At 60.3% G+C, this 115343-nt stretch carries 84 protein-coding genes and 20 pseudogenes (1 of these 104 running past the window's edge); 72 read left to right on the forward strand and 32 right to left on the reverse strand.

Annotated features, from left to right (window positions below):
• Positions 1-18 precede the first annotated feature (18 nt).
• Positions 19-948: pseudogene (locus X751_RS138165) on the reverse strand (IS3 family transposase); the annotation flags it as partial.
• 64 nt (positions 949-1012) lie between these two features.
• On the opposite strand from X751_RS138165, the gene X751_RS138160 reads away from it, so the two are divergent.
• A complete protein-coding gene (locus tag X751_RS138160) occupies positions 1013-2065 on the forward strand; it encodes an IS110 family transposase (protein WP_023746006.1) in 1053 nt (350 codons plus the stop codon).
• 244 nt (positions 2066-2309) lie between these two features.
• Here X751_RS138160 and X751_RS0134165 read toward each other — a convergent pair.
• Positions 2310-2567 (reverse strand): annotated as a pseudogene (locus tag X751_RS0134165) (transposase); the annotation flags it as partial.
• 91 nt (positions 2568-2658) lie between these two features.
• On the opposite strand from X751_RS0134165, the gene X751_RS138155 reads away from it, so the two are divergent.
• From X751_RS138155 to X751_RS138145, 5 genes are read left to right on the forward strand one after another with little or no spacing between them, the layout of a single operon-like run.
• Positions 2659-3813, forward strand: coding sequence for a hypothetical protein (locus X751_RS138155; RefSeq protein ID WP_050592403.1), 1155 nt, complete (start codon positions 2659-2661; stop codon positions 3811-3813).
• Positions 3806-4603: a hypothetical protein gene (locus tag X751_RS01000000164225; protein ID WP_050592404.1), complete on the forward strand. Its 798-nt coding sequence runs from the start codon at positions 3806-3808 to the stop codon at positions 4601-4603. The genes X751_RS138155 and X751_RS01000000164225 overlap by 8 nt, the downstream gene beginning before the upstream one ends.
• Before the next feature lie 19 nt (positions 4604-4622).
• Entirely contained in the window at positions 4623-5936 is a 1314-nt protein-coding gene (locus X751_RS1000000164865) for a hypothetical protein (protein ID WP_023712786.1), read from the forward strand.
• On the forward strand, positions 5933-6973 hold the full coding sequence (locus X751_RS138150; RefSeq protein ID WP_031198374.1) for an OmpA family protein: 1041 nt from the start codon (positions 5933-5935) through the stop codon (positions 6971-6973). The genes X751_RS1000000164865 and X751_RS138150 overlap by 4 nt, the downstream gene beginning before the upstream one ends.
• A 59-nt stretch (positions 6974-7032) precedes the next feature.
• Entirely contained in the window at positions 7033-8187 is a 1155-nt protein-coding gene (locus X751_RS138145) for a DUF4236 domain-containing protein (protein WP_023698269.1), read from the forward strand.
• A gap of 33 nt (positions 8188-8220) precedes the next feature.
• Here the strand turns inward: X751_RS138145 and X751_RS1000000166175 are convergent, their stop codons facing one another.
• The gene (locus tag X751_RS1000000166175; RefSeq protein ID WP_084558323.1) at positions 8221-9108 is read right to left on the reverse strand and encodes a thermonuclease family protein; all 888 of its coding nucleotides are present in this window, start codon (positions 9106-9108) and stop codon (positions 8221-8223) included.
• A 476-nt stretch (positions 9109-9584) separates the two neighbouring features.
• Between X751_RS1000000166175 and X751_RS138140 the strand changes: the two genes are divergently transcribed.
• The 4 genes from X751_RS138140 to X751_RS138125 all read left to right on the forward strand — a co-directional run bounded on the left by X751_RS138140 (position 9585) and on the right by X751_RS138125 (position 23155).
• Positions 9585-15173 carry a DUF3320 domain-containing protein gene (locus X751_RS138140; RefSeq protein WP_031247283.1) on the forward strand — a complete coding sequence of 1863 codons (5589 nt, stop codon included), beginning with the start codon at positions 9585-9587 and terminating at the stop codon, positions 15171-15173.
• A gap of 71 nt (positions 15174-15244) precedes the next feature.
• On the forward strand, positions 15245-16504 hold the full coding sequence (locus tag X751_RS138135) for a DNA repair exonuclease (protein ID WP_023702827.1): 1260 nt from the start codon (positions 15245-15247) through the stop codon (positions 16502-16504).
• On the forward strand, positions 16501-19971 hold the full coding sequence (locus X751_RS138130) for an AAA family ATPase (RefSeq protein WP_023746009.1): 3471 nt from the start codon (positions 16501-16503) through the stop codon (positions 19969-19971). The genes X751_RS138135 and X751_RS138130 overlap by 4 nt, the downstream gene beginning before the upstream one ends.
• 304 nt (positions 19972-20275) lie before the next feature.
• Entirely contained in the window at positions 20276-23155 is a 2880-nt protein-coding gene (locus X751_RS138125; RefSeq protein ID WP_023702825.1) for a DEAD/DEAH box helicase, read from the forward strand.
• A 559-nt stretch (positions 23156-23714) separates the two neighbouring features.
• On the opposite strand, the pseudogene X751_RS01000000164230 reads toward X751_RS138125, so the two are convergent.
• The 4 genes and pseudogenes from X751_RS01000000164230 to X751_RS1000000167175 form a co-directional block, all read right to left on the reverse strand.
• A pseudogene (locus X751_RS01000000164230) lies at positions 23715-24930 on the reverse strand (MFS transporter).
• A gap of 57 nt (positions 24931-24987) precedes the next feature.
• Positions 24988-26424 carry an RNA polymerase factor sigma-54 gene (rpoN, locus tag X751_RS138115; RefSeq protein WP_023713580.1) on the reverse strand — a complete coding sequence of 479 codons (1437 nt, stop codon included), beginning with the start codon at positions 26422-26424 and terminating at the stop codon, positions 24988-24990.
• 69 nt (positions 26425-26493) lie between these two features.
• Positions 26494-27027: a peroxiredoxin gene (locus X751_RS138110; protein ID WP_023702821.1), complete on the reverse strand. Its 534-nt coding sequence runs from the start codon at positions 27025-27027 to the stop codon at positions 26494-26496.
• 1238 nt (positions 27028-28265) lie between these two features.
• On the reverse strand, positions 28266-28547 hold the full coding sequence (locus X751_RS1000000167175) for a hypothetical protein (RefSeq protein WP_023702820.1): 282 nt from the start codon (positions 28545-28547) through the stop codon (positions 28266-28268).
• A gap of 194 nt (positions 28548-28741) precedes the next feature.
• On the opposite strand from X751_RS1000000167175, the gene X751_RS138100 reads away from it, so the two are divergent.
• From X751_RS138100 to X751_RS138005, 22 genes and pseudogenes are all read left to right on the forward strand, one after another.
• Entirely contained in the window at positions 28742-29944 is a 1203-nt protein-coding gene (locus X751_RS138100; RefSeq protein WP_023746010.1) for a cytochrome P450, read from the forward strand.
• A 91-nt stretch (positions 29945-30035) separates the two neighbouring features.
• Positions 30036-31325, forward strand: a complete 1290-nt coding sequence (locus tag X751_RS138095) for a cytochrome P450 (RefSeq protein WP_023715665.1) — start codon at positions 30036-30038, stop codon at positions 31323-31325.
• A 1-nt stretch (position 31326) separates the two neighbouring features.
• Positions 31327-31452, forward strand: a pseudogene (locus X751_RS1000000168655) (ferredoxin); the annotation flags it as partial.
• Positions 31453-31620: 168 nt separating this feature from the next.
• Positions 31621-32463, forward strand: a complete 843-nt coding sequence (locus tag X751_RS138090) for an SDR family oxidoreductase (protein WP_023702816.1) — start codon at positions 31621-31623, stop codon at positions 32461-32463.
• A complete protein-coding gene (locus tag X751_RS138085) occupies positions 32463-33806 on the forward strand; it encodes a cytochrome P450 (protein ID WP_023702815.1) in 1344 nt (447 codons plus the stop codon). Before X751_RS138090 ends, X751_RS138085 begins: the two co-directional genes overlap by 1 nt.
• Before the next feature lie 147 nt (positions 33807-33953).
• Positions 33954-34943 (forward strand): polyprenyl synthetase family protein, encoded by a 990-nt coding sequence (locus tag X751_RS138080; RefSeq protein ID WP_023715667.1) that lies wholly within the window; start codon positions 33954-33956, stop codon positions 34941-34943.
• 145 nt (positions 34944-35088) lie between these two features.
• A pseudogene (locus X751_RS01000000164235) lies at positions 35089-36713 on the forward strand (hypothetical protein).
• On the forward strand, positions 36710-37612 hold the full coding sequence (locus X751_RS138075; RefSeq protein WP_023746011.1) for a hypothetical protein: 903 nt from the start codon (positions 36710-36712) through the stop codon (positions 37610-37612). Before X751_RS01000000164235 ends, X751_RS138075 begins: the two are co-directional and overlap by 4 nt.
• Before the next feature lie 85 nt (positions 37613-37697).
• Positions 37698-38744 carry a type 2 isopentenyl-diphosphate Delta-isomerase gene (gene fni, locus X751_RS138070; RefSeq protein WP_031247285.1) on the forward strand — a complete coding sequence of 349 codons (1047 nt, stop codon included), beginning with the start codon at positions 37698-37700 and terminating at the stop codon, positions 38742-38744.
• A 1153-nt stretch (positions 38745-39897) separates the two neighbouring features.
• Positions 39898-40317 (forward strand): DUF4258 domain-containing protein, encoded by a 420-nt coding sequence (locus X751_RS1000000166185; RefSeq protein WP_084013556.1) that lies wholly within the window; start codon positions 39898-39900, stop codon positions 40315-40317.
• Positions 40310-40762 carry a helix-turn-helix domain-containing protein gene (locus tag X751_RS138060; protein WP_023706400.1) on the forward strand — a complete coding sequence of 151 codons (453 nt, stop codon included), beginning with the start codon at positions 40310-40312 and terminating at the stop codon, positions 40760-40762. Before X751_RS1000000166185 ends, X751_RS138060 begins: the two co-directional genes overlap by 8 nt.
• A gap of 510 nt (positions 40763-41272) precedes the next feature.
• The gene (locus X751_RS138055; protein ID WP_023746014.1) at positions 41273-41599 is read left to right on the forward strand and encodes a helix-turn-helix domain-containing protein; all 327 of its coding nucleotides are present in this window, start codon (positions 41273-41275) and stop codon (positions 41597-41599) included.
• Positions 41574-42830 (forward strand): HipA domain-containing protein, encoded by a 1257-nt coding sequence (locus X751_RS138050; RefSeq protein ID WP_023746015.1) that lies wholly within the window; start codon positions 41574-41576, stop codon positions 42828-42830. The genes X751_RS138055 and X751_RS138050 overlap by 26 nt, the downstream gene beginning before the upstream one ends.
• A 473-nt stretch (positions 42831-43303) precedes the next feature.
• Entirely contained in the window at positions 43304-44197 is an 894-nt protein-coding gene (gene nifH / locus X751_RS138045) for a nitrogenase iron protein (RefSeq protein WP_023706403.1), read from the forward strand.
• Between the two features lie 98 nt (positions 44198-44295).
• Positions 44296-45798 (forward strand): nitrogenase molybdenum-iron protein alpha chain, encoded by a 1503-nt coding sequence (gene nifD, locus X751_RS138040; protein WP_023746016.1) that lies wholly within the window; start codon positions 44296-44298, stop codon positions 45796-45798.
• Between the two features lie 124 nt (positions 45799-45922).
• The gene (gene nifK / locus X751_RS138035) at positions 45923-47464 is read left to right on the forward strand and encodes a nitrogenase molybdenum-iron protein subunit beta (protein WP_023746017.1); all 1542 of its coding nucleotides are present in this window, start codon (positions 45923-45925) and stop codon (positions 47462-47464) included.
• Between the two features lie 56 nt (positions 47465-47520).
• Positions 47521-49011: a nitrogenase iron-molybdenum cofactor biosynthesis protein NifE gene (gene nifE / locus X751_RS138030; protein WP_023746018.1), complete on the forward strand. Its 1491-nt coding sequence runs from the start codon at positions 47521-47523 to the stop codon at positions 49009-49011.
• A 9-nt stretch (positions 49012-49020) separates the two neighbouring features.
• Positions 49021-50403 (forward strand): nitrogenase iron-molybdenum cofactor biosynthesis protein NifN, encoded by a 1383-nt coding sequence (gene nifN / locus X751_RS138025; protein WP_023746019.1) that lies wholly within the window; start codon positions 49021-49023, stop codon positions 50401-50403.
• Positions 50369-50866, forward strand: a complete 498-nt coding sequence (nifX, locus tag X751_RS138020; RefSeq protein WP_023746020.1) for a nitrogen fixation protein NifX — start codon at positions 50369-50371, stop codon at positions 50864-50866. Before nifN ends, nifX begins: the two co-directional genes overlap by 35 nt.
• Positions 50867-50883: 17 nt before the next feature.
• Positions 50884-51366 carry a NifX-associated nitrogen fixation protein gene (locus tag X751_RS138015; RefSeq protein ID WP_023746021.1) on the forward strand — a complete coding sequence of 161 codons (483 nt, stop codon included), beginning with the start codon at positions 50884-50886 and terminating at the stop codon, positions 51364-51366.
• 27 nt (positions 51367-51393) lie between these two features.
• A complete protein-coding gene (locus X751_RS138010; RefSeq protein ID WP_031245266.1) occupies positions 51394-52179 on the forward strand; it encodes a response regulator transcription factor in 786 nt (261 codons plus the stop codon).
• A 101-nt stretch (positions 52180-52280) separates the two neighbouring features.
• Positions 52281-53168, forward strand: a complete 888-nt coding sequence (locus tag X751_RS138005; protein ID WP_023746023.1) for a universal stress protein — start codon at positions 52281-52283, stop codon at positions 53166-53168.
• A 702-nt stretch (positions 53169-53870) separates the two neighbouring features.
• Here X751_RS138005 and X751_RS1000000167180 read toward each other — a convergent pair.
• A complete protein-coding gene (locus tag X751_RS1000000167180; protein ID WP_156936407.1) occupies positions 53871-54152 on the reverse strand; it encodes a hypothetical protein in 282 nt (93 codons plus the stop codon).
• Between the two features lie 357 nt (positions 54153-54509).
• Between X751_RS1000000167180 and X751_RS137990 the strand changes: the two are divergent.
• From X751_RS137990 to X751_RS01000000164245, 6 genes and pseudogenes are all read left to right on the forward strand, one after another.
• Positions 54510-54773 (forward strand): annotated as a pseudogene (locus X751_RS137990) (TlpA disulfide reductase family protein); the annotation flags it as partial.
• Positions 54774-55062: 289 nt separating this feature from the next.
• Positions 55063-55526: pseudogene (locus X751_RS01000000164240) on the forward strand (DUF269 domain-containing protein).
• Positions 55527-55551: 25 nt separating this feature from the next.
• On the forward strand, positions 55552-55755 hold the full coding sequence (locus tag X751_RS137985; protein WP_023746027.1) for a CCE_0567 family metalloprotein: 204 nt from the start codon (positions 55552-55554) through the stop codon (positions 55753-55755).
• The gene (gene fdxB, locus X751_RS137980) at positions 55752-56069 is read left to right on the forward strand and encodes a ferredoxin III, nif-specific (protein ID WP_023746028.1); all 318 of its coding nucleotides are present in this window, start codon (positions 55752-55754) and stop codon (positions 56067-56069) included. The genes X751_RS137985 and fdxB overlap by 4 nt, the downstream gene beginning before the upstream one ends.
• 60 nt (positions 56070-56129) lie before the next feature.
• The gene (locus tag X751_RS1000000166190) at positions 56130-56420 is read left to right on the forward strand and encodes an exopolysaccharide production repressor protein (protein ID WP_245265844.1); all 291 of its coding nucleotides are present in this window, start codon (positions 56130-56132) and stop codon (positions 56418-56420) included.
• Between the two features lie 313 nt (positions 56421-56733).
• Positions 56734-57175 (forward strand): annotated as a pseudogene (locus X751_RS01000000164245) (SMC-Scp complex subunit ScpB); the annotation flags it as partial.
• A gap of 167 nt (positions 57176-57342) precedes the next feature.
• Here the strand turns inward: X751_RS01000000164245 and X751_RS137975 are convergent.
• The 3 genes from X751_RS137975 to X751_RS1000000167185 all read right to left on the reverse strand — a co-directional run bounded on the left by X751_RS137975 (position 57343) and on the right by X751_RS1000000167185 (position 60437).
• Complete coding sequence (locus X751_RS137975) at positions 57343-58329, reverse strand: ATP-grasp domain-containing protein (protein WP_023746030.1); 987 nt, start codon at positions 58327-58329, stop codon at positions 57343-57345.
• Between the two features lie 832 nt (positions 58330-59161).
• Positions 59162-60181 (reverse strand): ATP-grasp domain-containing protein, encoded by a 1020-nt coding sequence (locus tag X751_RS137970; protein WP_023746032.1) that lies wholly within the window; start codon positions 60179-60181, stop codon positions 59162-59164.
• Positions 60182-60269: 88 nt separating this feature from the next.
• Complete coding sequence (locus X751_RS1000000167185; protein ID WP_023746033.1) at positions 60270-60437, reverse strand: hypothetical protein; 168 nt, start codon at positions 60435-60437, stop codon at positions 60270-60272.
• A 570-nt stretch (positions 60438-61007) separates the two neighbouring features.
• Here X751_RS1000000167185 and X751_RS137965 point away from each other — a divergent pair.
• The 7 genes from X751_RS137965 to X751_RS137935 all read left to right on the forward strand — a co-directional run bounded on the left by X751_RS137965 (position 61008) and on the right by X751_RS137935 (position 69288).
• A complete protein-coding gene (locus tag X751_RS137965; RefSeq protein ID WP_031247286.1) occupies positions 61008-62615 on the forward strand; it encodes an ABC transporter substrate-binding protein in 1608 nt (535 codons plus the stop codon).
• Positions 62615-63556: an ABC transporter permease gene (locus X751_RS137960; protein WP_023746036.1), complete on the forward strand. Its 942-nt coding sequence runs from the start codon at positions 62615-62617 to the stop codon at positions 63554-63556. Before X751_RS137965 ends, X751_RS137960 begins: the two co-directional genes overlap by 1 nt.
• A 1-nt stretch (position 63557) precedes the next feature.
• Positions 63558-64439 carry an ABC transporter permease gene (locus X751_RS137955; protein WP_023746037.1) on the forward strand — a complete coding sequence of 294 codons (882 nt, stop codon included), beginning with the start codon at positions 63558-63560 and terminating at the stop codon, positions 64437-64439.
• Between the two features lies 1 nt (position 64440).
• On the forward strand, positions 64441-65448 hold the full coding sequence (locus tag X751_RS137950; protein WP_023746038.1) for an ABC transporter ATP-binding protein: 1008 nt from the start codon (positions 64441-64443) through the stop codon (positions 65446-65448).
• Entirely contained in the window at positions 65445-66485 is a 1041-nt protein-coding gene (locus X751_RS137945) for a dipeptide ABC transporter ATP-binding protein (RefSeq protein WP_023746039.1), read from the forward strand. Before X751_RS137950 ends, X751_RS137945 begins: the two co-directional genes overlap by 4 nt.
• Before the next feature lie 116 nt (positions 66486-66601).
• Positions 66602-67651, forward strand: a complete 1050-nt coding sequence (locus tag X751_RS137940) for a C45 family peptidase (RefSeq protein ID WP_023746040.1) — start codon at positions 66602-66604, stop codon at positions 67649-67651.
• A gap of 140 nt (positions 67652-67791) precedes the next feature.
• Positions 67792-69288, forward strand: coding sequence for a M81 family metallopeptidase (locus X751_RS137935; protein WP_023746041.1), 1497 nt, complete (start codon positions 67792-67794; stop codon positions 69286-69288).
• 395 nt (positions 69289-69683) lie between these two features.
• Here the strand turns inward: X751_RS137935 and X751_RS01000000164250 are convergent.
• A pseudogene (locus X751_RS01000000164250) lies at positions 69684-70245 on the reverse strand (transposase); the annotation flags it as partial.
• A gap of 65 nt (positions 70246-70310) precedes the next feature.
• On the opposite strand from X751_RS01000000164250, the pseudogene X751_RS01000000164255 reads away from it, so the two are divergent.
• Positions 70311-71079, forward strand: a pseudogene (locus X751_RS01000000164255) (IS5/IS1182 family transposase); the annotation flags it as partial.
• Between the two features lie 146 nt (positions 71080-71225).
• On the opposite strand, the gene X751_RS1000000166195 reads toward X751_RS01000000164255, so the two are convergent.
• Positions 71226-71975 carry a class I SAM-dependent methyltransferase gene (locus X751_RS1000000166195; RefSeq protein ID WP_084558325.1) on the reverse strand — a complete coding sequence of 250 codons (750 nt, stop codon included), beginning with the start codon at positions 71973-71975 and terminating at the stop codon, positions 71226-71228.
• Between the two features lie 982 nt (positions 71976-72957).
• On the opposite strand from X751_RS1000000166195, the pseudogene X751_RS1000000166205 reads away from it, so the two are divergent.
• Together X751_RS1000000166205 and X751_RS01000000164260 are read left to right on the forward strand one after the other, a co-directional pair.
• Positions 72958-73174 (forward strand): annotated as a pseudogene (locus tag X751_RS1000000166205) (IS21 family transposase); the annotation flags it as partial.
• The gene (locus X751_RS01000000164260) at positions 73170-73607 is read left to right on the forward strand and encodes an ATP-binding protein (protein WP_280806726.1); all 438 of its coding nucleotides are present in this window, start codon (positions 73170-73172) and stop codon (positions 73605-73607) included. The pseudogene X751_RS1000000166205 and the gene X751_RS01000000164260, both read left to right, overlap by 5 nt.
• Before the next feature lie 82 nt (positions 73608-73689).
• Here X751_RS01000000164260 and X751_RS1000000168115 read toward each other — a convergent pair whose 3' ends face one another.
• Both X751_RS1000000168115 and X751_RS1000000168120 read right to left on the reverse strand, forming a co-directional pair.
• A complete protein-coding gene (locus X751_RS1000000168115; protein ID WP_245265835.1) occupies positions 73690-73938 on the reverse strand; it encodes a hypothetical protein in 249 nt (82 codons plus the stop codon).
• A gap of 602 nt (positions 73939-74540) precedes the next feature.
• Positions 74541-74729 (reverse strand): annotated as a pseudogene (locus tag X751_RS1000000168120) (sarcosine oxidase subunit beta); the annotation flags it as partial.
• A 649-nt stretch (positions 74730-75378) separates the two neighbouring features.
• On the opposite strand from X751_RS1000000168120, the gene X751_RS137920 reads away from it, so the two are divergent.
• Together X751_RS137920 and X751_RS1000000168125 are read left to right on the forward strand one after the other, a co-directional pair.
• Positions 75379-76512 (forward strand): KamA family radical SAM protein, encoded by a 1134-nt coding sequence (locus X751_RS137920; RefSeq protein WP_032893247.1) that lies wholly within the window; start codon positions 75379-75381, stop codon positions 76510-76512.
• A gap of 53 nt (positions 76513-76565) precedes the next feature.
• Positions 76566-77045, forward strand: a pseudogene (locus X751_RS1000000168125) (DUF4372 domain-containing protein); the annotation flags it as partial.
• On the opposite strand, the gene X751_RS137915 reads toward X751_RS1000000168125, so the two are convergent.
• Positions 77029-77994, reverse strand: coding sequence for a GlxA family transcriptional regulator (locus X751_RS137915; protein WP_023746048.1), 966 nt, complete (start codon positions 77992-77994; stop codon positions 77029-77031). The pseudogene X751_RS1000000168125 and the gene X751_RS137915 sit on opposite strands and share 17 nt — an antisense overlap.
• A 129-nt stretch (positions 77995-78123) precedes the next feature.
• On the opposite strand from X751_RS137915, the gene X751_RS137910 reads away from it, so the two are divergent.
• From X751_RS137910 to purU, 6 genes and pseudogenes are all read left to right on the forward strand, one after another.
• Positions 78124-79374 carry a sarcosine oxidase subunit beta family protein gene (locus X751_RS137910; RefSeq protein ID WP_023746049.1) on the forward strand — a complete coding sequence of 417 codons (1251 nt, stop codon included), beginning with the start codon at positions 78124-78126 and terminating at the stop codon, positions 79372-79374.
• A gap of 9 nt (positions 79375-79383) precedes the next feature.
• Complete coding sequence (locus tag X751_RS137905) at positions 79384-79674, forward strand: sarcosine oxidase subunit delta (RefSeq protein ID WP_023746050.1); 291 nt, start codon at positions 79384-79386, stop codon at positions 79672-79674.
• Positions 79671-82604, forward strand: coding sequence for a sarcosine oxidase subunit alpha family protein (locus X751_RS137900; RefSeq protein ID WP_023746051.1), 2934 nt, complete (start codon positions 79671-79673; stop codon positions 82602-82604). The genes X751_RS137905 and X751_RS137900 overlap by 4 nt, the downstream gene beginning before the upstream one ends.
• A complete protein-coding gene (locus X751_RS137895) occupies positions 82597-83163 on the forward strand; it encodes a sarcosine oxidase subunit gamma (protein ID WP_023746052.1) in 567 nt (188 codons plus the stop codon). Before X751_RS137900 ends, X751_RS137895 begins: the two co-directional genes overlap by 8 nt.
• Before the next feature lie 84 nt (positions 83164-83247).
• Positions 83248-84039 (forward strand): annotated as a pseudogene (gene folD / locus X751_RS01000000164265) (bifunctional methylenetetrahydrofolate dehydrogenase/methenyltetrahydrofolate cyclohydrolase FolD); the annotation flags it as partial.
• A 79-nt stretch (positions 84040-84118) separates the two neighbouring features.
• The gene (gene purU, locus X751_RS137890) at positions 84119-85003 is read left to right on the forward strand and encodes a formyltetrahydrofolate deformylase (protein ID WP_023746053.1); all 885 of its coding nucleotides are present in this window, start codon (positions 84119-84121) and stop codon (positions 85001-85003) included.
• A gap of 137 nt (positions 85004-85140) precedes the next feature.
• Here the strand turns inward: purU and tnpB (X751_RS1000000168130) are convergent, their stop codons facing one another.
• Complete coding sequence (gene tnpB / locus X751_RS1000000168130) at positions 85141-85398, reverse strand: IS66 family insertion sequence element accessory protein TnpB (RefSeq protein WP_348524586.1); 258 nt, start codon at positions 85396-85398, stop codon at positions 85141-85143.
• Positions 85399-86781: 1383 nt separating this feature from the next.
• On the opposite strand from tnpB (X751_RS1000000168130), the gene X751_RS137885 reads away from it, so the two are divergent.
• The 10 genes and pseudogenes from X751_RS137885 to X751_RS137870 all read left to right on the forward strand — a co-directional run bounded on the left by X751_RS137885 (position 86782) and on the right by X751_RS137870 (position 95102).
• Complete coding sequence (locus X751_RS137885) at positions 86782-87585, forward strand: ABC transporter permease (protein ID WP_023746054.1); 804 nt, start codon at positions 86782-86784, stop codon at positions 87583-87585.
• A gap of 14 nt (positions 87586-87599) precedes the next feature.
• Positions 87600-88424, forward strand: coding sequence for an ABC transporter permease (locus X751_RS137880; protein WP_023746055.1), 825 nt, complete (start codon positions 87600-87602; stop codon positions 88422-88424).
• A gap of 14 nt (positions 88425-88438) precedes the next feature.
• A pseudogene (locus tag X751_RS1000000168135) lies at positions 88439-88545 on the forward strand (twin-arginine translocation signal domain-containing protein); the annotation flags it as partial.
• Between the two features lie 51 nt (positions 88546-88596).
• Positions 88597-88914, forward strand: a complete 318-nt coding sequence (locus X751_RS1000000168140) for a hypothetical protein (RefSeq protein WP_245265848.1) — start codon at positions 88597-88599, stop codon at positions 88912-88914.
• Positions 88915-88950: 36 nt separating this feature from the next.
• Positions 88951-89577 carry an extracellular solute-binding protein gene (locus tag X751_RS1000000168145; RefSeq protein WP_245265836.1) on the forward strand — a complete coding sequence of 209 codons (627 nt, stop codon included), beginning with the start codon at positions 88951-88953 and terminating at the stop codon, positions 89575-89577.
• A gap of 13 nt (positions 89578-89590) precedes the next feature.
• Positions 89591-90069 (forward strand): annotated as a pseudogene (locus X751_RS1000000168150) (ABC transporter ATP-binding protein); the annotation flags it as partial.
• 396 nt (positions 90070-90465) lie between these two features.
• A complete protein-coding gene (locus tag X751_RS1000000168155; RefSeq protein WP_245265845.1) occupies positions 90466-90726 on the forward strand; it encodes a TOBE domain-containing protein in 261 nt (86 codons plus the stop codon).
• An 867-nt stretch (positions 90727-91593) separates the two neighbouring features.
• Positions 91594-92649 (forward strand): ABC transporter substrate-binding protein, encoded by a 1056-nt coding sequence (locus X751_RS137875; protein WP_031247291.1) that lies wholly within the window; start codon positions 91594-91596, stop codon positions 92647-92649.
• A gap of 96 nt (positions 92650-92745) precedes the next feature.
• The gene (locus X751_RS1000000164870; RefSeq protein ID WP_023746057.1) at positions 92746-93678 is read left to right on the forward strand and encodes an ornithine cyclodeaminase family protein; all 933 of its coding nucleotides are present in this window, start codon (positions 92746-92748) and stop codon (positions 93676-93678) included.
• Positions 93675-95102 carry an FAD-dependent oxidoreductase gene (locus X751_RS137870; RefSeq protein ID WP_198022466.1) on the forward strand — a complete coding sequence of 476 codons (1428 nt, stop codon included), beginning with the start codon at positions 93675-93677 and terminating at the stop codon, positions 95100-95102. Before X751_RS1000000164870 ends, X751_RS137870 begins: the two co-directional genes overlap by 4 nt.
• Positions 95103-95115: 13 nt before the next feature.
• Here the strand turns inward: X751_RS137870 and X751_RS137865 are convergent, their stop codons facing one another.
• The 8 genes from X751_RS137865 to X751_RS137845 form a co-directional block, all read right to left on the reverse strand.
• Positions 95116-95829, reverse strand: coding sequence for a GntR family transcriptional regulator (locus X751_RS137865; protein ID WP_023746059.1), 714 nt, complete (start codon positions 95827-95829; stop codon positions 95116-95118).
• Between the two features lie 164 nt (positions 95830-95993).
• Entirely contained in the window at positions 95994-96464 is a 471-nt protein-coding gene (locus X751_RS1000000167615; RefSeq protein WP_198022467.1) for a TOBE domain-containing protein, read from the reverse strand.
• Positions 96443-97090, reverse strand: a complete 648-nt coding sequence (locus tag X751_RS1000000167620; RefSeq protein WP_198022468.1) for an ATP-binding cassette domain-containing protein — start codon at positions 97088-97090, stop codon at positions 96443-96445. The genes X751_RS1000000167615 and X751_RS1000000167620 overlap by 22 nt, the downstream gene beginning before the upstream one ends.
• A complete protein-coding gene (locus tag X751_RS137860) occupies positions 97083-97871 on the reverse strand; it encodes an SDR family oxidoreductase (protein WP_023746060.1) in 789 nt (262 codons plus the stop codon). Before X751_RS137860 ends, X751_RS1000000167620 begins: the two co-directional genes overlap by 8 nt.
• Positions 97868-99493 (reverse strand): AMP-binding protein, encoded by a 1626-nt coding sequence (locus X751_RS137855; protein WP_156936409.1) that lies wholly within the window; start codon positions 99491-99493, stop codon positions 97868-97870. Before X751_RS137855 ends, X751_RS137860 begins: the two co-directional genes overlap by 4 nt.
• Complete coding sequence (locus tag X751_RS1000000164875; RefSeq protein ID WP_023746062.1) at positions 99457-100554, reverse strand: hypothetical protein; 1098 nt, start codon at positions 100552-100554, stop codon at positions 99457-99459. Before X751_RS1000000164875 ends, X751_RS137855 begins: the two co-directional genes overlap by 37 nt.
• Positions 100555-100570: 16 nt before the next feature.
• A complete protein-coding gene (locus X751_RS137850; RefSeq protein WP_023746063.1) occupies positions 100571-101383 on the reverse strand; it encodes an ABC transporter permease in 813 nt (270 codons plus the stop codon).
• Positions 101380-102213, reverse strand: a complete 834-nt coding sequence (locus tag X751_RS137845) for an ABC transporter permease (RefSeq protein ID WP_023746064.1) — start codon at positions 102211-102213, stop codon at positions 101380-101382. Before X751_RS137845 ends, X751_RS137850 begins: the two co-directional genes overlap by 4 nt.
• Before the next feature lie 412 nt (positions 102214-102625).
• Between X751_RS137845 and X751_RS137840 the strand changes: the two genes are divergently transcribed.
• The 3 genes from X751_RS137840 (at position 102626) to X751_RS137830 (ending at position 108723) form a co-directional block, all read left to right on the forward strand.
• Entirely contained in the window at positions 102626-106207 is a 3582-nt protein-coding gene (locus tag X751_RS137840) for a hydantoinase B/oxoprolinase family protein (protein WP_023746065.1), read from the forward strand.
• A 103-nt stretch (positions 106208-106310) separates the two neighbouring features.
• Positions 106311-107573, forward strand: coding sequence for a D-amino acid dehydrogenase (locus X751_RS137835; RefSeq protein ID WP_023746066.1), 1263 nt, complete (start codon positions 106311-106313; stop codon positions 107571-107573).
• A 373-nt stretch (positions 107574-107946) separates the two neighbouring features.
• Entirely contained in the window at positions 107947-108723 is a 777-nt protein-coding gene (locus X751_RS137830; RefSeq protein ID WP_023746068.1) for an enoyl-CoA hydratase/isomerase family protein, read from the forward strand.
• Between the two features lie 85 nt (positions 108724-108808).
• Here the strand turns inward: X751_RS137830 and X751_RS1000000168515 are convergent, their stop codons facing one another.
• The 3 genes from X751_RS1000000168515 to X751_RS1000000166225 are packed head-to-tail and all read right to left on the reverse strand — an operon-like array spanning position 108809 to position 109447.
• The gene (locus tag X751_RS1000000168515; RefSeq protein WP_280806723.1) at positions 108809-108898 is read right to left on the reverse strand and encodes an ectoine synthase; all 90 of its coding nucleotides are present in this window, start codon (positions 108896-108898) and stop codon (positions 108809-108811) included.
• A complete protein-coding gene (locus X751_RS01000000164285; protein WP_280806724.1) occupies positions 108892-109194 on the reverse strand; it encodes an ectoine synthase in 303 nt (100 codons plus the stop codon). Before X751_RS01000000164285 ends, X751_RS1000000168515 begins: the two co-directional genes overlap by 7 nt.
• Positions 109195-109204: 10 nt before the next feature.
• On the reverse strand, positions 109205-109447 hold the full coding sequence (locus X751_RS1000000166225; RefSeq protein WP_245265837.1) for an aminotransferase class III-fold pyridoxal phosphate-dependent enzyme: 243 nt from the start codon (positions 109445-109447) through the stop codon (positions 109205-109207).
• 175 nt (positions 109448-109622) lie between these two features.
• Between X751_RS1000000166225 and X751_RS01000000164290 the strand changes: the two are divergent.
• The 3 genes and pseudogenes from X751_RS01000000164290 to tnpB (X751_RS137815) form a co-directional block, all read left to right on the forward strand.
• Positions 109623-110819, forward strand: a pseudogene (locus X751_RS01000000164290) (IS110 family transposase).
• Between the two features lie 405 nt (positions 110820-111224).
• Positions 111225-111605 carry a transposase gene (locus tag X751_RS137820; RefSeq protein ID WP_245265838.1) on the forward strand — a complete coding sequence of 127 codons (381 nt, stop codon included), beginning with the start codon at positions 111225-111227 and terminating at the stop codon, positions 111603-111605.
• Positions 111602-111718 (forward strand): annotated as a pseudogene (gene tnpB / locus X751_RS137815) (IS66 family insertion sequence element accessory protein TnpB); the annotation flags it as partial. The gene X751_RS137820 and the pseudogene tnpB (X751_RS137815), both read left to right, overlap by 4 nt.
• An 86-nt stretch (positions 111719-111804) precedes the next feature.
• On the opposite strand, the pseudogene X751_RS1000000164880 reads toward tnpB (X751_RS137815), so the two are convergent.
• The 4 genes and pseudogenes from X751_RS1000000164880 to X751_RS1000000167625 form a co-directional block, all read right to left on the reverse strand.
• Positions 111805-112832 (reverse strand): annotated as a pseudogene (locus tag X751_RS1000000164880) (tyrosine-type recombinase/integrase).
• Positions 112829-113760, reverse strand: a pseudogene (locus tag X751_RS1000000168660) (tyrosine-type recombinase/integrase). Before X751_RS1000000168660 ends, X751_RS1000000164880 begins: the two co-directional pseudogenes overlap by 4 nt.
• A complete protein-coding gene (locus tag X751_RS1000000166230) occupies positions 113757-114995 on the reverse strand; it encodes a site-specific integrase (RefSeq protein WP_023746071.1) in 1239 nt (412 codons plus the stop codon). Before X751_RS1000000166230 ends, X751_RS1000000168660 begins: the two are co-directional and overlap by 4 nt.
• Positions 114996-115339: 344 nt before the next feature.
• Positions 115340-115343, reverse strand: the 3' end of a protein-coding gene (locus X751_RS1000000167625) for a transposase (protein ID WP_198022469.1). Its footprint extends 422 nt past the window's final position; only the last 4 of its 426 coding nucleotides appear in the window; its start codon lies beyond the right edge, outside the window; it ends in the stop codon at positions 115340-115342.

A 115343-nucleotide genomic window follows, 5' to 3' on the forward strand; every position in this document is an offset into this window, starting at 1 on the left:
TGACCTGCTACTGAACTGTCATCCAGCTGCGATTAGAGCCTCGACCGTTTTTGTTACGCCTTGTGGCGCGGGTTGAGCAACCGGCGGAGGCGCGGAGCCTTCCATCAGCACAGCGTCGGAGCCGGTTGCGGTGATGACCTGGGCATAGGCTGCCGGGGTCTGGTAGCCGAGCGAGGAATGTGGCCTCGCGGTGTTGAAGTCCTCCCTCCATTCGGCGATGGCGCTTCGGGCGTGGTCGAGACCGAAGAACAGGCTCTCGTTCAACAGCTCATCGCGCATCCGGCCGTTGAAACTCTCGACATAGCCGTTCTGCATCGGCTTGCCCGGCGCGATGTAGTGCCATTCGATCCTGTAATCCTTCGACCAGGCGAGGATGGCGTTCGAGGTGAACTCGGTGCCGTGATCGGAGACGATCATGCGTGGCTTGCCGCGCTGGGTGATCAGTTCCGTCAGTTCACGGGCAACCCGACGGCCGGAGATCGAGGTGTCCGGGATCGCCGCCAGGCATTCGCGCGTCACGTCGTCGACGACGTTGAGCACGCGAAACCTGCGGCCGCAGGCGAACTGGTCATGCACGAAATCCAGCGACCAGCGCGCGTTCGGCTTTGCCTCGACCAGGATCGGCGCCCGCGTGCCGACCGCTCGCCGCCTTGCCCGGCGCTTGCGCACCGTCAGGCCCTCCTCGCGGTACAGACGATAGATGCGGTTGACCCCAGATGCCTCGCCCTCGCGCCTGAGCAGGATGAACAGCCGCCTGTAGCCAAAGCGTCGGCGCTCATTGGCGAGGTCGCGCAACCTGCCACGCAGCTCCGTCTCGGGCGGACGCCTTGACCGGTAGCGGATCATCTTGCGATCGGCGCCCACAAAGGAACAGGCCCGACGCTCCGACAGACCCATGACGGCCTGCAGATGCGCGACGGCTTCGCGCTTGGCGGCGGGCCCTACCATTAATGGGATGGTCCGCCTCGTCCTCCTGCCGCATCATGAGGCTGTCAAGTCGAAGGAGGTTGCAATGCCACAACGTAATGTGCCGCGTCCTGCCGCAGTCTACGGAATCGATATCGGTAAGAACATATTCCACGTCGTTGGCCTCGGAAGCGACGGCGTGCCAGTTCAAAAGGTTCGTTTCCGACGTGACACGCTGCTACAATTCTTCGAGCGAGCCGCGCCGGCGATCGTTGGCATGGAATCGTGCGCCGGATCTCAATGGATTGCGAGGAAGATACAGGCGCTCGGACATAAGGTGCGCTTGATCCCCGCGCAGTTCGTGAAGCCCTACGTCAAGTCGAACAAGACCGACATCATCGATGCGGAGGCGATCGCTGAGGCGGCCACGCGGCCAACAATGCGGTTTGCTGCACTCAAGAGCGAGGAACAAGCCGATCTTCAGGCTTTGCACCGGGTGCGGGACCAGATGATCGGAACGAGAACGCGTCTGATCAATCAGATGAGAGCCTTCTGCCTCGAATACGGGATCGCCCTACGCCAGGGGGCAGGCCTGTTCAAGCTCGACCTGCCGCTGGTTCTCAACGATGCGTCGAACGACCTATCGCCGGCGATGCGCAAACTGCTCACGGATCTGTTCGCCGACCTCCACCAGCTAGAGCAGCGCATTCAGGACGTGACAAGGGAGATAGCTGCGATTGCAGATCGAGAAGATGTTGCCCGCCGGCTCATGACGATCCCCGGCATCGGAGCACTGGGCGCCACCGCCCTTCTTGCGGCAGTCGGCAACGGACGCCAGTTCCAGAAGGCCCGCGATCTGGCTGCATGGCTGGGCCTTGTCCCGCGGGAACACTCGACCGGGGGCAAGCAGAAGCTCCTCGGCATCAGCAAGCGCGGGAACCGCTACGTCCGCAAGCTCCTCGTTCATGGCGCGCGATCCTGCTTCAGACATCTGGATCGAACCCGGGATCGCCTTGGAAGCTGGCTCGACGGGCTGCAGAGCCGAATGCATCCGAACAAGGCCGTTGTCGCACTCGCCGCCAAGATGGCACGTATTGTCTGGGTTGTTCTGACCAAGCCGGGAGCGCTCTACGAACGCCGGGATCCTGCATTCGCCTGACGCTTGCGGCTCGATTGCAAGGCTCGGGAATAGTGATGACGAAACAGTGGATCAGCATGCCGTAAGCCCTGTGCAAAAAAGCGGGCTTCGTGCCCGAACCATTTATTGGGAACGGTGTGCGCGGATCTCATCATGGCCTGGCTGCAACAGCAGCCCGCTCGCGAGAGGCCGGATACATTTATGCAACTGGAATCGTCATCGACGATGTCGCGAACCCTTGCACGGACGGGGCGGACCATACATTTTTTGACAGAAGCTCACGCAGCGCCGAGGCTTCCAGCATCTGATCGGCGAGCAGCTTCTTCAGCTTGGCGTTCTCGTCTTCCAGCGCCTTCAGCCGCTTGGCGTCGGACACGTCCATCCCGCCATACTTCGCCTTCCAATTATACAGCGTCGCCTCCGAGACCCCGTGCTTGCGGGCCAGATCGCCCGCCTTTACACCCGCCTCATGCTCGCGCAGAACCGCAATGATCTGCTCTTCTGTGAACCGCTTTCTCTTCATCAGTCCGTCCTTCGATCAAGGGCCGGACTCTAATCTCAGATGGAGGAAATTCTTAGGGGCAGGTCACAGCCTACAGCTACTCTCCGGCCGATTGGCTGGCCTCGACTTTGAAGAGCAGTTTGGTCTGATCCGTCAGGCGAACGCCGCCAGTGTTTCCGATTTCAAGGCCTCGATCGCGGTGGGCCTGGACGAACTTCACGGATTGCGCAAATCGCTCAACGATGCGGAGAAAGAACACGACTGGTTCAAACAGAAGCACGGGCTTGTCCGGGCTGTGAGGGTTCAACACGGAGCGGCCCATGTTTTCCGAGTGTCCCTGCTAATCTTCCTGTTCCTCATTGAAACGGCGATGAACGGAAATTTCCTCGCAAAGGGAAATGAACAGGGATTCTTTGGCGGGCTCCTCGAAGCCGCCGCTTTCTCGTTTTTGAACATCGGCGCCGCTCTGCTGTTCGCAATATTCTGTGCACGCCTGGTGACTCACAGATCGCTTTTTGTGAAGTTGATCGGCGCGCTGTCGATAGTGGCCTATATCGGCTTGGCATTGACCATAAACCTAGCGCTTGCGCATTACCGCGAGGTTAGCGGGTCCTTTGTGGACGGAGCCGGCGTCGAGGTCGTGCGCAGCATGCTCGCCAATCCGGCTGGCCTTATGGACGTGAAATCCTGGCTTCTGTTCGGCATTGGTCTCATGTTTTCGATCTTTGCGTTTATCGACGGCTGGTTCGTTCTCGACCCATACCCGGGCTATGCGGGTGTCGAAAACAGATTGGTGGCTCGCCGGGAAGACTACATCGAGCGCAAGAGCGAGCTCATCGAGGCTCTGCAAGAGGTGCGCGATGAGCACAACGAGAAGGTGGAGGACATCGTCAAGCGGCTGGGGAGCAGACGCAGGGAGCATCGAGCGATCATCGACCATCGGTCGAGGCTGCTGACGCTCTTTGCGCAGCATCAAGACCAGCTGGAGCGAGCCTGCAACCAGCTTCTCTCAAAGTACAGGGAGGCCAATTTCCAGGCCCGCACAGAGCCAGCGCCAAAACATTTTGCCACACCCTACAAACTTGAGCGCATAAAACCCCTGATATCGTCCGACGATGAATGGAGCGAGAAGGACCTGGGCGCCTCAATTCGTGACGCGCAGGAAGAACTCAACGCTCAGGTGCGGCTCATCGGGCTGGAATGCGAGCGCGGGATCGAACAGTACCGAGATCTCGACAAGCTTCATCCGGATAGCGTGAATGGCTAGGCGGGGTCGCAGAAGAAAGAAAGGCAGTGGCGGCACAATTGTCGCAGCAGCCGGATTGGCCGTACTGTCGGCTGTGATGCTGGCCGGTTTTGTTTGGATGTGGTCGAGATCCGGGAAGGACCAAATCGACATCAGCACGAATTGCCCACTGAACGGACCTGTGAGCCTGACAGCGGTCTTGATCGACGCCACCGACCCGATTTCGCCGATAACCATGGCGGATTTGAAGAATGAATTCCGCAAGACCATTGGGCGCGTCGAGCCTGGCGGCTATCTCAAGATATTGACGCTGGGCGCGAGGCCCGGCGACCTGACTGTGATGTTTGATGGATGCAATCCGGGCGACGGCTCGACGGTCGACAGCTGGACGAACAATCCGTCTCGGCGGCAGAAGAAATGGGAAGATGCGTTCGAGGACCCTTTGACGAACCTTCCCGACCAGATTCCCAATGGAGAATCCGCGAGCCAATCTCCGATCATGGCCGGAATTCAGAAAATCAAACTGTCGCTATTCGATAGCAGTTTGGCGAAAGAGAAGACCGCTAAGCGAATAATAGTCGCGTCAGATATGATCGAACATACGGCGCTGTACTCACAATATCGTTCGGGTCTCGATTATCAGAAGTACCTTGATAGCGCGGCTGACAGGACTTACGGGACATCGCTCGATGGCGTCGGGTTTACGATACTCTACGTCGATAGGGCGAAGAAGCCATTTGGCTCTTTCGAACATGCAGAGTTCTGGACCCGGTGGGTTCAAGCCATCATGGTGATTTTGAGAAGCTGGTAGGGTTGGAGGGGTTAAACTAATGGCCAAGAAGCGAGGGGAGTCGTTCTTAGGACATCCGAGCCTGCCCCTTTTCGTCTTTGCGACGCTAACCCTGGGTGGCTGCGTGTTCATCGCAATAGCCAAGCTGTCGGGCGTAGACCCTATAATGGCGGCGAGCGCACCGGTGTGCCTGATGCTCATCTATCTTGCCGCGTCCGTCTTCACCGGCAAGCTACGGCTCCACGATGAGCAAACAGGCGACAATCTCTACTACATGGGTTTCCTGTTTACGTTGACGAGTCTCGGCGTATCGCTGTTTCAGTTTGGTTCCGAAGGATCCACCGACACAATCGTGAGGAACTTTGGTATCGCGGTGACGTCGACGATCACGGGCATTGCTTTGCGGATCTTTTACAATCAGATGCGCCGCGATCCTGCCGACATCGAACGGACGGTCAGGCACGAACTCGCGGATATGACGCGGCGTGTAAGAGCCGAGATGGAAAGTGTAACCAGGGAATTCGCTGACTTTCGCCGCGTAAGCAATCAGATGTTGGAGGAGGGTTTTGCCGAAATCGCCGTTCAAGCGGAGCGGAACGGAGAGCACATAAGATCGGCCCTGGATAAAATCGCGATGGAATCGATCAGACCAGTTCAAGAGGCCTCGGGAAAGCTCAGCAATGCTTTGAGCCACAATTTTGGGCAGATCGAAAGTCAGTTCTCGTCGATCGCACAGCGCGTCGAGGCGGCAGCCGATCTGCTCGACAAAGCCAACAGCTCAATGTCCTCTTCAGTTGGCAGACTGGGTGAACAGGCCGAAAGCGTAGCCACCAAGTTGGAGAAGGTTGTCGTCCCTGATGAGGTCCTTAAGAACGATCTGGCGCCGATGGTGAAACTTCTTGGCAGCGCGGTCGCTCAGTATGCTGTCAAAACAGAGACGGCTTCGCAGGAACAGCAAGCCCGCATGGCGGGCCTCGTTGATGCTGTGGCTAAAGTGGCCGCAGGTGTGGAAAAGGCTGTGGCAGCCGCAGAGCAAACAGCGGAGAGCGTCCAAGCGCAACAACGCTTGACCCAGGCGCTTGCCGCAGTGGTGCAAAAGCAAAGCAAGGACACCGGAGACCTTGTCGCAACCTTGGCAGGAAGAACCCTTCACGCGCCGAGGCCTGTTCCCCCTCTCAACGCTCCTATCGCGATTGAACAGCCACTGGCAGATCTGGCCGCAAATGACACCGTCGAGAGCGCACCAATTCGGGTCGAGCCTGAGCCCCAACCAGACGCTTTCCAAACTCTGGGAAGCGAGCCTCCCGCCGAACGAACGGAACCGCCTAAGCGAACCAGTTGGTGGGGCAGGTGAGTGACGCTGGCGGGACTTCGGTCGCCTTCGAGCGCAAGGGTTTTGGCCGCGGTTTGATACTGGGCCTGACCATGGCCGAGACGATGCTGCTTTTGGTGTTCTGCCTGTTGCTAGCAGCCGGTGCTATCATCACGAAAAAGCAGAAAGAGACCGATGAGGCACTGCGAGCCACTCAATCAAACAAGGAAAACGTGCAGAGGCTCGAAGCCGAGAACAAGCGGCTTCTGGCTCAGATAAAAGCGGTGTTTCAGCCCACGAGGGGAGGAACCGTTCCCGACGAACAATGGCGCGAGCTGGTCCTGGCCAAGGATGCTGTTAAGTCGGTCAAGGAAGCAGGTATTTCTCTGGAGGAGGTCGTGCGAAATGCCCCTGTCGCGAAAGTCCTTGCGGACAACGACATAAGCATTGATCAGACCAAGGCCATGATAGATGCGGCGAAGGTTTTGAGAGAATTCGGTTACGCCGGCACCGACAAAGGGCTGCAGGATCTGGCTGATGTGCTCAAGGAGGCTGCAGAGCCGACGCAAGCAGCAAAACCTCACGATTGGCCGCCGATCATCAGTCTCAGCGAACTGGATGGCTATAATTTCGATACCGGAAGCGCAGAGCTTTCGAATGCCTTCAAAACAAAGTTGCGCGATCTTGCGAAGACCATCGCCGGGACTGCGACCTCGTACGGTGTCGACGTGATTGAGGTAATTGGACACACGGACGAACAGGCAATGGCGGGCGAATCCTCCAACATGGACAAGGGGCTCCAACCGGTCCTGTCAGGGAAAGTGGAAATCGGCTCACTCCATCCCGCCGACAATGCCGGTCTTGGGCTGGCCCGCGCGATTTCAGTTACAAGTGTGCTCAGTGACATGCCCGCATTAAAGGGGTTTACGATTTTGCCGATGTCTGGTGGTCAGCTCATCCTGCCCGGCGATCATCTCACCGACGGAGCGCAGATTGGCGATGTACGGGCTCGAAGGCGCATCGAGATTAGGGTGAGGCAGCGATCAAAATTGGCGCCGGTTGGTGGCGCCAAGCCATGAATGGGGACGAGAGACTGGCGCCTTAGTCGGTACGGCAGTTGAGTTGGGGGGATTGGGCTATGGGGTTTTACGTTCGAAAATCGATCAGTGCGGGACCATTCCGCTTTAACTTTTCGTCCGGTGGGGTTGGGGCTTCCGTTGGCGTGAAGGGCCTCCGCATCGGCACTGGGCCAAGAGGTCACTACATCCACGCCGGCGTGGGTGGGCTCTACTATCGTGGCACTTTAGGCAAGGCCAGCGCGAAGAAGGTAGTTCAGCTCTCTCAGACCCCATCTGCGCCGCAACCCCGTCCACAATCCTCGCGCCCGGAATACGTCTCTGACGGCGTCGTGATGAGAGAAATCGAGTCCCGCGATGTGGTGGAAATGCGTGACGAGACATTCGCCAATGTGCTCGATGAAATCAATGCCAGGCAATCGCAGACGCGGCTGTCCGTAGCACTCGCGGTTTTGTTCGGGATTGCAGGTTTCCTTGTGGGGACCAAGCTCGGAGGTGCCGCACCGGTGCTGGGCATCTGTGCCTTTGTGCCGGGTATGCTCATTGGCAAATGGTTTGACAGTTACCGCCGGGTGAGCGTGCTCTATTACGATCTGGAAAAAGACGCGGAGGCCGCCTACGGGCGACTTGTCGGCGCGTTCGAAACTCTCACCGGCTGCGCAGGGAGATGGCATGTCGCTGCCGGCGGCAAGATAGAGAATCTGACTGCTTGGAAGCGAAATGCCGGGGCCAGCATGCTGGTCGACAAAAAGCCCACGACACTTACAAGCTCCTTGCCGAAGGTTGTACGCAGCAACGTTACTCCTCCTTCAATCCATGTGGGTCGGCAGGTGCTCTTCTTCATGCCTGACCTAGTGCTGGTGAAGGACGGAAACCGATACGGCGCAGTCGGATATGCCGATCTGCAGACCCAATTCGCCCCGAGTAATTTTATCGAGACCGGCAAAGTTCCATCTGATGCGGAGATCGTGAGCTACACCTGGGCTCACCCAAACAAAAACGGCGGGCCTGACAAGCGCTTCAAAGACAATCGGCAGATCCCTGTATGCCGCTACGAAGCGTTGCGGTTTTCTAGCCCGTCCGGACTTAACGAGTTGGTGGAATTTTCCAAGACAAACGTCAGCCAGCCCTTTTGCCAGGCTCTATCGGCACTCGCGCAATTGCATCGAAGCTCCGACCGCCAATTCATAACGCTAAATGCGCACACTAGGGAGTGATGGTTGGGGATGGGCTCAAAGCGTGAGCCCAGGTCAGCAAACGCCTTCGCACGGAATCCCGTCGCTATCTCGATCCAACTTGCTCCCCCATGAGCAGTTGGCGAGATACCAACGTGCTTCTTCGCAAGATGAAATCTGCGTGCACAAGCGGCGAGGTTGGCATGAGTAGCTCTGTGCTACTTGGCGACGGCTGACAAGCCCAAGGGGGCTTTTGGTTGGGCTCGCAGATTCGGCATGTTGTTCGCGCCAATCCCAAGGGTTGTCAAACGTCCCAATCCAGATTCCAACCTTTGCGGTTTCAGCATAAGTTTGCTGTTGCGCATAGGCGCCGTGGCTATAGCGGGGCCAGTCCAAGGCTTGGCCATGTTCGACCATCCAGGACGCGACGCTGACACCGTCCGCGCGCCGACAATCACCGACGAAGCGACGGTACCGATCCCATGAAACAAATGTGCATTGGACAGGCTGCGAAGCCGCAAGGAAATTTGCCAATGCTTCGGCCGCCCGGCGCCCGCAGGGGTATTGATGTGCGCTAGCGTCATTGCAGTATTGGCGGCTTTCGGGTGCATCGATGCCGTTGAACCGGACGCGCTGCCCGTGGATCTCTATCGTGTCTCCATCAATCACCGATGCTATGCCTACTATCGGCGCCCGTCTCAACCCGGCCGAGTTTGCTATATCGAGACCACGTAACTGGTCACCCGAGCCTGTAAAATAGTGGGTCGCGTAAGCAGCCAAGGCCACCACGATCACCAGGATCAGAGGCAAGCGCACATCTGGAGAGAAACGTCTGCGGACGATTGGTTCAGCGCCGCGCCTTGGTCGCGCGCGGCGACGATGAGAATAGCGATTGTTATTCAATTTCCGATCCTTTGCGAAACGCAAGCTGCATGATTTGCAACGTGCCTCTGCACCATTCATAGGCGCCTTTTTCGCTGGCGCTGGTTTGCCTTGTAGTTCGGCGCTTTGAACATCATGGTGCCTTCGCAGATCAGCCCGAAGTCACGACTTTGTAGTTACCTTTTCCGTAAACACGACCATCTTTCCGCGCTGGAGCCTACAAGTTTTCTCGGAATGAAATTAGGAGGCCGATTCAAAAAGAAGTCGGCTTGTGCGCCAGTTGGTCGTGGCCGGCGAGGCGGATGCCAGAGCTGCCAACACCTCGTCCACACGTATGATGGCATTTTGTCCGAAAGGGAACCTCGAGATCAAGGTGGGGATGCGAAGTGTTCGGAACATTAAACAAACATCCGCAATTTTTCCACCAAGCCGCAGTGCTCACAATACTAAACGATTGAAGTGTTGGTGGTTGCCATTCGAGGTTGAAAAACCAGCATTTTATGTTGCGGACAGCCCTTGTCTAGGCTCTATGTGTCCAGCCTATCAGGGGGGTGTGAGTGTCGGAAGTTGAAAAATCGGTCTTTCAAAGCGATCTGCCTTTAAAGGAAAAGCTCGAGCGAGCCAGGATGGAATTGCTCGACCTTTCTGCTCGCAACCGACTTTTGAATGTGCCACGGTTTTCAAAGAGCGCGAAGACGATCGATATTGTCGACGAGAGGTCGTCTGAGATCTATCGATTGCTGGTGAGCGAAGGAAAGGCTTTTACCTTCCTGGCCGGCAAGCCGGATCGGCCGAAGGCAGGCCAGGTTGAAAGCAGCCCTCCAGACGAGGAAATCGACTATTCCCCCGTTGCTCTTGCTCAGCCTGAGGACGAAGGATTCGACGATAGAGGGGTATCTGCGCGACATTCTGACACCAAGCTTCAGACGAGGATGACCCCAACGGGGCTGCAGCGCCGGCTCCTTGATCTCTACCACGATGCCCGCACACTTGAGGAAGAGCAGGGCGTCAATATCCTCTTTCTGGCCCTTGGCATGCTGAAGTGGATTGACCCGAGCAACAAAGAAAACATCCGCCAGGCTCCTCTCATTTTGGTCCCGGTACGGCTGGAGCGAGGGGCCGCTGGAGAAAAGTTTCGGCTGCGAGCTCGTACGGAAGATCTTACCGCAAACCTCTCCTTGGAACTCTATCTCGACCGCATTCACAAGCTCGCCCTGCCGCGTTTTGAAGTAGGAGACGACTTCGACGTCTCGGCCTATCTCGATGCCGTTGCCGAAGCAGTGTCGACCAAAGAGGATTGGCAGGTGCTTGCCGATGATATGGTGCTCGGCTTCTTCTCGTTCGCTAAGTTCTTGATGTACCGTGACCTGGATCCGGATCTCTGGCCGGATGGCGCAAAGATTATCGAACAACCGAAGATCCGCTCGCTTCTTTCAGATGGTTTCGAAACACGCGAACCGCTGATGTCGGACGACATTGCGATTGATCCGCATATCGCGCCTGCCGAAATGTTGCATATCGTCGACAGTGACAGTTCTCAGACGCTGGCGATCCATGATGCAAGAAAGGGTCGCGACCTCGTTATCCAAGGTCCTCCCGGGACAGGAAAATCGCAGACGATCGCAAACATTATCGGGTCGGCCGTTGCCGATGGAAAGACCGTGCTGTTCGTTGCGGAAAAAATGGCCGCACTTGAGGTCGTGAAGCGACGGCTTGACACTGCGGGGGTGGGGGACGCCTGCCTTGAGCTCCATAGCAACAAGGCAAACAAGCGCATGATGCTGGAGGAGTTGCGGCGCACCTGGCAACTCGGATCGCCTCGCGGACAGCTTGCTTCTTCCCTTACTGAACGCCTGCTGGAGGCTAGGGACAAACTCAATGCACATGCTACAAGGATGCATGTTCCATTTGGAACGTCCGAACTCACTCCATACCAAGTTCTTGGCCAGCTAACCCGACTAAGGCAGAACGGGCAAAAGCCAGTTGACATTGAACTTGAGGATGCCACCGCTTGGACGAATGACGGTGTCTCGCAACGTCGCAAACTTCTCGATGACGTGTCTCAGCGGATCAACGAGATCGGCTTGCCGATCCACCACCCATGGCGGGGAGTTGGCCTGGATGTCGTTCTACCAACGACCATTGAGAGGCTCGTCCCACGCATTGCGTCGTCGCTGGATCAAGCAAAGGCTCTGCACGCCAAACTGGCCGATATTGCTGAGCGGATCGAGGCGAAGCCTCCGCAAATCCTCAGCGACAGCGGCGAGGTAGAAGATCGCGCTGAGCTTCTCGCGTCCGCACCTGGACTTCCTGCCGAGGCGCTAGTCTCGCCGGTTTGGGATGAGCGTCCAAAGGACATTGCATCGCTTCTCTGGACAGGAACAGATTTCAACCGCAAATCCGAGGAACTGTCGGAGCAGTTGGTGGCGACGGCTATCGACACGCCACTTGAAGGTCTCGAGACAGAGCTTGCTAAGCTTCCTTCAGACTTTCCGAAAGATGGTTTCGTTCGTGCGCGCCAGCTAACCGTGTTGCTCCCACGCTTAAGAGAAGAAGCTGAGCGGCTAAATCAAGAACTGGGGTCTACGGTTTTACCGGACACGCTTGCAGGACTCCTCAGGTTAGTGATGACCGGCGAGAGAGTTGCGGCAGCCCCCGATGCGAGCCCTGAGGCATTCGCAGCCACAGTTTGGGACTCCGGGCTGGAACAGGCTGGTGACCTTGCCGACAGCGTAGCAACGCTAGAGACTGCTAGAGCCGAGCTTCAGGGCAAAGTTGTTGATGCCGCGTGGAGTACCAACGTGGCCGCGGCGCGGCAAGCGCTCGCCGAGCACACGGGAATATTGAAAGCATTGAATGGCGACTACCGTCGTGCCACTGCACTTGTGCGGACTATTTTGGTGGCCCCTAGCGCGCCTGCGGCGGAGATAGTGGGTCTCCTCGACATTCTAATGAAGGGCCAAGCGGCCGCAGCAAAAGTGTGCGAAGGCGACGCCTTTGGCGCTTCCGCCTTCGGAGCCGATTGGCGCGGTGAGAGATCGTCTTCGGCACCACTCCAGGCCTTAGTGGAGTGGATGCGCACGCTGAGGGGACTTGGCTCGGAACCGCGAATGATAGCCGGGCGGATGGCGGAGCGCTCTGAAGCGGGCGCGCGTGCGGTCCGAGTTCGTAAGGTGATCGACATCGGTCAGCCGATTATCGAGGGGTTTTGGAACGATTTAGGCCACCTTGCGTCGTCCATGCAAGGTGACGTGGCTTCCGCCGAGCGGGCCTCGCTGCAAATGATGGAAGCGAAGGCAAGCACTGTAGCTCAAGCCGATGACGCGTCACGACAGGTTCTGACTGACGTTCCAGATCTGATCAGTGAGCGGGTGGAGATACTGCGCCGACTAGGCAGACTACAAGCGCTTGATCAAGAGATCGAGGATGGGGAAAGCCTTGGCAAGTTCGCATTCGGCTCGTCGTGGCTCGGTCGAGGATCCGATTGGGCCGCTCTCGCGCAAGCCGAACTTTGGCTGAGAGAAAATGGCTCAATCCGGTATTTGGCTGCGCGGTTGCCTGAAAGAAAAGAGATCGCAAACTTGGCGCGTTCAGCGCGTGAAGCGGCCCAAGCGGCAGCGCGGGAATTGAAGGCGCTTGCAGGGGATTTGAAGGCCGATGCTCCCTCCTTGTTTGGAGTAGACGATTTTCCAGACGTCGCGATAGTCGAGGTTGTTTCTCGGCTGGAGGGGTGGCTCGATCATCAGGAACAGCTCTCGAAATGGGTTGCCTATGGAGAGCGATCCGAAACAGCCCGAAAGGCTGGACTGGGACAGTTGATAGACGGCCTGGCCGACGGCCAGATTACAACAGGATCGGCGCGATCAGTCTTCGATATGGCCTACTACGAACGAATGTTTCTAGCGATGGCGACCGATGAGCCGGAGCTGGCAAGGTTCGACGGGGAATTGCATTCCAGGGCTGTACGTGACTTCGCGGATCTGGACCGACAGAGGATCAAGGCCGGTGCCATCGAAGTTGTGACGGCTCATCACCGAAAAATTCCTTCAAGAGACGGCGGAGCTGGACCAGTCGGACTGCTTCGTTCTGAGATGGCGCGCAGACGGGGCCACATGCCTATCCGGCAGTTGATGCAGAAGGCAGGGCCTGCCATCCAGGCACTCAAGCCAGTGTTCATGATGAGCCCGCTTTCGGTGGCCCAATTCCTGTCGCCCGGCAGGATGTCCTTCGATCTTCTTGTGATGGACGAGGCGTCTCAGATACAGCCTGTGGACGCGCTCGGCTCGATCGCCAGGGCCAATCAGGTGGTCGTTGTTGGCGACGAACGCCAACTGCCACCCACGACATTCTTCGCCAAGGTGACAGGCTCGCAGTCTGAAGATGACGAGGGTGAGGGCGCGCAGGTCGCCGACATCGAAAGCATCCTCGGCCTGTTCACGGCCCGCGGCTTGCCGCAGCGTATGCTCCGCTGGCACTACCGTAGCCGTCACCAATCTCTGATCGCCGTATCGAACAGCCAGTTCTACGAGAGCCGGCTTTTCATCGTGCCAAGCCCCTATACCCAAGAGGCAGGCATGGGGTTGCGGTTTCATCATGTGCCAGAGGGGGTCTTCGATTCCGGTGGCACAGGAACCAATCCGGTAGAGGCGAGAGCAGTAGCCGAAGCGATCATCCGTCATGCGAAGGTGAACCCGCGAGAGACTCTAGGCGTTGCAACATTTTCGGTTAGCCAACGCCGCGCGATCCAGGATGAACTCGAAGGGCTGCGGCGACTAAATCCCGATACGGAGGAGTTCTTTCACGCGCACCCCAGCGAGCCATTCTTTGTCAAGAGCCTTGAAAATGTTCAAGGCGATGAGCGCGACGTGATCATGATCTCAGTGGGGTATGCCAAGAATGCGCAGGGGTACATGGCCATGCGTTTCGGCCCTCTTGGTGCGGAAGGCGGCGAGCGTCGGCTCAACGTCCTCATAAGCCGCGCCAAGCGCAGCTGCGAAGTATTCGCGTCCATCACAGACGAGGACATCGACCTGGAGCGTGGCAAAGGGAAAGGCATCTTCGCCTTCAAGCTCTTCTTGCACTACGCGAGAACAGGGCGAATTTCGCTTGCCCAGGCCACGGTTCGCGAAATGGATTCAATCTTTGAAGAGCAGGTAGCCAACGCGCTGATCGGAAAGGGTTACCAGGTTCATGCTCAGGTTGGCATTGCAGGCTTCTTCATCGATCTCGCGGTTGCTGATCCGGAGAGGCCAGGCCGCTATATTCTTGGCATCGAATGTGATGGCGCAGAATATCATTCATCGCGCTCGGCCCGAGATCGAGACCGGCTACGGCAGTCTGTTCTGGAAGACCATGGTTGGATAATCCATCGCATCTGGAACGCTGACTGGTTTCAGAGGCCACGCGAGCAGCTGGAGCGAACCATATTAGCGATTGAGGCTGCGAGAAAAGAGCTCGATGAGCGGGCCGAATTGGGGGTCCAGAGAAATCGTGCTGTAGCCGTGCAGGTTGTTACGGTCGACAGAGGCAACGTGACGGAAATCGGTCTCGAAAGCACAAAGGGATCCGAGATACCCAATCGAGCCTACGAAGAGGCCGAACTAAACCGACCGGGATCGTTCGAACTCCACGAGACGCCCAGCGGAATCATGGCCGGACTGGTCGAGCAGGTGGTGGCTATAGAAACACCAATCCATGTCGACGAAATAGTTTCGCGTATTCGGGGCGCGTGGGGTCTGCAGCGGGCCGGTGGCAGGATTCAGGATGCAATCGAGCGAGGGGTAGGCCTAGCGCAGAGAGGTGGTGCAGTAGCCCGTCGAGGCAGCTTCTGCTTCAAGCCAGGTGCTCCTGTTCGTCTCAGGGATCGCAGCGGCGTCGTGTCCGCTGGATTGCGCAAGCCCGAAATGATTGCGCAGGACGAAGTCGCCCAAGGCGCCATGGAAGTCGTGAAATCCAACCTCGGTGCGACGGAGGAAGAAATCGCAATAACCGTTGCGAGAATGCTGGGCTTCAAAGCCACAAGTGCACAATTGCGGCAGTTGATTTCAGCTGGGGTCGCCGATTTGATTGCCAAGGGCTTGCTGCGGCCCCAAGACGGTTTGTTGGTGGCCGGCGAGTCCGCGAGCGAGGCATTAGCTGAAGTGTGACCGGGCATTGTAGAGCCCTCGTTGCAATCTCTGTTGAAGCTCGGAACACCTCTTTTGCTGGCGGAGGCCGAATGGCATTTCGATTCGTACACACGGCCGATATTCATCTCGACTCGCCGCTGCGTTCGCTCGCGATGCGTAATCCCGATCTTGCCGGGCTCGTGGGCGACGCCAGCCGCCAGGCATTCGTTTCGATAGTGGATCTCTGCCTAGAGGAACGCGTGGATGCGTTGGTAATAGCCGGCGACCTATACGATGGTGATCAAACCTCGATGAAGACGGCGCGGTTCCTGGCAGCGCAGATGACACGCCTGCACCAGGCCGGCATCAGGGTTTTCAAGATCCGCGGCAATCATGACGCCCTGTCGCGGATTTCCAAACAGCTGGTGTTTCCTGACACCGTGACCATTTTTGGCGGTCGTGCTCAGTCGGTATTGCAGACAGCCGGCGGTGTGGACGTCGTTTTCCATGGTTTGAGCTTTGCGAACCCTAAGGCGCCGGACAGCCTGCTGCCCAAATATCCGGCTGCTCGCGAAGGAGCCGTCAATATTGGCATCATGCATACCAGTCTGGCCGGATCGCCCGGTCACGACGTTTACGCGCCCTGCAGCATCGCTGACCTGCACGCCCACGGTTTCGACTATTGGGGGCTTGGCCACATTCATCTTCGCCAAGTCCATTCCGGCGCAAGCACGGTGGTGATGCCGGGAATACCGCAGGGGAGGGATATCAACGAGGCCAGTGAGAAATCAGTCACCCTTGTGACGGTGCGAGACGACCGTTCGTTGGAGATCGAGGAAAGGCTGACCTGCGTTGCGCAGTTCGAAAGGGTCAGCGTCGACCTTACGGGAGCAGTGGAGTGGTCCGAGGCCGTCGCGCGTGTTCGAAACGCACTCGAAGAGATGCGGGCCGCCGTCCGGTCGCGTCATGCTGTGGCCCGCGTTGGCCTAACAGGAACATCACCATTGTTATGGGCGCTGATCCGCGACAGAGATCTCCTTCTTGCCGAAGCCGAACAGGCTGCGGAACAGCTAGGCCATACGTGGGTGGAGAAGCTCGAGCTTGACCTCGCGCCACCTCGGGCGGAGACGGCCGAGGATATTGCTGATCCGATTTTCGAACTCGAGCAATCCATGCGCGCCGATGCCACCTCGGATGCCTTCCGCGCCGAGGCGAGGGCGTTCGTCCAAAGGATGGTCGCCGACCTTCCGGCCGACGGACGGGATTTTGCTGGGAAGGACGAAGCCGGGCTGGAACGGTTCCTCGATCAGGTGCTTTCCAAGGGCGCAGACTTGGTGACTTCCCGCCTTAAGTCCGGTGGAGCGTCATGAGGCTGCAGCGCCTTGACCTCATTCGCTATGGAAAGTTCACCGATGGTACGATCGACTTCGGACCCAAACCGGAATCCGGACCTGATCTGCATATCGTGTTTGGCCTGAATGAGGCCGGCAAATCGACAGCGCTTTCCGCCTATCTAGATTTGCTGTTCGGCATCGAGGAACGGAGCCGCTACAACTTCCTGCATGAGTACAGCGCCATGCGCATCGGTGGGGTGCTGGAACTGGCCGGCTCCGAGCACACGTTCACGCGTACGAAACAGCGTACTAATTCGCTATTGAACGCGACGGGCCAATCGATGAGCGAGGTGGCGATCACGGCGCATCTCGCCGGACTGTCGCGTGACGCTTACACGACTATGTTTTCACTCGATGACGAGACGCTGGAAGCCGGCGGAAAATCGATCCTGGAATCGCGGGGCGACCTCGGCAAGCTCCTCTTCACGGCCAGCGCCGGTCTTGGGAACGCAAGCGATACGTTGAACGCCCTCGAGGCCGAAGCAGACGCGCTGTATCGGAAGCAGGCGCATGGCACCGAACTGGCGCTGCTGAAGAAGCGCCTTGTTGACGTGAAGTCGCGCAGGGATGCGATCGACACACTTGCATCGACCTATGAGGGGCTGGAGGCCGAACGTCTCGATGCATCGCAGCAGTACGGCCGAACCATCAGCGATCGGGCGGTGCTGGTGGCCAGGCTGGATACCATTGCTCGTTACGTACCTGCTGCGCCGATGCTGGCGGATATGCGCCGCAAGATTGCCCGGCTGGATCAGCTGCCGGACATCACCTCCCCAGCCCGGACATGGACGGGAAGTGTCACCGAACTAATCGAGGACGATGCCAGCCTCAGAACGCGACTGTCCGCAAACATCGATGAGGTCGAGCGGCTGTCGGCAAAAGTCACTGCGGTCGACGAGGACGAACGGATCCTGTCGATTTCCGAACGCATTCGCAGCCTGGCGGAGGGCAAGGTGCGCCATACCGCGGCTGGCTTTGACTTGCCCACTCGCAGGATGGGGCTGCAAATCCTCAACAACACCGTGGCAAGCTGCCTTGCCGCCTTGGGCCGGTCTTCCGAGCCGGATCCTGCCGCACTGCTTCTGCCTGCCGTCACAGTTGGCGTCGTTCGCGCTATGGTCGAGCAGAGGTCCGGTATTGCTACGGGCGCGCGCGCCGCCCGCGACGAGGCGGCGGCAGCACTCGATGCGTTGCAGGTGGCAAGGCAGCGGGTCGGCGAGGAAAGGGCGGTGCCCGAACCCGCCAGGGCAAGGCTGGGCTCGGCTTTGTCGAAAGCGCGAGCAAGCGGACACAAGGCAGAGATCAAGACGGCTCGCGAGGCGGGAGATGCGGGAACAATCCGATGGAAGGCATCGCTGGCTCGCTTGCGTCCATGGAACGGAGATGCCCTCGCTCTCGTCAACGTTGCGGTTCCGAGCGCCGGGCAGATTGCCGCCTGGAAGACAGTAGCGTCAGTACTGGCAAGGAACACCGCGGTACTTGCCGAACGCCTCGCCGAATACGAGGGCCACCATGCAATGCTCGCCGCACGATTGGATGCCCTTCGAGCCTCGGTCGACGTTGTCGACGATGAAGCGGCTGCCGCCATCCGCCGTCTCCGCGATGATGCGTGGGCAACGCACCGCGCAGTGTTGACTGGTGACACCGCTGACGATTTCGCCGTGGCACTGACGCGCGATGACGTTGCCAGCGCAGGCCGGCTGGCCGGCGCGGCGGATCTGGCCGAGATCCGGGCAATGACGCGTGCCCTGGCCGAGGCCACGGCCAACCTGTCACGAAACGGCATCCAAAGCCAACAGCTCGTCAAGGATGCGGATACCCAATTGTTGGAAATCCGTGTGGCCGCCAGCGACCTCCTCGGAGAAGCCCTGGAACCTTCGTCTGAGCGCCTGATCGAAAGGATCGAGGATCAGATCGAGGCGCGCAGCGATGCGCTCGCTGCCTGGGAGCAGATCGAACTTGCTCGCTTGAAAGCCGAGCGAGCCGCTGACGCCGGCGAGCAGATACACTTGGAAATGAGAGCGGCGCTGGAAAGTGTCGGCATAGTATCAGAGCCCGGCGACACCCTCGAAGCAATCATGGCCATCGCGGAGCTGTTTCTGGACCGGCAGCGCAAGGTGGACGCCGAGTATGCCGAGGCGCTCAGGATGGTGAGTTCCAAAGAAGAGGATCTAGCTGCCCGACGGGTTGCGGTAGGGGTGGCGGAGCGTCGCGAGGAGGAATGGCTGGCCGGCATTACCGAAGCGCTCAAGGGAACGTGGCTCGAAAGCGGTCTGTCCGCGTCAGGCGTTGGCGCTGTGCTCGATCAATTGGCCGAACTGTCAAGAAGCCTGCAGGAACGGGAGGATCTGCAGCTGCGTATCGACAAGATGGAGGCCGACAGGGCCAATTTTCTGGTCGAGGTCATCGCCGTTGCGGTCGAAGCCGACGAGCCGACGAAGGATGGCGAGCCGGAGCAGTTGGCCACCCGCCTTGCCGAGCGCCTGGAACGTGCCGAGCGGACACGTGAAACGAAGGCAAGCCTCGGCAACGAGCTGAAGCGCCTCAAGGAGGCGCGCGAAATCCTCGACACCGAGATTTCGGCACACGAACGCCGCAAGAATGAAGTGCTGGGCGTCTTTGGCGTCGCCACTCTGTCCGAGGTAGTCGAACGCGACGAGCTGCTGCGTGAGCGCGACGGCTTGCGCACTACCGTCGCCGAACTTGAGGAACGGGTAGTGGCGGAACTCGCAGTCGATGGATTCGACCAGGCACGCTCGATCCTGGAAGCGATCGATTTCGACAGCCTCGCGGTCGAGAAGGCTGAGGGCGAGCAGCGGCTTCGCCAGTTCGATGAAATCATCCAGCAACAGCTGATCCGACAGACCCGCGCGGCAGACAAGTTGGACGCCATCGGCGGTGACAGCGCGGTTGCCCGCCTGGATGCCGAACGGCGCACAACCCTGTTGGAAATCGAGGAGAAGGCCGTTCGCTACATTGAGCTGAAACTTGGTATCATGTCGGCTGGAAATGCTTTGCGGATCTACCGTGAGAACCACCGTTCGGGGATGATGGCGCGTGCATCGGACGCATTCAAGCTAATGACCGGTGGGCAGTATTCAGGCCTTACAACCCAGCCCGTGAAAGGCGGGGAGGTTCTCATCGCGGTGCAGCGCGACGGGCAATCCAAGCTCGCTGACGCGCTTTCGAAGGGCGCGCGCTTTCAGCTCTACCTCGCACTGAGGCTCGCCGGTTATTACGAGTTCGCGCAATTCCGGCCCTCGGTTCCCTTCATCGCCGACGACATCATGGAAACCTTTGACCATATTCGCTCGGAGGAGGTTTTCAGATTGTTTGGGGAGATGGCGAACACAGGTCAGGTCATCTATCTCACGCACCACAAGCACCTATGTGAGATCGCCAAGACTGTTGTGCCAGCATCTACCATCCACCAGCTGGGATAGGCTCGATTAGAATTCGCCTCAAACGATGCGGTTCAACTAACCAACTCGTCTGACATAGGAACTTTCGATCGAATTCCGTCTGACGTCCTTCGATAGAGGTTGAGAAATGCCTATCTTGGTCTGCCTATGTTGCGCGAGGCCATCCGTACCTTCGACACGACGGCGTTCCCGCTTCCCAGCTCACCTGTTAGCTTAGGTGCCACGGAGGTGCCGGGGGAATGCCCATTGTCCCCAGACAAATAACGAACCCGACTGGTTAAAGTTGAAGGGGCTGGTTATAGTCCGCCGATATTTGGGGGATAACATGCAGACGACGATTCCAGAAGATCACGGGCTCTCTGACAAAGTTTTAGGCAAGCCGGAACTTCTACCCGAAGCGGGTCTCATGCCGCTTCTTACGGATATTCAGTTTGAAGCGCTAGAAGCCGGAGTAGCTCGTGGCGAAAGCGTTCTGGTTAGTGCTCCGACATCTACCGGCAAGACGCTGATTGGTTGGTGGACTGTAGCCTCGGCTATTGAGGCAGGCCATACCGCCGTTTATCTCGTGTCTCACAGGGCATTGGCCAAACAGAAATTTGAGGAAGCGAAGAGGCTATTTCTAAACGACTTCCTAGAAAATGATCGATCTGCCATTGTCTGCGCGACAGGAGACAGTGTTGAAGATGCGGCAGGCAGGAAGACAAATGCCCCCCTTTCTTCGGTTATATTAGTTGCCACATACGAAAAATTTCTTGGCTGTCTTTCGGTTGGCGGACCGCCTCGCGACCTTACCAACATCTGCTTCGTTTGCGATGAGGTACAGTTGGTGGGGGACAAACAGCGCGGTCAAAATGCTGAGCTACTTCTCACGTTGATGCGACGAGCCGGGTGGCGACAGTTTGTTGGCTTATCGGCGGTTCTGAGCCCCGGTGACGGGCAGGCGCTAGCTAACTGGTTGGGCATACGGTTGCTCAGAAATCCCAATCGCGAGAAGGTATTGACGCTAGAGTGTAGGACTTCCTCGGCAACGTTGTCGGTGTCATCTGGCCCCGGCTTCGAAGGGTTGCGACAACACGAGCCAGCAAATCGAAACCGCGACGTGACGGCAATCGTCGGAGAGTTGCTTCAACAAAAGCGGAACCCCGTTATCGTATTTTGCATGAAGATCGATGACACTTATGACTTCGCAAGAGCGTGGGCGCAAAATCGTCCGACGATACAACTGGATGCGCCGGCGGGAGTGGACATCGAACAGCCCCTTCTAGAAGCGCTGCGCAGGCGAACAGCATATCACAACGCTGAGCTAACGGAGGACGAACGACTATTTGTTGAGGATCGCCTAGCTATGGGCGGCGTCGATGTCGTCTTCGCAACTTCAACACTCGCTGCCGGCGTCAACTTTCCCTTGGGGAGCGCGGCGTTTGCCAGCTGGAAAAGATGGGATTTTGACCGCCGAATGCATGTGCCAATTGACCGAGCCGAGTTTCAAAACATGGCTGGCCGTGTGGGCAGGATGGGGCAAGCTGCCGCTCAAGGTCATGTTGTGCTTGTGGCGGAAGGGATTCAGGATACCAAGCAGGCCCAGGTACTCATGGATCTTTCCACACAATCCCCACTGGGCCTCGGCATCACGCCAGAAGATTTTGGGACCCTTACGCTTCAGGTTTTCGCTGGGAAGTTGTGCACCAGTCGTGAGGACGCATTTGATCTAATTGGGTCCACACTCACAGCATCCAGAGAGCGCGAGCGGAATCGGAGTGGGATCGATCATTGGCGAGACAAGCTATTCGGCCAAATAGACCGACTTGTTGATATCGGCTGCCTTATAGAACTGCATGGCCAAATCACGGTGACCACGTTTGGTGTTGCCGTTGCGCAATCTGGTCTAAAGCCGGAAACGGCGATGTTCTTTATTGAGGGCCTGAAGAGGTCCGCCGCGCAACTCACGCAACTAATCGACCAAGCTGGTAACAGTGTAAGCGAAGACGATTTCGCCTTTGTGCTCAGCCATGCAGCAATTCGATCCCCGGAGTTCAACATAATTGGTGGTAAGGCCACGCGTAAACTCAACTGGCGCATAGGACAGAATGGTCCGGTGCCGAACCCTTATGCGACGAGATTGAACTCAATCTTGTTTGATCAGCCGTGGGTGGCGGATGCGGGAGCTGCCAATGGGGCCCTGCAGTTAACGGAGTGGGCCGCTGGAACGGTTCGGGGCCAAATTGAACGGATCGTAGCAGGTGTGAGATTAGGAACCGTTCAAGGGGTTGCTCGCGATGTGTCGTGGGTTCTCACAGGAGTGTCTGAAATTATCGCAAGCGTTACATCCCCCACTTTGGCAGATGAAAGCAAACCAGTCGCGCTCCGAGGAGACGCCGAAGACGTTCAAGCCGTGAGGCGGCTTGCCCGCGCTATCCGCCGCCAGTCGCTGAGGCTGGGAGTAGGGGTTCCCAGCGATGTGCTTTGGATGTCTGAATTACGGCTGCCCGGCCTTCAGGCACGTCTCCGGCGCGATGATATTATGAGCTTGAGAAGAGCAGGTCTTTGTAGGCCTCTAGATTTGATGGATGGTAGCGATCAAGCCGACGAACGCCGCCGTATTGCACTTGGGCTCAAAGAGCGTGGTGGCATAGCCAACCTCATTCGGAATGCCGCGCGGGCTTGGCGGCAGGACGACCGAGCCCACTCAAAAACGCTGCACCTTCGGCGGGCTGATCGGTTGATGAAACGCGATCAGATAGCAGCGCTGTATGAAAAGCGAGGAACCGATCTTGAGCATGCGTTCAGTATTTCGCTAGCGGGGCTTGGGATACCCTGTCAGGCACTCGATCAAACTGGTCGCCAAGGCTATCCCGACTTCCTCGTATCCGTTGAGAACTACATTCCGATTGTAGTCGAGGTGAAGTCCAAAATAAGCGAGGAAGAGACGGTTCCTTTAAACGCTGCTACCGAGGTTCTGGCGGCTTCAGAACTAGCCGGCCTTCGGAACAACCCTTGCGTCACTTTATGCAGCCCCGGTGTCGACCCCAGCGTTCCAACGTTTATCGAAGCAGCCAAGCGTCTTAGCGTCGTTGACATTTCCGATCTCAGCGAAGCCATCCTGCGATTGCACGAGGGGACGCTTACGAGGGGTGGGTTTTATAACTGGCTGACAACACCCGGCGTTGCGCTAGCCGAAACCTTACCTTCGCCAGCGACCCGCTAGCGGTCATTGGGAGACGCGATTTCGAAAGAGGATGCAGTCTTCGCGCGGATAGGCGCGGCTGCTTGGTTCTTAATAGCTATTCACAAATTGCCTGCCCTCGTTAGACTGTTTGGGAATAGCTCAGGAGCGAACCCGTGTCCAACACCGTCACCACCCCCTCTTCGTGTCCTATCTGCGCGTCTCAACGGCCCGCCAAGGCGCATCAGGCCTCGGCCTTGAGGCCCAACGCGAAGCTGTAGCCGCCTACATCCGAAGCCGCGCAGGGCCGCCGCTGAGCCGTTGAGGGAGTATGTCGAGGTCGAGAGCGGAAAGGCCAACGACCGGCCCCAGCTTCAAGCAGCCCTGCGCCACGCTAAGCATGATCAGGCTATGCGCGAGCCTCTAAGGTGGCTGTACGTTGGTTTTAACGGTGCGGCAGATGCCGGTGTCGGCCGCCATGGCCCGGAGGTGAAGCCGGCGAAGCGCTTCCGCTGGTCCATGCAAGCGGAGGATCGCGCCGCGCCGTGCATCGCATCTCTTGTCCCGCTGCGCTGCTGAGACCTCTCTCCTGTCAGGCGGTTTAGGTTTCGCGCTTCGGGCCGAGCACGAACACTATGAGGGCAGCGACGAACGTGGCAACAGCACTGTAGGCAATGGCGCTGGTAATCCCCGCATTCTCCACCAATAGTCCGCCGAAAATCGCGCCGGCGGCGATTGCCACTTGGAATACTGTGACCAGCAGCACACCGGCGCTTTGGGCCTGCTCGGGAACAGCCCTCCGTACCATCCACGTCTGCAATCCCACTGGCACCGCGCCGAAGGCAAACCCCCACGCGGCAACAGCAATCGCCGAGGCCAAGGCCGATGCTCCCGCCGTCAGCAGCGAAACAGCGGCTATCGCTATGAGCAGCGGTGCAAGGGCCGCGACTGCCTTGAGACTGTACTCGGCCAGAAGCCCGCCGGCCAGATTGCCGAAAAATCCGCCGATGCCAAAAGCAAGCAACACAAGCGAGATCGTTTCTACATCCAGCGCGGGAATCTTCTCGAGGAAGGTGCGGATATAGGTGATTCCGGCGAAGTGGCCGGAAGCGACCAGCAGGACGACCAAAAGCGCAATTTTGACCATCGGGATCTTGGCTACATCCAGCAGGCTGCGGAAGCTAGCCACTCCAATCGGAGGCAGTCTCGGAATGGTTATGAGTTGCACCAGCAGTGTAGCGGCGGCGCCGGCTGCGGCGAGCATGAAGGCGCTTCGCCATCCCCAGATATCGCCGACATAGGCGCCGATTGGAGCTGCGCAGACGGTAGCTACGGAAACGCCGGTGAGGATGATCGACATAGCGCGCGGCAGGAGGTGGCTTGGAACGAGCCGCATCGCCAGTGCTGCCGACATTGACCAGAAGCCTCCGAGCGCTATGCCGAGCACGACGCGTGCAGTCAGGAGAACCGCCAGCGACCACGCGCCGGCCGCCAGAACGTCCGACAGGATCAGCAGCAGCGTCATGGTCCACATGACGGTCCTGCGGTCCAGGCGCTTTGTGATGATGGCCACCGTCGGCGCCGAGATCGCCCCGACGATAGCTGTCGCCGTCATCGCCTGTCCAGCCGCNTCCCTCGCTGATACCGAGATCACGCGCGAGGGGCGTGAGCAGGCTGACAGGCAGAAACTCTGCCGTGACCAGCCCGAAGGTGCCCAATGAAAGCGAAATGACCGCACCCCATGCGGGACCAGACGGTGGGACGGGCTTTTCTGGGTGCAGAACAGCGTCCATGACACCTGCTGCGGATTGGGTCATGAACGAAGTCTCCACTTTGATGCAATGCAACGTGATGTTGGCTGCCTTGACCCAAATCTAAAAACACAAGCGCATTTCCCGGCGGCGTTGCACGGAGGAGGGGATGTTCATTGCTTCGCGATATTTTGTGACGGTGCGGCGCGCAACATCGATGCCGGTTTCCTTCAGCCGGACAGCGATGTCCTCATCGGAAAGCACGTCGCCGGGAGATTCTGCGGCAATGATCGCTTTGATCCGATGCCGGACAGCTTCGGCGGAGTGCGCATCGCCGCCTTGGCAGGACGCGATCGCGACGGTGAAAAAATACTTCAGTTCAAAGACTCCGCGCGGGGTAAGCATGTACTTGTTCGAGGTCACCCGGCTTACCGTCGACTCGTGCACGCCGATCGCGTCAGCGACGGTTCTAAGATTGAGAGGCCGCAGGTGGGCGACGCCATTTTCCAAAAAGGCATCCTGCTGACGCACGATTTCAGCCGCAACCTTGACAATGGTCTTGGCGCGCTGATCGAGGCTGCGGATTAGCCAGTTCGCATTTTGTAAGCATTCGTCGAGAAATGCTTGATCTTTCGAATTTTGGGCAGTTTGACGCGAGACTTCGGCATAGTAGCTTTGATTGATCAGCAGCTTTGGCAGCGTGGCGGGATCAAGTTCGATCTGCCACCCGCCTTGCGGCGAGGGCGTGACCCAGACGTCGGGTATGATTGATTCAGACGCACCGGATTGGAATCGGTTCCCAGGCTTGGGATCGAGCGCCCGAATCTCATGCATCATGTCGAGAAGGTCTTCTTCATCGACGCCGCAATGCTGCTTCAGTGCCTCAAAATCGCGTCGTGCAAGCATTTCAAGATTGGCAACCAAAGCTGCCATTGCCGGGTCGAGCCGATTTCGCTGGCGCAACTGGATCTCGAGGCATTCTCTGAGACTTCGCGCAAAAACTCCCGGTGGATCAAATTGCTGCAAGGTTCCGAGAACCCGTTCCACAATAGCCTCATGGATATTCAGGCTCTCGGCCAGCTCCAACAGGTTTGCCCGAAGATAGCCAGTGTCTTCTAGATCGGCGGCAAGCTGGCCAGCGATCAGCCGCTCCTGTGGTGTGAACGCAGTGAGGGCGATCTGACGAGCGACATGGTCGTGCAATGTTTCGGCGAGGGTGGCAAACTCGTCGAGGGAAGGGCCACTGCCCGGCGGGTTGTTGGTCGTGTTGCGAAGTGATTTCCATTGCCCGAGCCGTTCAGGCGAGCCTGCCCCGGTCGGTCCTTCAACGGCGTTTGTGCCAGGGCCGACAGGCTGATCCGCTCCCGAAATCGAAACGTCGTCAAAAGGCCCGCCATCGCTTGATGCAGATTCCAAAAGCGGGTTCTTCTCGATTTCCCGCTCCACGAACTGATGCAGTTCAGTATGCGCCAGTTGCAGCAGGCGAATCGACTCAATGAGTTGAGGCGATGCGACCATGGATTGCTTCTGGCGCTGAAGCAGGCTTGCTGAGGATTGCATGGTGAGCGCGATAATCCTGTCGAGGAGCCTCTTGGGGCCGGCAATGGCACCAGTGAGACGTATTCTAGGTCATGCGGCGGCTTTCAGCGTTTCGAGAACGTTTTGCGGGGACGAGACGCCATAGGGATCGGCCTCGCAGTTGTCGGAGAAACCTTCCTCCTCGAACCAGTGCTCCACCACGCCATTGTTGATCAGGGCGGCGTAGCGCCAGGAGCGCATCCCGAAGCCGAGATTGTCCTTGGCGACCAGCATGCCCATTTTGCGTGTGAACTCGCCTGAGCCATCGGGGATGAGCTCGACCTGCTTCAGGCCCAAGGACTTCCCCCACGCATTCATGACGAAGGCGTCGTTGACTGAGAGGCAGTAAATCGCGTCAATTCCCTCCTTCTCAAACTCATCATAGAGCTCTTCGAACTGGGGCAATTGGTAGGTCGAGCAGGTTGGTGTGAAGGCGCCAGGCAGCGAGAACAGGATGACCCGCTTGCCGGCAAAGTAGTCGTTAGATGTCTTTTCTTCCCAGCGATATGGATTTGGCCCCTGGACTGACTTATCGTGAACGCGCGTGAGAAAGGTGACGAAGGGAACTTTCTTTTGATCTGTCATCAAGTTGCTCCTAAAGAAGAAAACTGGCGCTGAATTCTGGCAGAGGCTGGCGCAATTCCGAGCAAAGGCTCGTATGCTCGGGCACGGAATGAGGGCCTCGGCGGCTCGCAACCTCCTTTTCCCTCGCGACGTATGGGAACGTCTTGGCGGCTGGTCTTGGCCACCCGAACGCAATCGATCTGAGCNCCTCCTTTTCCCTCGCGACGTATGGGAACGTCTTGGCGGCTGGTCTTGGCCACCCGAACGCAATCGATCTGAGCGAGCTGGACACCGTCGAGCCGCTTGCTTTCCACGGCTATGGCGCCGGAAGCGGGATCGGTCACCCGCGATCGTGCCCGGGGAAAAGGGATAGCGGCCGGAAGTAGCCAATATCGCAAGCATGTGGGGGCCTGAAATGTCACTTCACGCAACAGACCCGCGTCACTGGACTGGTTCAGCGTGTTGTCGATATGTGGCAGTGACCCGCCGGCCTTGGCTTGGGTGACCCTTTGACGGGGCTCTTGGGCACTCACATGATGAACAGAACCGGTAAACGGCATTTTCGCGAGCGGCCCGTGTTGGCGTGCCGGCATCGGACCAGCCATGCGCAAAGCGGCCACCGAGAACGGACTTCCGGAGGAGACGATGTCCCGATGTTCAGCGGGAACGGGCACCGTCTCCTCAGGCCACTGTCTAGAGCTTCGCGCGTCTGGCATGGTTCAAGTCGCTTTCATCGTGATTTGATGGTGCTCTAACCAGGAGCAGCAAGCGGCGTGCCATTTGGAATAGAGGGGCTGTTGGACCGCCCCTCCTTCTCGAAGGCCGTGTCTTAGAAGATCGGGCGGGCGCTATAACCGCCTCGTCACACAGGCAACAACGATGCTGTATGGTGCGGATATTCGGCGCTTCAGCCCCGGCTGGGCAAAGACGAACCGGAAGCCGAGCCGATGCATTACCTGAGCCTGGAGGGCACTCCAGTCATTGCGTAACGTGTGGCGCTAGCGTTCATTGGTGCGCCGGCACGGCTATCGCGAACATGCGCCTGTCGCAGCGACCATGAGCGGGCGCTCTTGGGCAAGCGCCTTGGCCCCGTGAGGATCGAATCCCCAATTGTGTCTGTTCGCCGCCTCTTATGTTCGAAACTGGACCAGAATGTCGCAAGCCCGACCTAAAGGTCGCCGAGGCGTTCTGTCCGACACTTTTCCGTCGCCTTTGTTGGCCCGCGACACCGGCCTATTTCGCCTAGCTCTTCTCTGGCCTCAGGCTAAGCCCCTAAAAGCATCACAGATTTTTTCTTCGGTTGGCCAAATTGGCACGAGTTTTGAAGCCGCTTCGTTGCGGGCCGGGAGCCGCCGACCGACTTTCATTTCGTGGATGGCACGAATGGAACGAAGAAAGAAAAGCAAAATGTCAAATCCGCGTCGGATAGCGTCTATGGGCATGGGGTCCTCGGCGAAACCGCCCTTACCCAACAGCTCGCCGCTCTTGTCGACCCTTGCGCAGGAAATCTTGGCCGGCGGCGAGTCAAAGGCCCACCACACCGACTTTATCCTGACCTCGAAGGTACAGGATAACGTTCTGCATCTCGCCGCGCGTTTGCCTAGGCAGTTAAGCGTTAGCCGATCCTGATAATCGGTCTGCCTTCCGACGACGTCGTCTACATGCCGTCTTAGGTCTTCTCTACCGCAGCGCCCGCCGGTCACCTTCCGCCCTCGCTATAGAGTGAAGTGCCACCATGTCCGAACAACCCTTGCCGACGCTGCCGATGTGGCGCGTCGATCACATTGAGCCATCCCCCGAGATGTTGGCGCTACGCGCCAATGGTCCGATCCACCACGTGCGCTTCCCGTCCGGGCACGAAGGCTGGTGGGTCACAGGCTATGACGAGGCCAAGGCGGTATTGACCGACGCGGCGTTCCGGCCCGCGGGAATGCCGCCGGCGGCATTCACCCCGGATTCGGTGATTCTCGGTTCGCCAGGATGGCTGGTCTCGCACGAGGGGGGCGAGCATACGCGGCTACGCACGATCGTGGCGCCGGCCTTCAGCAACGGCAGGTTGAAGCAGCTCGCGCAGCAGGTGGAGGCGATCGCCGCGCAGTTGTTCGAGACGCTGGCGGCCCAGCCCCAGCCCGCCGATCTGCGGCGCCACCTCTCCTTTCCGCTTCCTGCGATGGTCATTGGCGCGCTGATGGGCGTGCTCTACGAGGATCACGCCTTTTTTGCAGGGCTGTCCGACGAGGTGATGACGCACCAGCATGAAAGCGGCCCGCGAAGCGCGTCGCGCTTGGCCTGGGAAGAACTCCGCGCCTACATTCGCGGCAAGATGCGGGACAAGCGCCAGGATCCGGGCGACAACGTGCTGACGGATCTGCTCGCGGCGGTCGACCAGGGCAAGGCGACCGAGGAAGAGGCGATCGGCCTGGCGGCAGGCATGCTGGTGGCGGGGCACGAGAGCACCGTGGCACAGATCGAATTTGGCCTGCTGGCCATGTTCCGCCATCCGCAACAGCGCGAACGCCTGGTGGGCGATCCATCCCTGGTGGACAAGGCCGTGGAGGAAATCCTGCGCATGTACCCGCCGGGCGCCGGCTGGGACGGCATCATGCGCTATCCGAGGACCGACGTGACCATCGCGGGCGTGCATGTTCCCGCAGAGAGCAAGGTGCTGGTCGGCCTGCCGGCGACGTCGTTCGATCCGCGCCATTTCGACGACCCGGAAATCTTCGACATCGGACGTGACGAAAACCCGCACCTGGCGTTCTCCTACGGGCCGCACAGCTGCATCGGCTTGGCGCTAGCCAGGCTGGAACTAAAAGCGGTGTTCGGTTCGATCTTCCAGTGCTTTCCCGCGCTGCGCCTGGCGGTGGCGCCCGAAGAACTGGAGTTGCGCAAGGAGATCATCACTGGCGGGTTCGTGGAGTTCCCGGTGCTCTGGTGATGCGCGGACGCCACGAGGAATCGCGATGTCCTCGAATTGCCGGCGCCCCTGCCGCGCGCCGATCAGATCAGCCAACCAACAGGTGACCAAGATGGACGTGCAAGAAACCACGGCAGCATGCCGGGACGCCTTCGCCGAACTGGCGTCGCCAGGGTGCATTCAGGACCCGTACCCATTCATGCGGTGGTTGCGCGAGCACGATCCGGTACATCGCGCGGCGTCGGGCCTCTTTCTGTTGAGCCGTCACGCCGACATCTACTGGGCGCTCAAGGCCACGGGCGATGCTTTTCGGGGACCGGCGCCGGGCGAACTGGCGCGCTATTTCCCGCGTGCGGCGACCAGCCTGTCGCTAAGTTTGCTGGCGTCCACTTTAGCGATGAAGGAACCACCAACGCATACGCGTCTGCGCCGGCTGATCTCGCGCGATTTCACCATCGGCCAGATCGACAACCTGAGGCCGACCATCGCTCGCATTGTCGCAGCGCGCCTGGACGGCATGGCGCCCGCGCTGGAGCGCGGGGATGCGGTGGACCTGCATCGGGAATTCGCGCTGGCCTTGCCCATGCTGGTTTTCGGCGAACTGTTCGGCATGCCCCGGGACGACATGTTCGGGCTCGTCGCCGGCATCAGCGCCATTCTGGAAGGCCTGAGCCCGCACGCCAGCGATCCCCAACTCGCCGCGGGCGACGCGGCCAGCGCCAGGGTGCAGGCCTACTTCGGCGACCTCATACAGCGCAAGCGCACCGATTCCAGCCACGACATCGTGTCAATGCTGGTCGGCGCACACGACGGCGATGCCGAGATACTGTCGGATGCGGAATTGATCAGCATGCTGTGGGGCATGCTGCTGGGCGGCTTCGCCACCACTGCCGCGGCCATCGGCCATGCGGTCCTGGCGATGCTGGCGTATCCCGAACAGCGGCATTGGCTGAAGGGAGATGCCGTGGGGGTGAAGGCATTCGTCGAAGAAGCTCTGCGCTACGACGCGCCCGCGATGTTCAGCTCCATTCCGCGTATCGCCCAGCGCGACATCGAACTGGGCGGCGTGGTGATCCCGAAGAACGCGGACGTGCGCGTGCTGATCGCCGCCGGCAATCGCGACCCGGACGCCTTCGCCGATCCCGATCGCTTCGATCCCGTGCGGTTCTACGGCACCAGTCCTGGCATGTCGATCGACGGGAAGATCATGCTGACCTTCGGCCATGGGATCCACTTCTGCCTTGGTGCGCAACTGGCCCGGGTGCAGTTGGCCGAGAGCCTGCCGCGGATCCAGGCGCGCTTCCCCACGCTGGCATTGGCCGAGCAGCCGACCCGGGAGCCCTCCGCGTTCCTTAGGACATTCCGCGCGCTGCCGGTACGGCTGCATGGGCAGGAGGGCTGAGATGCGCGTCGTGGTCGATCAGGATCTGTGCGGAACGACCGGGCAGTGCGTGCTGACGCTGCCGGGCACCTTTCGCCAGCGCGAACCGGACGGCGTGGCCGAAGTGTGCGTGGCGACGGTCCCGCAGGCGCTGCACGCCGCCGTGCGGCTTGCGGCCAACCAGTGCCCGGTCGCCGCCATTCGTGTCATCGAAAGCGACGCTGGCCATGACGAGCGCGCCAGCGCCGACCCTGCGCCCTCTCCGGTGGAGGCCGAGCGGCATGCTGCGAAAGACCAATGCAATTCAGGAGACACGATGGGACGGTTTGAAGGCAAGGTGGCCGTGGTGACCGGCGCCGGCGCCGGCATCGGCAAGGCATGCGCTCTCGCCATCGCGCGCGGGGGCGGCAGAGTGGTGGTGGCCGACATTGATGGCTCGGCGGCCATCGCCTGCACTGCGCAGATCGCGGCCGAAGCAGGCCACGCGCTGCCCATAGCCATGGATATCGCTGATGAGCAGGCGGTGGCAGCGCTGTTCGAGACGGCGAAGCGGCACTTCGGGGGGGTCGACCTGCTGGTGAACAATGCGAGCGCCGTGCATCTGACCCCGCGCGACCGCGCCATCCTCGAGCTGGACCTGGCGGTATGGGACCAGACCATGGCGACCAATCTGCGCGGCACGCTGCTCTGCTGCCGGCAGGCCATCCCACGGATGATCGCCCGCGGCGGTGGCGCGATCGTCAACATGTCGTCGTGCCAGGGGCTCAGCGGTGACACGGCGCAGACGTCCTACGCCGCGTCGAAGGCAGCGATTAACATGCTGTCGGCCTCGCTCGCAACCCAGTACGGTCACTCTCAGATCCGCTGCAACGCGGTTGCGCCGGGTCTTATCATGACCGAGCGTCTCCTCGCCAAGCTGGACGAGTGCATGCAACGCCATCTGCGTCGGCACCAGCTCCTGCCGCGCGTCGGCCGTCCCGAGGACGTTGCCGCGCTGGTGGCGTTCCTGCTCTCCGACGATGCTGCGTTCATCACCGGCCAGGTCGTGTGCATCGATGGCGGCATGCTGGCGCATGTGCCGACATACGCCGACGGTGGCAACAGCTGCGCCGCGCGCCCTGCCGGCGACACCGGATCGGCGGCGGCGGCGCGCTGCTGATGGACATGCTGCTCAACCCACTCAACCGTCGGCACCGGCTGCGATGCGACATCCCGGTCATGCCTGGCGCTTTCCCCCTGGTCGGGCATCTTCCTGCCATTGTCTGCGACCTGCCGCGCCTGCTGGAGCGCGCAGAACGGACGCTGGGCAGCCACTTCTGGCTGGATTTCGGCCCTGCCGGACATCTGATGACCTGCGTGGATCCGGATGCATTCGCACTGCTCAAGCACAAGGACGTGTCCTCGGCGCTGATCGAAGAGATCGCGCCCGAATTGCTTGGCGGAACGTTGGTTGCCCTGGACGGCGGCGCGCACCGGCAGGCGCGCGATGCCATCAAGGCAGCGTTCTTGCCCAAGGGGCTGACCCAGGCCGGGATCGGCGACCTGTTCGCGCCCGTCATCCGGGCGCGGGTGCAGGCATGGCGCGCTCGCGGCGAGGTACCCATCCTGCGCGAAACCGGCGACCTGATGATGAAGCTCATCTTCAGCCTCATGGGAATCCCCGCGCAGGACCTGCCGGGATGGCATCGCAAGTACCGGCAATTGCTGCAGTTGATCGTCGCGCCACCGGTCGACCTGCCCGGACTGCCTTTGCGGCGCGGCCGCGCCGCCCGCGACTGGATCGACGCGCAGTTGCGCCAGTTCGTCCGCGACGCGCGCGCGCATGCCGCGCGCACCGGGTTGATCAACGACATGGTGAGCGCCTTCGACCGCAGCGACGGTCCGCTCTCCGATGACGTCCTGGTCGCGAATATTCGCTTGCTGCTGCTTGCCGGTCACGACACCACTGCCTCGACGATGGCCTGGATTGTAATAGAGCTGGCGCGGCAGCCTCTGCTGTGGGACGCCCTGGTTGAGGAGGCGCAACGCGTGGGCGCGGTGCCAACCCGGCACGCGGACCTGGCGCAGTGTCCGGTCGCCGAGGCGCTGTTCCGCGAGACACTGCGCCTGCATCCGGCGACCACGCTCCTGCCGCGTCGCGCGCTGCAGGAATTGCAACTCGGCCAACGGCGCATTCCCGCGGGCACCCACCTATGCATTCCGCTGCTGCATTTCTCGACCTCGGTGCTGCTGCACGAGGCGCCTGATCAGTTCCGCCTGGCGCGGTGGCTGCTACGCACAGAACCGATCCGGCCCGTGGACATGCTGCAGTTCGGTACCGGCCCACACGTCTGCATCGGCTACCACCTGGTATGGCTGGAAATGGTGCAGTTCTGCATCGCCTTGGCGCTGATCATGCACAAGGCCGGGGTGCGGCCGCAGTTGCTGAGCGACGTCGAAAAAGGCCGGCGCTATTACCCGACCGCACATCCGTCCATGGCAATCCGCATAGGCTTCTCATGAGCTGGCATCGCATGCCCTGTGTGGCAAGGCAGCGGCGCCGGCGGGGCGCGGCATTGCTGCACTCAGCGCACGCACTCGTGTGACGCCGGCAACACCGTGACGACTTGCGCTCGCCGTGGCCATCTCAGCTACAAGGACATCAACAACATGCAGACCGGTTCCACTCCACGCGACCGAATTGGCGTTTCCACATTCGGCGGATTGGGCGCGCAGGCGCGCGGCGCCTCTGGCGGGCTGCTCCCGGAGATCTGGATGCACGACGGCGCAAAGCGGGTCGAACAGGCTCTGGGGCGTCTGCTCTGCGCCAAAGACGACGGTAAGACAGAGCTGATGGCGGCCATGCGCTACGCCACCTTGCATGGCGGGAAGCGCACCCGCGCCTTGCTCTGTCTGGCTGCCGGCGCACTGGCGGGCACGCCGGCGCCCATGCTCGACGACGTCGGTGCCGCGATCGAGATGATGCACGCCTGTACCCTGGTCCACGACGACCTGCCCGCGATGGATGACGACGTGCTTCGCCGCGGCCTTCCGACCGTGCACGTAAAGTTCGGCGAAGCCACTGCGATCCTGGTCGGCGATGCGCTGCAGGCCCACGCCTTCCTGACCCTGACGAGCCTGGATGCGCCGGGCGACAACCGTATCGCGCTCGTGCGCGAACTAGCGCAGGCGGTGTCCGCCGAGGGTGCCGCAGGCGGACAGGCAATGGATCTGTCCCTGGTCGGAAAGCACGCCGGGCTGGACAGGATCCTAGCGATGCACCGGATGAAAACCGGAGCGCTAGTGCGCGCGTCGGTTCGCATGGGCGCGCTATACTCCATCACGGAGGATGCCGCGCACGCTACGCTTTACTGTGCGCTCGATCGATACACCGCCTGTTTTGGCCTGGCGTTGCAGGTGGCCGACGACATTCTCGACGCGACGGCGGATACCGCGACTCTTGGCAAGACCCCCGGCAAGGACGCGGCGGCGCAGAAGCCGACCTGCGCGTCAATCATGGGGCTGCAGGCAGCGCGCCAGTTCGCGCTGTATTTGTTGCACGACGCCGGGGAGGCCATCGCCCCTCTGGGGCCGCGTGCGGAAGGGCTGGCTCAGATGCTGCAGCGGGCCAACGTCTATCTGTCCGCGCCATACGCATGAGCGCCCCATCCGTAAGTACTCGCCCCTGTGCTGGTGCGATCGGCCGGCGGGCGCTGCATGCTGCACTGTGTCCGTGTCGGCGGCGACGTGCGCGGCGTCTGCCCGTTTCTGTTCTCGTTAGCCCTCTGCAGAAGGAACATCCCGCGTGAACGCGCTGTCCGAACAGATCCTTTCCGAATTGCGCCACCTGCTGAACGAGATGAGCGACGGCGGCAGCGTCGGCCCGTCCATCTACGACACGGCGCGAGCTCTGCAGTTCCACGGCAACGTCACCGGTCGGCAGGACGCGTACACCTGGCTCATCGCGCAGCAACAGGCCGATGGCGGATGGGGAAGTGCGGACTTCCCGCTGTTTCGCCATGCGCCTACGTGGGCGGCGCTGCTGGCATTGCAGCATGCCGATCCTCTTCCCGGGGCTGCCGACGCAGTCCAGGCTGCAACCCGGTTCATCGAGCGCCAGCCCGATCCCTACGCGCATGCGGTGCCGGAAGACGCGCCCATCGGCGCGGAGCTGATCCTGCCGCAGTTGTGCGACGAGGCCGCATCCTTGCTGGGCGGCTTGTCGTTTTCGCGCCACGCGGCGCTGTTGCCGTTGCGGCAAGCACGCCTGTTCAAGCTGGGGGCTGTGGCGACGTTGCCGAGCGGCCATCCGTTGCTGCACTCCTGGGAAGCCTGGGGGACGTCGCCGGCCACCGCATGCCCGGACGACGACGGCAGCATCGGCATCAGTCCGGCGGCCACCGCCGCGTGGCGTGCGCACGCCGTCACACAGGGAAGAACGCCGCACGTCGGGCGCACGGGCGGGTATCTGCAGGCGGCATCGCGGGCGACGCGCACCGGCATCGAAGGTGTCGTTCCCAACGTCTGGCCAATCAATGTGTTCGAGCCATGCTGGTCGCTGTACACCCTGCATCTGGCCGGTCTGTTCGCGCATCCCGCGCTCGCCCAGGCGGTGCAAGTGATCATCGCGCAGCTCGACGCCCGCCTGGGCGTGCGCGGTCTGGGCCCTGCCTTGCACTTCGCGGCCGATGCGGACGACACCGCCGTTGCGTTGTGCGTCCTTCGCCTTGCAGGCCGCGACCCGGCGGCCGACGCCTTGCGCCAGTTCGAAACCGGCGAGCTCTTCGTCACCTTCCCCGGTGAGCGCAATGCCTCGGTGTCGACCAACATCCATGCCCTGCATGCGTTGCGAATGTTGGGAAAGCCCGCCGCCGGCACCAGCGCCTACGTCGAGGCCAATCGCAACCCGCACGGTCTATGGGACAACGAAAAATGGCACGTTTCGTGGCTATATCCCACCGCGCATGCGATTGCTGCGCTCGCGCAAGGCAAGCCCCAGTGGCGCGAGGNCACGTTTCGTGGCTATATCCCACCGCGCATGCGATTGCTGCGCTCGCGCAAGGCAAGCCCCAGTGGCGCGAGGAGCGCGCGCTGACAGCGCTGCTGCAGGCGCAGCGCGATGACGGCGGCTGGGGCGCCGGTCGCGCGTCCACATTCGAGGAAACCGCCTATGCGCTGTTCGCGTTGCACGTGATGGACGGGAGCGAAGAGCCGGCAGGACGCCGGCGCATCGCGCAGGCGGTGGCGGGTGCGCTGAAGTGGATGCTCGCCCGCCACGCAGCGCACTCACTGCCCCAGACACCGCTGTGGATCGGCAAGGAACTGTATTGCCCCACCCGGGTGGTGCGCGTGGCCGAACTCGCCGGGTTGTGGCTGGCGCTTCGTTGGGGGCGGCGCGTCTCGGCCGAGGGAGCAGGAGCGGGGCCATGATCCCGACCCATCGCGCGCTGCAACAGGTGCTGGAGTGGGGGCGTTCCCTGACCGGGTTCGCCGACGAGCATGGCGTGGAAGCAGTCCGGGGCGGCCAGTACATCCTGCAGCGCATCCAGCCGAGCCTGCGCGACACCAGCGCCCGCACCGGCCGCGACCCGCTGGACGAGACGCTGATCGTGGCGTTCTATCGCGAACTGGCGCTGCTGTTCTGGCTGGACGATTGCAACGACCTTGACCTGATCGCGCCGGAGCAGCTCGCCGCGGTGGAGCAGGCGCTGGGGCAGGGCGTGCCGTGCGCGCTCCCCGGATTCGAGGGCTGTGCCGTGCTGCGCGCTTCGCTCGCCGCGCTCGCCTACGATCGTCGCGACTATGCCCAGCTTCTCGAGGATACCCGGTGCTACTGCGCGGCGCTGCGTGCCGAACACGCGCAGGCGGCAGGGGCGGAGCGATGGTCCTACGCCGAGTACTTGCAGAACGGCGTGGACTCGATCGCCTACACGAACGTGTTCTGTTGCCTGTCGTTGCTGTGGGGGCTGGACATGGCGACCTTGCGCGCGCATCCGGCGTTTCGCCAGGCCCTGCGGCTCATCTCCGCGATAGGGCGCTTGCAGAACGATCTGCATGGACGCGAAAAGGATAGATCGGCCGGCGAGGCCGACAACGCGGCGATCCTGCTGCTGCAGCGCTATCCCGCCATGCCTGTGGTGGAGTTCCTCAAGGACGAGTTGGCCGGCCACACACGCATGCTGCACCGGGTGATGGCGGAAGAACGTTTTCCCGCGCCGTGGGGACCGTTGATCGAGGCCATGGCGGCAGTCCGCGCGCAGTACTACGAGACCTCGACCAGCCGCTACCGCAGCGACGCTGCAGGCGGAGGCCAGCGTGCGCCGGCCTGAACGCGGGGGAAACGATGGCGTGCGCGCGCTGCCGTCGGTCCGACCCGACGCAACGCCGTCGCCCGATGACGCGGATGGAGCGAGCATCAGCGACACCAAGTTGAGCCGGCGCAAGGACGACCACCTGGACATCGTGCTGAATCGGCGAACGGCACGGGCCAAGGCCGCCGGCTGGGAGTACATCCGTTTCGAACACTGCGCATTGCCCGAGTTGGATCTGACGCAGATCGACCTCAGCGCCTCGCTGCTGGGCAAGACCATGCGCGCGCCTCTGCTGATCAGCTCCATGACCGGCGGCATGCCACGCGCCGAGGCCATCAACCGGCATCTAAGCGAGGCAGCGCAAGCCTTGGGAATCGCCATGTGCGTCGGTTCGCAGCGCGTGAGCCTGCAATCCCGCAACTCCCAAGGGCTGACGCGCGCGCTGCGCCGCCAGGCCCCAGACATTCCCTTGCTGGCCAATATCGGCGCCGCGCAACTGCGTGAGGCCGACGGCCTGGACCTGGCGCGCCGGGCGGTGGATGCACTGGAGGCCGATGGACTCATCGTCCATCTCAATCCGCTGCAGGAAGCGGTACAGCCGGAGGGCGACCGCGACTGGCGCGGCGTCCTGGCCCAGATCGCTCGCGCCGCGCGCAGCATGGGGGTGCCGATCGTGGCCAAGGAAGTGGGGTCGGGCCTCTCTGCTTCGGTGGCTTGTGCGCTCGTTCAGGCGGGCGTGGCGGTGATCGATGTCGCCGGCGCCGGCGGCACCAGTTGGGCCGCGGTGGAGGGCGAGCGGGCCCCCGATGCCGCCGACCGTACAGTTGCGATGGCGTTCGCCGATTGGGGGATCCCGACCCCGGCCAGCGTGCAGGCGGTACGTCGGGCGCTGCCAGCGGTGAAGCTGATCGCGTCGGGCGGGGTCAGCGACGGCGTCGACGTGGCCAAGGCTATCCGCCTGGGCGCGGACATCGCGGGGCAGGCAGCCGGCGTGCTGCGCGCGGCCACCGTATCCACCGAGGCGGTTGTCGCGCATTTCGAGATCGTCATCCGCCAGTTGGCCGTCGCCTGCTTCTGCACCGGCTCGGCTGATCTGGCGGCATTGCGTCAGGCGCGCTTGTTGCCCTCGGCGCATCTGCCCGCCGGTTGATCCCGGCGTCGCGCGCCCGTGGCGGCGGGCGCCTAGTCTTATGAGTCAGAAAGTCTCGGATGCGGGGGGAATCGCGCTGGTCGCGGGCTTGTCCGGGTCTGCTTCGTGATCAGGGAGGCACCCCGCCATGCCCGAACGGACAGCCGAGAGTAAAGCGGTATCCGACGGATACTTGATCAGGGTGATCGGTAACGCCGACCGAGCTGAGCCCTTGAAAGGGTCGGAACAAGGTGCGCCGGGAGACCGGCAGGAGCAGATGGTGCAAATCCATTGCAATGAACGAGTAGCGGTCCACATTGACCCCTGGGTCAAGCGCGGTCGGCCGTGAGGAGACCCGTAACTTCTCTGGGGTCAAACACGGGTTGTTAGGCTCAAGCAGTTCATCAGCATGCTTTGAGACAAAGCGATGGCGGTGGAATGGTCGGTTATGATCGAGGGCTGGAACGAATTGGGAGACATGCCGGTAAGGTCCGGATAGACAAGAGCTGGGAGAGCCTGTTCTACGGCGACATCAGTTGTCGATCTGCGATAGTAGAAGATCATGGCAGCGCTGCAAAGGAACGCGGTCCTGAATCATCAGGCGTTGACCCAGGCCTTCTTCGCCGGATTTGCCCGGATTGCCATACTTTCCGGCAGGTCAAGGACTTCGCGACACGCCGGATCCGAACGTCTTCGGCGCCATTGAGCTTAATCCCCGATGGATGCTGTGACAGGAATGCCATCAAGGGACGGTCGGTGCCTTCTCGCTGCTGAAGGAAATTGGTCCCGATGGAGTTGATGTAACCGACGGCGCGGCTAGGAAGCATCTGCCCTACCGGGAGGCGGCGAAGGTGTGGCGATTTCCTGCCCACTGGCCTTGACGGACAAAGTATCATGATGATACCTAGACGCATGTGATTCACCCCGTCTCCCTAGGAGCGCCGTGCTCCGGAAAGGAGGTGATGAGCATGAGCAGGAAGACGATTACGATTGGCCGCAGTGCGGTTTCGGGTCGGTTCACGACTGTTACGACTGCCGTTCGCAAGCCGAACACGCATATCGTGACGCACATCAAGAAGTGATAAATAGGGCGCCCTTACCTCCCAGGGCGCCCTTTTTATCGTGGAGATTTTTTACCAGATCACAAATTTTTAGCGCAAGGGACTCTTTTAAAATGTATCATAGTGATATACCTAAGGTGAAACCAAGCGGGCATGGGGGCGTTGTAGTCCGTGGTTGTGATTGGCCGAAGGGGCAAGCAACGGACGAAATACGCGCGATTGCGCGTTCGAAAGCGCTTACGATTTCCTATAAGCGCCACGCGATCGAACGTATGGCCGAACGAAACATCATCATGGGTGACGTTTTGTACGTCCTCAAAAATGGCTTTGTGCATATGGAGCCCATGGAGAGTACGCGACCGGCGTACAAAAAATATGCGATGGAAGGTCTCTGTCCCAACGGCAATAGCCGCACTCTGAGAGTGATAGTCATTCCTGAGAAGACCGGCACCTTCCTAAAAATTGTCAGTGTTATGTGGGTTGACGAGCCGTCTACCCGCGCAGGTACGTTGAATGGAGAATGCGATGAATAGCCACCACTACACCGAATGCGGACTTAAGAACGTTTTCATTAGCGGTCTTGATTTCGTGAACGACGATGAAGGTGACGAAATCATCACCATCCCGGCTGTCAATGAACTTCATCGTGTAATCGCTCTTGGCATAGTCTCACACGAGCATGGGATTAGCCCTGACGAGCTCCGTTTTCTGAGAACAGAAATGGGGTATACTCAAGCTGAGCTTGCTGTGCTTGTTCACCACGACAAGCAGTCAGTGGGACGATGGGAGCGGGGCGAGTTTGTGATCGATGGGTCGGCGGAGACAATCATCCGGCGTTTGGCGATTGAAAAACTCGATCTAGCTTCCGGAGCTGGTATGGATGAGCTGTCGCGTCGGAGTGTGCACACACTGAAGCCGCAACCGATCCAAATTCAGCACAGCAATGACGACGGATACCAGCTTCTAGCAGCCGCTTAGACCAAGCCATGGGTGGTCGTCCCTCCCGCACGAGTGGGAGGGACGACCACCTGGCCTTTGCCAGCCTTGATCAGCGGCCATGCGCTTTCGTGCTTCTAGTTCCAATCGCGTCATGTCGTCCCATCCAGCTTTTAGGCCTGTCCGGACGTCACCACTTTAACGCGATAAGGCATCCGGCAGCTGAAATCGCTCATCTCTTTCGTGTTCATAGGGACACCGTCGGGCGCATTGCGCCGAGGTCAAAATAGCCATTTCGCTGAATGTTCGCAGTTGGCCGTTTTCGGGCGACGTACGCACCTGGCCGGCCCAGTCGGTAGAAACGCCGGTGCACGGTGGCAGTAGCAGCTGCTCTTCGAGGAACGCCGTTCGCTCTGAGGCGCTAAAGATATCTTTGCATATCATGATTTCCATATTTGATACGTGAACAGATCATAAAGCTTTGACTTGCTCCGCTGGATAAGATACCCCTGCGTATCATTTGGCATTGGAATGAATCATCTGCGTATCGTTATGGACTCTGAATCGGAAATTCTGCGCGAAATCGGTGGGCTTTTCAGGAAGGCGAGGCTGGCCACCGCCATGACGCAGGAGCAGGTTGCTGACTTGGCGGGTATATCCCGTCCCCGCTATCGCGACATCGAAAAGGGAGCCGCAGCGGCGCGTGCGACGACCCTCATGAATATCGCTCGCGCGCTCGGTCTGGAAATGATGCTGGTTCCGCAAGTCATGGTGCCGGCTGTCCAGGCTCTATTGCGTCCACATGATGATGACGATCGACCCGCCTTTGTTTCTCAACCTGACGATGACGATCATGGCTCCAGTCTTTCGCGCACCTAAGACGATCCCGTCGCTGGACGTGCTCTTGAACGCAGCGAAAATCGGCACAATCGTCAGGACGCCGGGCGATTTCAATGCATTCAACTTCGATGAGGCCTACCGCGCGACGGGCGGCTTTCCGGTTCTCAGCCTGTCGTTCCGGGCAGCGACGGGAGGATTGCGGAAAGATCCGAAGCCTCTGGCAAGCGCCTTGCCCGCATTCTTCGCGAACCTCCTGCCGGAGGAGAAATTGCGCGAGGCGATGGAAAGGCACCACGAAGGCAATGTGCGGCCAGGCAATGATTTCGACCTTTTAGCGGCGCTGGGCGCCGATCTGCCGGGAGCCGTACGGGCGTTGCCCAGTGACGGCGCGACAGCGGTTTCACAGGACGCTTCAAAGGATCAGCCCAAGGCACGGTTCTCGCTTGCCGGCGTGCAGATGAAGCTGTCGGTCATGAAGAACATTGGAAAAGGCGGCGGCCTTACCTTGCCGATGGACGACGAGCAGGGCCGGTACATCGCCAAGTTCCCTTCGACGGCGTTTCCGGGCGTTTCCGAGAACGAATTCGCCAACCTGGCGCTGGCAGCAGCAATCGGCATGGAGGTTCCTGAACGCGAACTTGTCGAGAAGTCCGATTTTGAGGATATTCCCGAAGAATTCAACACGCTGTCAGAGGGCAAGGTCCTTCTCGTCAAACGCTTCGATCGCGGCGCTGAGGGCGAGAGGATACACATCGAGGATTTCGCTCAGGTCTTCGGTGTCTACCCCTCGCGCAAATATGAGGGGGCTGCTTATCACGACATAGCCTTGGCTCTTGGAGTGGCCGTCTCGCCTACGGCGGCTCTCGAATTCGTCCGCCGCCTGGCACTGACCGTCATCACCGGCAATGGCGACATGCACCTGAAGAACTGGTCTTTGATCTATCCCGATAACGGCGACAAGCCGGCGCTTGCACCAATCTACGACCTCCTGTCCACCGTGCCATATATTCCCGCCGACGCCATGGCGCTGTCGCTTGGAGGAGAGCGCTCGTTTAAGGCACTAGCAGCACCGCGATGGAAAGCATTTGCGAACCGTGCACGGCTTCCGGAGCCAGCAGTCCTGAAGGCAGTGGTCGAGACGGTCAAACTCGTCAACGAGTACTGGTGGCATCTGCCTGAGCGCGACGTTGTCGCAGCGAAAGTGCTCGAGCGGATCGATGGACATGTGAAGGCGATGACGCCGATACTGAACTCCTGCGCCGAGAAGTAAACCGAGTCCCTCGGGTTGATATAGCGGAACTATTCGCCCGTGCCCCGGATTAGTGGCCGTGGATCGGTGGTATGCTAGGATCGCGCGCAAAGTCGGCGGAGTGTCCACTTGGACACGCGTTGAGCAAGCACGTCAGCTCGCGGGCACAGAAGAGTTCGCAGCATCCCGCAGAGGGTCGAGATGCTGTTCGTCCACCTCAATACAACGATGCGGTTCAACCGAATGCGGTCGCTGAGGATCGCGATCCGACGCTTTGTGTCGCCAATGTCGCGTCCGCTACACGGGCTGTTCCGACGATCCTTTCTTGGAACTCAAGCTAAACCCCTGAAAAGCAACCATGAAATTATTCTTCGGTTGGATCAGCCAAATTGGCATGAGTCTTGAGATCCTTAGGTGCGAGGCGGCTAGAGCTGCCCGACCGGCATTCAAGTCGCGGCAGCCGCGATGAATGGGAACGAAGGAAGGAAAGCTACATGTCAGGTTTGCGTCAGATCGCCTTTTACGGCAAGGGCGGCATCGGCAAGTCCACCACCTCCCAAAATACGCTCGCCGCCCTGGTCGACCTCGGGCAGAGAATCCTCATCGTCGGCTGCGACCCCAAAGCCGACTCCACCCGCCTGATCCTGAACGCGAAGGCGCAGGATACGGTCCTGCATCTCGCGGCAGAGGAAGGTTCGGTGGAAGACCTGGAACTCGCGGACGTGCTCAAGGTCGGCTACAAAGGCATCAAATGCGTGGAGTCGGGCGGACCCGAGCCAGGTGTCGGCTGCGCCGGCCGCGGCGTGATCACCTCGATCAACTTCCTCGAGGAGAACGGCGCCTACGACGATGTCGATTATGTCTCCTACGACGTGCTCGGGGATGTGGTGTGTGGCGGTTTCGCGATGCCGATCCGCGAGAACAAGGCCCAGGAAATCTATATCGTCATGTCCGGCGAGATGATGGCGCTCTATGCCGCCAATAACATCGCCAAGGGCATCCTGAAATACGCCCATTCGGGCGGCGTGCGGCTCGGTGGCCTGATCTGTAACGAGCGCCAAACCGACCGCGAGCTCGACCTCGCCGAAGCGCTGGCTTCCAGGCTCAATTCCAAGCTTATCCACTTCGTGCCGCGCGACAACATCGTCCAGCACGCCGAGCTCAGGAAGATGTCTGTGATCCAGTATGCGCCGGACTCGAAGCAGGCCGGGGAATACAGGGCGCTGGCCGAGAAGATTCACGGGAATTCGGGCCAGGGCACCATCCCGACCCCGATCACCATGGAGGAGCTCGAGGACATGCTGCTCGACTTCGGCATCATGAAGACCGACGAGCAGATGCTTGCCGAGCTTCAGGTCAAGGAAGCGGCCAAGGCGGCCGCACAGTAGCGACCGCTGCCGACATGAGGCGCCGCCTTACCTTGTGCGCCTTTCAAAGAACGGCGCCTCGTCGGTGAGGCGTCACCCTGAACCTTGAAAGGGGTCCCATGAGCCTGGAATACGAGAATGACGGTGCCCTCCATGCGAAGCTTATCGAGGAGGTGCTGTCGCAATATCCTGACAAGTCGGCGAAGCGCCGCAAAAAGCACCTCAGCGTTGCAAAGAGCGGCGACGAGGCTGGCGAGGAAAGCGAGGTCCTTTCCGAATGCGATGTCAAATCGAACATCAAGTCCATCCCCGGCGTGATGACGATTCGCGGCTGCGCCTATGCCGGCTCGAAAGGCGTGGTGTGGGGTCCAGTCAAGGATATGGTCCATATCTCGCACGGGCCGGTAGGCTGCGGGCAATATTCCTGGTCTCAACGCCGCAACTACTACGTCGGCACGACCGGCATCGACACGTTCGTCACGATGCAGTTCACCTCCGATTTCCAGGAGAAGGACATTGTTTTCGGCGGCGACAAGAAGCTGGAACGGATCATCGACGAGATCGAGGAGCTGTTTCCGCTGAACAAGGGCATGACTGTGCAATCCGAATGCCCGATCGGCCTGATTGGCGACGACACCGAAGCTGTGTCCCGCAACAAGGCCAAGGAGCACGAGAAGACAATCGTGCCGGTGCGCTGCGAGGGCTTCCGCGGCGTCTCGCAATCCCTCGGCCACCACATCGCCAACGACGCGATCCGCGACTGGGTGTTCGAGAAGAAGGAAGTGGAGTTCGAGTCCGGCCCGTACGATGTCAATGTGGTCGGCGACTACAATATCGGCGGCGACGCTTGGGCTTCGCGCATCCTGCTCGAGGAGATGGGCCTGCGCGTGGTCGGCAACTGGTCGGGCGACGCTACGCTGGCCGAAATAGAGCGGGCGCCAAAGGCGAAGCTCAATCTCATCCATTGCTACAGGTCGATGAACTACATCTGCCGGCACATGGAGGAAAAGTATGGCATCGCCTGGATGGAGTACAATTTCTTCGGCCCCTCCCAGACTGAAGCCTCTCTGCGCAAGATAGCCAAGCACTTCGGGCCGGAAATCGAGGCCAAGGCCGAGGCGGTCATCGCCAAATACCGGCCCTTGGTCGATGCCATAATCGCCAAGTACCGGCCGCGCCTCGAAGGCAGGACGGTGATGCTCTATGTCGGCGGGCTGCGCCCCCGTCACGTCGTCACGGCATATGAGGACCTGGGCATGGTGATCGTCGGCACTGGCTACGAATTTGGCCATAACGACGACTATCAGCGCACCGGCCACTACGTGAAGAAGGGCACCCTGATCTATGACGACGTGACTGGTTACGAGCTGGAGAAGTTCATCGAGGGGATCCGTCCTGACCTCGTGGGCTCCGGCATCAAAGAAAAGTACCCGGTCCAGAAGATGGGCATACCGTTCCGTCAAATGCATTCCTGGGATTATTCCGGCCCGTATCATGGCTACGACGGCTTCGCCATCTTCGCGCGCGATATGGATCTGGCCATCAACAACCCGGTCTGGAACCTCTACGACGCCCCCTGGAAGAAAAAAGCCGAGCCGTCGGCGGCGATCGCAGCCGAATGAAACCCTGGCCTCCCGGAAGCCGGGAGGCCGTGAACGCCTGTGGCCGCTTGTCCGCGGGATCTGAAAACGTTTCGACGTCCCTGTGCCGCCCTATGGCGGGCCAGCTGGAAAGAGGTAACCACCCATGCCGCAGTCGGCTGAAAAAGTTCTCGACCACGCGCCCCTGTTCCGCGAGCCGGAATACAGGCAGATGCTCGCCGAGAAGAGGCTGAATTTCGAATGTCCGCACCCGGACCAGATCGTTGCCGACCAAGGCGAATTCACCAAGACGTGGGAATACCGCGAAAAGAACCTTGCTCGCGAAGCGCTTGTCGTGAACCCCGCCAAGGCCTGCCAGCCGCTCGGGGCGGTGTTCGCGGCCGCAGGCTTCGAGCGAACCATGTCCTTCGTCCACGGCAGCCAGGGCTGCGTCGCCTATTACCGCTCGCACCTGTCGCGCCATTTCAAGGAGCCTGCTTCGGCGGTTTCCTCCTCGATGACCGAGGACGCGGCAGTGTTTGGCGGCCTGAAGAACCTGGTCGATGGGCTCGCCAACACGTACCAACTCTACGACCCGAAGATGATCGCCGTCTCGACCACTTGTATGGCGGAGGTCATTGGCGATGACCTGCACAGCTTCATCGAGAACGCCAAGGACGAAGGCTCGGTCCCGCGCGACTTCGATGTGCCCTTCGCCCACACGCCGGCCTTTGTCGGCAGCCATGTCGACGGCTATGACGTTACGGTCAAGGGCATTTTGGAGCATTTCTGGAAGGGCGAGGAGCGCACGGAAGCCGAGGGAACCATCAACATCATTCCGGGTTTCGACGGCTTTTGCGTGGGCAACAACCGGGAACTCAAGCGCCTGCTCGATCTGCTGGGCGTGTCCTATACCTTCATCCAAGACGCCTCTGACCAGTTCGACACGCCGTCGGACGGCGAATACCGCATGTACGACGGCGGCACCAAGATCGAAGACGTGAGGAAGGCGCTCAACGCCGAGGCGACACTTTCGCTACAGCATTACAACACCCGAAAGACACTGGAGTATTGCGAGGGGGTAGGGCAGGCGACTGCCTCGTTCCATTACCCGCTCGGCGTCCAGGCGACCGACGACTTCCTGATGGAGGTCTCCGCGATTTCCGGCAAGCAAATCCCCGAAGCACTCCGCCTGGAGCGCGGCCGACTTGTTGACGCCATGGCGGACAGCCAATCCTGGCTGCACGGCAAGAAATACGCCATCTACGGCGATCCAGACTTTGTCTACGGCATGGCCCGCTTCATCATGGAAACGGGCGGCGAGCCGACCCATTGCCTCGCCACCAACGGCACCTCGGCGTGGGAAGCAGAGTTGAAGGAGCTGCTTGCATCATCGCCCTTCGGCAAGGGTGCTCAAGTCTGGGCGGGCAAGGACCTCTGGGCATTGCGCTCGCTGCTCTTCACCGAGCCGGTGGACCTGCTGATCGGCAACTCCTATGGCAAGTATCTGGAGCGCGACACGGGCACGCCGCTGATCCGGCTGACGTTTCCGATCTTCGATCGCCACCATCACCATCGGTTTGCGCTGATGGGCTACCAAGGCGGGCTGCGCGTACTGACGACGATCCTGGACAAGATCTTCGACAAGCTCGATCGCGAGACAAGCGAGACGGGCGTGACGGACTATTCGTATGACCTCACCCGCTAAGCTTGACGGTCGGCTTTGGCCGATCGTCTTCCCGAGGGACTTTGGAGACCGACGCAATGTCCTCGCTCAGAGCCAAAATCCAGGATGTCTTCAATGAACCCGCCTGCGAGCAGAACCGCGACAAGGTTGCCAAGGCGCGCAAAAAGGGCTGTTCGAAGCCACTGACCCCCGGAGCGGCGGCCGGTGGCTGTGCCTTTGATGGCGCCAAGATCGTACTGCAGCCGATCACCGACGTCGCACACCTGGTCCATGGGCCGCTCGCCTGCGAGGGCAATTCCTGGGACAACCGCGGTGCGGCTTCGTCCGGGCCAACGCTGTGGCGCACAAGCTTCACGACCGACCTCACCGAACTCGATGTTGTGATGGGGCAGGGCGAGCGCAAGCTTTTCAAAGCGATCCGCGAGATCAAGGAAGCGTATGGGCCGCCGGCGATCTTCGTCTATTCGACCTGCGTGACGGCGCTGATCGGCGACGACATCGAGGCTGTCTGCAAGCGCGCGGCGGAAAAGTTCGGCCTACCGGTGGTGCCGGTCAATGCGCCGGGCTTCGTCGGCTCCAAGAATCTCGGCAACAAGCTTGCCGGCGAGGCGTTGCTCGAGCATGTCGTCGGCACGGTGGAGCCCGACGATGCCGGCCCTTACGACATCAACATTCTTGGCGAATTCAACCTCTCGGGCGAATTCTGGCTGCTGAAACCGCTCCTTGGTCGGCTCGGGATCCGGGTGCGCGCCTGCATTCCGGGTGACGCGCGTTACTTCGACATTGCCTGCGCGCACCGCGCCCGGGCGGCTATGATGGTGTGCTCGACCGCGCTCATCAATCTCGCCCGCAAGATGGAGCAGCGCTGGGACATCCCGTTTTTCGAGGGCTCCTTCTACGGCATCACCGACACCTCGGAAGCGCTCCGACAGATCTCTCAGCTGCTCGTGAAGAAGGGTGCCGATCCGGAGATCCTCGGCCGCACCGAGGCATTGATTGCAGATGAGGAGGCGATCGCTTGGAAGAAGCTCGCGGCCTACCGGCCGAGGCTCGAAGGCAAGCGCGTGCTGCTCAACTCCGGCGGTGTGAAGTCCTGGTCGGTGGTCCATGCGCTAATGGAGATCGGCATCGAGATCGTCGGCACCTCTGTCAAGAAGTCGACCGTCGAAGACAAGGAGCGCATCAAGCAGATCCTCAAGGACGACAACCACATATTCGAGCAAATGGCAGCGCGCGAGCTTTACGCCATGCTCTCGGAAAACAAGGCCGATATCATGCTGTCGGGCGGGCGCACGCAATTCATCGCGCTGAAAGCCAAGACACCCTGGCTCGATATCAACCAGGAGCGCCAACATCCTTACGCCGGCTACGACGGCATGGTGGAACTCGTACGCCAGATCGACCTCGCCATTCATAACCCGATCTGGCGCCAGGTGCGGGAGGCGGCACCATGGGATTGCCAGCTAGCGGTGAGGGAGGAACTGCCGCGCACGAAAAGCGAGACCGCGACCTTGCATGTTGTCCAGGAATTCGCCGGCACGATGGCCGACGATTTCGGCGAGTGTTGAGGAAAGCCGATGGTCCGCATCCTTCCCCAGACCAAAGCGGCGGCGGTCAATCCGCTGAAGTCATCGCAGCCGCTGGGGGCCGCTTTGGCCTTTCTTGGCGTCGACGGCGCGATGCCGTTGTTCCACGGCAGCCAGGGGTGCACCAGCTTCGCGCTCGTGCTCTTCGTGCGGCATTTCAAGGAAGCCATTCCCTTGCAGACAACCGCGATGGACGAGGTGGCAACGATCCTCGGCGGGGCAGACCATCTGGAAGAGGCGATCCTCAACCTCAAGGCCCGCACAAAGCCAATGCTGATCGGGGTTTGCACGACCGCGCTGGTGGAAACCCGGGGCGAAGACTGCGCAGGCGATATCGCCAATATCAGGCTGAAGCGCACCAAAGAACTCGCGGGTACGGAGGTGGTGCTGGCCAACACACCAGATTTCGATGGTGCGATCGAAGAGGGCTGGGCCAAAGCCGTCACCGCGATGATCGAAGGGATTACACGGCCCGGCGAGCAGGCGCGGCAATCTAAGAAGATCGTGATCCTGCCAGGCTGGAACCTGACTGTCGCTGACATCGAGCATTTGCGTGAGATAGTTGAAAGCTTTGGACTGCAGCCGGTGATTTTGCCGGACGTCTCCGGCTCGCTCGACGGTACCGTGCCCGCCCATTGGGTCACGACTACCTATGGCGGCACCAGCGTGGAGGATGTCCGCGAGCTTGGCACGGCCGAGCAATGCATCGTCATCGGTGAGCATATGCGCCGCCCGGCCGAGGTGCTGCAGAGGTTGACCGGGGTGTCTTACGTGCTGTTCCGGTCGTTGACTGGATTGAGGGACGCCGACCGGTTCGTATCGCTGCTGTCCGCAGTTTCGGGCGAAGCGGCGCCGGCTGGGGTGCGCCGTCGGCGGGCGCAGTTGCAGGACGCGTTGCTCGACGGACATTTCCACTTTGGAGGCAAGAAAATTGCGATCGCTGCTGAACCAGACCAACTCTACCAACTCGCGAGCTTCTTCATCGGCATGGGCTCCGAAATCGCGGCGGCGGTCACAACGGCCGCTATGTCGAAAATTCTGGAGGAAGTGCCGGCGCAGTCGGTTCAGATCGGCGATCTCGGCGATTTGGAAGCGCTTGGCGCCGGCGCTGATCTTCTCGTTACTCATTCCCACGGCCGCCAGGCGGCGCAGCGCCTCGGCATTCCGCTCATGCGGGTCGGCTTCCCGATCTTCGACCGGCTCGGGGCCCAGCACAAGCTCACAATCCTCTACCAGGGGACCCGCGACCTGATCTTCGAGGTTGCCAACATTTTCGAAGCCAACGGGCGAGCGCCGACGCCTGAGGCGCTTGATCCACTCCGTAAGCGAGAAATCCCAGATGAGCTCCGTCCGTCGCCTCTCGCTCGTCACTGACGAGGTTCACGCACCGACGCCGGAACGCCAGGCGGGCGCATTGCGCGTGGCGATCGCCACGCAGGACATGATGAACCTCAACGCCCATTTCGGATCGGCCAGGCGCTTTGCTGTCTACGACGTGATGCGCGAGGAGTGGAATCTCGTGGAAGCCGTGGCCTTCGATGACGTTTCCGACGAGAGCGGGAAGCATCGAATCGAGGGCGATGACCGCATCACCCCGAAGGTCGAAGCGCTAAAGGGCTGTCATCTCCTGTTTTGTCTGGCGATCGGCGGACCTTCGGCAGCCAAACTTGTTTCCGCAAAGATCCATCCGATCAAAGTGCCGCAGCCCCAGACCATCCAAGAGGTGCTGTTGCGCACGCAGATGATGCTCAGGACGTGTCCTCCCCCTTGGCTGCGCAAGGTGCTGGCGCAGGCAGGTGTCGCTGAACAGAAACCCTCCTTCGAGGACGAAAGCTGAAATGAGGAGTGGGCGAAATGTTTGAAGCCGCTGTTAGCCCTGCCGCCACCGAGGACGAGGCGGCCGCCCTTGCCACCCCGTTCGCCAAATGCCTCGTGCGGCTGATCCGTGCCAATGATTCCCACGGGTCATGGGAAGGCAAATCGGACGCCGAGCTGCTGGGCGACTTCATCATCACCAGGGAACAGCGCCGAGCAATTCCAATCATCGGCGATCCCGATCCGGACGTGCTGTGGAGGCTCGATAAGTTCTACACCGCCGTCGGGCTTGCGATTGAGGAACGCTCCGGCCTGATGGCATCGCCGATGATTGAGATAAGCCATGAGGGCTTCGGGCGCGTGCTCTTCACGGCCGGGCGGTTGGTCGTTCTGTCGAAAACCCTGCGCGACGTCCACCGGTTCGGTTTCGAGACGTTCTGGAAACTCGCCGCGGCCGGTACTCAACTGGCCGGCGATGCCACCGCAGCCATTGAGGCTTATCCCGAGGTGGCGCGGGCGTGATGGAACCGGTTTTCGATCGAGGGGATCATGTCAGGCCTTGAGGACATGCGATGGCCAGCCCTCTCAATCGAGGCGGTCGAGGCCGATGTGGTTCTTGGGGTAGCGCTGATGAAGCCAGTGGTACTGATCTGTTCGCAAGATGCGGAGTTGTATCTGTTCCTCAGCCACATTCTGGGGGTGGACGGCTTCACGAGTGAGCCAGCAGGGGGCGTGAAAGAAGCACTTGCATTGGCCGATCGACGGGAGCTCCAGGCGGTAGTCCTGGACTGCGGGCCAGCAAGCGCGGCAGGCTCCACAATCTGCGCCCGGTTCAAGGGGGATCCTCGGACCGGCCGCCTGCCCGTCATTGCGTTGATCGCGCCCGGCGCCGAGAACCAGCACCTCGATCTCTTGAAGGCAGGAATTGACGAGAGCTTTGTGCGGCCCTTCGCGCCGGCCAAGCTGCTTGACTGTCTACGCACGAAGCTGGCGCTGCCACAGCCGGGTTCAAACGGGATAAAAAACGGCAGCTGGCTCAGTTGCGGCAGCCTTGAGATGAAGCTCGATGCTCACCGGGTTCGAGGTAATGGCCACGACATCCATCTCGGACCTCTCGAATTCAACCTGCTGCGGCAATTCCTTGAGGCCCCCGGCAAGGTCTTCAGCCGAGACGAGCTGATCGACGCGGCCTGGCCGGACAATATCCATATCGGTGAACGCACTGTCGACGTCCATATCAGCCGGATCAGAAAGGCGCTGAAGGCGGCCTCGCCAGGTAGCGTCATTCGTACTGTCAGGTCTGCCGGCTACTCGCTCGAGAAGCCGGACGACTGAATAGCGAACGGATGGTGTGCCACTCTCCATCTTCGTTCGAAGGCAAGTCTTGCGGCTTCGAAACGCGCTACGGGCGCGACATACTCAGGGGGAGCAGTCAGATGGCCTTCAAAAGCCTACTCAGTGTAGCGGGAGCTGACCACTCCGATCTGGACGTCAGAACAGCTGCGAGCTTGTGCGCCGAGGTCGGCGCACATTTGTCCGTCCTGATTATGTCGCCTCCGCCTCTCGTTATGTCGCCTCCGCCGCTGGGTGATGGCCTCCCCGAATGGCCCAGACAACGCGCACACGCCATTGCCGCACTGGAAAAACGGTACAGGCAAATCGAGAGATTTTCACAGGACGCGGCCAGTCTGGAAAAAACATCTAGGGAAATTCACAAACTGCTGAGAGCCACGTGGCGGTGCTATGATGTCGATGTTGTCAACTGCGATCAGGCCAGCGTCGGTGACGCAGTGCGAGCGCGGGCGCTCTGCAACGACCTGACAATCGTCGGCCCTGCACTTCTCAACGACGTTAACGTCGGTCCCCTTGTTATCAACGGCAGCCTGTTCGACACCGGAAAGCCGGTGCTTGTCGTGCCGGAGGGCGCTGAGGCGACTCTGTCTCCTCGGCGGGTGCTGGTCGGCTGGGATTCGCGAGTCGAGGCGTCCCGTTCGGTTCGGGAAGCGCTGCATCTGCTAGCCGGTGCTGAGGAAGTTCGTGTCGCACTCGTCGATCCGGAGGCGACCTGCACCGGAAACGGTACCGAGCCGGGAGCCGACATCGCTGCCTATCTCACTAGGCACGGTGCTCGGGTGTCGGTTGACCTGCTGGCGAGCGCCGGAAAATCGGCAGCCACGGTGCTCGCGCAGCACGCAATCGACACGTCTGCAGAAATGATCGTCATGGGCGCTTATGGCAGCCGCCGGCTGCGCGAGCGGATCTTCGGTGGCGTGACGAGATGGATAGTTGGGAAGCCGCCATTGCCGCTGTTTTTGGCTCGCTGACGGGTTCCGAAGCAGCACCGACGCTGTTCGAAACTCTACTCACTGGGTCACTATCTTGATGCCAAGTCGGAGAAAGATCGCGGCAACATGCAAGCTTCGCGAAGCTTCTCGGAGCCAGTCTGCACGCGCCGCCCGAGAACATTCGCGCACGCCTCTAACGCGCGCCCGGGGGGGTTCTGCTCGCCCGAGTTGGTCCGTGATGCTGAGACCAACGGCCGGGCAGAGGTATGGGCAGTCCTCACTGCAGCCACGATCACGGCGCAGGTCGGCGTCAGGTCAAAGAGGGTCGTTCAGCGCGACCGAGTTCGGACCCGTAGCGGCATCGCATGGGCCCTATCCCGATCTCCTCAATTTTGGCCGGGAGCTGAACAACGCGATGACCGTGCCGTGGCCGGGGCCCGTCAACTTCGAGTAGGGACCGGTCGGGCTCTTGCCGGAGTCGGCGGGAATTGATGGCATCAATCACGTTGTCATCGCGTGGGATGGTAGCCGGGTTAGCAGCGAGGACGGCCGCGTCTTCAGTGTTTTCATTCTGTCCGGCCCGGCCCGCGTGGCGACCGAGCGGTCTTTGGGGCTGGTCAAATTCCGACAACGCTCACATTCGCACCAGGCGGTCCCTGTAGTGCCTGAGCACAGGGAACACAGAAATATCGGCACAAAGCAGGAATCCCGCAGAGTGCACCGACCGGCACATGCCGGCACTCATCCTGGCCTTTTCGCCGTGATCATCATCGTCGATCTGGTGATGACGGTACTCGCGACCCGCAGCCGGACATGACCGGCTTCGTCGCGAAGAACTCCGGCCTCACGAGCCAGGAATTCAATCGCAAAGCGGAAGGGTAGGGCAGAGGCGATGCTCGGGTGGAGCGGCCCTGCAATCGCAATGGCGTTCCGCTTCCACCTGAGCGACCGAAACGGCAAGAAGCTCAAGCAAGGCTTGAGGCGGACGATGATGACGAGGCTGGCCGTAGCCAAGGCGGTCATGCATCTGTTCGTCCCTATGTGTCGAGACGTCGGTGGCCACGCTTCTGCGCCGACGGGAAGCGGGTGATGCGTGTCCAAGACCTGACAGTGGCGGAAAATATGTCGCGTCCAATACAAGCGGCGATCTTGGGCGCCACATAAGTTTTTCAAATCATAATCAAGCGTTTACCGCGCGCTGAGCGCGTTGGCACGGCCTTTGCGAATTGAGATTCAGCAACACTGAGTGAAGGCTGACTGCACGCAGATGCGCAAGACGAACAATGCTCTCCCTTCGTTGAACCCTCGTGCCCCGTCTCAAAGGGGAACAAGCTTGCGCATAAGGTCACGCAACCTTTGGCAATAGCTTTGGAGGGCAAGATGATGTTGCGGATGGGGTCACCGGCTCCTTCGATCAAAGTGGAGGACTGGCTGCGTGGCGAGTCCCTTGCGAACTTCCAGCCCGGCAAAGTCTATATCGTCGAATTTTGGGCAACTTGGTGCGAACTATCTGCGGCGGAGATGCTCGAGCTGATGCAGCTACAGGAGAAATACAAGGACAGCGGACTTGAGGTCGTCGGGATCGCGGCTGATGAAGACGCTCCAACGGCCGTCGAGGCCCGGACCAAGTTGGACGCGTGGTTGGCGTGAGCGCAGCAAGGAGGTCCATGCAGCACTTGGTCGATCGTTTGCAGCAGGATCGAGGCTCGAATCTTCATGGCCTCCCGCATTGCGGCGGAAGCGATGTTCGATGCGAATTCGCGTGGAAGACTTCGCAGTCGAGGACGTGTTCAAGGTCGGCCCGAGGGACATCAATTGCGTGGAATCAGCGGCGCCGAGCTAGGCGTCGGCTGAGCAAGTGTGCCCGAAGTAGGCGTCCCAGAAAACAGATATCGTCCTTCGAGGAAGAGGACTGAAATGAGGAGAAGGCGAAATGTCTGATGCCGCGGTCAGCCCGGCTGTCAACGAGGACGAGGCGGCCCTTGCCACCCCGTTCGTCAAATGCCTGGTGCGGTTCTCCGTGCTCAGGAGTCCTACTGATTATGGGAAGGCAAATCGAACGCCACGCTGCTGGCCGACTTCCCACCAGAAAAAAGCGACCAGGCGATCCGTGGCATGGGATACCCCGATCCGGACGTGCTGTGGAGGCTCGATATGTTCTACACGGCCGTCGGGCTTAGGATCGAGGAGCGCTCCGGCCTGATGACATCGCCAATGATGGAGATGAAACCCATGGGGGCCTCGGACGATTGGTTCACGGCGAGCGGTTGGTCTCTCTGTCGTGACATCCACCGGTTCGGCTTCGAGACGTTCAGGAAACTCCCGGAGGTCGGTACGAAACTGGTCGACGATGCGCCCGCAGCCATTGAAGCCTATCGCGACGTGGCGCGGGCGTGAAGACACCGATTTCGAGGAACGATCTATGTCAAAGCTGGATGAGATGGGAACGAAAGTCCGAAAGCTTCAGCTGCGCGCGGCACTTGCCAAGATGAAATTGCGCGACCTTGCAGAGGATCTCCCGGGAAAATGGACGGAGATAGAGGAAGTTGCCGAAGAAACGTCGGCCGCTTTTGCCGAGTTGGATGGTGCCAGGAGAGAGCTCGCTTCAATGAAGAAGTTACGATGACGAGCACATTCACCACCCGCGACGGCTCCGGATGGGTGCCGGAATATCTCACCGCTATAGACGGCGCGACCTGCATGGGCTGCGGCCGCTGTTTCAAAGTCTGCTCGCGCGAGGTTATGCATCTTTATGGCGTCGATGACGCGGGTGAAATCCTCGGCGCCTGCGACGGCGAAGACGACGATTTCGATGGCGAGCTCAATCGCATGATCATGGTCGTCAACCATCCCGGCCGCTGCGTTGGCTGCGGAGCCTGCGCCCGCGTCTGCCCGAAGAACTGCCAGACCCATATTGCGGCCGACAATGTCGCTGCGTGATCTGGTGGACCATCCAGGAGAACGGCATTGCCCTTTAGAATCTTCTGTCGCGTCCTGGGAATGGTCCTTTGCAGCACCGCTCTGACCGTCTACTTCGCTTCTCATTCCATCGGCACAGTAGTAGTCACGACGCTGGCTTGTTCGCTGCTCCTTCAGCTGGCGTATTTCGCAAGCGTGCTCTTTCTGATCCGGCGGTCTGGCTGCGTTAGCCGAGCTGGTCAAAGAGCTGAGCGTTTCGACAGTTGCAAGGAAGTTGGATCCGAGCCGCCAGACCTTGATGAGGTTACAAATGAATCCCCAGATTTGCTCCAACGCGATCAAATGCGAGCCATATCGCTGCTGCTGCCTTGAGTGCCGTGACGAAGTCAGAGCTGACGTGCTCCCCGTCTTTGGGTCGCCCCGCGCCGGGACTTCTGGGGGTAGTGGCTCAGGCCGGCACGGCCGCCGATGAGCTTTTCATGAGCGATATGGCGATTGCTGCTATGGGGTCGGACTGTTGTATTCCACGTCCGATAAGGCAAGCTTACCGGACATGAAGCCCGTCGACAGGCGCGGCGCTTAGTCGCCACAATCATTGCAAAAAGCGGACGGCCGGGATCGGGCGGGAGCACGCGTGGCCTGCGACCGAAAAAAACCAGCCTAGAGAGGGACCAGGCGTCAACCGGTGCCGCGCGAGACGCTAGCGCGGGTCGTAGCCAAAAGCTGCAACATCGAGCTGATCATCGACGCATCGCGCCGAGCTCGGCGGCCGCCCTTATGAGCTGGTCGCGGTCGCCGGCGGCTGGCAGCACCGGACGAAAAAGAGATTTCGCGATGCGATCCGCGCGGTAGCCGGACAGGACGCGGAAGACAAGCCACTCTCCCGGTCGGAGGCGCTCGTCTTGATTTGCATTGCCTATTTGCAGCCGATCACCCGTGGCGAGCTGTCCAGCTTTTTCGGCAAGGAGGTTTCGCGCGACCTGATCAGGGTCTTGCGCTCGCAGGATCTTATCGCCTTGGGGCCGCGAAGTCCGCAGCCGGGTGCATCCTATACCTACGTCACGACAAGAACCTCCCCATCGCATTTTGGCTTCGACACGCGCGATCTGCCTGACTTCGAAGCGCTCGGCGGTTGACTAGAGGGGATGAAATTGTTGAAGCGGTAGACGCGGCGCTCTAGCGCCTGCGACGCATTGGCCATGGTCCTTATGCTAGAATAGGGCAGATGTGTCTCAGTGATATCCTCCGGGATTCCGAATCGAAATTTCTGCGGTCGGTTGCCTTCCCCATGTCGTCACGCGTAGTACCGGGTGTGGGCGACATCGAGGATGCGATTGACCAAGCTCGAGAAGCTGTGTCCGGCAGTCATCGCGGCTAGGACATAAGAGGAGTGCACACTGAGCCCCGGCATGGCGTTGATCTCCAGGACGAAGGGCTGGCCGGAGCGGTCGATCCGAAGGTCGACGCGAGCATAGTCCCGGCACTGACTGGCACGGAAGGTCGCAACCGAAATATCCCGCAGCACAGTCGCAAGGCTGGTCTCGATTTGAGCCGGGCAAATCTGCGGCGGCGTCGCGGCCGCCACGTACTTCGCCTCCCAAGTCATGAGATGCGTTTCGCGGTCGCCGAAGTCGTGCTCCACCAGAGGCAAGACTTCGAGCTCTTCGTTTCCCAGCAACGCGACCGCGATTTCTCGCCCGTCGATGTATTCTTCCACGAGCGCATCCTGCGCATACTGCGTGACGATCATTTCCACAGCACGCCTCAATTGAGCAGGTTCATACACGAGCTGCAATCCGAGGCTGCACTCTTCGAGACGCGGCTTCACGACCACTGGGAATCGCAGGTCGCCGGTACTCTCGGTTCCGAGACGCATCACGCGAAAGTTCGGCGTCGGAACGCCACAATCGCGCATGAGCCTCTTGGTGAGGACCTTGTCGTGCGTCAGCGCATGCCCGAGCGGGCTCGATCCGGTGTATGGAACGCCGGCCATCTCAAGCATAGCGGGAACATGGCTGTAACGGTGGTCGCCCTGAATTCCCTCTGCCCTATTAAAGACGATTCCCGATGGGCGGATCTGCGGAGCGGGTGGCATGAATCTCTCAAGCTTAGTGAGCAGTTCTTTATCGCCTTCACACAGCAGCGTCTCGTGACCGCCCTCTTGGAGTGCCGCCATCATGCTTTCAAATGCCCCGTCGGGACGGTATTCCTCGGGGCGAGCCTGACCGAACTGGTTGATCACCCCCTTACAATCACAGTTCCAGACGACGGCGACCCGCATGAGCTACTCCTTGCATTTTTTACCGCTATCAGTTCATTGGCTCGAACTTGGTTGGCTGATCGCTGGACCGGATGGTCTAGTCCCCGCATGCCTTCACCGCGGGTCATGCAATCGGCGTGCCACTGAAGAGATTTGGGACAAGGCGAGAAAACCATGTCTTTCGTGCCGTGCCGGCGGAATACTTGCGCCTCAGCGGGTCGGGTTTCGAACATTGGATTGGCGCAGATACTACAATCCTGTTTGATAATACCCATCGTAACCGGGACAGATTTTCCGGGCGGGGGAGGTTTGCGGGCGAACCCGTTCGTGACTCATCATTTGTGTGACGCTACCACCGACTGGTTCAAGGCCTGTCGCTCGCTCAGCTCCGCGGGCTGGTTGCTGCGCTGATCGGCGAAGTGCGCGGTCTTTAAGGCGGGGTAGAGTGCGTTAAGATCGTGAACCAGGCGTTGCGCGCCGAGAACCACACCCTGAAGGATGAGATTGCCCGGCTGACTTGGCAGGAATCATGGCCACATACTCGGCGCCTCCTTCCGATGCGCAGAGAGGGCGCTCTTCAATCGACGAGGGAAGGCGATTGCCAAAATTCCATGACGTCAGGAGCGGCTTGCACTTCGTCCGCCGCTCGTAGTCGATCTCATCCACTTCATATCCGAAGACATCGCTGGGATGGCCTCCGTAGTCAATGGTTCAAGACAACTGGATCGCCGATACCTTCTGCGCCACCGAGATCGGCGTCCATTGACCCGGTCATGTCGTCGGCACGTCCACTCCATTCCGTGCCTACTTCACCATGCGGCAGAATAACAACCTCGCCGCGCTACCCGAAAAGTCACGTTCGGTCCTTGGGGGTAGCGGTTCCGAAATAGCGCGTGTGGGCGACATCCAGGATGCGATTGATCAAGCTCGAGTAGCTGTGTCCGGCCGTGTTCGCAGCCACGGAATACGATGAGCCCTTTGCGAGGGACGGATTGGCGTTGATCTCTAGGACAAAAGGCTGGCCGGAGCGGTCGATCCGGATGTCGACGCGGGCATAGTCCCGGCACTGGCAAGCGCGAAAAGTCGCAATCGAAATATCCCGCAGGACCGTCGCAAGCCTGCCCCCAATCTCTGCCGGGCAAATCTTCGCCACTGCCGTAGCCGCCACGTATTTCGCTTCCCAGGTCATAAGACGCGTTGCGCGGTCGCCGAAGTCCTGCTCGACAAGAGGCAACACTTCTGGTACGCTATTTCCAAGCAGAGGAACGTTGATTTCCCTCCCTTCGATGTATTCTTCAACGAGCGCGTCCTGCGCATACTGCTCGACAATCACTTCAACGGCTCGCTTTAGCTCAGCAGGTTCATGTACGAGGTGCAATCCGAGGCTGTCACCTTCACGAGGTGGCTTCACTACTACTGGAAATCTCAGGTCGCCGGTATTTTCAGAGCCTCGACGCATTACCCGAAAGTTCGGCGTTGGCACACCGCGTTCGCGGATGAGTATCTTGGTGACCACCTTGTCGTTGGCAAGCTCATGTCCGAGCGGGCTCGCTCCTATGTAGGGAACGCCGGCCATCTCGAGCATGGCAGGAACCTGCGAGAAACGGGACTCGCCCTGAATCCCGCTCGCCAAGTTGAAGACGAATCCCGAAGGGCGCGCTTGCGAATCGGGCGGCATGAACCGCTCGAGCGTAGCGAGCAGTCCTTTATCGCCCTCACACAGCAGCACCTCGTGGCCGCCCTCTTGCAGCGCCGCCACCACCATGCTGTCGCGATCCGACTCTGGCCAAGGCTGCGGCGGCTGCGGAAAAGGCTGGCCGAACCGGTTAATCACGCCCGTAACGTCTCTGTTCGTCACAACGGCTACTCGCATGAGCTACTCCTTTGATGTTTGATCGGTTTGATGCTCACTCGCTCGGATTTGCGCCGGTGCCCCCGATCACCAGCGCGAGCACTAGAGATCAGCCTGTCAGAACGCTGATGAACAGTGTCATCAGCAGTATGTGCAGCGCGGACTGAACGTTGCTGCCGGTATAATGCTGCGCAAGATGCCGCTGGTCCCCAGGCAGCTCCAGCACCGCTGGCGCGTCCACGGGATGCGCAGCCAGTATCGCGTGGGCGAGTGTCATGTGAACTCCTCGGTTGAAGACAGCGCGTCGGCCACGTTGGAACAGGTATCTGGCGTCGCACTCGCAATCGGCATGCCACAAAGGTGTTGCGAGCAGGGAGCACAAAATGAGAAGGGGGTCACCCTTGGCCAGCTTAATACTAGCGCCTAGGGGCCGTCGGCGTAGCGCAGCGCGCCGCCGACTGTGACGCTGGCAGTCATCGCCGATCCGCATGCTGCGCGCTTGTTCAGATCTCCAGCAACAACCGCGATTGCGGCGTTGAGATCGCCGAGACTGAAGAAGCGCCGGTTGCGCAGCCGGGCCAGTCCCCGCGCCTTCACCGCGTTGCACGCAATCGGCGTGCTACCGAAGAGATGCGACGACGCGAAACCAGGTGTTTCGCGCCGCGGCGGCGGAATACATGCGCTTCAGTGTGTCGGGTTTCGAACATACACGTTTGAAATCGGACAAAACAAATTGACTGTGTATCCAATTTGTGTTCTGAATGACTCGTCCGTTTGGGAAAAGGCGCGTTTAGTTCGGCTGCAACTCGCGTCAGTGAGAAGAAACAGCAATCACAGGGGAATTCTTATGAGACTGATCGAAGGCAAGATTTCTCGCCGCGGGCTCATTCAGTTGGGCATAGCCGCTGGAACGGCTTTATCAATCCCGTCGGTCCTGCGGGCACAAACCCCGACAGCCGACGCTCGGACGGTGCGCATGGTGATGGGCAGCCTCACTGCGTTTGACCCGGTCGTTGCAACGTCCGACGTTACCCACATGCACGCCTATGCGATTTACGATAAGCTGTTCGGGCCCGACTCGAAGTTTGAGCCGCATCCGCAGATGGTGGGCAACTGGGGCGTATCGGACGACAGGAAGACCTATACGTTCGAGCTCCGCGACGGGTTGGGTTGGCATGACGGCACTCCTGTCACTGCAGCGGACTGCGTGGCCTCGATCCGTCGCTGGGGCCAAGTGGCTGCCGCCGGGCAACTGCTTATGTCGCGGGCCCAGGACATCTCGAAAAAAGATGACAGGACCTTCATCATCGCGCTCAAGGAACCATTGGGGGCGCTGCTCACCATCCTGACAGGCCCATTCATCATGCGCGAGAAGGACGCAAGTCTGTCTCCAACGGAGCAGGTGACCGCGAATATCGGATCGGGCCCCTTCACCTTCAATCACGCTCTTGCCAAGCCGGGCGCGAGCCTCACCTACGACCGCAATGAAAAATACATTCCACGCAACGAGCCCGCCGACGGACTGGCCGGCGGTAAGATCGTAAAAGTCGATCGTGTCATCTGGGAAAATATCGCCGATCAGCAGACTGCCATCGCGGCCTTGCAAGCAGGTGAGGTTGATTTCTTGTCTTTGCCGTCGATCGATCTTTTGCCGGTCATCGAGAGCGACCCCAACCTTGAACTCCAGGTTCTGGACAAAGCGGGTCAGGATATGTTCCTGCGCATGAACTGTCTGCAAAAGCCGTTCGACAACGTGAAGGCACGCCAAGCGATGCTTCATCTGATCGACCAAGAGGCTATGGTGCGCGCTGGCTTTGGTGACTCAAAATATGTGAAACCTGTCACTTCGATGTTTGGGAACGAGACGCCGCTGTCCAACAACGAAAACACAGAATGGTACAAGAAGGGCGGCGATCCAGAAAAAGCGAAGCAACTCTTCAAGGAAGCGGGATATGCAGGCGAGAAAGTCGTGATCCTGCAGTCCACGGACTGGGCAGAGGCAAGCAATATGTCTCAGCTTCTGGCAGCTACATTGCAGAAGATTGGGGTCAATGCCGAGCTTGCGCCAAGCGACTGGGGCGGGCTGGTCGCGCGCCGCAATAAAAACGTGTCCGTAGAAGAAGGAGGCTGGAGCATCTTCATTACTTCCGAGGCTGAAGCGAACTTCCCCCAAGTTGTCACCAACCCTATCCTGCAAATGAATGGCTCAAAAGCTTGGTACGGTTGGCCTCAGAACGACGAGTATGAGCCTCTTCGAACTAAATGGGCAGATTTAGAAACGCTTGAAGAGCGCAGGGCGGTGGCCCGCAAGATGCAGCGTATATGGTGGGACTACGTGCCTCAGGTTCTGCTGGGTCAGTTTGTTCAGCCAATCGCGCGCCGCAAGACACTGACGGGCATCATCGGCTTTCCGTCTTATATCCCGTTTTGGAACATGCAGAAAGCCGCTGCCTGATGGCTGCTTACATCCTGCGCAGGATGGTCTCGGCCATCGCCGTCATGGCGATGGTCGGCATCTTCATCTTCCTGCTTCTCAGGCTGGCGCCCGGTGACCCAGCGGACATTATCGCCGGCAAGTCGGCCACGGCGGAGATGGTGGCTGCCATCCGCGAAAAAATGGGACTGAATGATCCTATGCCGATTCAGTTCATAAGTTGGGTGCGGGACATGCTCGGCGGCGATTTTGGCACCTCAATCTTTGCCGGACGACCGGTTCTCGAGCTCATCTCGCAGCGGCTTGAACCGACCCTTTCCCTCTCGATCCTGACAATGATTCTTTCGGTAACGGCCGGGGTCTCTTTCGGCATCCTTGCCGCGTGGCGAACTGGCGGGCTCGTCGACCGCCTCCTCACGGCCTTTTCGGCACTTGGTTATTCCGTTCCGGTCTTTGTCATCGGCTTTTTTCTCATATACTTCTTCGCCATCAAGACGCACTGGCTACCGGTGCAGGGATATCTGCCGATCGATGGTGGCCTCGGACCTTGGTTTGCGCACCTGGTCCTGCCCACAGTAGCGCTAAGTCTTGGCTACATCGCATTCATCGCGCGGGTTACGCGGGCAAGCATGCTCGAAGTTCTTTCGGAAGACTATATGCGAACGGCCGCCGCCAAAGGTGCTTCGTCCTATGCCATGCTTTTCCACCATGCATTGAAGAATGCCGGCGTCCCAATCCTGACCGTCATCGGCATAAGCTTCGCCTATCTGATCGGCGGAGTCGTCCTCACGGAAACGGTGTTCAATATACCCGGTATCGGTCGTCTGGTCGTGGATGCGATCAACAATCGCGACTATCCCATCATTCAGAGCGTGCTCATCCTGACTTCGGGCCTGTACGTCCTTATCAACCTCACGGTCGATCTTGCCTATACGTTGATCGATCCCCGAATCCGGTACTAATATGACGCTCATCTCCGCACCAGTTGAAGCCGCGCCAATCGGTCGGCTGCGACTATCTGACGTTCCCCGCCTGGCAAGGCGGCATCCGCTGGTCATTGCAGGCGGCGGTCTCTTGGCACTTCTAATCGTTCTGGCGCTCGCGGCCCCGATTTACGCCGGCGATCCGGGGAACATGGATCCGTTCAAGCGCCTGCAGCCGCCTTCCCCCGAAATGTGGTTCGGGAGCGACAATCTGGGGCGGGATGTGTTTGCGCGAACGATCTTCGGCGCCCGCATCTCCCTCCTGGTAGGGCTGCTATCGGCAGCGACCGCAGCCGTGGTCGGGCTCCTGATCGGTGTCATCGCAGGGTACAGCCGCAGCTTCGACAATGTCGTGATGCGGGTCATGGACGGCCTGATGTCGATCCCGACGATTCTGCTGGCCATTGCGCTCATCTCTCTGGCAGGACCCGGAATCGGCATCCTCATCGTCGCCATCGCGATCCCCGAGACGCCAGCCGTCGCGCGGCTGGTTCGTTCGGTGGTTCTGGGGGTTCGCGAGCGTCCCTACGTGGAGGCCGCGCTCTGCGGCGGTGCGCGCCTGCCCAAGGTCCTGTGGCGGCATATCCTGCCGAGTACCATTCCTGCGCTGATGGTCCAGGGCGCTACTGTCTGCGCCAGCGCGATCCTAACCGAGGCGGGGCTGAGCTTCCTCGGCGTGGGCGTGCCGCCCGAGATCCCCAGCTGGGGCAACATGATCGCCAGTTCGCGCCTGTATCTCGCCATCGCCCCATTGACGATCTTCGCCCCCGGTATCTGTCTTGCCGTCACGGTCCTCGCCGTCAACCTGCTTGGCGACGGCCTGCGCGACCTGTTCGACCCCCGCGCCAAGCAGAGGCGCTGACATGCAGATGCATCAAAGGGTAGGGAACGACTTGCTGCTCGACGTTCGAGACCTTGAGACGCACTTTTACGGCGAAGAAAGCGTCACCCGTGCGCTCAGCGGCATCAGCTTCCAGGTCAAAAAGGGCGAAACGCTCGGCGTCGTCGGCGAATCGGGATGCGGCAAGAGCGTCACCGCCCTCTCCATTCTTCGCCTGCTGCCGAAGCCGAATGCCAGGACAGTCGGCGGCGAGGTGCGCTTTCACGGACGCGACCTACTGGATCTGTCCGAGCGGGAGATGCGAAGGATCCGCGGCAACAAGATCGCCATGATCTTCCAGGAACCGATGACGAGTCTCAATCCGGTCTATACGGTCGGCCACCAGATCGCAGAAGCGGTGCAGATACACACCAAGGCATCCCGCTCTGTGGCAATGGCGAAGGCCGAGGAGATGCTGCGTCTGGTCCGCATCGCCGACCCGGAGCGTCGGGTCAAGGACTACCCCCATGAACTGTCGGGCGGCATGCGCCAGCGCGCCATGATCGCCATGGCTTTGGCCTGCACGCCGGAACTGTTGATCGCAGACGAGCCCACCACTGCGCTTGACGTCACCATTCAGGCGCAGATCCTGCGGCTCATCCTCGATCTGAAAGAGCGCACGGGAACGGCAGTCATGTTCATCACGCATGACCTCGGCGTGGTCGCCGAGACGTGCCAGCGCGTCATTGTGATGTATGCCGGCCGGATCATAGAACAAGCGAACGTCATAGATCTGTTTGCGCATCCCGCGCACCCCTACACCCAGGGCCTCATGCGCTCGGTGCCTGATCCGCGGCGTGGCCGCCAGCGCCGCCTTCCAGAAATTCCCGGCATTGTCCCAAGCCTGCGCGAGCCCATTGTCGGGTGCAGTTTTGCTCCTCGCTGCCCGTTCGCGATCGATATCTGCCGCGAGAAGACCCCCCCCCTGCTTGATGTCGGGTCGAGCCACGCCGCAGCCTGCTGGCGCGCTGAAGAGGTGATGGGCGCATGAACGGTCCTCTGCTGAAAGTCGAGAATCTGACCAAGCACTATCCGCTTGGCTCGGGAATCTTCAAGAAAAGCATTCCGGTGATCCGGGCGGTGGAGGATGTATCCTTTACCGTCGAGGCGGGCGAGACGCTTTGCATCGTCGGTGAATCCGGCTGCGGCAAGTCGACTGTCGCGCGGCTCCTGATGCGGCTCGTCGAGCCAACGGCTGGCCGCGTGCTGATCGACGGGACCGATATTGCAGGCCTCAAGAAGGATGCGCTTCACGCCTGGCGCCGTCGCATGCAGATGGTCTTTCAGGACCCCTACTCGTCGCTGAACCCGCGTCTCACGGCCGGGCAGATCATCACCGAACCTGTCGAGAATTTCGAGCGCCTTAGCCGGAAGCAACGTCAGACACTCGCCGCGGACCTTCTTCGAAAAGTCGGAATGTCGCCCGAAGTGGTGCACAGGCTCCCGTCCGAATTGTCGGGCGGTCAGCGCCAGCGGCTCGGCATTGCACGCGCCCTGTCGCTTAACCCCTCTCTCATCATCGCCGACGAAGCGGTGTCCGCCCTGGACGTCTCAGTCCAGGCACAGATCTTGAATCTGCTTCTGGATCTCCAGCAGCAGATGGGCATCGCCTTCGTCTTCATCTCGCATGACTTAGGCGTCGTGGAGCATATCGCGCATCGCGTTGCCGTCATGTATCTGGGGCGGATCGTGGAGCTCGCCCCGAGCGACGCGCTGTTCGCCAAGCCAGTCCATCCCTACACCGAGGCGCTGATCGCGGCGGCACCTGTGCCGGATCCGACGCGGGTTCGGCTGGAGGTGCCCGTGGATGGCGAGGTGCCAAGCCCAATCAATCCCCCAAAAGGATGTGCGTTCCACCCTCGCTGCCCACTGGCCGTCGAGCGCTGCCGCATCGAAGTGCCCCCTTTGGTGCCGATGGCAGATGGTCGCGTCGTGGCCTGCCATGTGCGCGCCCCGGCTACTGACATCGCGGCCCCGCCCGCTGCAGAAGCCCGCATGGCGCCTGAGAGGACCGTCTCATTGCGATAGTAAGACAAGTGTTCGAAACGCTCGCGCCTTTGGACGTGCCGCGGCCGATTTTCCCGAATCGACCGGGACATGAAGATCTAAGTTTCAGGGCAACCTCGCAGAAAGCGGAAACCACTATGTCCACAAACACCATCAAGTGCGTTCGCGCAAAGGGCGACGCCTTCTCCATCGGCTTCGCGATCGGGCGGGCCAGCGCCGGTTTTCTCGAACAAACTCTGCGCGTCGAGGAATATTGCGCGCTGCACGCCCGCTGGCGCGGAACGGACTATCTGAAGACTCTTGAATCAGCGGCCCGCTCGGCCTATCCCCGCTTTGTGCGCGAGATCGAGGGCATCTCCGCGGGTGCTGGGCAAAATTTCGAAGCGATGTTCCTTTGGAACTGCGCGCAAGACCTACCGCTTCCCGGCAACGTCTCCCCAACGATGCAAGTCGTCGCCACCATGGGCTGCACCTCGCTCCTGATTCCGGCAGAAGGCGACGGCCCGGCGATACTCGCCCACAATGAAGATGGCGAGGCGGAGTATCTCGGCGCCTGTCTCTGGGTCGAGGCCGAGCCCGACGAGGGCCTGGCTTGGAGCAGCTTCACGTATCCCGGCAACCTGGCGGGGAGTTTCGGCCTGAACCAAGCCGGCCTCGTCCAGGCTATGAACAACATCACACCCAATGACCATCAGCCTGGTGTGCCGCGGCATTTCATCAATCGCGCGACGCTGGACGCGAAAGGGTTGGACGAAGCGATCGAAATTCTGAAACGCAAGGACCGCGCCAGCGGCTACCATCACAATCTCGGTGAGGTGAAGACGCGTCGGCTCGTATCTGTCGAGGCGCCGGCCTCAGGCTGCGCCGTTCGGGAGGCCGCCTCGCCCCGAGCCCACGCGAACCACATGCTTTGCGGGGAATTCGACAGCTTGGAGCAGACGATCAGTCTCTCTTCGCGCGATCGGCAGGAAGCGGCAGACCGAATGATTGCGGAAGGCGGCCTTGCGGGCGGCGCGGAGGCGGTGCTGTTTGATGAGACCACTCCGATCTACAAGAACGGAAAAAACGGAAGCTCTCAAACCCTCGCCACGGGCGTCTTCGAGCTTTTTTTTGATCGCATCGAATGGCGCGTCCACGCCGCGCCACACGAGCGCGACACGCTAAGCGGAACGATGCGCGTCATCTAAATCGAAGGACCCTTACGCTTCCACAAAACAACTGCGGATCTCACTGAGCGAAAGCTAAGCCTACGCGGACCGCCGCTTCGGTGACCGACTTCTCCGTCTAGCAACAACGTTGCATTCACCTGCCGACAGGAAATTTCCTCATGACATTCACTGTTTTGACCGCTGAATTCTCGACTGAATCCAACACCTTCAATGAGAATCGTGCCGACTATGATGCCTTCCACTGTTTGTTGGGGGACAATGCTCTAAAGGAGCGTGGAGACGCCAATACCGAGCTTGCCGGCTTCGGCGATTGTGCGCGGGACTACAGCTGGAAACAGATTCATGTGCTCAGCGCTAGCGCCGATTGTTTCGTTGTGACCCGCGATGCCTTCGATCGCCTCGGCGGGGCCATCGTCGCAGCGGCTGCTGAGCACAAGCCAAAACTTGATGGCATCCTACTCGGCCTTCACGGTGCGATGGTGACGGAATTTTGCGAGGACGGCGAGGGTGAGCTCTTGGATCGACTGCGCGCAGCGGTCGGTCCGAGTATTCCGATTGCGATCACGCTCGATCCCCACGCCAACGTGACGCCGAAGATGTGCGAGCTCGCCAATATCGTCGTATCCGACAAAACATACCCTCATGTTGAGATGCGCAAAGTCGGCCGCCAGGCTGGCGACATCCTTCAGCGTGCAATGAAGGGCGAGATTCGCCCATGCACCTTGCGCGTTCATCCACCGATGCTGCGAGAGGCGAATAGCGGACGGACGGATGTCGGTCCGATGATCGACCGGATAGCCAAAGCCATCGCTTATGAGAATGAGCCCGGCGTCTTTGCCGTGAGCATCAATTCCGGATTCGGCTGTGCCGACATCCGCGAGGTCGGCCCCACGGTCACCGTCACTTATGACGGCAACGAGGCCAAGCATCGCGTCTTCGCCGAGTCAATTGCTGACGATATTTGGGAAAAACGCTTCGACATAATCGATTATTTCATGCCAGTCGAGGAGGCGGCCGACATTGCCAAAGGATACAAGAGTGACAAGGGCCCTCTTATCATCGCCGATTACGCCGACAATCCGGGTGCCGGCGCCTATGGCGATTCGACCAATCTGCTGAAGGCGCTCCTCGACGTTGGGATCACCGATGCCGCTTTCGGACCGATGTTCGATCCGGAGACCGCCAAGCAGCTCCATCGCCACAAGGCGAGCGACCACGTGAAGGTGAAGCTGGGCGGCAAGTCCGATCCACGCTTTGGCGGCACACCGTTGGAACTCGAAGGAGAGGTCCGTCTGATCAGCGACGGCTCTTACACCGGCGACGGTCCGCAGATCGGCGGGTTGCATATGTCCTTTGGCCAGACCGCGGTCCTGCGGGTCGGCGGCATCGAGATCCTAATAGTGAGCGGGGGCGGACAGATGCTGGACTTGCAACAGTTTCGCGCTTTCGGCATCGATCCCGCTGCCAAGGCCGTAGTCGCGCTCAAATCTCAGCAGCACTTCCGCGCCGCCTTCGAGCCGATCGCCGGCAAGATCATTCTGTGCGACAGCGGTGCACTCTGCACCACTCATCTAGACAAGTTGCCTTATCGGAAGGTGCCGCGGCCCATCTTCCCTATCGACCGGGACATGACGATCGAACAGGCTGAAGGCTGACTTAACTGACCGGCCGCTCGATTTGGCATCTTCCGTTAGCCTCGAAATCATCCCGCAATATTGGCCAAGAGTCGAGGTTGAGGCCATAAAGCGAAACCGGCACTTCAGTGATTGGAACTTAATGGAAAAGAGGGTTCGCTGAGTAAGGCAACAGACGCCGTTGTCCGGCGTCACGCGTTTGCGACTTATTTGCGCGGCACACCCTGCCGTGGCCTCTCCACCGGCAGGGTGCATTTTCAGGACTGCATGGAGCGCTGCGCTCCGTGATAGAAGCGGCATCAAGGATCAGTTGAGCTGACGCCCGATCATCCGTGCGCTCGATGAGTCGTTTCGATGCAGGGGGTTGTGCCGGTCGGGCGATCAACAGATCCCAATACCTCACTGACTCGTAATCATGCGTCCCGGTCCTTCTGGCGCAGCTTGGCTGGCTTCTTTTGCCACTCGTCCGGCACCTTTCCTGCCTTGATGTCGGCCTTTTCAGCATCGGAATTGCGTTGCTTCGGTGCCGCCACGATCGTGGCATCCACGATCTGCCCACCCATCGCCAGATAACCGGCCTTGGTGAGGTGCTTGTCAAAACGGGCGAACTGGTTCTCCACTGCCCGGGCCTGCGTGAGGTGCTCCCTAAACAACCAGATCGTTTTGGCATCGGGAACCTTGTCGCCGAGCCCCAACCCGAGGAAGCGCATGAAGGAAGTCGGTCATGGATCTGGAACTCGGCCTGATCGTCCGAGAGACTGTAGAGCGCCTGCAGAACCAGGAACCTTGAACATCATCACCGCATCAAAGAGCGGCCGGCCGCCCTTGGCGCAATCGGAGCGCTTCAGCGCCTTGGCCAAAGGTTTCCGGAAAACCTCCCAAAGGCACCACCCCGTTCAACTTCTCCAGTGGATCGCCGGCCTCGCTCAGCCGGACATAGCGCTCGTCAATGTCCCAGAACCCAGCCTGCGCTCGCATTCAACGCCTCCGTGCAAATCACCAGACGAAGTGAATCAAAATGCGTCCTCGATTGTCAGGTTTTTCGAGGTGTCCAGCTGGCGAAGAAGACGCGGCTCGACCTGCGCCAGACCTATGTGCGGTCGGCAAGCTGGCACTGATCAAGCACAGCGCTACCCCCACGCCAAGCAGTTCAAGCGGGCCAACAAGGCCCTGCGCAGGCCCAAGACCTATCTGGGGCGCACCGTCCGCGACATCTCCCGCCAGATCGCCGGCGATGCGGAACTGGACGCGCTCTTCAAATGGTCGCTCTACCAGGCCTCCACCGTTCTCGAGCAGCGGCAGCGCCAGCGCGGCCGCAAAAACTACAGCCTGCATGCGCACGAGGTGGAATGCATCGGTAAGGGCAAGGCGCATGCGCCCTACGAGTTCGGGGTGAAGGTGTCGGTGGCCACCACGCTGAAGCGCTCAAAGGGTGGCCAGTTCGCCCTGCATGCAAAAGCGCTGCCCGGCAATCCCTATGACGGCCACACGCTCGCAGCGATCATCCCTGACATGGAAAAGACCATCGGCAACGAGATCAGCCGCGTTCTCGCCGACGCCGGCTAACGCGGCCACAACGCGCCGGAGAGCCACAAGTTCAGGGTCTTCACCGCTGGTCAGAAGCGCCGCGTCACCCCAGCCATCAAGCGCCAGATGCGGCGGCGATCGGCCGTCGAGCCGGTGATCGGCCACATCAAGAACGAACACAGAATGGGCCGCAATTACCTCGCTCACACCCAAGGCGATGCGATCAACGCCATCCTGGCCGCAGCCGGCTATAACTTCTCCCTCCTGCTCAGGTGGCTGAAGCAATGTTTTGTGGCTCTTGATCGCCGCGTTCCTGAACCGGCCGAAGCAGCTTGCCGCTTAGCGGTCAAGATTGTTCACGGTCGACTAATCAGTGACTTAGAAGTTTTGGCGGCATGGTGCACAACTACCCCGTCGCCCCCAACGGTCACTTATTTGTGAGCGACGACTACGAGGCGCGGTCCAAAGGAAGTGAAGTCTTCGCCTTCCTGGCCGTATGCCTGAACAGTCTCGAAGCCAGCGCTTCGTAACATGCGAACATGTTCAGAAAACCCATAAATTCTGGTAGAAAGACGCGTTCGTCTAACACGTCCATCGCGGACGACGATCCTAGCGCTATTTCGACGATCAGTTAGCGCATCGTGACTATGTATATCTATTCTTAGATCGTCATTACGTTCCAAAACATAAGAGGTAGATGACCTATCGCGTAGCAATGCGAAGCGATTGAGTTGATCGATTAACAGACGCCCGCCCTTTCGAAGTGCAGATGCGGCTTCATGAAGAACCCTCTCATTATCCGCTTCATCGAAATAGCCAAAGGTCGAGTACCACAGAAAAGCTGCGTCAAACCGATCTCGCCAAGGAACGGAGCGCATATCGCCAAGAACATACTCCACTTCTACCCGGCGTTCAGCGGCATCCGCTTCGGCTTTCTTTAGCAAGACTGGCGACATATCCAGTCCGGTTACCCGAGCTCCTTTTTCCGCCAATCGGTTGGTGATCCGTCCATAACCGCATCCGAGTTCAAGGACTGAGCCGCCTTTTGTGAGTGAAAGAAGGTCCCAAATTGCTCCTGCTTCCCGGTCACTTCTCTCCGGCGGATTAATCAAATCACTAAAATGCAAGTAGTCCTCGCTGAAGTGTGACTCGAGTTCTGGTAATGAAAGGGGAGTGCTCATCTCGGATTTCCGTACTTATTCGCTGACTGTCATAATCTGTCGAACCACATATTGCATAGGCTATAGCGCTCTGGAAGTGAACATTTATGAATAGTTTGTTATGAGGATTAACCTTTCGGCGGGGTGATTGACCGTCCTCTCATATAGGCGTCCGCTTGGTTGTAGTCTGGTCCTTTGAGAACGCTTATCTCGATTCAACAGTGGACCGACGCCTGGTCAATCGCAACCTCGTATCTCTTCTGCGAGGCCGCTTGTTCGGCATCAGCAAACGCGACCGCCAGTTGCGCAGCTTGATGGTCCATGGTGTCCGCGCCGCTTCGGGGCGCGCCACTATGAGCTCGCGCCGTGTAACGACCGCCTGAGGTAAAGCCGAAAAGGGTGCAGCGCGCTGATCACTTCGCCGTTCATCTCGGCGGCGATCGTGTGCTTGCCAGCACGCGATCGACGCAAGTCCTCACCAGGAAAAGGGTGCCAAGTTCACGGGGCGTGCAGAAAGGCTCGTAGATGTCCCTCTCGCGATCGCCGATGTGGAGCATCGCTCGGGATCGCCGAACAACGCGATCGACTGGCGCATGTTCTCCGCCAGCGGAAGCTCCCCTTCTTTTCGATGGCATCTGCGCTGAATTGGTCTCCTTTTTGAGCGCGGCGGTTCCCTTGAACTTCGCCCGAGCCCAAAGCTTTATGGCGGAAAGCCCCAGATGAAGGCCATCCAGCGTTACAATCAGGCTCGAATGCATCAAAAGCCCGCACCCATCTTCTTCAATTGCTGGGAAGTACCTCCCTCTGAGGTCGAGGTTAGCGATGCCAAGGCCAGGTTGAGACCGTCACGGTTGAGATCAAATACGTAGTCAAGCGCGGGATGGCGCTTCTGCTTGCCAATGGGAGGCAGGACATGGATGCGGCGGTATACGTCCAGGATCGTGAGGAACCAAAGCATGGCCAAGGATTGACTGGAAGCTGATCACCAATCTGCCCGTGCATTCCCTCGTCGGTCGAGCAGGCCTGTGCTCATGCCATCAGCAACGGCATCTACCGTTACAAGCGCACGTAAGCGCGACTGTCGAGCGGCTGTTTTCGCAGGCGCTGCAACAGGTTGAAGAAGCCCCACAGCCGGGATCGCAGCTCACCCAGGATCTCCATTGATCCGCGCCCCGGCGGAATATGGCGACCTCTTCGGCCGTGCTGTGCGACACGATGCCGGCAACGTCCGCGACACGCTGCAGACGCGCGTGCTGCAGGCGCCGGCGAGAACGCGATGCTGGTCGGCAAACCGGGCACCGGGAATTCCACATCGCCAAGGCGATTGCCTATCAGGCGATCCTGCACAGCCACAAGGTCCAGTATCTAGAGACCGATGACTTCCTCCACCGCCACGCTCTGAACGCCCCCGCGCAACGCGAGGCCCGGATGCGAACAATCATCGACTGCGATCTCCACGTGCTGGACGATCTGTTGCTCGCAGACGCCGGCGCATGGCTGCAGATCCTGATCCATCAGCGCTACAAACTGCCCCGCAGCGTCGTCGTCACCTCCAATCGGGTCGTGCAGGACTGGGGGACATATCTGCGAGACAACGTCATGAGCACGACGATACTCGATCGGCTGATGCATCACCTACCCGGGGGAATTTGAAGTGACCCGCGGGGTGAGATGCAAGATTTCGAAGCCGTTAAATTGGTATCGATGAAGACGATGCGCTGGCTCAGCCCCTCCTTCAGCGGGAACGCATTGCCAATTCCGACTGCACGACCTCTAGACGGATGATCGCGCCCGCTTGCCGGCCGATTCCATTCACGCTGTTCTCGATCATTTCGACGAGGTTTTCGAGAACAGCACACGGTTTTTGGCGTTTCCCGGCCGCGATCAAATTTTCCCAGCAACAGCAAGGCGCAATTCTTGTCGGATCGGGCGCAGAAGACCAAAGCGCCGCTGTCCTCGAGTTCTTGAACCAGAAATGCGTCATCGGAGGCAATTCCAGAAAGCAGATCATACGCCTGGCGCAGTCTTCGTCGAATTGTGGCATAGTCCTCCGAAGTTTCGATGACTCCAGAGAGGGAAATATATGGCAACTTTGTCGAGCTCTGCAGCCACACCTCAGTTCCGTCCGCTTTAAGAAACATCGCTAGCTTTCCGCTAATTGAGGCATGATTCTTGATCCCCGCAATCACACAATTATTATTCCGCAACACTATCTACGGATCATGCCGCAACGTCAGCCTCACGCAAGGACCTCATGATGCCGAGTCTCAGGCATCTTCTTCATAGGTGGCGATACGTCCTCTCGATCTCAAGCGTCAAGAAAGAGATGCGATTTTTTCAACGATTTCTTCTGATCTTCATAATTATTGCACATGATATTCATAATATTATATTATGTGCCGTCCTGAGGGCACCCTTCGCGTGACAAGCTGTAGGCCGATGTTCTGAGCCTTGAGGAATTCGACAAATGACCATCCCGTTGCCCGGACGCGTATAGCGTCGCGATGCGCGTCGGTAGGGTTTAGGCTGCGACACCATAGCACTGGAGTTTCAAATCCTGCTCGAGCCCGTCCCACAGCTCATTGAGAATGGATTATTGCCTACCAGCAGGTAATTCGAGTGGATGATCGCCGTGTTACGACCGATGAGCCGATGTAGTTCTTCTCAAGAAAGGCGACGGTTCGGATACTGAATTCCTTGCGCCTAGTAGGCGGTCGCAAGCCCGTGGTCGCCCCAGCCGACGACGACATCACATCGGGCTTTCGGCCGCGGCTCGGGCTAACCGGGCTTCCACGCGGCGCCGGTTCCACGGGCGGCCTATGGCGGTCTCAAGTAACGCCGTCGAACGCCTGGTGTCGGGTTTTGTCTCGTCCGCGACACGCGATGTTGGGCTCGGCCTGCGTATGCATTCGCATGTAAACCATTGACAAGCACAAAGAAAATGTCATCTGCGGCTCTTTCAGCGCAGTTGGCACGATTTTTGAGAGACCCCTGGTCGCAAGGCGGCAGGAGATGTGAGCAAACATTCATGTCGGGTGGCACTTGGCAGCTGGCCCGAGATCACGGCGATGGCCCCTAAGACGTAAGGTTTCTACAGAACTAGACGCGTAAGGAGAAATATACCCCGCATCTTGCCGGCGCGGAATCGGCAAGCATCCTCCAAAACCACAAGCGACCAAATGATATTGGCCGGATTCTCGAATCCGTTTACGTCGCTTAGATGTTAGCCGAGTTCTGCAGCCGACGCGGCCCGACAACAACACCGCCGACAACGCAAAGCTTTTCAAATTAAGTATCGTATCTGGTTATGTCACTAGCGGCCGCTGCCAATATGTCTTTCGCTCGTTGAACTTCTTGGATGAAACCGATCCTAGGTCAGGCGTGCATCGTGTGACCGAAAAGTATTCGAATTGGAGATTTTAGCATGATCGCGTCATCAGGTATACGAAATAGCGACTGGAATGATTGGCGTTGGCAACTCGCTAACAGCGTCACCACATTCAATGGGCTGAAGGATCATATAAGCATTACGCCAGAAGAAGAGGAAGCTTTCCACAAGGTGGGTGAGCGATATGTTTTCCGTGTTACCCCCTATTACCTCTCGCTGATGGATAAGAACGACCCGAATGACCCGGTTCGCCTGCAGGCTATTCCAAATATAAAGGAGCTTGACGACATCTTCCATATTGATCAGCTCCCTTCATTCCACCAATCGGACGTTGGTTCCGAAAACCCTCTTTGGAAGGAGGGACAGACTGACGTGAGCTGCATCATTCACAGATATCCCGACCGCGTACTTTTCCATATTGCCAACCTGTGCGCTACCTACTGCAGACACTGCTCGCGCAAGGTTCATGCGGGCCGAGGCTCAATGGTTAGCGATCAAACTCTGATCGACAAAGGCATAGCGTACATTGCCGAGCGACCCGAGATTCGGGATGTACTGTTAAGCGGGGGTGACCCGCTGACGACTGGGGACAACAAGATAGAGTACGTACTATCACGCCTCAGGCAACTTCAGCATGTTCAGATTATTCGGATCGGCACGCGAACGCCTGTGACCATGCCACAACGGATCACGTCCGAATTCTGTCAGATGATCAGAAAGTACCATCCCATCTGGATCAATACTCACTTCAATCACCCCAATGAGGTGACGCCTGAAGCGAAACTTGCCGTCGAACGGTTACTTGACGCAGGCGTTCCGGTCGGGAACCAGTCCGTGCTCCTAAGAGGAATTAACGACACGGTTGAGGTTATGAAAGAATTGGTTCATAAACTCCTTATGGCGCGTGTGCGACCGTACTATTTGTACCATGCGGACTTGGTGCGAGGCGCTGAGCACTTCAGAACGTCAATTGCTACTGGGCTGCACATTATTGAGAACTTGCGTGGGCACACCACCGGCTTTGCCGTACCGCAATATGTAATCTGCACGCCGCTCGGCAAAACGCCGCTCAATCCCAACTACCTAATAGGATCTGGGCCCGGATATATCGTCCTCCGCAACTACGAATGGAGAACTTGGAAAGATCCGGACAGACTCGATCCGAAGTGAGCGCTGAATTCGAGGTCCAGGCATGTTTGTCGAGAAGCAGAAAGCGACGGAGCATGTGCTTTAAGCATAGCATTCTTGACAAGCTGGTCGAACCGATCAACCCGCGCCACTTCCGGTCATTGTGGATAGCCACGATGGCGATTCCTACGACAAGTTGTTCAGGAGCTGGGACCAGTTGCTGGTACTGATCTATGCGCAGCTAAGTGGCGCTGACAGCCTGCGCGGCCTGAAGCGACGCCGAGATCGGCCGCACGATCACCATCGAGACCGGCGCCACCTATGTGTTTGACAAGGGCTATTGCCATTACGGCCGGTGGGCGGCGATCGCCAAGGCCAAAGCCTCCTTCGTCACCCGGCCCAAATCCAAAATTAGGATCGAGGTGCTGCGCAAATGCCCTATCAACGTCGCAAGGCGACGGCTTCACCGTCTCGACGATGCCAGGGTGTTCAATCGCGATAAAGATGGAGCAAGAGCAATTATCTTGTCTCGCGGAGACGCTGCCAATTGTCGCCGTGTCAGCGCCGTGTGCGTCGGGTGGCGGGGCCGACACCGAAATGGGCCTGAAAGGCGCGTGAGAAATGGCTGCGGTTGCAAAACCCCGTGGCAAGCGCCACCTCGACGAGCGGGAGGTTCGACTGTTGCAGAATCTCGTCGGCCTTCTGCAACCGCAAAGACCGATAGAACTGCATAACGCTCTGTCCCAGGTGGTCCTTTGTCAGCCGCGCCAATTGCCGCGCCCCGACACCGCTCAGATGGGCCAGATCCTCCAGCTTTAGCGGGTCGGCGATGTGGCTTGCCATCAAGTCGACCATGGCGACCAGCGCGGGATGGTGCAAATCGTACATACGAGCCGGATCCAGCTGCTGCGGAGCCTCGGCCCGCCGGATGCCCGTGTGGATGAACCAGTCGCTGACCGCACGAGCTAGTTCAACACCATGATCCGAGGCGATCAGTGCGTGGGCCATGTCCAGGGGAGCCATGCCGCCGGCGCAGGTAAAGCGGTCGCGATCGATGACGAAGAGACGGCGTTCGATCAGCGCCTCGGGATAGATCTCGCGCATTGCATCGATGTGTTGCCAGTGGATCGTGAACCGGCGTGACGACATGACACCGGCCGCGGCCAGGACTGCCGCCCCGCCTGAAATCCCGCCCAGTGGCACCCCCGAACGGGCAAGACGCCGCAGCCAGCCCAGAATCCTGTTGTCGTGATAGGACAGCGGATTGCCGCCAGCCACGACGAAGAGAATGTCGAAATCAGTGCCTGCTTCTGAAACAGCTTCTGTTTCGAACGCGCCCGAGACGGAACTGCGCATCCAGCCGCCCTGGTCAGAGACGAAGCTGAGATCGTAGAGCCGCCGCTCGCTGAGCAGGTTGGCGGCGCGCAGCGGTTCGACCGCGGAGGCCGCTGACATCAAGGCATAGCCTTCTATCAGCAGGAAACCGTATCGCTGCGATCCGCCGTGATCATTCCCGTCAATCATCACATGGGAATCCCTTCTGCCCGATTGCATGCTGTTATATGTCCGAAAAGCGCACAAGAATGTCAATTGTAGAAACAACGCTTCGCTCTTGCCGTGACATAAGTCTCTGCAGTCCAAGGAGTTCTCGCTATGAGGTTTTCGGGCTTCCGCGTCTTTGCCGAAGCGCTCAAGGGGCATACCGGTTGGCGGCCGCTGTGGCGCAATCCCGAGCCCAAGCCCACCTACGATTACGTGATCGTCGGCGGGGGCGGTCATGGTCTAGCCACGGCTTATTACCTGGCCACGAAGTTTGGCCAGTCTCGTATCGCGGTGCTCGAGAAGGGTTGGCTCGGGTCCGGAAATGTCGGGCGAAACACGACGATCATCCGGTCGAACTACCTGCTTGCCGGCAACGAGCCCTTCTACGAGTTCTCGATGCAGCTCTGGGAAGGACTGGAGCAGGAGCTCAACTTCAACGCGATGGTCTCCCAGCGCGGCATCATCAACCTGTTTCATACAGATACACAGCGCGATGCCTTCCGCCGCCGCGGCAACGCCATGATGCTAGCGGGTGCGGGCGCCCGGCTGCTAAGCCGGGAGGAAATGCGCGCCATGGTTCCGTTCCTGAATTACGACAACGCGCGCTTCCCGATCAAAGGCGGCCTGATGCAGCAGCGTGCTGGCACCGCGCGGCACGATGGCGTGGCTTGGGGCTATGCCCGCGGCGTTGATCTTCACGGCGTGGACCTGATCCAGAATTGTGAGGTGACGGGTTTCCGGGCCGATCGCGGCAAGGTGCGTGGCGTGGAGACATCGCGCGGCTATATCGCCGCTGACAAGGTCGGCGTGGCGGTGGCGGGCTCCTCGGGCCGCGTCATGGCAAGGGCTGGAATGCGGCTTCCGATCGAAAGCCATGTTTTGCAGGCCTTTGTCACGGAGGGGCTCAAACCCACCATTCCCGGTGTGATCACGTTCGGGGCAGGCCATTTCTACATCAGCCAGTCGGACAAGGGCGGGCTTGTCTTCGGCGGCGATATCGACGGCTACAATTCCTATGCCCAACGCGGCAACCTGCCGGTGGTCGAGGACGTCGCCGAAGGCGGCATGGCGCTGATGCCGATGGTCGGGCGGGCTCGGCTCTTGCGCATGTGGGGCGGCCTCGTGGACATGTCGATGGACGGTTCGCCGATCATCGACCGCACGCATATTGAAGGCCTCTATTTCAACGGCGGCTGGTGCTATGGCGGCTTCAAGGCCACGCCTGCCAGCGGTTACGCCTTCGCCCATCTTCTTGCCACCGGCTCCCCTCACGAAACCGCGCGCGCCTATCGATTCGACCGGTTTGCACGCGGCTATGTGATCGATGAACGCGGCGCCGGTGCGCAGCCTAACCTGCATTGAGACCGTCCGATGCTGATCCCCCATCCACTTCTAGGCCCGCGCGCTGCGCAGGAATTCACCTACCTGGGCGACGCTCGGCTCATCGACCGTCCGGATCCATTTGCGCCTGGTGCCGAGGCCGCCTTTTGCGACTACGTCTTCCTGCGCGACAATCCAGCGGGCGTGCACCGCGAGCTGTGGTTCCACGAGAAGGGCGACCGCTCTTGGCTAGTCGTCACACGCGACACGGTCACCCATGAAATCCTCGGTGCGGAGCTGGCGCGCAATGTCGCCCTTTCGCGGACGAGGTGCAGCAAATGACACGACTAGCCGGAGGGTTGATCGACCGCTCACAACCCCTGAGCTTCACCTTCGACGGCAAACGGTATCAGGGCCATCCGGGCGACACGCTCGCTTCGGCGCTTCTGGCCAATGACGTGCGCCTAATGGGTCGCAGCTTCAAATATCATCGTCCGCGCGGGGTACTCTCGGCCGGCTCGGAGGAGCCGAATGCGCTGGTCGAGCTGCGCACGGGGGCACGGCAGGAGCCAAACACGCGTGCCACGGTCGTGGAGCTGTTCGAAGGGCTGGAGGCGCGGAGCCAGAACCGCTGGCCCTCACTCGGCTTCGATGCATTGGCAGTGAACGACCTGCTGTCGCCGTTCTTCACCGCCGGCTTCTACTACAAGACCTTTATGTGGCCAAAAGGCTTTTGGGAAAAGCTCTACGAGCCGGCGATCCGCAAAGCGGCGGGCCTCGGGCGCCTCTCCATGCAGGCCGACCCGGATGCATATGACAAGGGCTTCCTGCATTGCGACCTGCTGGTCATAGGTGGGGGGGCGGCGGGACTTGCGGCGGCACTGACGGCGGCGCGCTCGGGCGCGCGTGTGATTTTGGCGGACGAGGATTTCCGTTTGGGCGGGCGGCTTCTGTCCGGCACGGAAAAGCTGAACGGAGCGCAAGCCACTGATTGGATCTCAGCGTTGGAGGCTGAATTCGAGAGCCTGCCGAGCATTCGCGTGATGCGTCGCACCACTGTTTTCGGGGTCTATGATCACGGCATCTACGGTGCGGTGGAACGGGTCTCGGATCACCTTCCTGAGCTTGGTGACCGTGTGCGCCAGACACTCTGGCGTATCACGGCGAAACGCGCGGTACTGGCGGCGGGCGCTACGGAGCGGCCAATTGCCTTTGCCAACAATGACCGTCCGGGAATCATGTTGGCGGGCGCAATGCGAGCTTACGCCAATCGCTGGGCGGCGTGTCCGTCCGAGACGGTCGCCGTCTTCACTAATAACGACGACGGGCACCGCACGGCACGTGATCTTGCCTCCAAGGGTGTCCATGTTGCGGCTGTGATCGATGCGCGCCCCGAGGCAGGGGCTTCGGGCGATTTCTGTGTGATCAGAGGTGGCGTGGTCACCGACTCTCGTGGGCGGCTCGGGCTTACTGCGATCGAGATTCACGCAAACGGCCGCCGCGAATGGATCGAGTGCGGCGCGCTAGGTGTTTCGGGCGGTTGGAATCCGAATGTTCATCTCTTTTCGCATCATCGCGGTCGGCCTGTTTGGAATGAACTGCTGCAGGCGTTCCTGCCTGGTGAGGATGGGCCACCAGGATTGATTCCGGCAGGTGCCGCGGCGGGCCATTTTTCCACCGCCGACGCCTTGCGTTCCGGCGCGCGAGCCGCACAGCATGCGATGGACGGACTTGGAATGGCGGCAACGTTGCCCGATTTGCCGCGCGCCGAGGAGGCAGACTACACGGTTGCGCCCTTCTTCCATGTAGCGGGCAAGAAGCGCGCCTGGGTCGATTTCCAGAATGACGTGACAGTGAAGGATATCAAGCTCGCCCATGCCGAGAACATGCGGCCGGTAGAGCATTTGAAACGCTACACGACTCTGGGCATGGCGACGGACCAAGGCAAAACCGCAAACCTGACCGGGCTTGCCGTGATGGCGGAGCTAACCGGGAAGTCGATCCCGGAAACCGGGACAACGATCTTCCGCCCGCCCTACACGCCCGTAGCGCTTTCGGTGCTGGGCGGTGGCGATACGGGGCCGAATTTCCGCCCGCGCCGCTTGACGCCGACCCACCACTGGGCGGAAGCGCTAGGCGCGGCGTTCGTCGAGGTCGGCCAGTGGATGCGTGCGCAATACTATCCGCGTCCGGGCGAAACGCACTGGCGCCAGAGCGTCGACCGCGAGGCCAGGGCCGTGCGCAGCGCTGTGGGCCTGTGTGACGTGACCACACTCGGCAAGGTCGATGTGCAGGGCGCCGACGCGGGCGAGTTTCTCAACCGGCTCTACAGCAACGTGATGGCCACGCTGAAGGTCGGCCGTGTCCGCTACGGGCTGATGCTGCGCGAAGACGGCTTTGCCTATGACGACGGCACCTGCGCGCGGCTCGCCGAGGATCACTATGTGGTCACCACGACGACGGCAAATGCGGGTTTGGTCTACCGCAACATGGAGTTTGCGCGCCAATGCCTCTGGCCGGATCTCGATGTGCAGGTCATTTCCACGACCGACGCATGGGCGCAGATCGCCGTCGCCGGGCCGAAATCGCGCGCACTGCTCGCCCGCATCGTGGGCGGGTTCGACCTGTCGAACGAGGTCTTCCCCTTCATGGCTTGCGCGGAGCTCACCGTCTGCAGCGGCCTGAGCGCGCGGCTCTTCCGCATCTCGTTTTCGGGCGAGCTCGCCTATGAAGTTGCGGTTCCCGCACGATACGGCCACGCATTGATGGAGCGGCTGATGGCGGTGGGTGCCGATCTCGGAGCGACGCCCTATGGCACCGAGGCACTGGGCGTGCTGCGGATGGAGAAGGGACACGCCGCCGGCCCCGAGTTGAACGGACAGACGACGGCCGCCATGGTCGGACTCGGCAGTATGGTGTCGCAGAAGAAGGATTCCGTCGGCGCCGTTATGTCGCGGCGCGAGGGCCTTGCGGGCGACAGGCGACGCCTGGTGGGGCTGCGGCCCGTCGATCCGGCCGGGAAGGTGGTCAGCGGCTCGCATCTTTTTGCCGAGGACGCGCCGCAGAGTCTTGACACCGATCAGGGCTGGATCACTTCAGCCTGCTACAGTCCGCATGTCGGCTCGATGATCGGGCTCGGTTTCCTCGAGAACGGAGATGAACGGCTGGGCGAGGTGATCGTGGCTGCGAACCCGCTCGAAGGCGAAAGCGCGCGCCTGCGCGTCGTCCCTGCCTGTTTCGTCGACCCCGAGGGAGAACGTCTGCGTGACTGACCTGAGGCCTTTTACCGCGCTCGGTGCCGTGACACCCGGATCCGCATCTTTCGGAGCGCTCGACCTGCGGGAGAATGCTGGTCTCGCGCTTGCATCGCTTGCGGTGCGCCGGGGAACCGTTGAGCCCACACCCTTTGGGCTCACTCTTCCCGAACCAGGCCGCTGGGTTGCAGGGCAAAGGGTTGCCGCGCTCTGGACCGGACAGGGTCAGTGGATGATCGAGGCCGAGTGTCGCGCCGAGCTCGATTTCGCCGCGGAGCTTAAGCAGGTCACCCCCGGCTGCTCGGTGACTGAGCAGACCGATGGTTGGGTCGGCTTCGAGATTATCTCGCGGGCCGGCTCAATGCCTCTCGAGGCATTGCTGTCGAAGCTTGTCAACATCGATCCCGCGGATTTTGGCCCGGGCCGCGCGACGCGTACCGGCCTTGAGCATATGAGCTGTTTCGTCATCCGCCGCGGCGACGCTCATGTCGCCGTGCTGGGCGCGCGCTCGTCCGCCGGATCGCTCTGGCACGCGTTGGAAACGACTGCGAAGCGGCTCGAGGAGCAGGTCACATGACAGCTCAGATCATCGACGGCAATGTTCTCGACGCAGCTACGTTCGAGGGTCGCTGGCCATGTGACGTGGCTCAAGGAGGAGCATGGGAGCATTGCGCCGGGCCTCGCTATCGTTCTGGTAGGCGACGATCCGGCGTCGGAAGTCTATGTGCGCAACAAAGGACGGAAGACTATCGAAGCCGGCATGAAAAGTGTTGAGCACAAGCTGCCCACGGAAACGTCTCAGGCCGATCTGTTTGCTCTAATCGAGCAGCTGAATTCCGATCTGGAGATTCATGGTATCCTCGTCCAGTTCGCTCTACCCAGACATCTGAACGCCGATCTGGTGGTCAATGCGATGGATCGGGCAAAGGATGTCGATGGGTTTCACATTTCGAATGTCGGGCTTCTCGGTACCGGACAAAATGCTATGGTCCCGTGTACGCGCTGGGCTGTTTGATGATGCTGCGCGGCCATCTGGGCGATCTGTCCGGACGCGAAGCAGTGGTCGTGGGGCGCTCGAACATCGTTGGAAAACCGATGGCGCAACTTCTGCTCGGCGACAACTGCACCGTAACCATCGCGCAGTCGCGGACACGCGATCTGGCATCAATCTGTCGCCGGGCCGATATCCTTGTGGCTGCCACCGGCCGCCCCGAGATGATCCCCGGCGCCTGGATCCGAAGGCGCGACGGTAATCGACGTGGGCATCAATCGGATCGCGCGGGACGGCAAACAACAACTGTTGGGCGACGTGGACTTTAGAAGCGCGGCGCAGATGGCGGGCGCCATAACGCCAGTGCCGGGAGGTGTCGGTCCAATGACTATCGCCGGTCTGCTCGCTTACACAGTCACCGCCTGCTGCCGTGCGAACGGACTGCCGGCGCTCGAGGCCTGACCTTATGAGCCCTATACACGTCCGGCATCCAACCTGACGCGCCGAACGAATCTGTTCTGCACAACCCGGGAAAATCGATATGGAAAAATATTGCCTCACGGTCACGTGCAAGTCGAAGCGCGGGATTGTCGCCGCCATCGCAGGCTACCTCGCCGACAACGGCTGCAACATCACCGACAGCTCGCAATTTGACGATTCGCAGACCGGCAACTTCTTCATGCGCGTCAGCTTCAGTTCCGAAGAGGGCATTGGGCTCGATACACTGCGCAACGGGTTTGCCGACACCGGCGAGGCGTTCGGAATGGACTTCGCCTTAAACGACGAGAGCCGCAAGATGAAGGTGATCATCATGGTCTCGCGTTTCGGCCATTGTCTGAACGACCTTCTGTACCGCTGGCGCATCGGAGCGCTACCAGTCGACATAGTGGCGGTGATCTCGAACCACATGGACTATCAGAAGCCGGTTGTGAACCACGACATCCCGTTCCACTACATCAAAGTGACGAAGGAGAATAAGCGCGAAGCCGAAGCGCAGCAGATGCGAATTGTTGGGGAGACCGGCGCAGAGTTGATCGTACTCGCCCGATACATGCAGGTGCTGTCGGATGAGATGTCCGAGCAGATGTCCGGCCACATCATCAACATTCATCACTCTTTCCTGCCCTCCTTCAAAGGAGCGAACCCCTACAAGCAGGCTTTTGAACGCGGGGTGAAGCTGATCGGCGCGACCTCGCATTATGTGACCGCCGATCTCGACGAGGGGCCGATAATCGAGCAGGATATCGTGCGCGTAACGCACGCCCAGAGCCCATCCGACTATGTCTCGCTCGGGCGCGACGTCGAAAGCCAGGTTCTCGCACGCGCGATCCATGCGCATATCCACCGCCGTGTCTTCCTTAACGGAAACAAGACCGTTGTCTTTCCTGCTTCGCCGGGCTCCCATGCTTCCGAACGTATGGGATGAGCCATACGGATGAGATCTGATCCTGTCGTCCGGCAAGAACGCGTCGAATCACACGTGTCGGACGCCAGGGTTCCTGCGGGTTTCGCCAGTCAATTCCGGACAACAAATAGGCAAATAGGAAAGTTGCGCTGGCGAGATCACAACGCTCCGCCTTCAGTGTTCGGCAGATAAACCGGCCTCGTTCCAAGTTTTTCGTGAACAGACATGCTCCTTGGCCAAATCAATTTTATCAGGTCACCCCGCCGGCCCCGGAAGCAGAATAGATGACCGCCTAAAGGGTCATGCTTCAAAACCTCCTGCACCCGCAGAGCCAGCGAGGGTAAACCACACCGCATGTCGGTATGCCCTGTCGCCAGCCAAACCTTCACGCTTGACCCCATGGGAAGGAGATTCATCGAAGCGTCTCCAGCCCGCGCATGAACCGCACCAGAGCTTCCACATCGACATCCCGGCCGACGCGATCACCTGCCGGCGGCTGAGACTCAGCACTTCACCAGGCCACTCGTCGATAGGGAGTTCGTATCCATTGGCGGCATCTCAGCAGGCACGAATCCTTCGATCCGCCTGCCGCCAAGATCGCCCCTCCCGAAACAACTGACGCCAACGATATAGTTGCAATCGGGAAATTCCGTGCCTCGAGGCCGTCGCTGAGACCCGACGACCACCGTCAGCGAAACTGTCCTCGACATTCCATCCGTGAATCGACGCAGACCGTGTCGATGATCCTCAAGGCGCGAATAACTGAAAGCATCCTGAGAACCATCATAGGTCGCCATCACAGCCATCATGCGAATGCTAGTCGTCCTGGCGCCCCCTACTCAGGAATGCCGAGAACATAACACTCTTTCTTCCTTGATCAATACGGATAGTCGAGAGTCTCTCTAGAGAGTGGGGGTGTGAGATGCCAGTCAGTCGGCTGCCGGCCGCCGCAAACGGCATAACCGGTCTCAAGACATCTAAAGGCCGGATAGACATTTCGGCAGTTCGCTGCTTGGGCCGACACAGAGCAAGGTTGTGCCAGTTCGTCTCGCGCGAGGGAGCGTAGTTCGCTGCGCTTCCGGTAGGCGTTCACAGCTTCTCGCCGGCCGTTCAGGTCTAACACTGGTTGTCACCTAAGCTAAGGCAGCGGCAGATCTCGGCCAAATTCCTTGTACGGCTGTGCGCGACAGTCACGGTGCAGCGTGGTGGTTGCGCGGCAGGCAGCCGAGTGGGGTGCAGGGCACCATCGACTGCTGCCCTGTCCCCATCGGTCGCGTATCCCAGTATCCAATGTGTGTGCTTGACTACGTATCCAATCTGTGTGCTGAATAAGTTCGGCAAAGGGGCAAGGCGTCTGTCCGCCGTTCGGTGGGGCGAAGCGACGATTGCTACATGCGGCACCCGCAACCAAAAAAGGGACAGTTTGCAGAGGACACGAAGACTGGATCCCGCCAGCGTAGATTGCATGCGCAGTGCCGTTACTCGCAATCGGCGTGGTGCAGGTCCGAGCCAGGAACTCGAACTCGAGGTCGCCATCTGCGGCGGTGGTTAAGGTGATGCGGCTCCGATCGCCTTCGCGGAACTCTGTCAGTTTGCCACTGGCATTATTGCGACGCAGGCATGTTGCGAGATTGCGGCAACTGAAAACAACATAGGTGCCGACTCGGCCATGGGCAAAAGCAGCCCGGCGAAATGGCGTGATGTACGTGGCAAGCCTGGGGGAAGAGTAGCATCAACATGACCAAAGCCTGGAAACTTTAGATGCGCGGCTAGCATGGATTCTTGTTGCCCCCACTCTTATGCTGCTCCTAGTGCTTCTCGTGCTGCCGATCGTCATCATGGCGATCTACACCTTTTTTACCTTTGTTAATGCAGGAGTTGAAACCAGCGCGCCCACGCTGGCCAACTGGCAGGAATTCCTCTCCGACAGCTACTATCACGGCTTCCTGCTGAAGACCGTGCGGGTGGGAATGATGAGCGCCATCATCTGCGCGGTGCTCGGCTATTTCCCAGCTTACTTCATTTGGGCGACCACCTTCCGGCACAAGTGGCTGATGCTCGTGCCGTTCTGGATCAGCTTCACCATCCGCACCTTTTCCTGGATCAACATCCTCGGCGAACAGGGCGTCATCAACGTCGCGCTGCTGAAAATGGGCATCATCAACGAGCCGCTGCCGATGCTCTACAACGAGGGCGCGGTGATCCTCGGGCTGCTGCACTTCCTTTTGCCCTACATGATCCTCAACGTCTATGTGAGCCTTGAGGGCATCGACCGCACGCTGATCTCGGCGGCGCGCTCGATGGGCTGCACCAGCGCGCAGGCGTTCCGCGAGGTGACTCTGCCGCTCTCTCTGCCCGGCCTCGCGGCGGGCCTGCTGCTCTGCTTCGTGCTGGCGGCCGGCAGCTATGTGACCCCGCAGTTGCTCGGATCGGGCCGCGATGCGCTGTTCGGCAATTTGATCAACGACACCATCATGGGCGAGCTGAACTGGCCGATGGGTGCCACGCTCTCGATCGTCCTGTTCGTCGTGCTCGGCTTCTTCGCCGCCATCTACACCCGCTACATGGGCATGTCGCAGATCGTCAAAGGACTGGGTGGATGATGAAGCCTGGGCAAATGAAAGCGGGGCGGCGGAGCAAGGAAGGCAGATGGGCCTGGCGGCTGACTGGCTTCGTCACGCTTTGTGTCTATATCTTCATGTTCGCGCCGATCGTGGCCACCGTCATTCTGTCGTTCAACGCCTCGATGTTCGGCGGCTTTCCGATGACCGGCGTCAGGCTGCGGTGGTATGCCAAGCTCTTGACCAATGAGCCGGTGCTCGCCGCCTTCCAGACATCGATGTGGATAGCCTTGGTCACGGCGATAGCCACCACTGCGATGGGCGTCGTCACGGCCTATGCGCTAGTGCGCTTCGAATTCCCCGGCAAGCAGGCGCTGAGCACGCTGATGATCCTGCCGGCGCTGGTGCCGGAAACCATCGTCGGCGTCGGCCTTCTGGTGCTGATCAAGGCGATCGACCAACCGCGGACCCTGTTTCTCCTGGTGCTCGGCCACATCCTGCTCGCCGTGCCCTATGTGGTTCTGATTGCCCAGGCCCGCATGGTCGGCATCCGGCACGTCTATGAGGAGGCGGCACTTTCGCTTGGCGCCTCGCGCTTCTCGTCTTTCCGCGAGATCACGCTGCCGCTGCTCGTCCCCGCCGTCGTCGCGGGCGCGATGCTCGCCTTCACCGTCTCATTCGACAACACCTCGGCGAGCCTGTTCTGGCGGCCCGCAGGGGTCGAGACGATGCCGACGCAAATCCTTTCGATGCTCAAGGTCTCGATCAGTCCGGAGATCAATGCGCTCGGCACGGTTATGATCCTGGTGACCGTCGGCATCCCGCTGCTCGGCGGCCTGATCCTGCAAAGCCTCACCCGGTTCAGGAAAAAAGCAACGTAAATGGGAGAACTGCAATGAAACTGACCAACACCAAACGACTGGAGCGGCTCAACGACCGCTATGTCAACGGCGATATCAGCCGGCGCTCGTTCCTGACGCTGACGGCGGCGGCCGCCGCCGCCACCGGATTGTCCATGCCCTGGATGGGACGCGCGCTGGCGCTGTCTCAGAAGTGCGCTTCGACGGCTGGGGCGGCACGGTGCAGGATGCGATCGACAAATATGCGTTCCAGCCCTACACGGCCAAGACCAAGATCAAGGTGGTCCAGGGCACGTTCGGCGGCGAGGAAGAGATCATCACCAAAATCAAGACTTCCAAGCCCGGTGACTTCCAGATCGTGCATTCGTCCGGCGACTACTACATCAAATATGTGAATGCCGGGATGAACTCGGAGATCAACGAGGCCAACATTCCCAACATGGCGAATGTGCTGCAGCCGATGATCGAGCCGCTCCGCAAGCTGACGCCGAAGCTTTCGGCCGTGCCTTAGGACTACGGCACCACCGGCATCGCCTACAACACCAAGGTGATCTCGCCGGAGGAGGCGAAGGAGAAAGGTGCGGGCCTGCTGCTCGACAAGAAATATGCGGGCAAGATCGGCGGCGCGGACGGCATGGTCACGCGCGTCTGGTACGCGGCTCTGGCCACCGGGCAGGACCCCAACGACATCAAGGACATGGACATGATCTGGGCCAAGGTGCGCGAGACGCGCGACCTCGTCAAAAAGTTCTGGAGCTCCGGCGCGGAACTGATGGATCTGCTGTCCAAGGGCGAGATCGTGGTGACCGATGCCTGGTCGGGCCGCGTCGCCGCCTTGCAGGACCAGGGCCATCCGATCCGCTATCTCGATCCGGCCGGCTCCTACGCCTGGATGGAGGACATACTCGTCCTCAAGGGTTCGCCGATGGCCGAGTGCGAGGAGCTGATCAACTTCATGCTCGACCCGGTGACTGCTATCGCGGTGGCCGAGGGCCAAGGCTATCCGCCGTCGCTGGATCCGACGAAGGTCAAGCTCACCGAGACGATCGAGAAGCTACCGGCCTTCGACTCGACAGGCATGATGAAGTCTTTGACCTTCGCCGATCCGGTCTATTGGGCGACCAACGAGGAGGCGTGGACCAAGCAGTGGAAGAGGATCTCGAAAGGTGCGTGAGTGCGTTGAAACCATGCAGCCGTCCCGGCCGAGCTCGGCCGGGACGGACCTTTCGATCGCAGGTGTGGAACGCCCGGCGGTAGAGTTCCGCAACATCGACATCGCCTATGGCAAGTTCGGCGCGGTGCGCGATTTCTCGCTGTCGATCCGCAAGGGCAGCTTCGTCACGCTGCTCGGGCCGTCAGGCTGCGGCAAGACGACGATCCTGCGCTCCATCGCGGGGCTGGTCCATATTTCGGGCGGCCAAATCATGATCGATGGTCGGCGTGTCGACGACGTGCCGATCTACAAGCGCAACATCGGCCTGATTTTCCAGAGCTATGCGCTGTTTCCGCATAAAAGCGTCTTCGACAACGTCGCTTTCGGCCTGAAATACCACGACGTGCCCAAGGCTGACATCGCGCGTAAGGTCGGCAAGGCGCTGGAGATGGTCAGGCTTCCAGGCAGCGAAAAGAAACTGCCTCGCAATTGTCGGGCGGGCAGCAGCAGCGCATCGCGCTCGCCCGCGCCATCGTCTTCGAGCCGCAGGTGCTGCTGCTCGACGAGCCGCTGTCGGCTCTCGACGCAAACATGCGCGAGGAAATGCGCGTCGAAATCAAGAAGATCCAGAAAGAGACCGGCATCACCGCGATATTCGTCACCCATGACCAGGAAGAAGCACTGTCGATGTCGGATCGGATCGTAGTGATGAACGCCGGGATGGCTGAACAGATTGGCACGCCCGAACAGGTTTATGAACAACCCGCGACTGCCTTCGTGGCCGACTTCCTAGGCAAGGCCAACATGCTACAGGGCGTCGTGTCAGCTTTGGAAGGGCAGGTCGCGTCTATCACGCTTGCTGGCGGTCAATCGATAAAGGTCATCGCCCCGACGCGCCTTGACTCTGGCATGCGCCTCACGATCGTGATCCGTCCGCAAAAGATTGCCGTTGGTTGTAGATCTAATGCGAATACGCTGAAGGGCAGAGTGGTGTGCCCCTCCTACCTCGGAGGAAGTGCCCTCTACGAGATCGACATCGGAACAGGTTTGCCGGTTCGCGCAAGTACGATGATCAATGGGCTGATCGCGCGCGAGGGTGAGACGATCGACATCAGCTTCGACGCCTCTGCCAGTGTGTTGCTCGATGAACAGGGACTTCTTATCGCCTAGCCTTGAGCCCGTTCGACGCTTTTGGGACTTTGGCGAGTCGACCCATGGATATCTACTTCAGGTTTGGCGTGACCATCTCCACAATTGCCGATTGCCAAAACACGAATGGCAACGCGTGCGAATAAGCTAGTGGGTCCGTTTGCCTCGATATCCTCCCGCAAGTTGTATTCCGTTATTTCGGCAGCAATCTCTTCGTCATAGAAGTACTTATCCCCGCAGCTGCTGTAGGTTGGCCCTGATAGACGTGGCGATGTTTGGCTACCTGCCGGGCTCAAGATCTGCGCCTGGCGATTAGATTGGCAGATGGATTTATGATTGGCGTAATTTGAGGCCCGCATCTGGGCAATCGTTGCCTCGGTCGGCTACGTGCTCGAGGCCTTGGCGCGGCGCGAGCTTCTTTCAAAAATGGTAGGGGCCGCTGGGAAACGCGAAGCAGTCGGGGCATCTGAAGTCCGCCCTGGGCCTGCCGACGCGGCGGCCCTGTCTGATCATCGGTGACGGAGTCCGCTATCGCTCCTGTGCTCCTGCGGGCCGCCGGAGACGGAGCTGCGCGCGCTCGCCAGCGAGCGCCAGCACATCTCGGTGAAGATTCGCTGCGGACGTTGCGCGCCGACCGCCGATGCTGCGGAAGGTCCGCGTTTTGTGGAGGTGGAACGGGTATCCAACTTGACTGCGTATCCAATTTGTGTGCTGAATGTGATCGTCCATTGAGCAACGCCCGTTTAGCCCCGGCTCGACTGGGACGGAGCGGAAGTCGATAAAAGGGGCCCGGGCTCGCCGCCTTTCTTCGATTGGCGACGACGGATATACATGCCGCGCCCGGAGACCGGCGTCGGTGAGAAGAACAGCAATCACAGGGGAATTCGTATGCAACTGAATGAACGCAAGATTTCTCGCCGCGGCCTAATCTCGGCGGCCAGTGTTCTGCTGGCGGCGCCGTATATCATACGCGCAGACCGCGCCTTCGCCCAAGGCGGCGAAATCTCTTTCGTTACTTGGGGCGGAGCATACAAGGAAGCCGTCCAAAAAGCTGTCATTGAGCCCTTCACGGCAGAGACCGGCATCAAGGTGAACGTCATCGATACGCCCGACCTTGCCAAGGTAAAGGCGCAGGTCACCTCAGGAAATGTCGATTGGGACGTGTTCGACGCGCCGAGCGCACTCGGGGCGTCGGGCTCGAAGGAGGGCTACTGGGAACCCCTCGACCCGGCGCTCTTCGATGCCGATGATCTGGCGCTGCCAGCGGATCGTGACCGTGTCCCCTTCTACACCTTTGCCGGCGGCATCGCGTGGGATCCGGCGAAGTTCCCTGAAGGCAAGCATCCGACCACCTTCGCGGAGTATTTCGACTACAAGAAGTTTCCCGGCCGGCGCACTTTCCGCGATCGGCCCAGCGAGACCCTCGAAGCTGCCCTGCTGGCCGATGGCGTATCGCCCAGCGAACTCTATCCGCTGGACGTCGACCGTGCTTTCAAGAAACTCGATACCATCAAGCCTTATGTCGCCTCCTGGGTCGCCGCTACGCCGCAGACCGTCACCCTGCTGCAGACCGGCGAGGTCGATTTCTCCTACACCTATTCGGCCCGCGTGAAGGCGACTCAGGCAAGCGACAAGACCCTATCCTTCTCCTTCGCCGAGGCCTTAATCGGCACCGAGTATCTCGCGGTTGTCAAGGGCGCGCCCCACAAAGAGAACGCGTTCAAGTTCGTGTCCTACGCGCTGCGGCCTGAAGCCCAGGCGCCGCTGATGGAGCAGCTCGGCTACAATCCGAACTCCAAGAAGTCGCTGAGAATGCTCTCCGATAGCGCCCGCAAGTGGCTGCCGGATTCGAACAATCCACGGAACGTCATCCTGAACGACAACTGGTGGGCTGATAACTTCGAAACGATCTCTCGCCGGTTCAAGGAGTGGATTCTCACCTGATCCGGAGGCTCCCCGCCGACAGCGGGTGCGGCTCTGAAGACCCGTCTCCGCTGTTTCGCGAAATCTGTCGAACCCTACTGAGACGATAGCAAACGAATGCAGTACTTCTCCGCGGACGATATCGCCTCGCTCTCCATGTCCAGGCGCAAGGTGCTGGAGATTGCCGAGCGCACCATTGCGGCGCTGCATGACGGCTCCGCAAGGATGGCCGCCAGACCCGTCATCGAGGCGGCGAACGGCACCCGATTCATGGCCTTTCCTGCCCTGCTGCAGAACGAAGGCGTGGCCGGAGTAAAATGGCTCGGTATCGAGCCATTCGACCCCGCAGATGGCCAACAAAACCTGGAAGCTTCGATCGTCCTCAGCGCGCTCAAGGGCGGTCGGTTGCTCGCCGTGCTAGACGCCCGCTGGATAACCGCCATCAGGACCGCCACGGTCAGCCTGGTGGCGGCGAAGCGGATGGCGCGGCAGGCAAGCACCCGTATGGCAATCATCGCATGCGGGGAGCAGGCGCAATACCATCTCGATCTGTTCTCCAAAGCCTTTCCGTTGCAGGAGTGCTCCTGCTTCAGTCGCCGCATCGAAAGCGCCGAGCGGCTCGCGGCCAAAGCGCGCGACATAGGGCTGAAGGCGAAGGCCTACGCGGGGCTGCGCGAGTGTGTGGAGGGCGCCGACATCGTCGTCACGACGAGTCCGGCGCCGACCGAAACTCTTATCGAGCCGGAATGGTTCAGTCCCGGTGCTTTCATCAGCCTCGTCGATCTCGGGCGGACCATAAACACTATGGCGCTGTCGTCACGTGACCAATTCTTCGTCGACGATCTTGTCCAATTCGAGACGCTGATGGCCAATGGCGCCCTCAAGCGGTATGCGCCTGTGAGGGCGCTCTCCCTCCAGCAACTCGTGGCCGAGAACCGCAACTGCGCCGCGGATGGGCGGCGGAAGGTGTTCCTGCCCACCGGCCTCGGCGCTATCGACATCGCAATCGCGCAGGAGGTTCTCGAGTTATCGAAGGGACCACGGGCGTGAGATCGACGCTTTTGGAGCTGAACGGCAAAAGTTTCGAGGCCGTCGTCATCGGCGGTGGCATAAACGGCGCGGCGTCAGCCAATCGCCTCGCCGGCGCGGGCTACGAGGTGTTACTTATCGATGCGGGAGATTTCGGATCTGGCAGCTCCAGCCGCTCGAGCCGCATCATGCATTGCGGCCTCAACTATCTCGCTGCTGCTGCCGATGCGACGACTATCAGGTCGAAGATCAGCAATGTGGCCCTCGCCGGCCAGATGATGCGCGAGCGCCAGCGCCTGCGCTCGGTGATGGGGCGGCGGATTTCGCCGCATACCTTCTACATCCCACTATGCGCCGGGGATCCGGTAGCCTCGTGGAAATACGATCTGGCCTTTGCCACGCTGAACGCGCTGTCGGGCTGGGATTCGACTCTCGACTACCGGCGCTACCGGCAGAACGAACTTGGGGATATCGGCATCACCCGCTATTTCGGCGACGGCCTCACCGGGCTCGCAGCCTTCACCGAATATGTCTTTGACTGGCCGGAACGAATCTGCGTCGACTACTCGCTGGACGCTGCCGTTCATGGCGCGATGATCCGCAACTATACACAACTGGTGGAAGCACACAGCGCCGGTGGCCGGTGGCGCCTTACGCTCGCCGACGGGCGAGGAGAGACAGGCACGGCGAAGGTCGACGCGAAGTTGCTGCTGAACCTGGCGGGCCCCGGTTCCGATCTGGTTAACGCCGCCTGCGGCTTTTCCGACAGCAGAACGGTGATGCCGAACAAGGGGTGCCACATAGCGGTGCGGCTGCCGGAGGAATTCCGTAGCGCCGGCGTGATCAGCCGCAATGAACTCGGTCACCTTTTCCTCTGCGTGCCGTGGAAGAACTTCCACATACTCGGGCCGACGGAGACGCCGCTCAAAGGCTTCGTGCGCGACCCCGTCGCAGACGAGAAGGATGTGACGTCTATTCTCGATCAGGCAAATGTGACCCTGCCACGTCTCGGCCTCACGAAGAGAGACGTGATGTTCGCCTGGGCAGGGCTGCGGCCGGCGACCTTCGATCCAGGCAATCCGCGCGGATCATGGCGGCGCACGATCTACGACCATTTGACCCGCGACAACGCCCCGATGGTAAGTGTCTCGTGGGGACGCCTCGCCGATCATTCCTTCACCGCTGCCGACATGCTGGCGCGGGCGCGAAAGTATTTGGGGCCGCGGCAAAGCCGCGCCCGGTTGTCGGCGCAATCGGGGCAGGATATGCCAGGATCGGTCGAGGACATCCTGTTCCGCCGCACGGGGGCCGGATGGAGCGCCGATCTCGGGCTATCGGAGGCGGCGCGGGCTGCCGCCGAACTGCAAGGCGGGGGAACGTCGGCCGAAGGGCTGGTGACCGGCTACATAAAGAAGCTTGCCGAGCGTTTCGGATACGAGGACTAGCAACGCGCATGCCCTACCCGTTCCGGGGCGCCTTGCTGCCGGCCATGTCCAGTGGCATTTTGATAGAGCTCTCCGACGCTCGCGAGAAGATTGCCACCTTCAGCCTGGCGAAGGACAGGTTCTGATGCTCGATGGCCAGCCTGTCGGCGGCTTCGACGTCGCGATCCCTGATCGCTTCGAAGATGAGCCGGTGCTGGCGACTTGTCTCCGTCAGGTGCTGCTGGAGTTCGCCATTCCCCCGCCCCTCGGAGTCGCCCTCGCTGGAGAAACAGGCGCGCGACAGCCGGCTCGAGGTCAGCAGCATGCGCTCGTAGAAGTCGGAGAAGAAGTGGTTGCGCCCTGCGCGCGCAATACTCATGTGGAACGCGACATTGGCGTCCTGGCGCTGCACGCCGTTGCCCTCGTCGCACCGGGCGTCGAACTCGCGCATCCGCTGCTCAATTTCCGCCAGATCGGTCTCGGTGCGCTTTTCGGCTGCGATTCGCTGGACGATCCGGCTCGAAGCCACTAACGCGTCATAGATCCTCGGCAGATCGTCGAAGTTGAGAGGCGCGACGCGGGCGACTCGCCGGTCGCGTATGACCAGCCCTTCCGATATGAGTTGAATGATCGCTTCGCGGATGGGCGTGCGCGAAACCGAATGCCGTGTGGCAATACTGGCTTCATCGATAACAGTGCCTGGCGCCAAGGTAAGCTTCAATATGTCTTGACGCAGCGTGTCGAACACCTTGCTGCCGTCTCGGCTTTTTACGATCCTGTTCATGATGCGGCTCCCCTGTCGTGGAGGCAAACTATTCCGGCGCGACCGTCGATGCAAATGAATCTGGCCGTCCCACGGCGGCGGCGCGGGTACCTATTCGATGGGCATGCATCTTTCAGGTGCGCCGCCCATCATTGTTCGAGGATAACCGAATGCTCGGGCTTCCAGCTCACGCGCAGCCTGCTGCCAATTTCTGGGCGCGCATCTGACTGCAGGGAGGCCACGGTGGCGATGAGCCGGAACCCGCCATCGGTGATCAGGTGGATCCGGGTCGAGCGGCCGAAGAAGGATATCTCCTTCACGGACCCTGAAAGTGTGTTCTCGCCGCGCCGCGGGTCCTCCCCGCTTGTCAGGATGCTCAGCTTCTCCGGGCGAAACATAGTGGCGAGTTCGGTTCCTTTTGGATGATCGAAAGGCTGGGTGCCGATGTTGCAGTCCTCGGCGATGGCGAGCTTCGCCTTGCCGGCGGCCCGCCCGGAGATAATGTTGGACTCGCCGAGGAACTCGGCAACATAGCGGCTACGGGGACGGAAATAGAGGTCGTCGGGCGTGCCCAACTGCGCGATACGCCCGACGCTCATCAGGCAGATGCGGTCCGACATGTTGAGCGCCTCCTCCTGGTCGTCGTCACATAGATGAAGGTCGTCCCGAGATCCTGGTGAAGGTGCTTGATCTCACCATGCATCTCTTCGCGCAGATTCTTGTCGAGAGCGCCCAGCAGCTCGTCCATGAGGATGATGGCCGGCGAATAGACGATGCAGCGGGCGATGCCGACGCGCTGCTGCTGGCCACCTGAGAGCTGCTTGGGCTTGCGCTTCTCGAACCCCGTGAGGCCGACGCGCGCCAGGGCCTCTGCGACCTTCTCGCGGACGACATGGGCCGGCTGCCGCCGCACTCTCAGCGGGAAGGCGACATTGTCGAAGACGGTCATATGCGGCATCAGGGCGTAGTTCTGGAACACCATGCCGAGACCTCGGTCGCGCGGCGGGACATTGGTCAGGTCCTTGCCGTCGAGCCGGATCGTCCCCGAACTCGGCGCCAGCGCACCGGCGATCAGGTTAAGCAGCGTACTCTTGCCCGATCCCGACGGCCCGAGCAATGTCAAGAACTCGCCGCTACGAACGTCGAGATCGGTGGGGAACAGCGCTGTCATCTGCCCGAAGGATTTGGACAGTCCCTGCAGCGCAATGCTGTGTCGGGCGCCACCGCCTGGCGCGCCGTCATTCAACGGCCTGCTCCTTCACCGGCACATTATAGGCGAGCTTGAGCCGCCCGCCGTCCGCGTAGATGGTCTGGCCCGTCATGTAGCTGGAATCCTCGGATGCCAGGAACACGCAGATGCGACCGATCTCCTTCGCCGTGCCGAGCCGCTGCATCGGCGTGCGCGAGAGTATGCCGCGCATAACATCCGGATCGGTGCTGAATATCTTGCTCAGCAGTTCGGTGTCGATAGAGCCGGGGCCAACGCCGTTGACGCGGATGCCGTGCGGTGCGAGCCCAAGGGCCATGACGGCGGTGAGCTGGTTGAGCCCGCCCTTGCTGACCGTGTAGGGAACAATGGTAGGGCTGCACACGACGGCGTTGATCGAACTCATATTGATGATCGTGCCGTGTACGCCGTTGTCGACCATCCAGCGTGCGCCTGCGCGGCCGACGAGGAAGGCGCCCTTGAGGTTGACCGCGATCACCTCGTCGAAGTCCTCCTCGCTGATCTCAAGGATGGTGCCGTTGCGGCTGATACCACTGTTGCAGACGACTATGTCGATCGCACCCCATGCCGCTAGAGTGGCATCTAGCAGGGCCTGCACCTGGTCGGAGCGGGTTACGTCGCATTCGCAGAAGCGGCAGACGTCGCTGCCGCCCAGTTCTGCCGCGAGTGCCGCTCCCTTGTCCTTCTGGATGTCGGCGATCATGACGCGGCAGCCTTCGGCGAGGAATTCGCGAGCTACACCCGCGCCGATTCCCTGTGCCGCTCCGGTAATAATCGCGACCTTGCCTTCGAGCTTCATCTGATTTTCCTTCCGGGCGCTTTGGTGATTTCCGCATCGAGGTCGCAGTCCTCGATGCTGATAGACAGGAACTGTTTCTGGATGCGCTGGGTAGGCGTCTTGCGGAACTCGTCGAGAAACGCCCAGAAGCGCGGCACCTGGAATTTCGGCAGGCGCTCCTGGCTCCATTCGAGCAGTTCGGAAGCCGTGACCCGGCTTCCCTCGTTGCGCCGCACGAAAAGCTTCAAATCGTCGTCGCCGATCTCGCTCTTTACGCCGATGAGGGCGCATTCCGCGACTTCCGGATGATCGTTAAGCACACGCTCGACTTCCCACGCCGAGATATTCTCGCCGCGCCGCCGCAGACTGTCCTTCTTGCGTCCGTGGAAGCGGATAAAGCCGTCCGCGTCCATCGTCGCCAGATCGCCAGTGTAGAGCCATCCGTCGTGCAGCGCGTCCGCGGTCGCCTCGGGGTTGCCGAAATAGCCAACGGTGAGCACGCCCGGCTCGCGTTCAGCCACCCGAATCTCGCCGGCGACTCCCGGCGGGCACGGCTTACCCTCGTCATCGACCACCTGAACCTCGAAATAGTCAACGGCCTTGCCGATCGAGCCGCGTCGACCCTCGGTGTTGATGGTCGAGAAGCTGCAGGTCTCGGTCATGCCGTAGCCCTCGCGGACCGTGATGCCGAAACGCTCCTCAAACGGCGTCCAGATATCAGCGGGGCAGCCGCCACCCCAGGCGATGCGCGCCCCATGCGTCTTGTCGAGCGGGCTCTCGGGTTGCTTCAGCAGCATCTGCAAGACGCCGCCGACATAATGGATGTGCGAGGCACCGGCTTCCTTCACCTGCTGCCAAAAGTGTGAAGCGCTGAAGCGTGGTACCATATAAAGGGTTACCGGCACCATGAGCGCGAGCACCAGCACCTCGGCCCCGAAGACATGATAGATCGGATCCCAGAAGTGTAAGGTATCGCCGGGCTCGACGCCGGAGATCCAGATCGAGCCGAGAGCGCTTGCGAGCAGCATGCGGTCCGACATCTGCACACCCTTTGGAGCGCCGGTAGTCCCCGACGTGTAGAGGATGATCCGAAGGTCGTCCCATCTGAAGGCGACATCAGGAGGATGGTCGCCGGCCGGGCCGAGTTTGACCCAATCATTTCCGGCGAAGTCGCCCGGGCCATCGCGCCAGAGAACCCGGGCAACCCTTGCTGTCGCGACGGGCTCGTCGAGTACCTCGGCAAACTCCCGGTCGGCAATGACGAGAGCGGGCTGCGAATGGCCTAGCTGATAGCTGAGGCTTGGTCCCCTCAATGCCGTGTTTACCGGTACGAGTACTGCACCGAGCCGAATCAGGGCGAAGAAGACAAGAACATGATCGAGATGATGCCCGAGCATGACCGCAACGCGTTCGCCAGGCTTCACCCCGAGGCTAGCAATACTTGCAGCCAGCCGTCCGGATTCTTGTTCCAGCCCGGCGCAAGTCAGTTTGCCGCCGGCCCAGCGCAGATAGACGTGGTCAGGCCGCGCCCGCGCTACCGCCTTGAGCAGCGAAGAGACGGTCTCGTCGTCTGTGAAATAGGGAGGACCGCTCTCGCGGTTGAGGTTTACCAAAGCCATTCTCCTTCGTCCTTGATGATCCACCGTTCACTAAGCGCCGCCTCGTCGAAGCTGCGGGTGATGGACAGGTGACCGTTGCGCTGGCGCACCGCCATGATGAAGAACTCGAAGACCGCGGCCCGCAACTCAGGATCGGCCTCGCTGGTAAAGGGCACGAGCCCGCCGAGCGTCAGCGTCGCGGTGTTGTCCTGCGCCGTTATCTCCGCCGGGTTGCGGAAGGCGGCGAAAATCGCCCCGAACATGTCGGCGATGCCCTTCGGGTCGGTGCCCTTGTGACCGGTCGCGTTGGCTAGTTCCCCGGTGAACTGGGCTCCGAGCAGCCGCATGGCTTTGGTGATGATGTTGCAGGACTCGTAGGCGCCGAACAGGCTATGGACGATCGCGATGACATGGCGGACGTAGTCCACGCTGTAATTGTAGCCGCCCTTCATGATTCGCGCTTCCGGCCAGGTCTTCGGATTGAGCCTGGGCGCGGTCTCCGGGATGAATTCCGGGCTGTGCTCAACATGCTCGACGCGGAAGCGTTCCTCGGGCCGCAGGTCGTGGTCGTATTCGAAGAAGTACCCCTCGTCATACGGGTGGCCTTCGGCGACGAACTTGGTCGCCACCCAGCCGAGGCGCGGGCAGTTCAGGAATTCGCCGTTGCGCGGATGCCAAGTCGACAGAATCGTGCGGCGCACCGACGGCGGAACCGTGAGGGCCGCCATGCCGGGGTAGGAGCCCCAGGGCGCCATGTAACGTATCCACGCCTTCTTTGGGCTTTCGACGACAACCTGCATGTTCAGCCCGCCGATCGCGTTGCTGAAATAGTGGTAGAGCGCGGCTGTAACCGCGGGCGGGTTGCCAGCGATCTCGAGCTTGTCCAGCGCTGCTAGGAAGCGTTCCTTCTGCTCCGAGGAAAGCAGTTGCCGCCAGATCTCGTTGAGCGCGGCCTCGCCCTTCTCGCGAAAGACCATCGAGGTGATCCCGGAGACCATGTACCAGGCGAATTTGCTCGCAAGCGCGGTGCGCTCCCGAAGCTCATTGAGCGTCTCTTCCGTTCTCACTTGCGTTAAGGAGATGGTCATGCGGGCTTCCTTCTTCATATGATCGCCGAGCGGATCAGTTCTGGATGGGCGAGGAGTTCTTGAAGGCGGCGAGGATGAGACAGACGACCAGCGAAACCGCAGTCAGCAGCGTAGAGACGGCGGCGATCACCGGCGATACCTCCCAGCGGATCGCGCTGAACATCTTCACCGGCAGAGTGGTGGTCGAGGAGCCGGAGAGGAACCAGGAGATTACCACTTCGTCAAAGGAGATCAGGAAAGCGAACAGCGCCGCGGCGATCAGCGAGGGTAGAAGCTGCGGCAAGACGACGGAGATCAACATACGAATGCGGCCCGCGCCGAGAAGCTGGGCGCCGAATTCGAGGTTTGGATCAAGCTTCCGTACGCCGGCCATCATGATCACCAGCACAAAGGGCGTGGTGTGGACGACATGACCGAGTACGAGCGCGAGGGTCGTGCCGGTGATGTGCAGATAGGAGAAATAAAGGTAGAGGCCGAGCGCCGTAACAATCGTGGGGACGATAAGCGAGTTGAACATCAGCGCCGAAATGAGGCGCTTTCCAGGGAAGGAATAGCGCGCGAGCCCATAAGCGGCCGGGACTGCGGTCAGGAGTGTCACCGCCGTATTGATGACGGCCACCTTCAGGCTCTGAAACAGCGGGGCGGTCCATGATGCCGAGTTGAAGAAGATATGGAACAGGTCCAGCGAATATTGCCGCGGCGGGAAAGAGAGCTCGTCGGCCGAACCGAAGGCGATCGGTACGACGATGATGATGGGCGCCAGCAGGAAGACATAGCAAAGGATTGCCAGCAGGGTGCCGAGCCATTCATGGCGCTTCTGCAGCGGGTCGCGCAGATGTTCGCTCATCCCACTCTACTCGCACGCTGTTTCCAGACTAAGAACGGGACGGCAACGATCAGCACCATGCCGAGCAGCAGCACGCCAACTGCCGATGCCATGTTCCAGTCGAGAGTCTCGCGTGTGTAAAAGTCGACGAGGTTCGACAGCATGGCGTCCTTGGGACCGCCGAGCAGTGCAGGAATAATGAAGAAGGAGAGCGCCATCACGAAGGCGCTTGAAGCGGCCGCGAACACCCCTGGCATGCTGAGCGGCAGGGTGACGGTCCAGAAGATCCGCGCCGGTCGAGCGCCCATGATCTGCGCCGCCCGATAGACTGAAGAGTCGATGGCGAGCAGACTCGCGAGTATAGGGAAGACGACGAAGGGCGCCAGATAATTAGTCATGCCGACCATAACGCCGACCCGGTTCAGCACCAGAGGGATGGCGACCTGCGTCCCTGTCGCGTAGCTGAGCAGCGAATTGATGATGCCGGTGCGCCCGAGGATGACGGTGAAGGCAAAGCATTTGACCAGAACGCTGGTCCAAAACGGCAGCAGCACCAGCGTCAGCAGCAGCGTACGCCGGCTCGGCGACTGGCGTGCGAGATGCAGCGCCACGATGTAGCCGATGAGCAGGCTGAGCGTCGAGGAGTAGAACGATATTTTCAGCGTCGTGGAGAGCGTCTGGGAGAACAGCCTGCTGCTCAGCACCTCGCCGAAGAAGGTTAGGGAGAAATTCGGTCCGTCGAGACTGGTGTAGAAGATGTAGATCAGCGGCAGCCCCGAGATTGCCAGGGCGACTGCCGCCGCCGGCGAGACGAACACGAATGCAGCCCGGATGTTCTGCGATCGACTCATGGTCGTATCGCCGCATTGGTGGCATCTTTTTTCGGTTTGCGGGGTTCCGGCAAAGGCGGTTCCTTGGAAGTGCCGACTTGCCATTGCTGAAACGATCTCCACGAAGCGACTAGCAGGTTACGCGCGCCTGTCCGCATTTCTGACCTGATGCTGCGACCGTCGGCGCAGCGGTGAAAGTGCGCGGCAAGTTCCTTCGGGACGCGGTCCTTCGCCGTTTGGAAGCTCACGTTTCGATGCCGACCAAACGAGGTTGGATAAGGCCCAGCCTCATTAACTTCTGTACACGAATTGGATACTGTGTCAACCTCCGCGCCTGTGCGGCCCTCCGTCGCTCTAGTCTGGCCATTGACTTAGCTGTCCAGTATCCTTTATGTATACGGGCTGAAAGAGCGAAAGAGTGGAGCGCGGGTGAATGTGGCAATTCTGGGTCGATCGTGGCGGCACTTTCACGGATATTGTTGCGCGCACACCGGAGGGCGAGCTGAAGACGCACAAGCTGCTCTCCGAAAACCCCGAGAAATACCGCGATGCCGCCATTCAGGGCATTCGCGAGCTGCTGGGATTGGCCGATGGCCAGCCGATCCCCGACTTTGCCGTTGAGTCAGTCAGGATGGGGACCACGGTAGCCACCAATGCGCTGCTCGAGCGCAAAGGCGAGCGTACGCTATTCGTGACCACGCGCGGCATGGGGGATGTGCTGCGCATTGGCTATCAAAACAGGCCTCGCCTGTTTGATTTAAACATTCAGCTCCCGCAGCTTCTCTATGAGGAGGTCGTTGAGATCGGCGAGCGCGTGGCTGCCGACGGCAAGGTGCTCGTTGCGCCGGATGCGGAGGAAATTCGCCGTGTCCTCACCAACGCTCATTCACGCGGTTTCCGTTCCGTCGCGGTCGCCTTCATGCATGGATACCGCAGCCCCGATCACGAGATTCTCGTCGGTCTTATCGCCCGTGAGGTCGGCTTCTCGCAGGTTTCGCTCAGCCACGAGACGAGCCGTCTCATCAAGCTGGTGGGGCGCGGAGACACCACGGTCGTCGACGCCTATCTGTCACCGTTGCTGCGCCGCTATGTGGACCAGGTGAGCGACGCGCTGGGCGCCGCCACCTCACTCATGTTCATGCAGTCGAACGGCGGCTTGACAGATGCCCGCCTGTTCCAGGGCAAGGACGCGATCCTATCGGGACCGGCCGGGGGCGTCGTCGGCATGGAGCGGACCGCCGCGGCCGTCGGTATTGACCGGCTGATCGGCTTCGACATGGGTGGGACCTCCACCGATGTCTGTCATTTTGGCGGCGAATACGAACGCGACTTCGAGACCGAGATCGCGGGTGTGCGTATCCGCGCGCCCATGATGAGCATTCACACTGTCGCTGCCGGCGGCGGCTCGATCCTGAGCTTCCGCAACGGCCGTATGCAGGTCGGTCCGGAAAGTGCCGGCGCCGATCCCGGGCCGGCGAGCTACCGCCGCGGTGGACCGCTGACGGTGACAGATTGCAACGTGCTTCTCGGCAAGTTGCAGCCGAGCGCTTTCCCGCATATCTTCGGCCCGAATGCTGACCAGCCTCTCGATACGGAGGCGGTGCGCGGCAAATTCCTTCATCTCGCGCGCGAGATCGCCGGCGAGACCGGGCTCGATAAGACCACGGAGCAGTTGGCCGACGGCTTCCTGCGCATCGCGGTCGAGAACATGGCCAACGCGATCAAGAAGATCAGCATCCAGCGCGGCCACGACATCAGCAAATACACGATGAACTGCTTCGGCGGCGCTGGTGGCCAGCACGCCTGCCTTGTTGCCGACGTGCTAGGCATGGAAAGCATTTTCATACATCCATTCGCCGGCGTGCTGTCGGCCTTCGGCATGGGGCTCGCCGATATCAGGGCAATGCGCGAACGGCAGGTCAATGAACCGCTGGATGCGGTGGACGTCTTCGAGGCGGTCGTCGCTGCCCTCTCGGCGGAGGCGCGGACGGAGGTCGAGCGGCAAGGCGCCGATCCGGCCCGGATTCGCCTCACGGCCGCCGCCCATATCCGTACCGCCGGCGCGCATCAGGCGCTCCCCATCGCGTACGGGTCGCCGGACGAAATGCGTGCCGCCTTCCGCGGGGCCCATCACAGTCGCTTCGGCTATTCCCCTGAGGGAGCGGATCTCGTCGTCGAGCTGATCGCCGTCGAGGCGATCCTTGCGACCGGCGTGACGGCGGCGACGAACGTCATCAACGACAGCGGCGCGCCGCGCGACCGGGAAACGGTCGACACCTTTCTCGCGGGCGAATGGTTGAAAGTACCGCTGGTCGACCGCCTGGCTCTTTCCATTGGTGACAAGGTGGACGGCCCCGCAATCATTACCGAGCCGACCGGCACCAATGTTGTCGAGCCCGGCTGGCAGGCGGAGATTGTCGATTACGGAAACCTGATGCTGCGCCGAGTTGTGCCCCTAAAACGGGCGGAGGCAATCGGCACAGAGGCCGACCCACTGATGTTGGAGGTCTTCAACAATCTCTTCATGTCGATCGCCGAGCAAATGGGGGTAACGCTTCAGAACACCGCTTATTCGGTAAATATAAAGGAGCGCCTTGACTTCTCCTGCGCAATCTTCGATGCGGAGGGCAATCTCGTCGCCAACGCACCGCATGTGCCGGTACATCTGGGATCGATGGGCGAGAGTGTTCGCACCGTGCTGCGCAACCATCGCGACAAGCTCAGGCCGGGTGACGTCTTGATGATGAACAATCCTTACAATGGCGGCACGCATCTGCCCGACGTGACGGTCATCACGCCGGTCTTCGATGCAGAAGGCAGGAATATCCTCTTTGCTGTTGCCTCCCGCGGCCATCATGCGGATATCGGGGGACGCACGCCGGGCTCCGCCCCTCCCGACAGCAGGCATATCGACGAGGAAGGCGTTCTGATCGACGATTTCTACCTCGTCCGCGGTGGCCGGTTCCGCAAGGAGGAAACCCGCGAACTGCTCTCCAGCGGTCCCTATCCCTGCCGCAACATAGACCAGAATGTCGCCGACCTCGCAGCTCAGGTGGCGGCGAACGCTACAGGCGTGCGCGAATTGCAAAAAATGCTCGCAAAGTTCGGCCGCGACGTCATGCACGCCTACATGAAGCATGTGCAGGACAATGCCGAGGAATGCGTTCGGCGGGTCATAGATGTGCTGACCGACAGCGAGTTCGCTTATGAACTCGACGGCGGTGCGGTCATCCGCGTCGCCATTCGGATCGACCGCGAGAAACGCTCCGCGAGCATCGATTTCAGCGGAACCTCAGCTCAGGACGAAGGCAACTACAATGCACCGCTGGCGATCTGCAAGGCGGCAGTCCTCTATGTCTTTCGCACACTGGTAGGTTCGGATATTCCCATGAATGAGGGATGTCTGAAGCCGATTAACCTAAATGTGCCGGAAGGCACAATGATCAACCCAAGCTATCCAGCGGCGGTTATCGCCGGCAATACCGAGGTCAGCCAGGCGATCACCGAAACACTATACGGGGCGCTTGGCGTTCTCGCCGGCTCACAGGGCACAATGAACAATTTCGTTTATGGCAACGACGTGCATCAGAACTACGAAACAATCTGTGGCGGCACGGGCGCGGGCAACGGTTTCGACGGCGCGAGCGCGGTCCAATCGCATATGACGAACACCCGAATGACCGATCCTGAGGTGCTAGAGACCCGTTACCCCGTGCGTGTCGAGGAGTTTTCCGTACGCCGAGACTCGGGGGGCCAAGGCCGCTATCGCGGCGGCGACGGCGCGGTCCGCAGGCTGCGCTTTTTGGAGCCGATGACGGTGACGGTGCTGTCATCTCACCGGCGCACACGTGCCTTTGGCCTTGCCGGCGGTGAGCCCGGCCAGCCGGGCGAGAATCTGGTTCAGCGGGCCTCCAGTGAAACGCAAATCCTTGTCGGCAACGATTCCTGCGAAGTCCGCGCGGGCGATATTTGCATCATTAAGACGCCCGGAGGGGGTGGCTACGGCGCGCCTTGAGCGCCGCCTCGACCCGGCGCTTGGGCCCAACGACGTGCCGCAACAACTCGTCAATAGTTCCGGGTACGCTCGGGCCAAAAGAAAGCTAAGAGGTCTCAGGGAGATGAAAGTTGTTGTGCTTGGTGCCGGCGTTGTAGGTAGTGCAACGGCTTATATGCTTGCGAAAGATGGTTATGACGTCACAGTGATTGATCGCTGTGGACGACCAGGAATGGAAACGAGTTTCGCGAACGGCGGTTTAATGACCCCAAGCGACGCTAGTCCTTGGAATTCCCCCGGGACAGTGAAGCGTCTGGGAAAAATGCTGTTTGACAGCAGGTCGCCCCTCAAAATCAATCCGGTGGCGGTACCCTCCATGGTCGGCTGGGGCTTTAGATTTTTGGCTAACTCAACTTACGACCGCCACAAAAGCAATATGATTGCAATCATCAGGCTTGCTAGCCTGAGTTTGGAGACGCTCCGCAGTATTCGCGAAACAACTCGCATCGACTATGATCAGACAACACGAGGCACAATGCGTGTATTTCCACGCGGTGGGCGGATGTCCGAGTTCGTTCAAAAGTGCCGCGACATGCAGGAATGGGGCGTTCAATTCGAAACGCTCGATCAAGGCCAAATCCTGGAGAAAGAGCCCTGCCTTAGTCCGGTTATTGATCGCTACACAGGTGCCGTATTCTTTCCCAACGACGAAAGTGGCGACGCACACAAGTTCACCAACGAAATGGCTCGCCTGGCGGCAGAATTGGGCGCCGAGTTCTTGATGAACACCAGTGTTCTGCGGATCGCCAAAGCCTCTTCTACGCAGATATCACATGTTGTCACTTCACAGGGAGACATCCGCGCCGATGCGTTTGTGCTCTCGCTCGGTAGCTACAGTCCGTTATTAGCCCGACCTCTCGGTATCAAGCTACCGATCCTCCCCGTTAAAGGATACTCTGTTACAGTGGCGTTAAACGGGTGGCGAGGCGGACCAACGCGACCAATTATGGATGATGGGTATCATGCGATGATGGTGCCGATGGGTGATCGGCTACGCATGGGTGGCCGAGCCGAATTTGCTAGGTACAATACGCGCGTCGATGCCAAAGAAGGCCGGCGAGTTCTGAATGACACTCTAAAAATCTTGCCTGCCTTGGCCTCCCACATCGACGCAGATGCCGTGCTTAACTGGTCCGGCTTACGCCCGATGACGCCTGGTGGCCCACCTCTCGTTGGACCAACGCATTACACAAACCTTTTCTTGAATACTGGTCACGGACCGCTGGGGTGGACGATGGCGTGCGGATCGGCAAAGCTGATTGCGGAGTTCATCACGGATGGCCGTGTGTTGAACAATCGAGTCGATGCTGCAAACTATGCGCTTTAGCTAATTGCGCCTGCGTATTAGGCCTCCGCAACGCCGACCACTTATGCCAAAGATATGTTCCGACCGGCTGCGGGCGATGGCGATCCGTCGCCGCTGAATGAAGGAAGTGCAAATTGAGGTTTTCCGCAAGGTTGAGATTCAAAGCGAAGGCAATTGGGAAGCGGCGACCCTTCGAGACCCCTACAGCTTCTTCGGGTGACTACTGGCGACCGGCAACCCGACGCCCACCCGCCTCTCGACTTCACTTTCGTCGCGTGCAATAGCGCCATGAACTGCAAATGAGCATCGGATGGGGAATGACGTTTGACGTGAACAGTCGGTCCAACAAGAACTAATTGAACCGCTGCGTTGCATTTCAACCAAAAGGACAGGGATGGATCATTACATTCTCCTCGATAGGCATGATGAGGTCGCTGTGATCACGCTGAACAGGCCGGAGATATTGAACGCCTGGCATGCACCAATGCGGAGTCAATTGGTTGATGCTTTCAATGAACTCGAGCGCGACGAAACAGTCCGTGCCATTATAATAACAGGAGCTGGCAGTCGCGCATTCTGTGCTGGCCAAGATCTAAACGAAGCTATGACATTTGACGGCGACAAGGGATCCGCATGGATCGGTGAGTGGGAAAGCTTATATGGCGTAATTAGGTCGCTCACTAAGCCGCTCATCGCGGCCCTAAACGGAGTCGCTGCTGGTTCAGCATTTCAAGCGGCGCTCCTTTGTGACTTCCGAATTGCCCATAAACGAGTACGAATGGGTCAACCAGAAGTCAACTCCGGCATAGCCAGTGTGACAGGGCCGTGGATCATGAGGGAAATCCTTGGTCTTGCCCGAACGACAGATTTGGCCCTGAGCGGCCGTCTAATGGGTGCAGCCGAATGCCATTCAATCGGGATCATCAATAAGATTGTGCCAGCGGAAAAGGTGATGGAGACATCTCTTTCGTTAGCGCGAGAGCTTGCTGCTAAGCCTCGCCTGGCGATACGTTTGAATAAGCAGTGGTTGCGAGAAATGACCGAAGTTGGATTCCGCGAGTGCCTTGAGGCCGCAGTGCGCATTCATCGTGAAGCCTATGCTTCCGGTGAATCGCGACAGATGATAGAAAGGTTTTTATCCCAGCATGCGTCGCGCGGAAACGACATTTAGCCATGGACATCCTTGCCGCCCTCCAGTCGCTCCACGGCCACGGCTTCTCGCGGCTTGCAACTCACTAGCTTTCTCGGAGGCGACATCAGATCGCCTCGGAGGCGAGAGGATACGCGCCGGTCTCGTCATGCACCTCGCGGCCGGCCAAGGGAGGGACGAAGACGCAGGCTAACACCAATTCGGTCTCGGCACACGCAGGTGAGCATCATGCTTATCGAGCGCGTAAATGATGCCCGGTCGCACGACATGGTCCGCCTGGAGGTCCTCGATGGAACCCGTTCCAGAGATACAGTAGACCGCCTCAAGGTGGTTCCGGTAGTGCATCTTGAGCCGGGCACCCGAATGGATCGTGGTGATGTGGAAGGAGAAGCCCATCCCATCATTCTTGAGGAGCAACCGCACGCTTTCCCAGCTCGTGGTCTCAACACGGCGGGCTGTCAGTTTCTCCTCATTGAAATCCTTGACGATCATGATTCACCTCTCAGGCTGCCGTATTCACTGCGCTGCCGATCACGCTATCGACAGCGTCTTCGAGGATGTCGAGGCCTTGGCCAAGCTGATCCTCCCCAATGACGAGAGGTGGCAGACACTTCACGACCTCGTCTTTGGGACCAGCGGTCTCGACGATGAGGCCTTTCTGGAAGGCGGTCCAGACGACCTGATTGGCAACTTCGCCACACTTCAGATCGATGCCCCGCATCATGCCACGACCCTTGGCTGACACGCGGCTTGGGTCGTATTTCTGCGCGATCTGCTCAAGGCGGCTTTTCAGCNTTGACTGGCAACTTCGCCAAACTTCAGATCGATGCCTCGCATCATGCCACGACCCTTGGCTGACACGCGGCTTGGGTCGTATTTCTGCGCGATCTGCTCAAGGCGGCTTTTCAGCGTAAGACCGTATGTCCGCCTCTGTCAGTGAGGTGGCTCGCCCTACACTGCGCGTCCGAGGGTTGCTCGGGCGGGCCGAGCCGATCCTCATCACAGGAGGACGAGCCGTGGCAGATCATAGGGAAGCATTTGTCGGAATCGATGTCGCGAAGCTAAGGAACGCCATCGCGATTGCGGACGCCGGCCGAGAGGGAGAGGTTCGCTTCTGCGGCGAGGTCGACGCGTCGGATGTGAGCATGCGCCGAGTTATCCAGCGGATCGCCGCCAAGTTCGATCGGGTGTATTTCTGCTACTAGGCCGGTCCGACCGGCTATGGTCTCTATCGGCTGATCCGATCGCTCGGCCATGCCCCATCGCTGATCCCAAGGAAGCCCGGCGATCGGGTGAAGACGAACCGCCGGGATGCTCTTGCGTTGGCTCGACTGCTGCGCGCCGGCGAACTGACGGCGGTGTGGGTTCCCGATGAAGGTCACGAAGCCATGCGGGATCTCGTCCGCGCCCGGGCGGCCGCAGTCGAGACGCTTCGCGTCCACCGGCAGCATGTGAGCGCCTTCATGCTCAAGCACGGACGTATCTATCCTCGCAGGAAGGGCTGGACGATGCGCTATCTGCGCTGGCTGCAGGAGCAACCGTTCGATCACCCGGCGCATCAGATCGCGCTTCAGGAAATGGTCGAAGCGATCCGCGTCTCGAAAGAGCGGGTCGAGCGACTTGAGGGTGTGATCGAGGAGTTCATTGCGACCTGGTCCCTGGCGCCGATCGTGCGGGCACTGCAGACCCTGAGGGGCGTAGACCTAATCGTTGCCGTGACATTCGCCACCGAGGTTGGCGACGTGCAGCGGTTCGAGAGCCCACGCCAACTCATGGGCTATCTTGGCCTCGTTCCCGGCGAACGATCGACCGGCGAGACAGTCAGACGGGGCGGCATCACTAAGGCAGGGAACGGCCGGGTTCGCCATATGCTGGTCGAGAGCGCATGGACGTACAGGCATCCTCCCAAGGTAGGCAAGATGAAGCTGTATCGGCTGGAGCAAGCTCCACCGAAGGTGCGCGAGATCGCATGGAAGGCCCAAACACGGCTGACCGCCCGCTATCGAATGTTGAGCGGACGCGGCAAGAGGACAACGGTGGTGTGCACAGCGATCGCCCGTGAACTGGCCGGCTTCATGTGGGCCGTTGCAAGGGAGGCCCAGGCGATCAGGTCGTAGACCTGCGACGGCTTTCATCTCGCGCATGGGCGGAGGCGGGACCCGGCAGGGGAAATGCCCGTCAGACGCTTTGTGGCCGGCAACATGGCCGACGCCCGCAGTAAGATAGGAACAGCCCCGGACGCACAATCGGGAATGCGGTAGCCAATCCGCGCATCAGAGCTTGATCACCGACGTCCTTCAGTTCCGCCTCCACCCATGCGCAGAATGAGCAGCCGTTCCTCGGATCGGGCGACCTCCTGCGTTCCAAACCTTGACAGCGGACATCAGAGCGCTGTTGTGGGACCACCTTTCGGGAGTGGTCGCGATCTGTGAGGTTGCCGATCCTGTATTGGGATCGGAGATCGGCTTGTGCCTGGACTTGACCTTACGCTTGACCCGGATCGGCAGCCTCGGCGTTTCGAGGTGATCAACGGTGCCGGCGGTCGGCGTCATTGGTCGGTGGATGACAAGGCACGGATCATCGCGGAGACGCTGGAGCCGAACGCAGTGGTTTCCGAGGTCGCCCGCCGGTATGGCCTCAGGCCGCAGCAGGTCTTCGCCTGGCGCCGCGAAGCGCGCAAACAGGCCGCTTCGGTGCAGCAAGATTCTCCTGCCTTCGTGCCGGCGGTTGTGACGGCGGCGGAGCCTGTAGCCAGGCATCCACCGAAGCAGCGGAAACGGCAAGCCACTCGAGACGCCGGCATGATCGAGCTTGAGATCGACGGCGTCGCGATGCGCGTTGGCCGGGGCGCCGATACCAAGACGGTGGCCGCAGTGATCCGCGCGCGGAAGGCGACGTCGTGATCGGGCCGACGGGTGCGGTCAAGGTCATGGTGGCGACGAAGCCGGTCGACTTCCGCAAGGGCGCGGAGGGGCTGGCGGCGCTGGTGCGAGAGACGATGGGGGCCGATCCGTTCTTATGCGTCGGGCGAGATTATGTGGCGGAGCCGCCCTGACGCCCGTCAGGGCCGGCCAAACCCAGCTTGCCTCCGCCACATAATATTCAGATGGAGTTCAGCAGTTGCAGAACGGAGTCATTTGGTCGGAAACGCACGCCGTGATCGCCGGCGACGCCCGCCTTCTCGTGTCCGTTGCGCATCATCTCGACATCCGCTGCGGCATAGCGGTGGGTCGTGGCGACCTGTGCGTGCCCGAGCCAGGCTTGGATCGTCAAAAGGTCCACGCCGGACTGGAGAAGCTTCATGGCGAGGGAGTGCCGGAAGATGTGCGGCGATATGGGCTTGTCGGCCAAGGCCGGGCTGATAGCCACGGCCTCGGCGGCCGCACGCCGCACGACCGAGTCAGGCGCTCGTTGCGGGCGCCGACGAATATCGGTCGCGGCTCGTAATGGGTGATCCCGCGCTCCCTCAACAAGGATGTTAGCGCCCGCGCCAGGTCCTTAGCAATGGGGACGACGCGGTCTCTGCGCCCCTTGCCGCGCAGCAGCACTTGCGGGTGCGACCGCTCCAACTGAAGATCGTTTGCGTTGACGCCGGTGGCTTCGGAGACCCCGGCGCCGGTCCGTGCCAAGAAGAGCAGAAAGGTTCGGTCGCGCCGACCACGGGGCGTCTTTGGATCGGGCGCCGCGATGAGGGTGTCCACTTCGGCCTTGGTGAGGTGGTACGTCACCTCAATGTGCGTCCGTTTAATGGGAATCGTCAGCACGCGTTGGGCGACGCCGAAGGACGCCGGGTCGGCGGCAGCGACGTGGTGGAAGAAAGATCGGATCGCGGCCAGGCGGGCGTTGCGCGTGGCGACGGAATTGTTCCGCTTCTCCTCGAGCTCCTCGAGCTCCTCGAGCTCCTCGAGCTCCTCGAGCTCGTCGAGAAAAGCGAGAACGAGGTCTCGATCAAGCTCTTCAAGCGCCAACGCCGCCGGCTTCTTCCGCAACCGGGCGGCGGCAAAGAGGATCAGCATGCGCAAGGCGTCGCGATAGCTGGCCACGGTCGCGGGAGTCGCGTTGCGCTGCTTGGTCAAGCGCCGGCGAAAGTAGGACTCCAGGAGCGGCGCCAGGAGCAAATGTTCGCTCATGCTGCACCTCCATCGAGGAAGGCGCGCTCCGCCGCAATGGCGAGAAGATCCGCCGAGCCAGTGAGGTAGTAGGCTGTATCGCTGTAGCTGGCGTGACCGAGATATGTGGCGAGCAAAGGCAGCAGCGCCTGAACGTCTGCACGCTGTTGGTGCCAGAGGCTGAGGCGGGTCACAGCGAAACGGTGCCTGAGATCGTGCGGCCTTAACGGCTTGCCGCCATCAAGATGGGCGAGCTTGCGGACCTCAGCAAAACCGTTTTGCAGGCCGGTCGCCGAGAGGCGGTTGCCTCGGGAGCTGAGGAAGAAGGCCTGGTCCTTGGGCGTGGGAAAAGCAGCATCGCGCTCATGCACATATTGACGAAGGGCTGTTTGGGTCGTCGTGTGAACTGGACGAGACGGTCCTTGCGGAACTTCGTCTTCCGAACGAGGAGAACCCCGTTGGCCAGATCGACGTCGGAACGATCAAGGCTGACCACTTCGCCCGATCGCAGCCCCGAGCTCGCCAACAATCCGATCAGCGTCGCCATCGTCCGCCCTCTGAGCGGGGTGCCTGGCGAAATGCGGGCGCATGCGTCGATGAGCGACGCCAACTCAGCCTCACTGAGAATACGCGGAGGCGGAATCGCTCTGGATCTGGGGAAAGCTCTGCGCTCCAAGGCCTCGGTTCGGACGTCATAGACGGCGAGATACTCGTAAAACCGGCGGAGCACGCCGTGGCGAGTGGCGCGGCTGTTGGCGGCGCCGCTGAACGACAAGGCGAAATCCAGCGCCATCGTTCGAGTGGCGGGCCCATCGAGCTGAGCGCGCTCAACGTAGTGGACGAAAGCCCGCAACGTGCCAGCTTGCTTGCTGAAGGCATAACCGAGGGAGCGGCGCAGTTCGATGTAACGCTCGGCCTTCTCGCCGAGTAATCGGGCAAAGGCGGTCATGCGACGCCTCCCGGAAAGGGGAGTGCGACTTCGGCGAGCTGCGAGACCGCGACCTTTACGTACAGCGCTGTTGTATTGATGCTGCGGTGCCCGAGAAGATCGGCGACCTCGTTGATCGGCGTTCGCTGCCTGACGAGCTGGGTGGCAAGGCTGTGGCGCAGGAGATGTGCACCTGCGACCCGCCCGAGTTCGACCCCGCCATGCCGCAACCGCTTCCGCACGATCCTCGAAACAGGCGATGCGTACTTGAACGGTCCCACGGGCGGCGTGAAGGACAGGAACAGGTATGGGCTATCCACCTTCGGTCGAGCACGCAGGATATAGTCGGCGAGCGCGGCGCCGGTCTCCTCGAGGAGGGGCGCCACCCGATCACGCTTGCCCTTGGTGCGCCGGACAAAGACCTCGCCAGTTCGCCAGTCGATATCCTGCAGCTGAATGGTGCGGAGCTCGCCGTTACGAATACCCGTGGTGGCGAGCAGCAACAGGACGGCTCGATCGCGGATGTCGACCGGCGTTGTTGCGCCGATCGCATCGATTGCGCGCCGAACGTCATCCCATGCAAGGCGCGGCGGCAAATGCGCCAAACGCCAATGCGGCGTCCCTGGGACGACGCGGGCGAGATCCTGGTCATTGTGGCCAGCCCAATACAAAAACCGAAGAAATGTTCGGATGTGAGAGGTCGCCGCCGTGCGGGTGGCGGAGGTCGCCGATAGCGACAGCCGATGCTCAACGGCGGCGAAGACATGCTCCGCCGTCAACGCTTGGAGCTCTTGGTCGGGATGATGATGGCGGAGCCAATCCAGAAAGCGGCGGCCGCCCAAAAGAACGCCTTCGCGGGTCTTCGGCTCAAGTCCCCGCACCCTGCTCAGATAGTCCGAAAAGGAGGCCAGAAGCGGAGCATCCGGATCATCCTCTACACTTGGAACAGAACCAATGAACCGCTCCGGAGCCAGTCGGCGTGCGTGTCCCAGAGCCGACACTGCGCCGATGCGCGGAGTATCAGTAGTAAACGTGCACAAATAGCTGTCGATGACATCTTGAGGGATAGGCATCGGACCACAGCGCGTCGCGGCAAACTGGCTAAAGCGCGCAATCCGGCTCAGGTAAATCTTGGCGGATGCTGGCTTATAACCAAGCGTGAAAAAATGCTTCGCGATGCGATCCATCTCGCCACCGAGCGCACCGCTACGCAGGCGCTTGAGCACCCCACGATACGAAAAATAGAACTCGAGCATCCTGCCCCTCCGACATTGCGGCGCAGGGGAATCCCGCGCCCGTGAGAGACACGAAATATTATGTGGCGGAGGCAAGCTGGGTTTGGCCGGCCCTGACGGGCGTCAGGGCGGCTCCGCCACATAATCTCGCCCGACGCATAAGAACGGATCANAAATATTATGTGGCGGAGGCAAGCTGGGTTTGGCCGGCCCTGACGGGCGTCAGGGCGGCTCCGCCACATAATCTCGCCCGACGCATAAGAACGGATCCGAGCCGGCATCGCGCACCAGGGCCAGAAGGCCGTCGGGACCTTTTCTAAAATCAACGGGATGACTGGCGACCAACACCTTCACGCCGGCCGGGATCAT

It is taken from the genome of Mesorhizobium sp. LNJC394B00, assembly GCF_000502555.1.
Lineage (GTDB): Bacteria > Pseudomonadota > Alphaproteobacteria > Rhizobiales > Rhizobiaceae > Mesorhizobium.

Coding starts and splice junctions, on each gene's coding strand:
- X751_RS138160 (WP_023746006.1), top strand. CDS start 1,013: ATGCCACAACGTAATGTGCCGCGTCCTGCCGCAGTCTACGGAATCGAT.
- X751_RS01000000164225 (WP_050592404.1), top strand. CDS start 3,806: ATGGCTAGGCGGGGTCGCAGAAGAAAGAAAGGCAGTGGCGGCACAATT.
- X751_RS1000000164865 (WP_023712786.1), top strand. CDS start 4,623: ATGGCCAAGAAGCGAGGGGAGTCGTTCTTAGGACATCCGAGCCTGCCC.
- X751_RS138145 (WP_023698269.1), top strand. CDS start 7,033: ATGGGGTTTTACGTTCGAAAATCGATCAGTGCGGGACCATTCCGCTTT.
- X751_RS1000000166175 (WP_084558323.1), bottom strand. CDS start 9,108: ATGAATGGTGCAGAGGCACGTTGCAAATCATGCAGCTTGCGTTTCGCA.
- X751_RS138135 (WP_023702827.1), top strand. CDS start 15,245: ATGGCATTTCGATTCGTACACACGGCCGATATTCATCTCGACTCGCCG.
- X751_RS138130 (WP_023746009.1), top strand. CDS start 16,501: ATGAGGCTGCAGCGCCTTGACCTCATTCGCTATGGAAAGTTCACCGAT.
- X751_RS138125 (WP_023702825.1), top strand. CDS start 20,276: ATGCAGACGACGATTCCAGAAGATCACGGGCTCTCTGACAAAGTTTTA.
- rpoN (WP_023713580.1), bottom strand. CDS start 26,424: ATGCAATCCTCAGCAAGCCTGCTTCAGCGCCAGAAGCAATCCATGGTC.
- X751_RS138110 (WP_023702821.1), bottom strand. CDS start 27,027: ATGACAGATCAAAAGAAAGTTCCCTTCGTCACCTTTCTCACGCGCGTT.
- X751_RS138100 (WP_023746010.1), top strand. CDS start 28,742: ATGTCCGAACAACCCTTGCCGACGCTGCCGATGTGGCGCGTCGATCAC.
- X751_RS138095 (WP_023715665.1), top strand. CDS start 30,036: ATGGACGTGCAAGAAACCACGGCAGCATGCCGGGACGCCTTCGCCGAA.
- X751_RS138090 (WP_023702816.1), top strand. CDS start 31,621: ATGGGACGGTTTGAAGGCAAGGTGGCCGTGGTGACCGGCGCCGGCGCC.
- X751_RS138085 (WP_023702815.1), top strand. CDS start 32,463: ATGGACATGCTGCTCAACCCACTCAACCGTCGGCACCGGCTGCGATGC.
- X751_RS138080 (WP_023715667.1), top strand. CDS start 33,954: ATGCAGACCGGTTCCACTCCACGCGACCGAATTGGCGTTTCCACATTC.
- X751_RS138075 (WP_023746011.1), top strand. CDS start 36,710: ATGATCCCGACCCATCGCGCGCTGCAACAGGTGCTGGAGTGGGGGCGT.
- X751_RS1000000166185 (WP_084013556.1), top strand. CDS start 39,898: ATGTATCATAGTGATATACCTAAGGTGAAACCAAGCGGGCATGGGGGC.
- X751_RS138060 (WP_023706400.1), top strand. CDS start 40,310: ATGAATAGCCACCACTACACCGAATGCGGACTTAAGAACGTTTTCATT.
- X751_RS138055 (WP_023746014.1), top strand. CDS start 41,273: ATGGACTCTGAATCGGAAATTCTGCGCGAAATCGGTGGGCTTTTCAGG.
- X751_RS138050 (WP_023746015.1), top strand. CDS start 41,574: ATGGCTCCAGTCTTTCGCGCACCTAAGACGATCCCGTCGCTGGACGTG.
- nifH (WP_023706403.1), top strand. CDS start 43,304: ATGTCAGGTTTGCGTCAGATCGCCTTTTACGGCAAGGGCGGCATCGGC.
- nifD (WP_023746016.1), top strand. CDS start 44,296: ATGAGCCTGGAATACGAGAATGACGGTGCCCTCCATGCGAAGCTTATC.
- nifK (WP_023746017.1), top strand. CDS start 45,923: ATGCCGCAGTCGGCTGAAAAAGTTCTCGACCACGCGCCCCTGTTCCGC.
- nifE (WP_023746018.1), top strand. CDS start 47,521: ATGTCCTCGCTCAGAGCCAAAATCCAGGATGTCTTCAATGAACCCGCC.
- nifN (WP_023746019.1), top strand. CDS start 49,021: ATGGTCCGCATCCTTCCCCAGACCAAAGCGGCGGCGGTCAATCCGCTG.
- nifX (WP_023746020.1), top strand. CDS start 50,369: ATGAGCTCCGTCCGTCGCCTCTCGCTCGTCACTGACGAGGTTCACGCA.
- X751_RS138015 (WP_023746021.1), top strand. CDS start 50,884: ATGTTTGAAGCCGCTGTTAGCCCTGCCGCCACCGAGGACGAGGCGGCC.
- X751_RS138010 (WP_031245266.1), top strand. CDS start 51,394: ATGTCAGGCCTTGAGGACATGCGATGGCCAGCCCTCTCAATCGAGGCG.
- X751_RS138005 (WP_023746023.1), top strand. CDS start 52,281: ATGGCCTTCAAAAGCCTACTCAGTGTAGCGGGAGCTGACCACTCCGAT.
- X751_RS1000000167180 (WP_156936407.1), bottom strand. CDS start 54,152: ATGACCGCCTTGGCTACGGCCAGCCTCGTCATCATCGTCCGCCTCAAG.
- X751_RS137985 (WP_023746027.1), top strand. CDS start 55,552: ATGTCAAAGCTGGATGAGATGGGAACGAAAGTCCGAAAGCTTCAGCTG.
- fdxB (WP_023746028.1), top strand. CDS start 55,752: ATGACGAGCACATTCACCACCCGCGACGGCTCCGGATGGGTGCCGGAA.
- X751_RS1000000166190 (WP_245265844.1), top strand. CDS start 56,130: ATGGTCCTTTGCAGCACCGCTCTGACCGTCTACTTCGCTTCTCATTCC.
- X751_RS137975 (WP_023746030.1), bottom strand. CDS start 58,329: ATGCGGGTCGCCGTCGTCTGGAACTGTGATTGTAAGGGGGTGATCAAC.
- X751_RS137970 (WP_023746032.1), bottom strand. CDS start 60,181: ATGCGAGTAGCCGTTGTGACGAACAGAGACGTTACGGGCGTGATTAAC.
- X751_RS1000000167185 (WP_023746033.1), bottom strand. CDS start 60,437: ATGACACTCGCCCACGCGATACTGGCTGCGCATCCCGTGGACGCGCCA.
- X751_RS137965 (WP_031247286.1), top strand. CDS start 61,008: ATGAGACTGATCGAAGGCAAGATTTCTCGCCGCGGGCTCATTCAGTTG.
- X751_RS137960 (WP_023746036.1), top strand. CDS start 62,615: ATGGCTGCTTACATCCTGCGCAGGATGGTCTCGGCCATCGCCGTCATG.
- X751_RS137955 (WP_023746037.1), top strand. CDS start 63,558: ATGACGCTCATCTCCGCACCAGTTGAAGCCGCGCCAATCGGTCGGCTG.
- X751_RS137950 (WP_023746038.1), top strand. CDS start 64,441: ATGCAGATGCATCAAAGGGTAGGGAACGACTTGCTGCTCGACGTTCGA.
- X751_RS137945 (WP_023746039.1), top strand. CDS start 65,445: ATGAACGGTCCTCTGCTGAAAGTCGAGAATCTGACCAAGCACTATCCG.
- X751_RS137940 (WP_023746040.1), top strand. CDS start 66,602: ATGTCCACAAACACCATCAAGTGCGTTCGCGCAAAGGGCGACGCCTTC.
- X751_RS137935 (WP_023746041.1), top strand. CDS start 67,792: ATGACATTCACTGTTTTGACCGCTGAATTCTCGACTGAATCCAACACC.
- X751_RS1000000166195 (WP_084558325.1), bottom strand. CDS start 71,975: ATGAGCACTCCCCTTTCATTACCAGAACTCGAGTCACACTTCAGCGAG.
- X751_RS01000000164260 (WP_280806726.1), top strand. CDS start 73,170: ATGCCGGCAACGTCCGCGACACGCTGCAGACGCGCGTGCTGCAGGCGC.
- X751_RS1000000168115 (WP_245265835.1), bottom strand. CDS start 73,938: ATGACGCATTTCTGGTTCAAGAACTCGAGGACAGCGGCGCTTTGGTCT.
- X751_RS137920 (WP_032893247.1), top strand. CDS start 75,379: ATGATCGCGTCATCAGGTATACGAAATAGCGACTGGAATGATTGGCGT.
- X751_RS137915 (WP_023746048.1), bottom strand. CDS start 77,994: ATGATTGACGGGAATGATCACGGCGGATCGCAGCGATACGGTTTCCTG.
- X751_RS137910 (WP_023746049.1), top strand. CDS start 78,124: ATGAGGTTTTCGGGCTTCCGCGTCTTTGCCGAAGCGCTCAAGGGGCAT.
- X751_RS137905 (WP_023746050.1), top strand. CDS start 79,384: ATGCTGATCCCCCATCCACTTCTAGGCCCGCGCGCTGCGCAGGAATTC.
- X751_RS137900 (WP_023746051.1), top strand. CDS start 79,671: ATGACACGACTAGCCGGAGGGTTGATCGACCGCTCACAACCCCTGAGC.
- purU (WP_023746053.1), top strand. CDS start 84,119: ATGGAAAAATATTGCCTCACGGTCACGTGCAAGTCGAAGCGCGGGATT.
- tnpB (WP_348524586.1), bottom strand. CDS start 85,398: ATGAATCTCCTTCCCATGGGGTCAAGCGTGAAGGTTTGGCTGGCGACA.
- X751_RS137885 (WP_023746054.1), top strand. CDS start 86,782: ATGCTGCTCCTAGTGCTTCTCGTGCTGCCGATCGTCATCATGGCGATC.
- X751_RS137880 (WP_023746055.1), top strand. CDS start 87,600: ATGAAAGCGGGGCGGCGGAGCAAGGAAGGCAGATGGGCCTGGCGGCTG.
- X751_RS1000000168155 (WP_245265845.1), top strand. CDS start 90,466: ATGCGCCTCACGATCGTGATCCGTCCGCAAAAGATTGCCGTTGGTTGT.
- X751_RS137875 (WP_031247291.1), top strand. CDS start 91,594: ATGCAACTGAATGAACGCAAGATTTCTCGCCGCGGCCTAATCTCGGCG.
- X751_RS1000000164870 (WP_023746057.1), top strand. CDS start 92,746: ATGCAGTACTTCTCCGCGGACGATATCGCCTCGCTCTCCATGTCCAGG.
- X751_RS1000000167615 (WP_198022467.1), bottom strand. CDS start 96,464: ATGTCGGACCGCATCTGCCTGATGAGCGTCGGGCGTATCGCGCAGTTG.
- X751_RS137860 (WP_023746060.1), bottom strand. CDS start 97,871: ATGAAGCTCGAAGGCAAGGTCGCGATTATTACCGGAGCGGCACAGGGA.
- X751_RS1000000164875 (WP_023746062.1), bottom strand. CDS start 100,554: ATGAAGAAGGAAGCCCGCATGACCATCTCCTTAACGCAAGTGAGAACG.
- X751_RS137850 (WP_023746063.1), bottom strand. CDS start 101,383: ATGAGCGAACATCTGCGCGACCCGCTGCAGAAGCGCCATGAATGGCTC.
- X751_RS137845 (WP_023746064.1), bottom strand. CDS start 102,213: ATGAGTCGATCGCAGAACATCCGGGCTGCATTCGTGTTCGTCTCGCCG.
- X751_RS137840 (WP_023746065.1), top strand. CDS start 102,626: ATGTGGCAATTCTGGGTCGATCGTGGCGGCACTTTCACGGATATTGTT.
- X751_RS137835 (WP_023746066.1), top strand. CDS start 106,311: ATGAAAGTTGTTGTGCTTGGTGCCGGCGTTGTAGGTAGTGCAACGGCT.
- X751_RS137830 (WP_023746068.1), top strand. CDS start 107,947: ATGGATCATTACATTCTCCTCGATAGGCATGATGAGGTCGCTGTGATC.
- X751_RS01000000164285 (WP_280806724.1), bottom strand. CDS start 109,194: ATGATCGTCAAGGATTTCAATGAGGAGAAACTGACAGCCCGCCGTGTT.
- X751_RS1000000166230 (WP_023746071.1), bottom strand. CDS start 114,995: ATGCTCGAGTTCTATTTTTCGTATCGTGGGGTGCTCAAGCGCCTGCGT.